The following is a 115,343-nucleotide window of genomic DNA, read 5'->3' as shown; positions in this document are numbered from 1 at the left end:
AGGGATGCGGAGCCGACCACGGCGCCATGCGGCAGTTCGAGCAGCTTCGGCGCGGTGCGGCCGATGAAGGCGTCGCGTATGTCTTCACGCGGCAGGAAGGCGGACAGATAAAGGCCTTGCGGCAAAACGGTCGGCATGTCCTTTGAGGAATGCACGGCCATATCGAGTTCGCCTGACAGGAGCTGGCTTTCCAGTTCTTCGGTAAACAGGCCCTTGCCGCCGATTTCGGACAAGGCGCGATCGGTTATCCGGTCGCCCTTGGTGGATAGCACGACAATTTCGAACATGTCTTCCGGCAGACCATGCGCCGCCATCAGCCGGTTGCGCGTCTCATAAGCCTGCGCGAGCGCCAGCGGGCTGCCGCGCGTGCCGATTCGGAAAGGTTTTGTTTGCATCCGCGTCTATCCATTGTTACCGGAGTTGTCTTAGACCAACTCCGCGCATGATCGCAATGAACGAACAGATGTGATGACCCCCTTTCTTCGTATCCTCGGCATAGAGACAAGCTGTGACGAAACCGCTGCATCCATTGTGGTTCGGCATGCGGATGGGCGCGGCGAGATCGTCTCCGACGTCGTTTTGTCGCAGCTCGAGGAACACAGCGCCTATGGCGGTGTGGTGCCGGAAATTGCCGCACGGGCCCATGTCGAGGCGCTGGATACGCTCGTGGAAGAAGCGCTGGAGCAGGCGGGCGTGGCCCTTGCCGACGTCGATGCCGTTGCTGCTACCTCCGGCCCCGGGCTGATCGGCGGCCTGCTGGTGGGCTTGATGACGGGCAAGGCCATCGCAAAAGCAGCAGGCAAGCCGCTTTATGCGATCAACCATCTGGAAGGACATGCACTGACGGCGCGCCTCACCGATGGTCTATCTTTTCCCTATCTGATGCTGCTCGTGTCCGGTGGCCATACTCAGCTGGTGCTGGTGCGTGGCGTTGGCGATTATGAGCGCTGGGGCACCACCATCGATGATGCGCTCGGCGAGGCCTTCGACAAGACCGCGAAACTTCTCGGCCTGCCCTATCCCGGGGGGCCTGCGGTTGAGAAGGCGGCGGCAAAGGGCGATCCCGACCGCTTTCCGCTTCCTCGTCCGATGGTCGGCGAGACCAGGCTCGATTTTTCCTTTTCCGGCCTGAAAACGGCGGTAAGGCAGGCGGCGACCGCGATCGCGCCGCTGTCCGAGCAGGACATTGCCGATATCTGCGCATCGTTCCAGAAAGCGGTCTCACGCACACTCAAGGACCGGATTGGCCGTGGTCTTGCCCGTTTCAAGCAGGAGTTTCCGCATATGGAAACCCAGCCTGCGCTCGTCGTCGCAGGCGGCGTTGCGGCCAATCAGGAAATCCGCCAGACGCTGCAGTCGCTTTGCGATACCCATGGCTTTCGTTTCGTTGCGCCGCCGCACCGGCTCTGCACCGATAATGCGGCCATGATCGCATGGGCCGGGCTGGAGCGAATGGCCGACGGCCGAGAAGCCGATCCGCTGGAAATCCCGCCGCGCTCGCGCTGGCCGCTCGACGGCAGTGCGGAGACATTGATCGGTTTCGGTAAAAGGGGAGCCAAGGCCTGATGCAGCGGGAGAAAATCGTCGTCATCGGCGCTGGCGCCTTCGGAACTGCGCTTGCCGTCGTCATCGCGCTGGAAAACCGGCACGACGTGATCCTGCTCGGCCGCGATCCATCCCTGATGGCCGACCTCAGGAGCGACCGCGTACATGAGGCGGCGCTGCCTGGCGTCGAACTGCCGGATGTGCTTGAATTTTCCGCCGAGCCGGATGTTCTGACCAGTGCCGGCATCGTCCTCTTTGCGATGCCTTCGCAGGCTCATGCCGATGCGGCTCGTCATTATGGTCCTTATCTGGCTAATGACTCGATCGTCGTTACCTGCGCGAAGGGTATCGACCGGAGTTCCGGTCGGCTGCTCACGGAACTTCTGGAAGCGGAATTGCCCCGTCATCCGATCGCGGTTCTCTCCGGTCCGGGCTTCGCGGCCGATATTGCGCGAGGTCTACCGACGGCCATGGCGATTGCGGCGGAAGATGCAACAATAGCCGAGCGGCTTGCGACCACGATTTCCGGCAAGACCTTCCGGCTTTATGCCTCGACAGACCGCATCGGCGTGCAGCTTGGCGGCGCACTGAAAAATATCCTCGCCATTGCCGCCGGCATCGTTGAAGGCGCGGGCCTTGGTGATTCCGCCCGGGCGGCGCTGATATCGCGCGGGCTTGCCGAAATGTCGCGTCTCATCGTTGCCATGGGCGGCAAGGCCGATACGGTACGCGGCCTCTCCGGTCTTGGCGATCTGGTGCTGACCGCCACCAGCCACCAGTCGCGCAACCTGCGTTTCGGCATCGCGCTTGGCCGCGGTAACGGCAAGGACATGTCCGGCGGGCTGGTAGAGGGTGCCTTTGCGGCTGCCGTCGCCGCCCGGCTGGGAGAAAGTCACACCGTGGACATGCCGGTTACCGAAGCGGTGGCCGCTATCATCGACGGAAATCTGGATGTGGCGAGCGCCATGCAACAATTGATGACACGGCCCATCACAACCGAATAAGGCATAAGGAGACGAAAATGCTGTTCGCTTTTATCTGCAAGGACAAGCCCGGCCACCTGAACGTGCGCATGGAAACGCGCCCGGCGCATCTGGAGCATCTGAACAGGCTCAATTCCGAGGGCACGCTGAAGATCGCCGGGCCTTTTCTCGATGCCGAAGGCAAGCCGAATGGCAGCCTCGTCATCGTGGAAGCCGCCGATATCGATGCGGCCAAGGCTCTTGCCGAAGCCGATCCCTATGCAAAGGCTGGCCTGTTCGAAAGCGTGGACGTGAAGCCCTATAACTGGGTCTTCAACAATCCGGGAGCTTGAGCGGGCATGGCGAATTATTGGCTTTATAAGTCCGAGCCGTTCAAATGGTCGTGGGAGATGCAGAAGGCCAAGGGGGAGGCTGGCGAAGAGTGGACCGGCGTGCGCAATTATCAGGCGCGCAACAACATGCGCGCCATGAAGATTGGCGACAAGGGCTTCTTTTACCACTCCAATGAGGGACTGGATGTTGTCGGCATCGTCGAAGTCTGTGCGTTGTCGCATCCGGACTCGACCGCCGAAGGTGATCTGAAGTGGGATTGTGTCGACATTCGCGCCGTCTGCGATATGCCGCAGCCGGTTTCGCTAAAGGATGTTAAGGCCAATCCGAAGCTGGCGAATATGTCGCTTGTCACCTCCATGCGGCTTTCCGTGCAGCCGGTGACGGAAGAGGAGTATCTTGAGGTCTGCCGCATGGGCGGGCTCGCAAATCCTCCGAAATCCCCGGATTGAAGCGTCGGTGAGGACCGATCCCGAACGCTTCATCCTCGACAATACCGGCATCATGCATCCGCCTCATGTGCCGGAACTCTCCCTTCATCTCGCGACCGAAGCGCATGAGCTCTGGCTGAAGACGGAAGAGGAACTGGAGCAGATTGGCTTGCCGCCGCCTTTCTGGGCTTTTGCCTGGGCCGGCGGGCAGGGTCTTGCCCGTTATGTGCTCGATCACACGGAAAGCGTAAGCGGCAAGCGTGTGGTGGATTTTGCCAGCGGCTCCGGGTTGGTTGCCATAGCTGCTGCAAAGGCCGGCGCTGCGACCGTGCTTGCCGCCGATATAGATCCGTGGACGGAAACGGCTGTTCGCATGAATGCAGGCCTGAATGGGGTTGATATCGGCTTTACCCATGTCGATCTGATCGGCCGCGCCATTGAGGCTGATGTCCTGCTGGCAGGAGATGTCTTTTACGACCGGGCCTTTGCGGATCTCCTCGTGCCATGGTTTATAAACCTGACTGACCGGGGCGTCAGCGTTCTCGTTGGCGATCCAGGCAGGGCGTACCTGCCGAAACAGCGTCTTGAGGCCCTTGCGACCTATCAGGTTACCGTCAGCCGTGCACTGGAAGACAGCGAAGTGAAGAAGACCACCGTCTGGCGTTTCCTCTGATCAGGGGCGAATAATGCAGACACCGTGCTGGTAAACGCAGGCATCATGCTCATTATCGGTATTCACGGTAATGATTTTTGCTCTGGGCGCCGGCAATAAACGGGGTCCGGTCGTGGCAATCTGCGGCGATATTCCGCTGCCGGTCGCGAAATAATTGCCGTTCCCTCGAACTCTTAGCGCGGAAATGCTTCCGACATAGGTGCCCCCAGGCAGCGTGGACGGCAGGCCGTCGGTTGAAAAGCTGACTTGCGATTGACTGTGACGATAGGAATTCCGACTATGAAAATCGCCCGCCAAAGAGGGCAGCGCGTAAGTTGAAATCCCGCCTGAAACGATCATGACCAAGGCAACGATTCGGTACTGTAACATGAGCTTCATGCTCCGGTTTTTTGAGTTAACCAATCGTAAATTACACCTTTTCGGAATTACGTAAAGGTAAATATTTTGAGGGCGTAAATCTTGGAAACGCTCGATTTTTTATTTTCATGCAAAAAAATTCCAAAAAAAATTCGCGAACCAATCGATTAAATTGGAATCCGCCATGAAATGTGCTTGTGGTGATGCGCCCATGTGATTAAACGTCGCGGTTGGTGCAATGCACATTCTTTCGTCATGTGCTGTTGCTTGGGGGCGTCCTGTCTTGTGGACGCACGGGAAAACGCCGCGAGGTTCTGATGGCGAATGTGACAAATAACCGGCCTCTGTCGCCGCATCTTCAAATTTACAAGCCGATTCCGACGATGGTGGCCTCCATCATCCACCGCGTAACCGGTGGCGCGCTCTATTTCGGTACGCTCCTGGTCGCCTGGTGGCTTATCGCGCTGGCATCCGGTCCAGCTTATTATGACTGGGTCAGCTGGGCGATGGGCACCATCATCGGCAAGATCGTTCTCGTCGGCTACACCTGGGCGCTGGTTCACCACATGATCGGCGGCCTGCGCCACCTGATGTGGGACCTCGGGCACGGCTTCGAGAAGCACTTCACCACCAAGCTGGCAAAGGCCTCCTTCGTGGCGTCTATCTGTCTGACCGCGCTGATCTGGGTCATCGTCCTGATCGTGCGCTGAGGAGATACTTACATGGATATGCGTACACCTCTCGGGAAGGTTCGCGGTCTCGGCTCCGCCAAGGAAGGCACCGACCATTTCTGGCGCCAGCGCCTGACGGCCGTTTCGAACATTCCGTTGCTGACCTTTTTTGTTGTCTTCCTGATCAAATATGCCGGCGCGCCCTATCCGGAAGTCGTCGCTGCGCTTTCCAACCCGCTCGTCGCTGTCATCATGGCTCTGGTGCTGGTCTCCGGTCTCATCCACATGAAGCTCGGCATGCAGGTCATCATCGAAGACTACATTCACGCCGAAGTTCCGAAGCTCGTTCTTCTGATGCTGAATACATTTTTCGCGATCCTCATCGGTGGCCTGTCTGTCTTCGCCATCCTGAAAATCGCATTCGTAGGATAAGTTCGTCATGGCTTCGATCAGTTCACCTTCCCAGAATGGCAAGGCCTACACCTATGTCGATCACTCCTATGACGTGATCGTGGTGGGTGCCGGCGGCGCCGGTCTGCGCGCTACACTCGGCATGGCCGAACAGGGTTTCAAGACCGCCTGCATCACCAAGGTTTTCCCGACGCGCTCCCACACCGTCGCAGCGCAGGGCGGCATCGCCGCATCTCTCACCAATATGACGCCCGACTGTTGGCAGTGGCACCTTTACGACACCGTAAAGGGCTCCGACTGGCTGGGCGATGTCGACGCGATGCAATATCTCGCCATGGAAGCGCCGAAGGCGGTCTATGAGCTGGAGCATTACGGCGTGCCTTTCTCGCGTAACGAAGAAGGCAAGATCTACCAGCGCCCCTTCGGCGGCCACATGCAGAATTACGGCGAAGGCCCACCGGTGCAGCGCACCTGTGCCGCCGCCGACCGTACCGGTCACGCCATTCTGCACACGCTTTATGGCCAGTCGCTGCGCAACAATGCGGAATTCTTCATCGAATATTTCGCGCTCGACCTCATCATGGCGCCGGATGGCCGCTGCACTGGCGTCGTTGCCTGGAACCTCGATGACGGCACGATCCACCGCTTCGCCGCCAAGATGGTCGTTCTGGCGACCGGCGGTTACGGCCGCGCCTATTTCTCGGCGACGTCTGCCCACACCTGCACCGGCGACGGCGGCGGCATGATCGCCCGTGCGGGCCTGCCGCTTCAGGACATGGAATTCGTGCAGTTCCACCCGACCGGTATTTATGGCGCGGGCTGCCTCATCACCGAAGGCGCGCGCGGCGAAGGCGGCTATCTCGTCAACTCCGAAGGCGAACGCTTCATGGAGCGTTATGCACCTTCGGCAAAGGACCTTGCCTCGCGTGACGTTGTCTCCCGCTGCATGACGATGGAAATCCGTGAAGGCCGCGGCGTCGGCAAGAACAAGGACCACATCTTCCTGCATCTCGATCATCTCGATCCTGCGATCCTGCATGAGCGTCTTCCGGGTATTTCCGAAAGCGCGAAGATCTTCGCCGGCGTTGACGTGACCCGCGAGCCGATCCCGGTCCTGCCGACGGTTCACTACAACATGGGCGGCATTCCGACCAACTATTGGGGTGAAGTGCTGAATGCCGATGCCAACAACCCGGAACGCATCGCGCCCGGCCTGATGGCGGTCGGCGAAGCCGGTTGCGCCTCGGTTCACGGCGCCAACCGTCTTGGCTCCAACTCGCTGATCGACCTTGTGGTCTTCGGTCGTGCCGCCGCCATCCGCGCCGCTCAGGTCATCAATCGTGACGAGGCGATTCCCGCTCTCGATACGGCTGCCTGCGACAGGATCATGGAACGCTTTGACAGCCTGCGTTATGCCAACGGCTCGACGCCGACGGCGGTGCTGCGCGACAAGATGCAGCGCGCCATGCAGGACGATGCGGCCGTGTTCCGCACGCAGGAATCGCTCGAAAGCGGCTGCCGCCGTCTCTCGGCGATCTGGAAGGAACTGCCCGACGTCAAGGTCACCGACCGTTCGATGGTCTGGAATTCCGATCTGGTCGAAACGCTCGAGTTGCATAACCTCATGGCCAATGCCATCACCACTGTCTACGGTGCGGAAGCGCGCAAGGAAAGCCGCGGTTCGCATGCCCGCGAGGATTTCGTCGACGGTCCGTTCGGTGGTCGCGACGACGTGAACTGGCGCAAGCATACGCTTGCCTGGGTCAGCCCCGAAGGCGACGTGAAGCTCGACTATCGCCCGGTTCACACCGACCTGATCGCCGACGGCATCGATCCGAAAAAGATCGAGCCGAAGGCGCGTGTCTACTGATTTGAGGAACTGGATATGGTTGAACTTGCTCTCCCCAAGAATTCCCAGATCAACGAAGGCAAAGTCTGGCCGAAGCCGGATGGTGCCAAGAATGTGCGCGAATACCGCGTCTATCGCTGGAACCCGGATGACGGCCAGAACCCGCGCATCGACACTTTCTATATTGATGTCGATGATTGCGGACCGATGGTTCTCGATGCGCTTCTTTACATCAAGAACAACATCGACCCGACGCTGACGCTACGCCGCTCCTGCCGCGAAGGCATCTGCGGTTCCTGCGCGATGAACATCGACGGCACCAATACGCTCGCCTGCACCAAGGGCATGGACGAGATCAACGGCACGGTGAAGGTTTATCCGCTGCCGCATATGCCTGTCGTGAAGGACCTTGTTCCTGACCTGTCGAACTTCTACGCCCAGCACCGCTCGATCGAGCCCTGGCTGAAGACGGTTTCGCCCACACCCGCCAAGGAATGGAAGCAGAGCCATGAGGATCGCCTGAAGCTGGACGGTCTTTATGAGTGCATTCTCTGCGCCTGCTGCTCCACGTCCTGTCCCAGCTACTGGTGGAATGGCGACCGTTATCTGGGTCCGGCCGTTCTGTTGCAGGCCTATCGCTGGCTGATCGACAGCCGCGATGAGGCGACCGGCGAGCGTCTCGACAATCTCGAGGACCCGTTCCGTCTCTATCGCTGCCATACGATCATGAACTGCGCGCAGGCTTGCCCGAAGGGCTTGAACCCGGCCAAGGCGATTGCGGAAATCAAGAAGATGATGGTTGAGCGCCGCGTCTGAGGACGAATCGCCGACCACAGAGATTTATCGGGCCGCGGTCTCGACCGTGGCCCTTTTTTCAACCCGGCGTGGGAAAATTCGGTAAAAATTGACCGAAATGGTAATTATCCCGGCCATCGCTTGCGCAAGATAAGGCTTTGGTAATAATTCAGCCTTCTTGTTTGATCATCGTCTTTCCGGAAGCGAGAGAATCGGGAGCTTGATATGCAATTCAGATATGTGGTGACGGGCCTTGCGGTTGTGATGAGCCTTGCCGGTTGCCAACGTACCTCCTACGATTACAACAATAACGCCAGCAACAATCCCGGTTATACGCCGCCCCTGCAGGCGCAGCCGGTGCCGTCCGTTCAGTCTGGCGCCCTGCCGCCGCCCGGTGGTGCCAACGGCAGCCAGTTCCCGTCGGCGCCTGCTTCGGCGACACCCGGCGGCACCAATGTTGCATCCGCTGCTCCACCGGCAACAGCTCTCGATGTGACCAAGGAATCCATGGTCGGCAACTGGCGCGTTTCTAATGGCGGGGCCAATTGCGATATGTTCCTGACGCTCACCAATCTGGGCAGCGGATCGCGTGGCGGCACGCGTGGTTGCTCCGGCGAGCTGACGGCGATGGGGTCCTGGGAAGTATCCGGCAAGATGGTCGTCTTCAAGAATCGCTCGGGTGACACTATCGGCCGCGTCTACAAGAGCGCAGACGCACGCTTCGACGGCACGACCAATAGCGGGCAGCCGCTCAGCCTCAGCCGATGAGTCGTTCCGGTGCAGCCGGAACGTTCATTCTGCTCTAAGCCATTCCATTCGTCGCGGGTTCCGTGCTGCATCCGCGACCGGGGCGTCTTTTCATGAAGCCATTGCCTGATTACAATCATAGTGTCGTTGAACAGCTCAACGCATTGACGGCAGCTGGCACCTTGCAGGCCGATGCCGCCCAGCTTGGTGTGGCGGCCCATCTCGACAGAATTCTCGCCGATCTGAAGGCCCGCAAGCCTGCCAAGAAGAAGAGCGCGCTCGGCTGGATGTTCGCACGCAAGGCCGGTCCAGCAACGACGGTGAAAGGGCTTTATGTCTATGGCAGCGTCGGCCGCGGCAAGACGATGCTGATGGACATGTTTTACGAAATGGCGCCCGTTTCTTCCAAGCGGCGTTGCCATTTTCATGAATTCATGGCGGATGTGCATAATCGTGTGCATGCGCACCGGCAGAAGCTGAAGAATGGCGAGACCAAACAGGCCGATCCGATTCCGCCTGTCGCCGCCCAGCTTCTGGCGGAGGCCGAACTCCTGTGTTTCGATGAATTCACCGTGACGGATATTGCTGATGCGATGATCCTCGCGCGGCTATTCAGCGAGCTCTTCGCCAATGGCTGCACATTGGTGACGACCTCCAATGTCTTTCCGGACAATCTCTACAAGGATGGTCTCAATCGCGGACTGTTCCTGCCCTTTGTCGAGCTGCTGAAGAAGCATGTGGAGGTGGTGACGCTGGACAGCCCCACCGATTATCGGATGGAGAAGCTGGAAAGCCTGCCGGTCTATGTGACGCCGCTTGATGGCGCGGCCGATCAGGCGATGGATATGGCGTGGCGGCACATGACCGGCGGGCACCTTGTTGCACCAACCGAGATACCCATGAAGGGGCGTTCCATCCTGGTGCCGCGCGCCAGCGGCCGTGTGGCGCGTTTTTCCTTTTCCGACCTTTGCGAGAAGCCGCTCGGGGCTTCCGACTTCCTTGCCATCGCCAATCGTTTCGACACGGTCTTCATCGACCACATTCCATTTTTGAACGCGGACAAACGGAACGAAACCAAGCGTTTCATCATCCTCATCGACGCGCTTTATGATCACAGCGTCAGGCTGTTCGCGTCGGCGGCAGCGATGCCGGAAGATCTGCTCGGCAAACGCAAGGGAACGGAAGGTTTCGAGTTCGATCGCACCGCCTCGCGTCTGTTTGAAATGCGTAGCGCCGATTATCTGGCGCTTCATCAAGAAAAACGGCAGAAAGTTTGACACTTTCGTGACGCGTTTTCTTACGTTTACGTAAGAAAATATTGATCTAAACGATTGAAAATACTCAGCAGAAAAGAATCTGTTGCCTATTTTGGCCAATGGGTCTAATCGGAGTGCGACAGTTTGGCTGCCGGTTTGGCGCGGTGAAATTGAATTGAAGCTCAAGAGGAAGCATTCGATGGCTCGCAAAAAGATTGCACTTATTGGTTCTGGCATGATCGGCGGCACGCTGGCGCATCTGGCCAGCCTGAAGGAACTGGGCGATATCGTCCTCTTCGATATTGCTGACGGCATCCCGCAGGGCAAAGGCCTGGATATTGCCCAGTCCGGCCCGGTTGAAGGCTTCAATGCAAAGCTCACCGGCGCATCCGATTACGCTGCCATCGAAGGCGCTGACGTCTGCATCGTCACCGCTGGTGTTGCCCGCAAGCCCGGCATGAGCCGCGACGATCTTCTCGGCATCAACCTCAAGGTCATGGAACAGGTCGGCGCCGGCATCAAAAAATACGCGCCGAACGCTTTCGTCATCTGCATCACCAATCCGCTCGACGCCATGGTCTGGGCGCTGCAGAAGTTCTCCGGCCTGCCGAAGAACAAGGTCGTCGGCATGGCCGGCGTTCTCGACAGCGCGCGTTTCCGCCTCTTCCTCGCCGAAGAGTTCAACGTTTCGGTTGAAGACGTCACCGCCTTCGTTCTCGGCGGCCACGGCGACACCATGGTGCCGCTCGCCCGTTACTCCACCGTTGCCGGCGTTCCGCTGACCGATCTCGTGAAGATGGGCTGGCTGACCGCCGAGCGTCTCGAAGAGATCATCCAGCGCACCCGTGACGGCGGCGCCGAAATCGTTGGTCTCTTGAAGACCGGCTCGGCCTATTACGCCCCGGCTGCCTCGGCAATCGAGATGGCCGAATCCTACCTCAAGGACAAGAAGCGCGTTCTGCCCGCCGCTGCCCACCTTTCGGGCCAGTATGGCGTAGACGACATGTATGTCGGCGTTCCCACCATCATCGGTGCAGGCGGTATCGAGCGCATCATCGAGATCGAACTCAACAAGGAAGAAGAAGCTGCCTTCCAGAAGTCCGTCGGCGCTGTCGCTGGTCTCTGCGAAGCCTGCATCAACATCGCTCCGTCGCTGAAGTAACAACTTCAAGCGGTTCCAAACAGGGATTATTCCATGAATATTCACGAATATCAGGCCAAGGCTCTTCTGAAGGGCTACGGCGCGCCGGTTGCTGAAGGCGTTGCCATTCTCAAGGTCGAAGAAGCCGAAGCTGCTGCAAAGCAGCTTCCCGGCCCGCTCTACGTCGTCAAGAGCCAGATCCATGCTGGCGGCCGCGGCAAGGGCAAGTTTAAGGAGCTCGGCCCGGATGCCAAGGGCGGCGTTCGTCTGGCGAAGTCCATCGAAGAAGTCGTTTCCCACGCGAAGGACATGCTCGGCAACACGCTGGTAACGGCCCAGACGGGCGATGCCGGCAAGCAGGTTAACCGCCTCTACATCGAAGACGGCGCTGATATCGCTCGCGAACTCTATTGCTCGCTGCTGGTTGACCGTTCGGTCGGCCAGGTTGCTTTCGTGGTTTCCACGGAAGGCGGCATGGACATCGAAGCCGTCGCCCACGACACGCCTGAAAAGATCCACACCATCGCCATCAACCCCGAAAAGGGCGTTTCCGATGCCGACGTTGCTGCGATCTCCAAGGCGCTTGAGCTTGACGGCGTTGCAGCCGAAGATGCCAAGTCGCTCTTCCCGATCCTTTACAAGGCCTTCAGCGAGAAGGACATGGCTCTCCTCGAGATCAACCCGCTGATCGTCATGGAAAATGGCCATCTGCGCGTTCTCGACGCCAAAGTTTCCTTCGATGGCAACGCCATGTTCCGCCATGACGACGTCAAGGCGCTGCGCGACGAGACCGAAGAAGACGCCAAGGAAATCGAAGCCTCCAAGTGGGACCTCGCTTACGTCGCCCTCGACGGCAACATCGGCTGCATGGTCAACGGCGCAGGTCTTGCGATGGCCACCATGGACATCATCAAGCTTTACGGCAAGGAGCCGGCAAACTTCTGCGACGTCGGCGGCGGCGCCGGCAAGGAGAAGGTTGCGGCAGCTTTCAAGATCATCACTGCCGACCCGAAGGTCGAGGGCATCCTCGTCAACATCTTCGGCGGCATCATGAAGTGCGACGTTATCGCCGAGGGCGTTATCGCCGCGGTGAAGGAAGTCGGTCTGCAGGTTCCGCTCGTTGTTCGCCTCGAAGGCACCAACGTCGAACTTGGCAAGAAGCTTCTGAATGAATCGGGCCTTGCGATTACGGCTGCTGACGATCTGGACGACGCAGCCAAGAAGATCGTCGCGGCGATCAACGGCTAATTGAGGGACCGGAAATAATGTCTATTCTCGTTAATAAAGACACCAAGATCCTCGTTCAGGGTCTGACCGGCAAGACCGGTACCTTCCACACCGAACAGGCGCTTGCCTATTACGGCACGCAGATGGTCGGCGGCATTCATCCGAAGAAGGGTGGCGAAACCTGGACCGGTTCCAAGGGCGAAACCCTGCCGATCTTCGCAACGGTTGCCGAAGCCAAGGAAAAGACCGGTGCAGATGCATCCGTGATCTATGTTCCGCCGGCAGGTGCAGCAGACGCGATCATCGAAGCCATCGATGCGGAAATTCCGTTCATCACCTGCATCACCGAAGGCATCCCGGTCATGGACATGGTCCGCGTCAAGGCTCGCCTCGACCGTTCGAAGTCCCGCCTGCTCGGCCCGAACTGCCCCGGCATCCTGACGCCGGAAGAATGCAAGATCGGCATCATGCCGGGCTCCATTTTCCGCAAGGGTTCGGTCGGTATCGTATCGCGCTCCGGCACGCTGACCTATGAAGCCGTGTTCCAGACGTCCAACGAAGGCCTCGGCCAGACGACGGCTGTCGGCATCGGCGGCGACCCGGTCAAGGGCACCGAGTTCATCGACGTCTTGGAAATGTTCCTCGCTGACGACGCCACGCAGTCGATCATCATGATCGGCGAAATTGGCGGTTCGGCTGAAGAAGATGCGGCGCAGTTCCTGATCGACGAAGCCAAGAAGGGCCGCAAGAAGCCGATGGCCGGCTTTATCGCAGGCCGTACGGCTCCGAAGGGCCGCACCATGGGCCACGCCGGTGCTGTCGTTTCCGGCGGCAAGGGCGATGCGGAATCCAAGATCGCTGCCATGGAAGCAGCGGGCATCAAGGTATCGCCTTCCCCGGCGCGCCTCGGCAAGACGCTGGTTGAAGTCCTCAAGGGCTGAGACCACATGAAACCGGTAACGGGCGGCGCGGCTTCAAGCTCGCGCTGCCCGATGCCGTACGAAGACAGACAGACGGCATACCGCCTCGGCGGCAGACAGCAATAATCAAAGCGGCAGGCCGGTCGAACGGCCCTAACGGCATCGAGGAGGCGGACGGACAAGTCCGCAAGAACACAATGGCAAGGCAAGAAGCGAACGAGCAGTTTCAGATCACGTCGTTTCTGGACGGCGCGAATGCAGCCTATATCGAGCAGCTCTATGCCCGGTACGAAGAGGACCCCTCTTCCGTGTCGCCGGAGTGGCAGAGCTTCTTCAAGGCACTGTCCGACAATCCGGAAGATGTGAAGAAGGCGGCCAAGGGCGCCTCCTGGAAGCGTGCCAACTGGCCGATCCCGGCAAATGGCGACCTGGTTTCCGCACTTGATGGCAACTGGGCCACGGTCGAAAAGGCCATCGAAAAGAAGGTTCAGGCAAAGGCTGAGGCCAAGAGCGCCGATACCGGCAAGCCGGTCAGCGAAGCCGAAGTGCTGCAGGCGACCCGTGACAGCGTTCGCGCCATCATGATGATCCGCGCCTACCGCATGCGCGGCCACCTGCATGCCAAGCTCGATCCGCTCGGTATTGCCATGGCCGTCGAGGACTATAACGAGCTTTCGCCGAAGTCCTACGGTTTTGAAGAAAGCGATTACGACCGCAAGATTTTCATCGATAACGTGCTCGGCCTCGAATATGCGACCGTGCGCGAGATGATCGATATTCTGGAGCGCACCTATTGCTCCACTATCGGCGTCGAATTCATGCACATGTCCAGCCCGGAAGAGAAGGCCTGGATTCAGGAGCGCATCGAAGGTCCGGACAAGGGCGTTGCCTTCACGGCCGAAGGCAAGAAGGCCATTCTGTCAAAGCTGGTCGAAGCCGAAGGTTATGAGCAGTTCCTCGACGTGCGTTTCAAGGGCACCAAGCGTTTCGGCCTCGATGGCGGTGAATCGCTGATCCCGGCGCTCGAGCAGATCATCAAGCGCGGCGGCCAGGAAGGTCTCGAAGAAGTCGTTCTCGGCATGGCCCACCGCGGCCGCCTGAACGTTCTGACCAACGTCATGGGCAAGCCGCACCGCGCCGTATTCCACGAGTTCAAGGGTGGTTCGTTCAAGCCAGACGACGTCGAAGGTTCGGGTGACGTGAAGTATCACCTCGGTGCCTCCTCGGACCGCGAGTTCGACGGCAACAAGGTTCACCTGTCGCTGACGGCCAACCCGTCGCATCTTGAAATCGTCAACCCTGTCGTCATGGGCAAGGCCCGTGCCAAGCAGGACCAGCTGGCCAAGGTGTGGGAAGGCGATGTCATTCCGCTTTCCGAGCGCGCCAAGGTTCTGCCGCTGCTTCTGCACGGCGATGCCGCTTTTGCGGGCCAGGGCGTGGTTGCTGAAATTCTCGGCCTCTCCGGCCTGCGCGGTCACCGCGTTGCCGGTACCATGCACTTCATCATCAACAACCAGATCGGCTTTACGACGAACCCGGCCTTCTCCCGTTCGTCGCCCTATCCGTCCGACGTCGCCAAGATGATCGAAGCGCCGATCTTCCACGTCAACGGTGACGATCCGGAAGCTGTGACCTATGCGGCCAAGGTTGCCACCGAATACCGCATGAAGTTCCACAAGCCCGTCGTCGTGGACATGTTCTGCTACCGCCGCTTCGGCCACAACGAAGGCGACGAGCCGGCGTTCACGCAGCCGAAGATGTACAAGGTCATCCGCGGCCACAAGACCGTCGCGCGCATCTATGCCGACCGTCTGATCGCCGAAGGCCTGCTCAGCGAAGGCGAATTCGAAAAGATGAAGGCCGACTGGCGCGCCCATCTCGAGCAGGAATTCGAGGCGGGGCAGTCCTACAAGCCGAACAAGGCCGACTGGCTGGACGGTCAGTGGTCCGGCCTGCGTGCCGCCGACAATGCGGATGAGCAGCGTCGCGGCAAGACCGGCGTGCCGATGAAGCAGCTGAAGGAAATCGGCAAGAAACTGTCGACCATTCCGGAGGGTTTCAACGCCCACCGCACGATCCAGCGTTTCATGGAAAACCGCTCGCAAATGGTCGAGACCGGCGAAGGCATCGATTGGGCGATGGCGGAAGCGCTTGCTTTCGGTTCGCTCGCCGTCGAAGGCCACAAGATCCGCCTCTCCGGTCAGGATTGCGAACGCGGCACCTTCTCGCAGCGCCATTCGGTTCTCTACGATCAGGAAACCGAAGAGCGTTACATCCCGCTCGCGAACCTCGCGCCGACGCAGGCCCGTTACGAAGTCATCAACTCGATGCTTTCGGAAGAAGCCGTCCTTGGTTTCGAATATGGCTACTCGCTCGCCCGTCCGAATGCGCTGACGCTCTGGGAAGCCCAGTTCGGCGACTTCGCCAACGGCGCACAGGTGGTGTTCGACCAGTTCATCTCGTCGGGTGAACGCAAGTGGCTGCGCATGTCCGGTCTGGTCTGCCTTCTGCCGCATGGTTACGAAGGCCAGGGTCCGGAACATTCGTCCGCCCGTCTGGAGCGCTGGCTGCAGATGTGCGCGGAAGACAACATGCAGGTTGCCAACTGCACGACGCCGGCAAACTATTTCCACATCCTGCGCCGCCAGGTGAAGCGCGACTTCCGCAAGCCGCTGATCCTGATGACGCCGAAGTCGCTGCTGCGTCACAAGCGCGCCACCTCTTCGCTGGCCGAGCTTGCAGGCGAGTCCTCCTTCCACCGTCTCCTGTGGGACGATGCTGAAGTCATCAAGGACGGCCCGATCAAGCTGCAGAAGGATTCGAAAATCCGCCGTGTCGTCATGTGCACGGGCAAGGTCTATTATGATCTGCTGGAAGAACGTGAGAAGCGCGGCATCGACGATATCTATCTGCTGCGTATCGAACAGCTCTATCCGTTCCCGGCCAAGGCGCTCATCAACGAGCTGTCGCGCTTCCGCAATGCGGAGATGGTCTGGTGCCAGGAAGAGCCGAAGAACATGGGTGCGTGGTCGTTTATCGACCCTTACCTGGAATGGGTCCTGGCGCATATCGACGCCAAGTACCAGAAGGTCCGTTACACGGGCCGTCCGGCTGCCGCCTCTCCGGCGACCGGCCTGATGTCCAAGCATCTGGCGCAGCTTGCTGCGTTCCTGGAAGACGCGCTGGGAGAGTGAGAACTCTCCCGCATCGCCCCGCAAAAAAGACACCTGAATAACGGAACTAGATCATGGCCACTGAAATCCGCGTACCAACCCTCGGCGAATCCGTCAGCGAAGCGACCGTCGGCACCTGGTTCAAGAAGGTCGGCGACACCGTCAAGGCCGACGAACCTCTCGTTGAACTGGAAACCGACAAGGTTACCGTCGAAGTCCCGGCGCCTGCCTCTGGCGTTCTGACTGAAATCGTTGCGCAGAACGGCGAGACCGTTGGGCTCGACGCGCTTCTCGGCCAGATCGCCGAAGGTGCTGCCGGCGCTGCGACCTCCGCACCGGCTGCCGAACCGGCAAAGCCTGCTGCTGCCGCGGCCGCCGCTCCGGCTCCCGCTGCTTCTGCCGCAAGCGCCATGCCGCCGGCACCTGCCGCTGGCAAGCTGCTTGCTGAAAACAACCTGTCTGCCGATCAGGTCGACGGTTCCGGCAAGCGTGGCCAGGTGCTGAAGGGCGATGTGCTCGCTGCTGTCGCCAAGGGCGTTTCGGCTCCGGCCGCTCCGGCTCCTGCTGCTGCACCGCGTCCGGTTTCCGCCGAACAGGATCAGGTTCGCGAAGAGCGTGTGAAGATGACGCGCCTGCGTCAGACCATCGCCAAGCGCCTCAAGGACGCGCAGAACACCGCCGCCATGCTCACCACTTACAACGAAGTGGACATGAGCGCGGTTATGGACCTGCGTAACCGTTACAAGGACGTGTTCGAGAAAAAGCATGGCGTCAAGCTCGGCTTCATGGGCTTCTTCACCAAGGCCGTGACCCACGCGCTGAAGGAACTGCCTGCCGTCAACGCCGAAATCGACGGCACGGACATCATCTACAAGAATTATTGTCACGTCGGCATGGCTGTCGGCACGGACAAGGGTCTTGTCGTTCCGGTCATCCGCGATGCCGACCAGCTTTCCATCGCCGGCGTCGAAAAGGAACTCGGCCGTCTTGCGAAGGCGGCGCGCGATGGTTCGCTCGGCATGGCCGACATGCAGGGCGGCACCTTCACCATCACCAATGGTGGCGTTTACGGCTCGCTGATGTCTTCGCCAATCCTCAATGCACCGCAGTCGGGTATTCTAGGCATGCACAAAATCCAGGAGCGTCCGGTCGCCATCGGCGGGCAGGTCGTCATTCGCCCGATGATGTATCTGGCGCTCTCCTACGATCACCGTATCGTTGACGGCAAGGAAGCCGTGACCTTCCTCGTTCGCGTCAAGGAAAGCCTCGAGGATCCGGAACGTCTGGTTCTTGATCTCTAATCGCTCTTGCTTTTCGTTTTAGCGGGGCTTCAAGTGAAGCCCCGCTGAAAGACTAACAGGGAGAGCAGACGTGCAGCCGACATTTCTAGCCGCTTCGCCTTTTTTGCCGCTTGTCGGTCTGAGCGTTCTTCTCCTCGTCGTGCACGTCATGTTGCAGGGGATGACGGCGACCACGGAATTCGGGCTTGAATGGAATGCCGGCCCGAGGGATGGCAGCCGAGAGCCGGAGGGCAGGCTTTCCGGCCGTGCCTCACGCGCGTCTGCGAATTTCCGGGAAACATATCCGGCTTTTCTGGCGCTCGCTTTCGGGGTCATCATGGCGGGTGATCCTGCCGGTCTGGCGCTCACTGGCGCCTGGATCTGGCTGATCTGCCGGGTGATCTATATTCCGCTCTATCTGGCGGGCATCCCCTATATACGGTCTTTCGTTTGGCTGGGGTCGATGCTCGGCCTGGCGCTCATGTTTGTCGTGCTGATGTTCTGAAGGCTGCTTTACGATGCATCAATATCTCATCGAACTTGCATCCCTGATGGCGATTTTCTCCTTCGCGATCGTGTCGCCTGGCGCCGATCTCGCCATGGTTATGCGTCAGGCGATGGTGCATGGGCGCAAGCAGGCCATTATCACCAGCTTCGGCGTCGGGACATCGCTGATGTTCCATGTCACCTATACGATCCTCGGCCTTGGCCTGATAATTTCCCAGTCGATCTATCTCTTCAACATCGTCAAATGGCTGGGTGTTGCCTATCTGATTTATATCGGCATCAAGGCGCTGCGCGCTGGCAAGACCGAATTGCCCGCTGCCGAAGGTGAAGACGTTCAGGCGAAAAGCAGTCAGACGGCGCTGAAGGCGTTTACGCTCGGTTTTGCGGCCAATGCGCTCAACCCCAAGCCGGTGTTTTTCTTTCTGTCGATCTTTTCGACGGTGGTTCACGCCCACACGCCGGTGGCCGTCAAATTCGGATACGGTCTCGTCATGGCAAGCTGCCTCATCCTTTGGTTCGTTGGCGTCAGCCTGTTCATGACGACGCCGCGGATGCGTGCCGCGTTTCAGCGCGCCAGCCAATGGATCGACCGCACCAGTGGGGTGGTCTTCATCGCCCTCGGTATAAAACTCGCAACGGAAAAAACGGCCTGAGTTTCAGGTCAAATGGAAGCTGGGCAATGATCCGATATCTTGCCCCTATAAAGCAGGAACCAGAACATGGCATATGATGTAGTTGTAATCGGCACCGGCCCCGGCGGTTATGTTTGCGCGGTCAAGGCGGCGCAGCTGGGCCTCAAGGTCGCTGTCATCGAAAAGCGCGCAACCTATGGCGGCACCTGCCTCAATGTCGGCTGCATTCCCTCCAAGGCGCTGCTGCACGCGTCCGAAACCTTCGCGCATGTTGCCCATGGTGTCGACTCGCTCGGCATCGAAGTTCCAGCGCCCAAGCTGAACCTTGAAAAAATGATGGCGCACAAGGACGGCGTGGTGAAGGCCAATGTCGATGGCGTTTCCTTCCTGTTCAAGAAGAACAAGATCGATGCTTTCCAGGGCACCGGCAAGGTTGTGTCGGCCGGCAAGGTTTCCGTCACCAACGACAAGGGCGAGACACAGGAAATCGAAGCAAAGAATATCGTCATCGCCACGGGTTCTGACGTTGCCGGCATTCCGGGTGTTCAGGTTGATATCGATGAAAGCGTCATCGTGTCCTCCACCGGCGCAATCGCTCTCTCCAAGGTTCCGGAAAAGCTGATCGTTGTCGGCGGCGGCGTCATCGGCCTTGAACTCGGTTCGGTCTGGTCGCGTCTCGGCGCCAAGGTTACCGTCGTCGAATATCTCGACAACATTCTCGGCGGCATGGATGCCGAAGTTTCCAAGCAGGCGCAGCGTCTGCTCGCCAAGCAGGGCCTCGATTTCAAGCTCGGCGCAAAGGTAACGGCTGTTGAAAAAACCGCTGCCGGCGCCAAGGTCGTGTTCGAGCCGGTCAAGGGCGGCGCTGCCGAAACGGTGGAAGCAAACGTCGTGCTGATCTCCACCGGCCGCAAGCCCTACACCGAAGGTCTCGGCCTTGCCGAAGCTGGTGTCGTGCTCGACAGCCGTGGCCGCGTTGAAATCGACGGCCACTACAAGACCAATGTCGACGGCATCTATGCGATCGGCGACGTGGTGAAGGGCCCGATGCTGGCGCACAAGGCGGAAGACGAGGGTGTTGCGCTTGCGGAAATCCTTGCCGGCCAGCGCGGTCACGTGAATTACGACGTCATTCCGGCAGTCGTTTACACGCAGCCGGAAGTGGCTTCCGTCGGCAAGACCGAAGAGGAACTCAAGGCCGCCGGCGTCGCTTACAAGGTTGGCAAGTTCCCCTTCACCGCCAATGGCCGCGCCCGCGCCATGCAGGTGACGGATGGTTTCGTGAAGATCCTTGCCGACAAGGAAACCGACCGGGTTCTCGGTGGTCACATTGTCGGCTTCGGCGCTGGCGAAATGATCCACGAGATCACCGTACTGATGGAATTTGGCGGTTCCTCGGAAGATCTCGGCCGCACCTGCCATGCGCACCCGACCATGTCGGAAGCCGTGAAGGAAGCGGCGCTGGCAACGTTCTTCAAGCCGATCCACATGTGATCGGCGTTTGAGCCCGACGCTCGAATATTAAATTTCCGTCATCTGCTGAACCCCGGCTTGCCATGCAGGCCGGGGTTTCTCATACTCGCGCTAAAGCCTGTCTAACCTTTTGATAAAAGGCAATAAAATGGCGCATTCCACTCAAGTTTCCTTCTCCATTCCGCAGCGTGTCATCCATTGGACAATGGCGCTTCTGATTTTCTTCAACCTCTTGTTTCCCGATGCCATGGCCCATGCCTACCGGCTGATGCGGCGGGGTGAAACACTGACGCCAGATCAGATTTCTTCTGCCAATATCCATGCCTATGTCGGCTTCGCCGTGCTGTTTCTTGCGGTACTGCGCCTCTGTCTGCGGCTGATCCAGGGCGTTCCGCCACATCCGTCTGAGGAGCCGCGTGTCGCGCAGATTGCCGCCAAGGTGGCGCATTTTACGCTTTACGCGCTGTTCTTCATCCTGCCACTCTCCGGCATCGCCGCCTATTACTTTGGGGTGAGCGCGGCAGGGGAGCTGCACTCCGGCCCGTTCAAGGTGCTGATGTGGGTTTTGATCGCGGGCCATGTCGCGGCTGTCCTTGTTCATCAGTTCTATTGGCGCACCAATCTCCTCCGACGCATGACACACGGCTGAGCGGCGGTTTGTCACGTTCCCCCTGCTGCGTAAAAAATGGCATGTTTCCCTTGCTGCAAAGGAGCGGCTGGGGATCAAAGATGCCAAATATTGAAGATATATTGCCGGGTGCCGATTGGTACGATTGCTTTCAGGGTGAATTGACAACGCCGGTAACGTCATCGCTCGATGTGAGCAGGCTTTTTCTGGAGCATCCTCCGGCGTGGATCAGCGGCCTGATGTCGCTTCGAAACGGTATCGTTTCGATGGTCGGTTTGAAAACGGTCGAGCTGGCGGCGGGCAGTTCGGCGGGCGGGTTCCCGGTCATCACAGCCACGCCAGAGCGAACAGTCCTCGGCTTTGATGACCACCACCTCGATTTTCGCATCGTCATCGATTTCGAAGATGCGGCAGACCGCCAGCTGGCGAGCGTCACCACCATTGTCCGGCGCAAGAACCTGTTCGGGCGGTTTTATCTTCTTCTCGTTGGTCCGTTTCACCGCCGTATCGTGCCTGCGACGATGCGACCGTTCTGCGCCTCTGTCCGGCCCGTCGAAACAGGAACTGTCCCGGTCACTCAACCCGCGTCAGCGTGAAGCCTTTCGCGCGCAGCAGTTCCACGAGGCCTCCTTCGCCCGGCAGGTGCAGCGCGCCGACGGCCATGAAGACATTACCCTTGGCAAGCTCATTGGTGGAGCGGTCCGCCATCACATGGTTGCGATCGGTGATGATGCGCTGTTCGAAAGCGGCGTAGCCCTTATCGTTGTCGGTGGCCTTCTTGGGATCCAGACTTTTCAGCATCGGCATGGTCATGCCGATGTCGCCCGCGACGTAAAGATCGGTCATGGTCGTCGTCACGTCATCCATGCGGTCGCCAAGCTCAAGCGTTTCGATAAGCGCCTGCAGATGAAATTCCATCGGCAGTTCGGACATGGCGGTCAGTTGTTCGACCATTGTCTCCAGCCCGACGAGGCGCTTTCCGTTCGCAACCGCATCTTCGGCAAGCTTCTTGTCGAGAAAGGAAAGGCCCGTTGCCTTGCGGGCAAACTCGCAGGCGGGAAGGGCAACGAAGCTCGAGAGCATCCAGGGCTTCATGCGCGACACGGCATTGAGTGGAATGCCGCGCTCCTTCAGGCCCTTTTCGAGGCGCGCGACATTGTCGGGCGGCAGGATGTCGGTGATCGATTTGCCGTCCAGAAACATGGTGAGTTCGGGCTTGCCCAGCAGGGATGCCGCTATTTTCTTGTCATCAAGGATCTCGTCCGATTCCACGATGACAGTCGCTGCCTTCTCAAAGGCGGGGCTGGCGGCGGCCGGCATCTCCAGAACGCGCGGATCGGTCACATGCATGGTGCCGAGAAGATAGGATGGGGCCGTATCTGCCTTTTCGATACGCCAGAAATTGCCCTTGCCGTTCGGGATCGCGGCCGCTTCCTGTTCGATCTTGGCGAAGGCTTCAGGATCGGTCTTGCGCATGTCAACGAGAATGTCGCTGCCCGCGCAGGTGATCGTCTGCTCGGCGGCTTCCGCTTCACTGAGTGACAGCAAGGTCATGAGCAGGATGGCAACGGCGGTGACATGCAGGGCGGCCAGCAGCCAGAGCAGCGCGTCGCCGGTCTTGCCCATCAGGGTGGCGGTGAGATTTTGAGGCTTTATCAGGCTGTGCATCGGTCCAATCCGGTTCTTGTTCGCTTATAGAACGGCGGTTTGGACGTCTGGTTAATGCCTATGGTTAACCATTTTTCTGCTTCATGCGCGAGGGTGCGCGTTGTCGTAGATTTCAAGCAATCTTGCCGTATCCACCCCGGTATAGACCTGTGTGGTGGAGAGGCTGGCATGGCCGAGCAGTTCCTGAATGGTGCGCAGATCCCCACCGCCGGCCAGAAGATGGGTGGCGAAGGAATGGCGCAACGCATGCGGGGTGGCGTTTTCCGGCAGGCCGAAAGCGCCGCGCAGCTTCTGCATTTCACGCTGGATGATGGCAGGCTGAAGCTTGCCGCCGCGTGCCCCGAGGAACATCGGTTCGTCCGCCGACAGGGCATAGGGGCAGAGCTTTTTGTATGTATCGACCGCTTCCGTCACCACCGCCAGCAGCGGCACGATCCGCGTCTTGTTGCCCTTGCCGGTGATGCGCAGGCTGCGCGCGCCGGGTGGGAAATCGGCCGGGGTAAGACCCAGTGCCTCGGAAATGCGCAGGCCACAGCCATAAAGCAGCGACAGAACCGCAGCGTTGCGGGCGGCAATCCAGGGTTCATCGTTCAACTGTGCCTCGGCCGTGGTGATCTTCAGCGCCTGACGGTCGGTCAGCGGCTTCGGTAGGGATTTTGGCTGTTTTGGCGAGCGCATTGCGGTGGCGCCGGCCGCATTGACGAGTCCCTTTTTCTGCAGGTGGTGCAGTAGCGAGCGCAGGCCCGCCAGATGCCGCCCAAGCGACCGCGCGCCGGCGCCCTCCTTGCGTCTATTGGCCAGAAAGGCGCGAAGATCAACGGGGCGCAGATCGGCAATATCGATTATGGAGGCTGGTTTGCCGATGTAGCCGGTCAGGAACGTCAGGAACTGACGCGTATCGCGCTCATAGGCCTCGACGGTGTTGTCGGAGAGGCGGCGCTCGCCTGCAAGCGCCGTCAGCCAGGCTTGGCGCTCGGCGAGCAGGTCGGGTTCGGCAAATGTCAGGATTTCGGTCACGCGGCGCTCCATTCCACAATTCGAAACTATGCGGTTATGGTCAGCATTTGGTTAAGAGGTGGACTTTGCGTGGTGCGCCCACTACATCCGGGCGGTTTCCTTTTTCCTGTCGCCGGGGCATGGTCGCCACATCATGGCAAAAGATTCGTCCGATCTGTTTGGGGCTCTGTTCGACCCGCCGTCGCCCACGCGCACGGTGCCCGTTCTTGTGCCCATGCCGGCGCCCGGGCCCTATAGCTACGCCGTGCCTGAAGATATGGTGGTGGAAACTGGTTCCGTCGTTCAGGTGCCGCTCGGCCCCCGGCAGGTGTTCGGCGTGGTGTGGGACGAAACCGGAGAGAAAGCTGTCGATCCGAAGAAGTTGCGGCCCATTACCAAGAGTTTCGAGTGCCCGCCCATGAAGACGGAAATGCGCCGCTTCGTGGACTGGGTCGCCGCCTATACGCTTTCTCCGCCCGGCCTCGTGGCACGCATGGCGTTGCGTGCGCCCGCCGCTTTCGATCCCGAACCGATGATCGAGGGGCTGCGGCTGACCGAAGGTAGGCCGGAGCGCCTGACCCCCGCCCGCGAACGGGTGATGGAGCTGGCGGCCGAAGGGCACGGCTGGACGAAGAGCGGACTTGCCCATGCTGCAGGCGTTTCGACCAGTGTCATCGACGGGCTTGTCAAACAGGGCGTGTTCGAGACGATATTCCTGCCCGCGCCGCCAGTGGTGCCCGAGCCTGACCCCGATTATGTCGAGCCGCGTCTGGAAGGCCCGCAGAGACAGGCGGCATCGGAGATTCTCGAGGATGTGCGCAAGGGCGGTTTTCACGTCTCGCTCATCGATGGCGTGACCGGCTCCGGCAAGACCGAGGTCTATTTCGAGGCCGTGGCCGAGACGCTCAGGCAAGGCAAGCAGGTCCTCATCCTGCTGCCCGAAATCGCGTTGACGGCGGCGTTTCTGGAGCGTTTCCAGGATCGTTTCGGCGCGAAACCGGCCGAATGGCATTCGGACCTGTCGCCGCGTATGCGCGAAAAGGTCTGGCGGCAGGCAGTGACCGGCGAGGTGAAGGTGGTGGCTGGGGCACGTTCGGCGCTTTTCCTGCCGTTCGACAATCTTGGTCTTATTATTGTCGATGAAGAGCACGACCCCGCTTACAAGCAGGAAGATCGTGTCTTCTATAATGCCCGCGACATGGCGGTGGTGAGGGCGCGTATCGCCGAATTCCCCGTCGTGCTGGTTTCGGCCACGCCTTCGGTGGAAAGCCAAGTCAACGGCAGTTCGGGGCGTTACAACACCATTCACCTGCATACGCGTTTCGGCGATGCGGCAATGCCCGATCTGCATCTTGTCGATATGCGCCGCCATCCGCCGGAAAGGGGAGGGTTTCTGTCACCCGTTCTGCTGCGCGGAATCGGCAAGACGATCGAGAAGGGCGAGCAGGCGCTGCTGTTCCTCAATCGACGCGGTTATGCGCCGCTGACGCTCTGCCGCGTCTGCGGCCATCGTTTTCAGTGCCCACAATGTTCCAGCTGGCTGGTGGAGCATCGTTTCCGCAATCAGTTGCAGTGCCATCAGTGCGGCCATAATGAGCTGACGCCCGACCATTGCCCGGAATGCGGCACCTTCGATCATCTCGTGGCCTGCGGGCCGGGTGTCGAGCGCATTGCCGAAGAGGTGGAGAAACATTTCCCCGATGCCCGCACCATCGTGCTCTCTTCCGATCTCATGGGCGTCAAGCGGTTGCGGTTGGAGCTGGAGGCGATCGTCAAAGGCGAGGCGGATATCGTCATCGGCACGCAGCTCGTCGCCAAGGGGCATAACTTCCCGCTGATGACGCTCGTTGGCATCGTCGATGCCGATCTCGGCCTTGCCAATGGCGACCCGCGTGCGGCGGAGCGAACCTTCCAGCTGCTTTCGCAGGTGACGGGTCGCGCCGGACGGACGGGGCGCAAGAGTCATGGCCTGCTCCAGACCTATCAGCCGCAGCATCCGGTTATGCAGGCGATCGTCTCCGGTGACGCCTCGGCCTTTTACGAGAGGGAGATCGTGGAGCGCGAAAAGGCTGTCCTGCCGCCCTTCGGACGGCTTGCCTCGATCATCGTATCAGCCGATACGCGCGCAGAGGCGGAGACACATGCGCGTGGATTGCGGGCTGCGGCCCCGCAGGTAACCGGCATCATGCTGCTTGGCCCGGCGGAAGCGCCGCTCGCGCTCATCCGCGGCCGCCATCGCTTCCGGTTGCTGGTGCACGGGCGACGCAACTCCGACATGCAATCGTTCCTGCGAACGCTTCTGGCAAATGGCCCTAAAGAGCGCGGCAGCGTGCATGTTCAGCTGGATATCGATCCGCAAAGTTTCCTTTGAACTTTAGCAAAGAAGGGCTTTTTCCTGCTGTCATGACCGTGTCATAACGCCAGCGGGAAACAGAATGATTTGGGGAACGATATGGAGTTTTATTTTCCGACCGAGTTCGGCGAACAATTGGCCTTCGGCGCGGCGGTGGTATCAGCCATCATCGGGCTGTTTTTCATGTTCGCACCCGGCTTGACGCTTCGCGCTTTCGGTCTGCTGCCCGCCGGCGAACGTCGGGATGGCTATGCGCTGGTGCGCTCGTCGCTTGCCGGCTTTTATCTGGGCCTCGGCGCCGCCGCCCTGCTTCTCGCCCAGCCCATGGTCTATCTCGCCTTCGGTGCGGCATTCGGCCTCAGCGTCTTCGGCGGGATACTCTCCATCCTCTCGGATGGTGGCGCAACCATGCGGAATCTCTTACTTCTGGTTGTGCACTTTCTGCTCGCCGCATTCTCGTTGAGCTACGTGTTCGGGCTGGTGTGAAGCCGGGTTTTTGCCTTTTGTGCCGCACAGGCACCGCATCCTGAGCGAAATCGGAAAATTTAACGCATTCCCCCTTGCCCAAACGGCGCTTTCCGCTATTACGCGTGTTGCGAGTCCCGGCATCCTATGCTAGACGGACCGCGAAATTGGGAAAAGGCAGGGGGGAATTCCGGTCTTTTTCGGGGAAATTGAAACGATTTCAAGAATTTGATGCGGTGGAGCCCCATCGCTGATGGTCTTGGACGATTAGCAGGGAAAAAGTGCCCGTGGCAGAGACCTCCCAGGGAACATCCGGTGTAGCGGAAAGGTATGCGTCGTCGCTTTTCGAGCTTGCTTTGGAAGCGGGTACGGTCGAAGCGGTTCAGGCCGAACTGGACAAGTTTGGCGCACTTCTCGACGAAAGTGACGATTTGAAGCGTCTGGTTGCGAGTCCGGTGTTCTCCGCCGAGGACCAGTTCAAGGCAATCACCGCTATTTGCGAAAAGGCCGGCATCACCGGTCTTGCGCTGAATTTCCTCAAGGTTGTTGCGAATAACCGCCGTCTCTTCGCCGTTCCCGGCATGATCCGCGCCTACCGCACCATTGCTGCCGCCCATCGCGGCGAAATTACCGCCGAGGTCACCTCGGCACATGCGCTCGACGAGGCGCAGGAAACTGAACTGAAGGCGGCGCTGAAGAGCGTTACCGGCAAGGATGTGGCGGTTTCCGTTACCGTCGATCCCTCGATCCTCGGTGGTCTGATCGTCAAGGTCGGCTCCCGCCAGATCGATACGTCTCTTCGCACCAAACTTTCCACCCTTAAGCTTGCACTGAAAGAGGTTGGCTGATGGATATCCGCGCCGCGGAAATTTCCGCAATTCTGAAAGATCAAATCAAAAATTTCGGCAACGAGGCGGAAGTCTCGGAAGTCGGCCAGGTGCTTTCCGTCGGTGACGGTATTGCTCGCGTTTACGGTCTCGACAATGTTCAGGCTGGTGAAATGGTCGAGTTTCCGGGCGGCATCCGCGGCATGGCGCTCAACCTCGAAGCCGACAATGTCGGTGTGGTTATCTTCGGTTCCGACCGTGACATCAAGGAAGGCGACACCGTAAAGCGGACTGGCGCTATCGTTGACGTTCCCGTTGGTCCGGAACTGCTGGGCCGCGTCGTTGACGCGCTCGGCAACCCGATCGACGGCAAGGGCCCGATCAACGCCGCCAAGCGTTCGCGCGTTGACGTCAAGGCTCCCGGCATCATTCCGCGCAAGTCGGTTCACGAGCCGATGTCGACCGGCCTCAAGGCCATCGATGCGCTCATCCCGGTTGGTCGCGGCCAGCGCGAGCTTGTCATCGGCGACCGCCAGACCGGCAAAACCGCAATCATTCTCGACACGATCCTGAACCAGAAGGCCATTCACGACAATGGTCCTGACGGCGACAAGCTTTATTGCGTCTACGTCGCTATCGGTCAGAAGCGTTCGACCGTTGCCCAGTTCGTGAAGGTTCTGGAAGAGCGCGGCGCGCTACAGTACTCGATCATCGTTGCTGCGACCGCTTCCGATCCGGCTCCGATGCAGTACCTGGCACCGTTTGCCGGTTGCGCCATGGGCGAATACTTCCGCGACAACGGCAAGCACGCCCTCATCGGTTACGACGATCTTTCCAAGCAGGCCGTTGCTTACCGTCAGATGTCGCTTCTGCTGCGCCGTCCTCCGGGCCGCGAAGCTTATCCGGGCGACGTTTTCTACCTCCACTCCCGTCTTCTCGAGCGCGCTGCAAAGCTCTCCGACGAAATGGGCGCCGGCTCGCTGACAGCTCTGCCTGTCATCGAAACCCAGGGTAACGACGTTTCGGCCTTTATTCCGACCAACGTGATCTCGATCACCGACGGCCAGATCTTCCTTGAAACCGACCTGTTCTATCAGGGTATCCGTCCGGCTGTTAACGTCGGTCTGTCGGTTTCGCGCGTTGGCTCTGCCGCCCAGATCAAGGCGATGAAGCAGGTTGCCGGCTCGATCAAGGGTGAACTCGCCCAGTATCGCGAAATGGCCGCCTTCGCCCAGTTCGGTTCGGACCTCGATGCCTCGACGCAGCGCCTGCTGAACCGCGGTGCACGCCTGACCGAACTTCTGAAGCAGCCGCAGTTCTCGCCGCTCAAGACGGAAGAACAGGTTGCGGTGATCTTCGCCGGCGTCAACGGTTACCTCGACAAGGTTCCGGTCGCACAGGTCGGCAAGTTCGAGCAGGGTCTGCTCTCCTACCTCCGGTCGGAAGGCAAGGCGATCCTCGACACCATCCGCACGGAAAAGGCTATCAGCGACGATACCAAGGGCAAGCTCAAGGGCGCTCTTGATAGTTTCGCCAAGTCTTTCTCTTAAATCAGGGCTCTTTTACTCGGACGGATAACGGATGCCTTCACTAAAGGATCTGAAAAACCGCATTGCCTCCGTAAAGGCGACGCAGAAGATTACCAAGGCGATGAAAATGGTCGCCGCGGCGAAGCTTCGGCGCGCCCAGGAAGCTGCGGAGGCCGCCCGGCCTTATTCTCAGCGCATGAGCGCCGTTCTTGCCAACATCGCGAATGCGGTCGAGGCGGACGTTGCTCCGGCGCTGATGACCGGCACCGGCAAGAACGACGTGCATCTGCTCGTCGTCTGCACGGCTGAGCGTGGTCTTTGCGGCGGTTTCAACTCGCAAATCGCCCGTTTTGCCCGCGATCACGCCCGCAAGCTGATTTCGGAAGGCAAGACGGTCAAGATCATCACGGTCGGCAAGAAGGGTTACGACGCCCTGCGTCGCGAATTTGCAGCCAACATCATCGAGCGCATCGAGCTGCGCGACGTGAAGAAGGTTGGTTTCGAAAATGCCGACCAGATCGCGAAGAAGGTGATCTCGCTCTTCAACGCCGGTGAGTTCGATGTCTGCACGCTGATCTATTCGGAATTCAAGTCCGTCATCAGCCAGATCCCGACCGGCCTGCAGCTCATTCCGGCCGCAACGCCTGTTGTGGAAGAGGATGCAGCAACGCAGAACGCTGTCTATGAATATGAGCCGGATGCGGCTTCTATTCTGGAAGACCTTATTCCGCGCAACATTTCGGTTCAGGTTTTCCGGGCTCTGCTCGAAAACGTTGCCGGTGAAATGGGCGCCAAGATGAGCGCGATGGATAACGCAACGCGCAATGCCGGTGAGATGATCAACAAGCTGACGCTGTCCTACAACCGTCAGCGTCAGGCTCAGATCACCAAGGAACTCATTGAAATCATTTCGGGCGCGGAAGCGCTCTGAGGTAAGGAAAGAGGGTAAGGATAATGGCTAAGGCAGCTACCCCCAAGAAAACCGCAGCGGTGAACGGCGCGGGCAAGGTTACCCAGGTTATCGGCGCTGTTGTCGACGTGGCGTTCGAAGGCGAACTGCCTCCGATCCTGAACGCGCTCGAAACCGAGAACAACGGCAACCGCCTGGTTCTGGAAGTCGCGCAGCACCTCGGTGAAAACGTCGTTCGCACGATCGCCATGGACTCGACCGAAGGTCTCGTTCGCGGTCAGAGCGTTTCGAACACCGGCGCTCCGATCTCCGTTCCGGTTGGTCCGGAAACGCTCGGCCGTATCATGAACGTCATCGGCGAGCCGGTTGACGAAGCTGGTCCGATCGTGACCGCTTCCAAGCGCGCCATCCATCAGGACGCTCCTGCTTACGTCGAACAGTCGACCGAAGCACAGATCCTCGTCACCGGCATCAAGGTCGTCGACCTTCTGGCTCCTTACGCCAAGGGTGGTAAGATCGGCCTGTTCGGCGGCGCCGGAGTTGGCAAGACCGTTCTCATCATGGAACTCATCAACAACGTTGCCAAGGCACACGGCGGTTACTCGGTATTCGCCGGCGTTGGTGAGCGTACCCGTGAAGGTAACGACCTCTACCACGAAATGATCGAATCGAACGTCAACAAGCTCGGTGGTGGCGAAGGCTCCAAGGCTGCGCTGGTTTACGGCCAGATGAACGAACCGCCGGGCGCCCGCGCCCGCGTCGCTCTGACCGGTCTGACGATCGCTGAAAACTTCCGTGACGAAGGCCAGGACGTTCTGTTCTTCGTGGACAACATCTTCCGCTTCACGCAGGCTGGTTCGGAAGTGTCGGCTCTGCTCGGCCGTATTCCTTCGGCTGTGGGTTATCAGCCGACGCTGGCAACCGACATGGGCCAGATGCAGGAACGCATCACCACCACGACCAAGGGTTCGATCACCTCGGTTCAGGCCATTTACGTCCCCGCCGACGACTTGACCGACCCGGCTCCTGCTACCTCGTTCGCCCACCTGGACGCCACGACAGTTCTGTCGCGCTCGATCGCTGAAAAGGGCATCTACCCGGCCGTTGACCCGCTCGACTCCACCTCGCGCATGCTCGACCCGATGATCGTCGGCGAAGAACACTATGAAGTGGCTCGTAAGGTTCAGTCGACCCTGCAGCGCTACAAGGCTCTTCAGGACATCATCGCCATCCTCGGCATGGACGAACTGTCGGAAGAAGACAAGCTGACGGTTGCCCGCGCCCGCAAGATCGAGCGCTTCCTGTCGCAGCCGTTCTTCGTTGCCGAAGTCTTCACCGGTTCGCCGGGCAAGCTCGTTGCGCTCGAAGACACGATCAAGGGCTTCAAGGGCCTGGTCAATGGTGAATATGACAGCCTGCCGGAAGCTGCCTTCTACATGGTCGGTTCGATGGAAGAAGCCATTGAAAAGGCCAAGAAGCTGGCTGCCGAAGCTGCCTGATCATGAATTGGCGGGCGCGTGGTTCAGCCGCGCGCCTTGCCGACAATGGTGGCGAAACCGATAAGGCTTTGTCGGCGTTGTAACAGACAAGTCCGTGACGCCCGCGTAATTGAAAAGAAGTGAATAGCCATGGCTGACAGTTTCAAATTCGATCTCGTTTCCCCGGAGCGTCTGCTCGTTTCCGAAACGGTTACGGAAGTCGTCATCCCGGCCACGCTGGGTGAAATGACCGTTCTGGCCAACCATGCGCCGACGATGACCACGATCAAGCCGGGTTTGGTCACGGTGAAGTTCGCTTCTGGTGAAACGCATAAATATGTCGTCTTCGGTGGCTTCGCCGATATTCTCCCGACGGGCTGCACGCTTCTTGCCGAATCCGCTGTTTCGGCCGATGACATGTCTCCCGACACGTTGCAGCGTCGCATCGATGCGGCCAAGGCCGAAATCGAAGAAGGCAATCATCACCACGAGCATCTGACCAAGCTTGAAAAGCACCTTTACGAACTGACGAACCTGCATGAGGTTCTCGTCGCTGCTTGAAAGCACCGGGCGGGTTCGAAAGAATGACTGCCCACAAAAAATCCGAACCAGAAAGCGGCCGTCTCGGTCGCTTTTTTTGTTTTGACCTGCTGCTTAACGGGTCAGCGGGTACGATTGCCTTCGTCGTCCTCAGCCTGCCCACATAAGCTTCAAAATCACGTTGACCGGGTTGCATCAATTATCGCCTACGGAACATGAGTCTAGCAAAGGCGCGCTTCAACGATTGCGTTTCAACCGGGCAGCCTCGGAAACCGATTCCGATTTTCAGAGCTTTCGTTTAGATGTGATATCCCGAAGAAATGCTGCTCGGGTGCGCAACACGAAGCAGATTTGGTCATGGAGGAGTGATCGGCGTGTCGGCAAAAGCGAGCTACAGAGGGGTCACGAGAACCGCGTTGCGGTCAGGGACCCTGATCGAGGGCGATAGAGCGGTGCCCGAGGAAGTGCCGGTTGCTTTTTCCTATGGTGGCAGCACCCATGCCGTGATGATGGCCAGCCCCGCAGATCTTGTCGATTTTGCGGTCGGATTTAGTCTGACGGAAGGCATCATATCCACACGGGCGGAAATCCGGTCAATCGAGGTGATCGAGGCGGGGCAGGGCTTCGACGTTCAGGTGGATTTGCAGGATGCCAATGCGGATGCGCTCAGGGCGAGACGGCGGCATATGGCAGGCCCTGTCGGCTGCGGTCTTTGTGGCATCGAATCGATAGAACAGGCGGTCCGAGTGGTCCCGGTCCTGAGCGGCTCTGAACTCTCCGTCTACGGGGATGATATTGTTGCTGCGATGAAAGCACTGAATGAAGCGCAAAGCCTTAATCGCCAAACGAGAGCGGTTCACGGCGCGGGTTTCTACAATCCTCAAAAGGGGCTGCTTGCTGTTCGTGAAGACGTCGGTCGCCATAATGCGCTCGACAAGCTTGCAGGTGCAGTTGTCAATGCAGGCCTACCGCCGAATGGGGGCATTGTGGTTGTGACCAGCCGCCTGTCGGTAGAAATGGTCCAAAAGACCGCCATCCTTGGCAGTCCCATTCTGGCGGCGATTTCCGCACCCACCGCGCTCGCCATCGAAACCGCTGAAAGCTCGGGTATCACCCTTGTCGCACTCGTGCGGGGTGAAGATTTTGAGATCTTCACCAGGGCGGATCGTATCATTTTATGACGTAGAGGCCGCCGTTCCCGACGGCCTCAGACTTCAAAGAGACCCTTAGAACTCCGCCCATTCGGCTGCTGCGTTTCCATGAGACCTTGGTAAAGCAGCATATCGCGGTTGCGGCACCGGCAGCCTGGTGAGGACGGCTGGCTTGTCGACGGGGCGTGCGGGTGACGCGTCGTGCGCGATTCTGAACTGCCGCAGCAATTCATGCAGATTTTCCGTTTCTGTAGCGAGCCCGTGGCTGGCGGCGGTGGTTTCTTCTACCATCGCGGCGTTTTTCTGGGTGGCCTGATCCATGACGTTGACGGCCTGATTGATCTCCCTGAGACCGTTCGCCTGTTCGCGGGATGCTTCAACGATGGCCGAGACGTTCGTGTCGATCTCGCCCATCTGCGACTGGATGTCCCGCAGGGCGTCGCCGGTTCTGCCCACCAGATCCACGCCGTTGGAGACCTGCTCGCGAGAGGTGTTGATGAGGGATTTGATCTCCTTGGCGGCAACGGCGGATCGCTGTGCGAGTTCCCGGACCTCCTGTGCGACGACGGCGAACCCCTTGCCCGCTTCCCCGGCGCGCGCTGCTTCAACGCCCGCATTGAGGGCCAAGAGATTGGTCTGGAAAGCGATGTCGTCTATAACGCCAATGATATTGGTGATTTCGCCCGAGGACCTCGAAATCGCATCCATGGCGGAAATTGCCTGCTGAACGATGTCGCCGGAATGCTCGGCATGTTCTCTTGTCCGCAGCACCAGTTTACCGGCCTCACCTGCGCGGTGGCTTGCATCGGTTACGGTGGTGGTGATCTCCTCCAGCGCCGCAGCGGTCTCCTCCAGCGAGGCGGCTTGCTGTTCGGTGCGTTGCGAGAGCTGATCGGCGGCGATGCGGATTTCGCCGGATCCGGATGCGATTGTCGAGGCATTATGCGCGATCGTCTGCATCGTGGCCTGCAGCTTGGCGACGACCTCGTTGAAATCTGCCCGCAGTTTTTCCATGCTGGGCACGAAGCTATTGTCGATGCGTTGTACAAGGTCGCCTTCGGCCAGCGCCCGCAGGGCATCTGCAAGCATGCGAATGGCGCTCATGCGCGGTGTGACGTCGGTGGCAAATTTCACCACCTTCACCACTTTACCGGTTTCATCGACAACCGGATTATAGGCGGCCTGGATCCATATTTCCTTGCCGTTCTTCCCGTAGCGGACAAACTCGTCCGAAATGAATTCGCCTGATGCCAGTCGTTGCCAGAAATTTGCATAGGCGGACGAGGCGGCATAGGCAGGATCACAGAACATGCGGTGGTGCCTGCCCTCGATTTCCTTGAGGTCATAGTTCACCGCAGCGCAGAAGTTTGGATTGGCGGTGATGATCGTACCGTCAGGAAAGAACTCAATGGTGGCTTGCGAGCGGGAGAGCGCCTCCAGTTTGCCCGCATCTTCCGCGGCCGCGATCTTTTTTGCGGTGATATCTGTTGCGATCTTGACCACTTTATAGGGCTTGCCCGAACGGAAAACCGGGTTGTAGGAGGCCTCGATCCAGATCACCGAGCCGTCCTTGCGGATACGGCGAAATTCCCTGGCCTGAAACTCGCCACGGGCGAGAGAGTCCCAGAATTCCTGATAGGCGCGAGACGCGGCAAGCTCGCTGTCGCAGAATATGCGGTGGTGCTTACCGACGATCTCTGTGAGGTCATAACCCAGTGCCGCGCAGAAATTCTTATTTGCGGTGAGGATATTACCTTTGAGATCGAATTCGATGACCGCCTGCGATCTTGATATCGCATCGAGCATATTTCTACTGTCTGCGCTTTTTCCTAACCCCAGCATTACAAGTCCCCCAAAGTCAGCCCACGGCGCGGCAAGCCGCAAAGAAGATGCGGTCCACGCCATATCACGTTGAACACCGAACAGGTTTTGCCGCCGAAGGCAGCAATGCAGGCACTTCTCTATGTTGGCCCTGGGTCAGGTATCGGCCCGCGTAATAGGCTTGCCGGCGCGGTACTGATCTATGGCGTTAATATTAGATATCCATAATATTAAAATGTTCTTATTTAATAAAATGCGTGAAAGAAAAAACAAAACCGCCGGCAGGTGCTCCGGCGGTCTGGATTGGTCCTTATCATTCTTCAGCGAGGCCTGCGCAGACCTTGTCAGGCCGCGAGATCTTCCGCTTCAGTGCCCTTGAACATTTTCGCAAGGTTCAGGAAGCAGATCATGCCATGTTCGTTGGCGATGATCCCTTCGGAATAGGACTTGTCGAAGGAGGCTGAAATTTCGGGAACCGGCTGGACCTGGTTTGCCGGGATCGTCAGAATGTCTGAAACGCGATCCACCAGCATGCCGATGACCATGTTATGCACTTCGGCCACTACGATTGCGCTGCGCTCATTGGCAACGGTGCTTTTCATGCCGAGTTTGTGAGCCAGATCGATGATCGGGATAACAGAGCCGCGCAGGTTCATGACGCCGATGACGTCTTTCGGTGCGTGGGGAATGGGCGTCGAAGGCGCCCAGCCGCGGATTTCGCGAATGGTCGTCGTCTTCACGCAGAATTCCTGATCATGCAGGCGGAATGCGATGATTTCGAGCGTCTCACCGCCAAAATTGGTAGAGTTAATCATTGCCATCAGAATTCTTCCCAATGCTCGCTGTGGAGGCCGGCGCAAGTGCACCGACACTTGCAATGCGAATTTGGCGTTCTGCCTGGTGCCTGAACAGCCGGAAACAATATTTCCGTCTTCAATGGAAGATTCCTAGCATGAGATGGTTTCGCAAACCTAAATGCGAACCATCTCAATACTCTTTCTCGTAAAATATGCCTGCTGCGCCTTCGCCATCTCCGCCCGCTTCCCCGCGCAGCTTCACACCGCGTCCTACGTCGAGATTGATGATGGCTTTTGCGCCGGATTCGCCGCTTTGCTGCAGCTCCAGATAGGTTCTTTCGTTCAGGTATTTACCCGCGGAAACACGGGCCTGTCCTTCGGAGTCGGTCGAAATATCAAGATCATCGACGCCGAGATTGCTTCTGAGCTTGTCGAACAGCGATGTGGAACGCCCGCCGGCCAGTTGAGCGGCGGCATCCGCCAACCGCGCGATCTGCAGCGCGGATAGTTTTGACATGGACTGGCCGAAGATCAGCTGTGCCATCACCTCATCCTGTGGCAGAGCGGGAGCCGAGGAGAACGCAAAGGTCGGATCGTTGGCAGTACCGGAAACAGATACGGTGATGGTCGTTGAACCAACCGTTGAGTCCGCCTTCATGTCGAGGACCGGAACTAGGCCGCCACCGAAACTGATATTTCCTGTCGTGAAATCAAGGCGGCGAGTGAGGATTTCAAGCCTGCCCCGACGCATTTCGAAGCCGCCTGAAATGACCGGAACCGCTGCGGTGCCACGGATCGTCAGATTGCCGGTCAGTTCTGCATCGATACCCCGACCGCGCACGAATATACCGCTCGGTGCATTGACCTGCAGATCGAGATTGATGGTGGACGAGCTGCCGCTTCCGCCCTGATCGGCTCCAAGCGCCTTGGCCTGCGCGCGCACCTTGGGTGGCGCGTTCTTGTGCTTGACGTCGATCTCCGTCAGCGAGGCCGGCAGCTTCTCCGGAATGGTGATGGCGCTTCTGTCCAGCGTCAGGTTGCCGCCCAGCACGGGGGAATTCAGCAACGGGCCTTTCAGCGTCAGCGTGCCGCTCACCACTGTCGTTACCAGCGTGCCGTCGTTGTAACCGGCGCGATTAAGCGTAATCGATATATCGGCAGGAAAACCCGAACCACCGGTTATGCCGACGCTGCCGGTTCCCGAGATCGTTCCACCGCCTGCCAGCCTGCCGGTCAATCGGGAGATGACGGCACGATCACGGTCGAAGGTGATGGTGGCGCCCAGATCGTTGATGGTGAGGTTTCGGCGCACGTCGGTCAGGCGCGTGCCATCAGTGGTGATGCTGCCGCTAATGACAGGTGCGGAAGCGCTGCCGGAAATCTTCACGTCGATGGCGGCGGTGCCATTCACATCAAGGCCCTGCGCTGCTGTTTGTGCCGCGACGGCTGAGAAAGGCAGTCTGCCGGAAAACGCCATCGAAAGCGGACGATTGCCGGCGATACCGAGCGAGCCGCCGCCTGAAAGCGCCATGCCGCCCTGACCGGAGACATTCGTGTCGATCTGCAGGGTGCCACCGGAAAATTGACCGTTCGCCTTGATGCCGAGGGCGGCGAGACCCGCCGCGCGCGTCTGCGCGACCTCGGCATTTACCCAGTTGAGATTATAGTCGACCGCAGGGTTCGATGCCGCACCCTTGGCCTTCACCGTGCCGGAGATGCTGCCCGCCGCATCCAGTCCGCTGGCAAAGGCATTTGCGAGACTTGCGGGCAGCGAACGGATATCGGCATTGATATCAAGCGTCGACCCGGCGGTGCCGTTGACCTCGACACGTCCTTCGCCCGTGATGATGGTCAAATCGGAGATCCGGGCCGTACCGTTCTGGATGGCAATGGTGGTGGGCTTTTCAAGGCGCACGGCAATGCCCTTGGGCGCGGCGGAAAAGGCGTCGAGTCTTACCGTCATGGGCGATCCGCCCGTCTCGGCGCTGCCATTCACCACCAGCGGTGCGTTGTCGTAACGCGCGTTGACGTCGAACTGCGTCGTTGTGCCGGAATGACCGATTGTGGCTTTCAGGTCAGATATCGCAGCCGCGCCGGCATTGACGGTATCGGCGTTGACCTTGCCGTTGATGGCGATTGCCTGAAGGTCGGCTATTGAAATATCGGCCGCCAACCCGGAGATCATTGTCGTGCCCTGACGGATGCTGCTGCCATTGGCTTTGATCGTCGCGGCGATCCGGCCATTGGCGTTGCTAAGGGCGATGTCGCCGGCAATATCGCCATCCGCCTGCTGCGCAGCGAGAGCGGCGAGTAGCGCAAGGTCGGGAAAGTTGAAGGAAAGATTGCCGGATGGCAAAAACTGCTGCGAGAATTGCAGTTGTCCGTTCAAGATATTCCGGCCTACCGCTACGCGCAGCTCGGGAATCGCAGTGCCGTTTTCGGTTTGCACCAATTCGGCATTGGCATCAATCTTCTGTCGGTCAAGGCTGCCGCTGGCCGTAAGTTTCGCCTGAGGAGCGGCGGGATCGGCCTTGCCTGTCGCATTGACTTGCAACGATTCAAGCTTACGTCCGGCAAGGATTGCGCTCTCGGAAGTCAGTGTCACGTTGAAATCCGGCGCTGCCAGCGCGCCGGTGGCCTCGATCGCAAAATCGGCGACGCCCTTTGCCTGTGGCGTCAACTTTTCAAGAGCGAGAAATTTACCCGTCAGGCTGGCGCTCAATGCATCGTTTTCGAGACCGGCATTGCCTGTCGCCTCGATCGTTCCCGACTTGACGACGAGGTTTTCAACGCTGGTGCGTCCACCGATGGTCACGTCGACATCACCCTGGAGGGCGATGGTGGTGTCGAACTTTTCCGCGAAAGCCGGTGGAAGGGTAGCGGGCAGTGCGAAGAGCTGCACGCTTGAGGTGAGGCGGTTGCCGGTAAGGTCAAAACTGCCGTTCAGTGTTCCGCCAACGCTGGCGCTTTCAAGCGTCGCGCTGTCAAAGCCGATGGCGGATGGGCTCAGGCGGAGCGGTGCATTGATGGTGAGCGGCGCACGCACCAGCCGATCAATATCCGGGCTGACAAAGGACGATTGCGCTACGGAGAGAGCGGTGGCGATTGTGCCGCTCCGGTCGGCGATATTGAGATCAGCGCTTTGCGCCGTCAGTTTGACGTCGTCCAGCCTGCCTTGCGGCAAAGAGAGGCTGCGCAGGGAAACGGTCGTGTCAAGATGTGCGGCGTCTGCCCCACCCTTTAACGAAAGATCGAGGCCGTTGATGAGGGCCTGCACCTCCCCATCGCTCAGCGGCCAGCGAAAATCGACGGGCCCGGCTGTGCCGATGAGGTTGGCGGCAAGGTCGTTCTGGCCGTTCGGATCAATGGTGCCGGAGGCCGTCAGCAGCAGGGTGCCGGTTTCCAGTGTACTGCTGCCGATTTCGATGCGCCCCTGTGGGGAAAGGGTGGCGTTTGCGTCGAGCTTCGTCTCACCGGCAAAAAGCTGCCGGAAGGCGGGCGGCAGAAGCAGATCGGGCTGGCCGCCACCCGAAACTTCGATGCGGCGGGTGCCATCCTCCGCGAGGAGGTGCCGGCCGGTGACGCTGACAACAGGGTTACCAGCGACGTTGCCGCGCATGCTGCCGGTCCAGTTTGAAAGCGGTCCTTCGCCGTTAAGGTCGATGGCGACCGCAGGTGTGCCGGGCAGAGACAGCAGCGTGGCAAGAAGTCCGCCCTCAGGCTCCCGCATCTCCGCTTTCAGCTTCAGGACATTTTCGTTGGGAAGAAATGCGATGTCGGCGTTAACGACCGCATCCGGGGCATTCAGCCGGTGGGCCGTGAGCGACAGTCTGATATCGTCGCTGGCGGCCTTGAGGTTGCCTTCGGCCGTCAGTTCAAAGGGGCGGCCGAGAAGGGGCTGGCCGAGACGAATATCGGGAAAGCTGAAATTGTCGATCGCTATTTCAATCGGCAGAGAGGAACTGCCGGAGCTTTTGCTCGTCGTTTCCTTCACCGGAACCGGTTGGCGCTGGACATCGATCGATCCCGCCGATACCCGGTCCGCATGGAAGGTGCCGGCAAGAAGCGAGAAGGGTGACCAGTCGACGGCGATCTGGTTCACGCGGGCATAAGGGCCCTGCCGATCCGAAAGAGTGACGTTGTCGAGCCTCAGATGCCCCGTCAAAAGCCCGCTGGGCGGAGAAATCTCGATTATCTGATCGGGTGTCGATACAAGCGATGAAATCTGCTTTGCGGCTATTCTCGCGCCCATCGGCGTAAAACCGACGAAAAAGGCTGCAAGCAACAGAAGTACCACGCCGCACAAGGCAGCGTAGCCCAGCCATTTCAGCAATCGAATCAACGTTTTCATAAAGGGTAATCTACACTCTGTTGCAAGGGTGTTCGACTGCGGCGTTTAAAAAGACTGACCGATGCCAGCATAAATGCCGAAACTGTTGCCGCCATCGTATTTGTCTAGCGGCGTGGCGACATCCAGACGCAGAGGCCCGAAGGGTGTCGCGTAACGCAGCCCGATGCCGGCGCCAGCCCGAATGTCGGAAAAGTCCGGGGTCACGTCTTCCGAGACCACACCCGCATCGATAAAAGGTACGATACCGATCGTGTCGGTGACCTTGATGCGGGCTTCAATGGAGCCAACGACATAGGAGCGACCGCCGGTCGCGTCGCCTGCCGCATTATAAGGCGATATTTCCTGATAGCTATAGCCGCGCACCGACCCGCCGCCCCCGGCATAAAAGCGGCGGGTGGTGGGGATGTCCTGCAGGTCGCTTCCGCCGACGAGCACGCCGCCCGACAGTTTTCCGGCCATGATCAGCCTGTCTTCGGCGCCCAGCCCCTTGTACCCGGTAATCGAACCTTCGAAAGAGGAGAAGAAGGTGCCGTTCAGGGCCTCATAGCTGGGCTTGGCGGCCACCGATGCACGAAAGCCTTCGGTCGGGTTGAGCTTGTCGTCGCGGGTATCGCGAACGAATTCCAGCGGAATGGACGTGGTAAGATATTCGTTCTTTCCGAAGGCGTCGTCTGTATCGGCCCACTGCACCTCCAGGCCCGCGGCAGCCGTGTCGGTATCGTTTAGTTCATAACTGAAACCGGCAGTCCCAGTCAGCGTCTTGGCTTCGTAGGTGTCCGGATGCTCGGTCTTGGCAATCAGGCTGGTCTTGAATGTCGTGCGGGGATTGAACATTCCGGGCTTCGTAAAGGTAATGCCCGCCGAATAGTCCATGCCTTCCACGCTCGATGCCTCTGCAATGCGCGAGACCGAGCCCTCGATGCGCAGCGATTCGGCCTGGCCGAACAGGTTTCTGTGGCCCCAGTAGCCCTGAAGACCAATGCCTTCGGTGGTGGAATATTGTGCGCCGACGCCGAAATAGCGGTGCTTGCCTTCGGACACTTCGATGGTCAACGGAATGGTGCCGTCGCGGGCGAGCGTTCCTGCCTCCTTGATCGTCAGGCTGGAAAAAACACCGAGCTGGCGCAGGCGATCGGCGGCCTTGCGCAGTTTTTCCGGCGAATAGGGCTCGCCGCCATTGAGGCGCGAATAGCGGCGGATGAAATCCCCATCGACGGTTTTTTCACCGGTGACGGTGACCGTGCCGAGTGGGGCGACGGGGCCGCCTTCGGCCGCTATGGTGATGTCGACAGTGTTTGTCGCGTGGTTTGCAACGGCCTCGCGTTTCGTCAGCTTGGCAAGCGGGCGGCCTTCGGCCTTCAGATCATCGATCAGCTTGTTGCCGGCGCGGATGATCGCCAGGGAGCCCGCATCGCCGCCCGTCGTCAGGCCGTATTCCTCGAGATTGCGGCCTGTGACGTCGCCTTCGAGACGGATATTGCCGAGTGTGAATTTGGGACCGGGCGTAACGGTTATGACCACGGGAACGGGCGCGCTATGGTCGAAAACCGGGTTGGGCGGCAGGTCGTCGACATTCCTCCCGGCCACGGTGACATTGACAATACCGCCATAGCGGGCGTTTTCATAAAGCGCTGCAATCAGTCTGTCCCTGTCGTCCCTTGCCTTTATCAGGAGTCCGAGATCGCCTGAGGCAGGCTTGTCCTTGTCGGCCAAAAGAAGGGAACTGTTTTCGAGGCTGTCCGTCAGGGATTTGTCAGCGTCGGGAGCGTTGAGCGTGACGGCATATTTGACGGGGTTGATAACCTCGACCTCCGGTTCTTCCGAACCCCACAGGCGCATGCCGAACAGTTTGAAGGCGAAGGCATCACGCGTAAAAGCCGGATACAGGGCGAACGTCACAGCAACCGCAAGCGCGGTGCCAGCTTTCCGATACGCAATACCTGTCTTCGGGTTAGTTCGTGTTCTTCGCATAAGCTGCTTTATGGTTGAGCCTTTATTGTCGCCCTAACCCGTTTCCTCTCCGTTAACATTGCAATTTAATCATAAATAAACGGCTTTGAGGACCCTCGGCATCTGTTTTGCAGCCCATAACGCAAAAAGCCCCGGATGACCGGGGCTTCTGTGCAACGGTATTTCGCGAAGCGATTAGCGGCAACGTGCCGTGTAACGCTGGCCGTACTGGTCGCGGTAATAGCAATAGCCCGGCTCGGAAGCGTTGCCAATCAAAGCACCACCGACGCCACCGATCGCTGCGCCAACAGCTGCGCCACGAACGTTGCCAGTGACCGCGCCACCGATAACGGCGCCGGAAACGGCACCAATCGAAGCACCCTTTTCAGTCTGCGTGCAGCTTGCGAGCGACAGGCCGACCAGCGCAAATATGATTGCCTTTTTCATGAAACTCTCTCCAACGTTACAATGAGCTCTTTGGCTCGGTAGGCGTCCCATATTTATCTGCGGCGACTGCTACCTCCGACCGCCACAGATAACTAACAATTCGATGTCGTTTAGGGAAGCCTCCACTTAAGGCATTCCTCCGAGCGTAAATCGATTGTGCCCCAAACAACGGCGCGGCGCAAAAAAGGTTCCAAAAATCCGCTTTTTTGATGTGAATCAATTTTGCGCTTTTCATGAGCGGCTATAAACGGTTTATTGGAATGGTTCAAAACAACGGCGAATTGACGCAGTGGCGGCTAAAATAGCCCGGAAGGGTTGACGGTCCCGGCAACGAGGCAGAGAACGAGCTGGTCAATTCTGGAGCATGGCATGGACTTCGAGGCATTTTTCACGACGGAACTGCAAAGCCTGCATTCTGAGGGACGCTATCGCGTTTTTGCGGATATCGAACGCCAGCAGGGCAATTTCCCCCGCGCGACCCGGTATAACGCCAATGGTGAACGCAAGGACGTTACTGTCTGGTGTTCCAACGACTATCTCGGCATGGGCCAGAACCCGAAGGTTGTCGAAGCCATGAAAGCCGCCATTGATCACTGTGGCGCGGGTGCGGGAGGCACCCGGAATATTTCTGGCACCAACCACTATCACGTCCTGCTCGAGCGCGAACTTGCTGACCTCCATGGCAAGGAATCGGCGCTGATCTTCACCTCAGGCTATGTGTCCAACTGGGCTACCCTCGGCACGCTCGGCCAGAAGATACCTGGCCTGATCATCTTTTCGGACGCGCTCAACCATGCCTCAATGATCGAGGGCATCCGTTATGGCCGTTGTGAGCGGGTGATCTGGAAGCACAATGATCTCGAGGACCTCGAGGCCAAGCTCCAGGCCGCTGATCCGAACGCGCCGAAGCTCATCGCTTTCGAATCCGTTTATTCCATGGACGGCGATATCGCGCCGATCAGGGAAATCTGCGATCTTGCCGATCGTTATGGCGCCATGACCTATCTCGATGAAGTCCACGCTGTGGGCATGTACGGCCCGCGCGGCGGCGGCATTGCCGAGCGCGAAGGCCTGATGGATCGCCTGACGATCATCGAGGGAACGCTCGGCAAGGCCTTCGGCGTCATGGGCGGTTACATTACTGGCTCCACCGCGGTCTGCGATTTCATCCGCTCCTTCGCTTCCGGCTTCATCTTCACCACGGCATTGCCGCCGTCGCTCGCCGCCGGAGCGATTGCTTCGATCCAGCATCTGAAGGCAAGCCCTTTCGAGCGGGCCCGGCATCAGGACCGCGTGCGGAAGCTGCGTGGACTTCTCGATGCGCGCGGCATTCCGCATATGGACAATCCAAGCCACATCGTGCCGGTCATGGTGGGCGATGCTGCCAAGTGCAAATGGATATCTGATATCCTGCTCGACAGTCACGGCGTCTATGTGCAGCCGATCAATTATCCGACCGTGCCGCGTAAGACCGAGCGTCTGCGCATCACCCCGACCCCACTGCATAGCGACGCGGACATCGAGCATCTGGTCGGCGCGCTGCATCAACTCTGGTCGCATTGTGCGCTGGCGCGTGCGGTGGCGTAAGGAAACTCTTCGGACAGGGAAATCGGGCCGCGTTTACGCGGCCTTTTCTTTGGTGGAGATGAGTTCGCCGGCATGGCGGCGAGCTTCCTTATCTGCCGCGAATACATCTTCGATCGTGCCAGCGCTGCGGCCGTCATCCATCCGGTCCATGACCGTTTCCACGATTTCCGCCATATCGAGGAAACCGATGGCCCCGTCGACGAAGGCGTGAAAGGCGGTCTCCTCGGCGGCGTTCAGGGCGGCACCCTGTAAGCCACCGCGCTCCAGCGCGGTTCGCGCCAGCCGAAGTGCCGGGAACCGTGCCTCATCCGGCGCCTCGAAATCGAGCCTCGCCAGTTTTGCGAAATCCAGCCGTTCGACGTTCAGCTGTCCGCGCTCAGGATAGGTAAGGGCGTAAGAAATGGCGGTGCGCATATCGGGAGATCCGAGCTGCGCGATATAAGAGCCGTCGCTGTAGCCAACCATCGAATGCACGATCGACTGCGGATGGACTATTACCTCAACCTGATCGGGCCTGAGATCGAAGAGATATTTCGCCTCGATCATCTCCAGTCCCTTGTTGAACATGGAGGCGCTGCCGATGGAAACCTTCAACCCCATTGACCAGTTGGGATGGGCGCGGGCGACGTCCGCCGTGACATTGGCCATTTCTTCGCGCGACCATGTGCGGAACGGGCCGCCGGAAGCCGTCAGGATGATGCGTTCCACAGCCTCTCTGTGATCGCCCGTGAGGCACTGGAAGATTGCGCTGTGCTCGCTGTCGACCGGGATCAGCCTGCCGCCACCCTGCTTGACCGTGCGTATAAAAACATCGCCCGCCGAAACGAGGCACTCCTTGTTGGCGAGGGCGATATCTGCGCCACGCCTGGCCGCAGTCACCGTGGGGGCCAGACCGGGGGTTCCGGCAATGGCCGCCATCACCCAGCCGGCATCCATCGAAGCAGCCTCTTCAAGACCGGATTTGCCTGCCGCGGTCTTTATGCCCGTTCCTGCGAGAGCGGACTTGAGGTCTTCGTATTTGTCGTCCTCGGCGGTAACGGCAAGCTCCGCGCCGAATTGTCGCGCCTGCTCCGCCAGAAGGGCGATATTCCCGGCGCCGGTCAAAGCCACGATCTCGAATTGGCCCCTGCCGCCCAGTTGACGGACCACATCCAGCGTATTGGAGCCGATCGAACCCGTCGAACCCAAGATCGTCAGCTTGCGGGGCATTTCACTGGCATTCGTCATTTTCAGTCCGTCGGTCCGTTGCTGGTCGCAATTCTTCGGGCGTGCCGTTCTCCCGAAGGTACTGCACGTTTTCGGGCTATATGCTTTAGCCTCTACCCGCGAAAACAAGCCATAACAAGGACAAAGCCAGCCTATTGTTTTTGCGGATGGCAAAGCCATATGCAAGAAAAACGATGAGAGGATATTGATGCGGCGTTTTCTCGTTTCCAGCGGATGGATTTTTGCGGCGAGCCTTGTGCTGGTTGCGGCCTTTATCCCTTTTGATCCGCGCCTCTCGGAAAGCGCGCAGGCGTTGCCCGGTGCAGTGGTATCCTTTAATCGTGCGATTACCGATTTCGGAACTTTCCGCTGGATGCTTTATTCCACCGGCGCGCTGGCCATTCTCGCCTATGTCGCGGCGCGGGTTCTCAGCGCGCAGACCTATCATGGCCGGTTGCGGACAGCGTGGCGGCTTCTCTCCTATTTCTTTCTGACAATCGGGACCGCGAGCATTCTCGTTCATACGCTAAAGTTCCTGATCGGCCGGGCGCGACCGGAGCTCCTTCTGGAAATGGGGGCGTATAGCCTCACACCCTTCACCGGAGACAATCTTTATGAAAGCTTTCCCTCCGGCCATTCCACGGCTGCCGGGGCGTTTTTCGGTGTCTTTGCCATGCTTATGCCGCGCTTTCGCTGGGCGTTTCTTCTGCTTGCCCTTGTGATTGGCGTCTCACGTGTCATTGTCGGCGCGCATTATCCGAGCGATGTGGCGGCCGGGCTGCTGCTCGGCATGTGGACGGCCATGGCCTTCGCCTTTATCTTCGCCAGGTCCGACATGTTGTTCCGGTTCGACGCACAGGGGTGGCCGCAACCGAAAAACGTGGCCTTACCTGCGCAAAAGACTTGATGGTGGTGGGGGATCGTATGGTTGCCGGGGGCCTTGACGCCGAAATGCCAGAGCGGAAGCGGATCATCACAAGGGTTGCTATTGCCGGCGCTGGCCCTGCCGGGCTTATGCTCGGGCTCCTTCTTGCGAGAGCAGGTATCGATGTCACCATCGTTGAAAAGCATGGCGATTTCCTGCGTGATTTTCGGGGCGATACCATTCATCCTTCCACTCTTGATATTGTCGAGCAGCTAGGCTTCATTCGGGAGTTTCTGGCGCTGCCGCATACGAGAGCGCAGAAACTTCATGCCGAGATTGCGGGTCAGACGGTCACCATCGCCGATTTTTCCCGACTGCCTGCGAGAAACCGTTTCATCGCCTTCATGCCGCAATGGGATTTCCTAAGCTTTCTTGCCGGCAAGGCAGGGCAATATGAGAATTTCACGCTGCTTATGAATGCAGGTGTCTCGGGTCTGCGCGAGCGCGATGGCGTTGTTGCGGGTCTCGTGGCGGATACGCCCGACGGGCCGCTGGAGATCGATGCCGAGCTCGTGATCGGGGCGGATGGCCGCAATTCAATCGTGCGGGACAAAGCAGGTCTGTTGGTGGAAAGCTTCGGGCAGCCGACGGAGGTTCTCTGGATGAAACTATCCAGGCAGCCGGGCGATCCGGCGGAAACCATGGGGCATGCCGGCCCCCAGCAGGGTTTCGTCCTGATAGATCGCGGCGATTATTGGCAGTGCGGTTTTGTTGTCCGCCGCGGAACCTTCGCCGAGATGAAGGTTCAGGGTATCGCAGCGTTCCGCGATGCGGTGGCGAAAGTGTGCCCGCTGCCGCAGGAACGGCTTCTCGAACTTCAGACCTTTGAGGATGTGCATCTGCTGGCGGTCAGGATCGACCGGCTGAAGCGGTGGTGGAAGCCTGGCCTCATCTGCATCGGTGACGCGGCTCACGCCATGTCGCCCATTGGCGGCGTCGGTGTCAATCTTGCTATTCAGGATGCCGTTGCCGCCGCAAATATTCTCATTCCCGTTCTTGCGCGGGGCGAAAAGCCAGGCGAGCGGGAATTGATGGCCATCGAAGCGCGGCGCTCATTTCCGACAAAGGCGACACAAAAGCTGCAATTGATGATGCGCAGCAGCCGGAAGAAGGATCAGGGCGATAGCCGCAAGGCGAAAGGACCCCCCGCTTTCGTGCGCATCATTGCCCGCGTTCCGCTTCTCGCCCATCTCGCCGGCCGTTTGATCGGCCTCGGTTTCCGACGGGAGAAGTTGACCCGTTGATCCTTCGGTGGCGTGCAAGCGTCCGGTCAGGCCTCTTCGATCACCCGTGCATGTTTAAGCCCGAGAACGGCCGAGCCGATCAGTCCCGGTTCAATCCTGCAGATGGCAGGTACGACAAGCGGCCGGGCGAAGCGACGGAGAATTCGAGCTCTGACCGCTTCATCCAGTGTGGCAAGCAGTTCCCTGGAGTTTGACAGGCCGCCGCCGACCGGCACGATGGTTGCCCCGGTGACGTTTATCACCATCGCCAGCGGCGAAGCGAGAATATCGACAAGGATATCGATGGTTCTTGCGGCGTCCGGGTTGCCGCCCAGCCAGGCTGCGATGATTTCCTCGCTGGTCATGTCCTGCCGGTGGAGATGCATATGAAGCTTTTCCATGCCGCGGGCGCTGCCAATGGCATCGACACAACCCGTGAGGCCACAGCCGCATTCGAACCGAGGCAACTCGACCGGCGGGTTGCCGGCCCGCGTTGCAGCCACGGGTCCGTGGCCCCATTCGCCGGCGAAGCCACCCTCGCTGTTGATGAGCCGGCCGTCGATCACCAGACCTCCGCCGACACCGGTTCCGAGGATGACGCCAAAAACCACGCGATGGCCCCGCCCCGAACCGATCTCCGATTCGGCCATCACGAAACAGTCGGCATCGTTGGAGACGATGACAGGAAGGCCCAGCGCCTGTTCCAGTTCGTCCTTCAGCGCGCGGCCATGAATACTTGGAATATTGGCGACAGTGGCCCTGCCGGTGTCGGCATCGATGACGCCGGCAATCGACAGCGACACGCAGGCGGGTGTGCCGCCACTATTGTCGATGACGGATTTCAGGCCAGCGGCAAAGTCTTCAAAGCTGGTCTTTGGCGTCGGGATGCGCGGCACGGGACGAATATCGTCAGGAGCATAGGCAATCGCGCCCTTGATGGTGGTCCCGCCTATATCGAAACAAACGATCATGATTCAGCCTCCGGAGCGTGCTGCATCGTGGATCTTATCTCCGCCGATCCATGTCGAATGCATCTGAAGGTCAGGTGTAAGCATGACAAAATCCGCATCGAAACCAGGCAGAAGTCTGCCTTTGCCAGAAGCGCCGATTGCCTCGGCAGGATAGGCGGACGCCATTCTCAAGGCCTCTTCCAGCGGCGTGTCCAGCTTTTCGTGCATGAAGCGAATGCAGGAGAGCATATCGATATCCGCCCCCGCCAGCGTACCGTCTTCAAGCGTCAGCCGGCCGCCGTTGCGATAGACACGCCTGCCATTCAGTTCAAAACCATCATCGTCGGTGCCGATAGTCGACATGGCATCCGTGACGAGGAAGATGTGGGCCGGGCCATTCTTTGCGCGCAGCGCAATGCCCATCGCGGCCGGATCGACATGGAAACCGTCGGCGATCAATCCACAATCGAGCTTGCCGTTTGAAAGTGCCGCCCCCACGAGCCCCGGCTCGCGATGACCGAGCGGGCTCATGGCATTGAAAAGATGTGTGACCATCGAAGCACCTGCTTCGGCATAGGCAGTCGCCATGTCGAGTCCTGTGTCCGTGTGGCCGAGACTGACGACGATGCCGGCTTCTGCCAGCGCCCTGACCTGTTCCAAGGTTACATTCTCTGGGGCAACGGTCGTCATCACGAAGGGGAGTTTTGCCTTGCATCCGGTCAGCACCGCCAGATCAGGCGCTTCCATTTTGCGGATCAGTGCCGGATCATGTGTGCCCTTGCGGGTAACCGAAAGATGCGGACCCTCGAAATGCAGTCCGAGAAAACCGGGCACCCTTTCTCTTTGGGCGTCAATGCCCGCTTCGGCGGCTCGCAATGTGATATCCGGCCGGTCGGTGATGAGCGTGACCATCAGCGCCGTGGTGCCGAATTTCGCATGGGCGGAGCAGATCCGGGCTATTCCTTTCGCATCCGGCTGGTTATTGAACATCACCCCACCGCCGCCGTTGACCTGAAGGTCAATGAAGCCAGGCGTGATCAGCAATCCTGGCGCGTCGATGATCTCGGCTTCTGCCGGTGCGGACATGCGGCCACTGATGTCGCCGACACGGCCATCCACGGTCACGAGCACCCTGTCGTCGTGCCATGCGGCACCATCGAAAATGCGGGCGCCGACAAATGCCTTGATGCCGCTCATTGAGTTTCCGTCACCTTCTTCAACGCCACCGGCGCATCCGGGTTGAAGCCGCGCAGGCGCGACAATTGCTCGATGAAGCCGTAAAACGGCGCGATCAACAACAATGCATCGGTCAGCGGATGGTTGGTTTCCACGAAGGGCAGGGACTTGGCGGGGCTGCCTTTTGAGGATGTAACGAAAACATTGGCGCCCTTGCGGGAGAGATTTGCGGCAATTTCCGTCACGGAGGTCTCGGCGCGGTCACGGGCGGCAAAGGCGATGACCGGAAATCTCGGCGCGACCAGCGAAACCGGGCCATGCATGACTTCCGCCGACGAATAGGCTTCCGCGTGCAGTTCGCAGGTTTCCTTGCATTTCAGCGCGGCTTCCGCGGCGATGGCGAGGGCAGGACCACGGCCAAGCATATAAAGCGATTCCTCACCCTTGACCGCCTCACCGATGTGGCTCCAGTCAAGGGCGACGGCCCGGGCGAAATTCTGCGGCAGGGCGCTGATCGCCTTGGCAAGCAGGTTGTCTTCCGTCCATTCGGCAAGGATCGCGAGACCGGCAACGATGGAGTTGACGAAGGATTTGGTGGCAGCCACGGCTTTTTCCGGGCCAGCCTGTATATCGATCGCGTGATCGGCGGCATCGCCAAGCGCAGATGGCAGGGTGTTGACGAGCGAGAAAGTGAGCGCGCCGCCATCGCGCGCACTTTGCGCCAAGGCGACGATATCCGGGCTCTTGCCCGATTGCGAAACGGCAATGGCCGCCGCCCGTTCCAGCCGCAGCTTCGTCTGGTAGATCGAGGCGAGCGACGGGCCGAGCGAGGCGACCGGAAGCCCGGTCTGCAGTTCGATGGCATATTTCAGGAAATGGGCGGCGTGATCGGAAGATCCACGGGCGATGGTGACGATAACGGCCGGATCACGGGCCTTCAGCTTGGCGCCGGCTTCCTGGAAGTCCGAATTGGCATTGTCGAGCAGGCGGGCGACTGCATCGGGAATCTCATCGATTTCCTGGCGCATCAGGGTTGTCATTGTTTCTGTCCTTGATCACTGGTGGTCACTCGGGGCCCATCGTCAGTTCGGCGACGAGGTCATAGGCGTCGCTGCGGTACAGCGCACGGGATATTTCCATGAGGCGCCCGCTTTCCAGATAGGCCATTCGTTGAACGGAAAGCGCTGCCGAGCCCGGCGGAACGCCAAGCAGCAGGGTTTCTTCATCGGTAAGGTTACGGGCAGAGATGCGCTGGATGGCGCGCACCGGGCGAATGCCACTTTTCTCAAGCACAAGATAGAGCGAATTTTCGACCTGTTGCGGGTCGGGCAGAATATCGCCTGGCAGGCTCGTGACTTCGAGCGCGATCGGCTGGTCATTGGCAAGGCGCAGACGGGTGAGCCGCGCCACCATGGCCGATTGTGAAAGGCCAAGCGCCATCATTTCGTCGCCGGTGGGGTGAAAGAGGCCTCTGTCCAGCCAGCGGGTGCTCGCCGTCATGCCACGCCGGCGCATGTCCTCCGTAAACGAAGTGAGCTTGGTCAGAGGCTGTTGCATGCGGGTGATCGGCTTGACGACAAAGGTACCGGAACCGTGCCGCCGGACGAGGAGGCCGTCGCGCACGAGGTCATCCACCGCCTTGCGCACCGTGACGCGGCTGACGCAGGCACTTTCCGCAATGTCGCGCTCTGGCGGCAAGGCATCACCATGTTTCAGGCGGCCACCATTGATGGCGTCTTCAATCGTCTGGCGCAGCTTTAGGTAAAGCGGGCCGCCACCCGATTGCAGATCCTCCAGATTAAGCGCTGCCCCGTTCATCCATAACCTCTGTTACAATACGATATGGCTGCTTCTGGCTATACCACACAAGTCGCGATCAGCAATACCAAAATAGAACCATTGGCGAACTTGTATTATTAATCGGAGCTTTTTTCGTTCTAATGCCTCAATTTAAGGCCTTATGATCGAAATTTCCGCATTAACCAAAAAAATTTTCTGAGCATTGTAATTGCTCTAGACGATTGGCATTTTTTTGGTATTGTTTTGGCATCGGTTGCCGGTGAATAGCTGTTGCGCGTCCTGCTGGCCTGGAAGAATCGGTTTCATATCCGCGACTTGCCAGAGTAAATCGAATTTTGCTTGACCGTTTTGAAAACTAATTTCATCATGGTTGGAAATTATCGCAGATAACTGAATAGCCAGCGGAGAATTGGCTGAATCTGCGAAAATTATTTACGAATGAGCAGGGAACAAAGTTCATGAAGGTGGGAATTATCGGACTCGGATTCCGTCTCGGTTATCTGGGCTACGTTTTTCATGAGATCGACAAGGATTTCGAGATCGTCGGTTATGTCGATCCGGCGCCGGCGGGCTTGCCGGGTCTCAAGGAAAAGGGGATCTCGGCCGGCAAGGCTTACGACAGCCCCGAGGCCTTGATCGCCAATGAAAAATTCGATCTCCTGATGATCGGTTCGCCGAACCACATGCATCTCGACCATATCCGCATCGGTCTTGAGGCGGGTTGCACCATCTTCTCCGAAAAGCCGATCGTCGTCAGCATCGAGGAAAGCCTCGAACTTGCCCGGCTCCTCAACAAGCATGGTCACGAGCGGTTGCTGGTGGGTCTCGTTCTGCGATATTCGCCGCTTTACCGCGATCTGCGCGCCGCACAGGCTGAAGGTAAGCTTGGCGATGTCGTTTCCATCGAGGCTTCCGAGCATATTCCGCCCTATCACGGCGCATTCTTCATGCGCGACTGGCGGCGTTATGAGCACTATTCCGGCTCCTTCATGCTCGAAAAATGCTGCCACGATCTCGATCTCTACAATGGTGTTGTCGGCGCGCGACCCCGTTTCGTATCGAGCTTTGGCGGGCGCAAAAGCTTCACGCCGGCCAATGCGCCGCAGAATGATGGCATCAACGACATGGAGGTTTACCATCGCAAGCCGAGCGGCTGGATGGGATCCGACAAGGTTTTCGACAGTGACGGCGATATCATCGATTACCAGACGGCGATCGTCGAATATGAAAATGGCGCTTCGCTCGCTTTCCATACCAATCTCAACGTTCCCGATGATTTCCGCCGTTTCTGCGTCATCGGCGCCAAGGGCATGGCGGAGGGCGATTTCGTGCGCGGTTTTCTCAACGTGCACAATGCCCGCACCAATGAAAAGACCCTGGCCAAGACCTATTCGGCGGCAACCACGCTCTCGCAGCATTATGGTGCGGACGAGCAGATGGCGGAGGACGTCATCGCCCATGTCGTAGAGGGCGCGCCGCTTCCGGTTTCCGCACTCGACGCAATTGAGGCCGGTATTCTGGCGCTTGCGATGGATGAAGCGCGTCATGGCCGCAAGGTGGTCGATCTGAAGCCGGTTTGGGAGGCATATGATCTGGCCCTGCATGGGCAGCCGAAATCCCCCGCCGTGAAAACGGCTTGAGGGGCGGCGCGATGGAAGCGAAACGCAGCGCTGTCGTCTTTGCCTGGCTCCTTCTTTTGCCGGCGCTTTTATACATCACGGTTATCGTTGCTTATCCGCTTGTCGATACCTTCATCCTGTCCTTTACCGATGCGTCGCTCAGGAAAACGACAAATTGGGTCGGCTTCATCAATTACGAGAAGATCTTCAACGCTACTTTTGCCGATGTCATCACGCGGACCTTTATCTGGACGTTCTTTTCCGTCTCGATAAAGATGATCATCGGCACCTTTGGTGCAGTGCTGCTGAACTCCGCCGTTCCCGGCCGGGCGCTGTTTCGCATCCTGACAATGCCGCCGTGGATCGTGCCGATGGCTATCGGCATCTTCATGTGGGGCTGGATGTATAACGGCCAGTTCGGCATGATTTCCGGCGTGCTGCAGAACCTCGGTCTGGTGGATGGTCCGGTCGCATTCCTCGCCTATGGCAGAACGGCATTCTGGGCAACGATCGTCACTGACGTCTGGATCGGCGTGCCGATGGTGACGCTCTATCTGCTGGCGGCCATCCAGGCCATTCCGCAGGATCTCTACGAGGCCGCATGGACAGACGGGGCAAGCCGCCTCTACCGCTTCCGCCGCATCACGCTGCCGCTGATGCTGCCCGCGATGATTACCATGTCGATGATCTCGTTGATTTCGACCTTTAATTCCTTCGATATCATCTGGATCCTGACGCAGGGCGGACCGACCGGCCAGACCACGACCATGATCATCGACACGTACAAGACGGCGATCGGCTCTTACAAATATGGTGAAGGTGCCGCGCGCGCCGTGCTGATCTGCATCTTCCTGTCGATCTTCACCTATTTCTACTTCCGCATTACCAGCCGCATCTCGCAGGAGGCCAGCCGATGACCGACAAGAATGCGATGATCAACCGCTACAGGTGGTATGAAATTGTCGGGATTTATTGCGGTATCGCCGTGTTCCTGACCTTCGTGCTGGCGCCCTTCGTCGAAGGATTCCTGGTTTCGCTGAAACCGCTCAGCCTGCTGTTTTCCTCGCCTTACAAGTTCTGGCCGACAAACGGTTCCTTCGAGGCCTACCGTACCATGTGGGTCAGCGTTCCGGGCTTTGCCCGCTACGTCTTCAACTCGTTCTTCATTTCGACGATCTCCACGATCATCGTTCTGCTTCTGGTGGTTCCGGCGTCATATGCCTTCGCCCGGTTCCAGTTTCGCGGCCGCGGGCAATTGCTCGGTGCATTTCTGGCGATCAACATGTTCTCCGGCGCCGTGCTCCTGATCCCGCTTTACCGGCTGATGCGCAATATGGGTGTGCTGAATACTTATCTGGCGATGATCATTCCCGGAGCCGCTTTCCTGATCCCGACCGCGATCTGGCTTTTGCGCACCTATATGCTGCGTATCCCGCGGGAACTGGAAGAGGCGGCCTATGTGGATGGCGCAAGCTACTTTTACACCTTCCGTCGGGTGATCCTGCCGCTTGCGATGCCGGGTATCGCCGTGGTCTCCATCACAACCTTCATCGGCGCTTATGCGCAGCAGTTCATCTTCGCGCTCACTTTCAATTCCAAGACCGAATATATGCCGCTGCCCATCGGCCTCTTCGCCTATTTCGGTCGTCAGGAAGTCATCTGGAATGAGTTGATGGCGGCCAGCTTCGTCGGCATTGCGCCGGCCATGGTCGTGATCTTCTTCATGCAACGATATCTCGTCAGCGGGCTGACCGCCGGCGCGGTGAAATAAACAACAACCGGAACGACCACCAAAACGGGAGACTACCTATGGCACTGAAACATTACGGATTGGCGCTCTGCGCTTTCGCATTTGCCGGTTCCACTGCCCTTACCACGGTGACGGCGCACGCGGCCGACAAGGAGATCAGCTGGATCTATTGCGGCGACAAGATGGACCCGATCCACGAAAAATACATCAAGGAATGGGAAGGCAAGAACGAGGGCTGGAAGGTTGTGCCCGAGGTCGTCGGCTGGGCGCAGTGCCAGGACAAGGCGACAACGCTTGCCGCCGCCGGCACGCCCGTCGCCATGGCCTATGTCGGTTCGCGCACGCTGAAGCAGTTCGCGCAGAACGATCTGATCGTTCCGGTGCCGATGACCGAAGACGAAAAGAAGAGCTATTACCCCAACATCGTCGACACGGTGACGTTCGAGGACACGCAGTGGGGCGTTCCCGTCGCATTCTCGACCAAGGCGCTCTACTGGAACAAGGACCTGTTCAAGCAGGCTGGTCTCGATCCCGAAGTGCCGCCGAAGACATGGGCTGAAGAAATAGCTTTCGCCAAGCAGATCAAGGAAAAGACGGGTATTGCCGGTTACGGCCTCCCCGCCAAGACCTTCGACAATACCATGCACCAGTTCATGCATTGGGTTTATACCAACAACGGCAAGGTGATCGACGGCGACAAGATCACGGTCGACAGCCCGCAGGTTGTCGCGGCGCTGAAGGCCTACAAGGACATCACGCCCTATTCCGTGGAAGGCCCAACGGCCTATGAGCAGAATGAAATCCGCGCCATCTTCCTCGATGGTAAGGTCGGCATGATCCAGGCCGGCTCGGGCGCCGCAACACGTCTGCAGGAAACCAAGATCAACTGGGGTATCGCGACCCTGCCGCTCGGCCCGGAAGCCAAGGGTCCCGGCACGCTGCTCATCACCGACAGCCTGGCGATCTTCAAGGGAACCGGGGTTGAAGAAAAGGCGACGGAATTTGCGAAGTTCATCACGTCGCCCGGCCCCCAGGGCGAATATGAGCTGCAGGGCGGCGCGGGCCTCACCCCGCTGCGTCCGTCTGCCAAGGTAGACGAATTCGTTGCGAAGGATCCCTTCTGGAAGCCGCTGATCGACGGTATCGCCTATGGTGGGCCGGAGCCGCTCTTCACGGACTACAAGGGTTTCCAGGACGTGATGATCGAGATGGTTCAGTCTGTCGTTACCGGCAAGGCAACGCCGGAAGATGCGGCAAAGAAGGCTTCTGGCGCTCTCGAGCAATATAAATAATCCGATTGCGACGGTTGCGGGCGTAATGCCCGCAACCGGTCCGTTTCGCCGTGAGATTGGTCGCCGCCCCCTGTGGCTGCTCTTTCTCGTGTTTTTCAACGGTTCCGGTCTGACGCGGTTTCCGCATCATTGTCCGGAACGTCTCTGAATGCGGCCAGATTTCGGCCGCTGACGGGAGAGGCAAGTCTTGGGTCAGCTTTATCTCAACAACGTCCGCAAGAACTATGGACATTTCGAAGTCATCAAGGGCGTTCAGCTCGACATCAGGGATGGCGAGTTCGTCGTTTTTGTCGGCCCCTCGGGATGCGGCAAATCCACTTTGCTGCGCATGATCGCCGGCCTTGAGGATATTTCCGGCGGCGACGTCGTCATCAACGGCGTGAAGGTCAATGAACTGCCGCCGGTCAAGCGTGGTATCGCCATGGTCTTCCAGTCCTATGCGCTCTATCCGCATATGACTGTTTTCGAAAACATCGCTTTTCCTTTGCGCGTCGAAAAGATGGAAGAGGGCAAGATCAAGGACAAGGTGGAGAGCGTTGCGAAGATTCTTCAGCTCGACCAGCGCCTGCAGCAGCGCCCCGGCATGTTGTCCGGCGGACAGCGCCAGCGCGTTGCCATCGGCCGCGCCATCGTTCGTGAACCGAAGATATTCCTGTTCGACGAACCGCTTTCCAATCTTGATGCCGCCCTTCGCGCCGATATGCGCATCGAGCTCACTAATCTTCACAAGACGCTCAAGGCAACGATGATCTATGTCACACACGATCAGGTGGAGGCCATGACCATGGCGGACCGCATCGTTGTGCTGAATGCCGGCGAAATCGCCCAAGTGGGCGCGCCGCTCGAACTTTATCACAAGCCGGCGAACCTGTTCGTCGCGGGGTTCATCGGTAATCCGAAAATGAACTTCCTGAAGGTCACCTGCAAATCCGTCGGTCCCGAGGGTGTAACGGTGGCTTATGAGGGCCAGACGATCACCGTGCCGGTGGAACCTCGCGCTGCTCTGGAAGGCGCGCAGCTAACGCTTGGCATTCGCCCCGAACATACCGGCCTCGAGCCGGCGGACCTCAACATCAAGGTGGCTCCCAGTGTCATCGAGCGGCTCGGTGTGAACACGATCGCCTATGGCGTCGCGCCGACAGGTGAAAATTATTGCGCGCTGCTTTCCGGCTCCGCACCCGTTGTGGTGGACGAGCCCATCGTCACCGGCATCAAGGCATCGGATTGTCACCTGTTCGACGAAAGCGGCATTGCTCTCGAGCGGCGCGTCGATCTTTCCGTCCTCAAGCTGATACAATAACGGCTGGGAGTCGGGCCATGCACTCTGTCCTAACGCGCCCGGCTTTTCCTGATGCGATCGGTGTCCGGCGATTTTTGCCCGTCACCGGGCGAAAAAATAACGCCGGGCTTTTGGCCCGGCGTTCACTGAACTCCAGCATCTCCGTTGGATCACGGCATGGGGTTGGGCATGTAGCCGGTAAAGCCGCTGATCTTCCAGCGTCCTTCATGCAGCCGGCAGTAATAAAGCGTCTGCCACTTCATGACGTCGAAACCGCCATCGGCCCTGCGAATTCCGCCGTCGAATTTCTTGCGAACCAGCGCGGTTTCGCCTTCCACTTCGATTTCCTCAAGCGTGGTGGTGGTGAAGATCGCATGGCGTGGGTCTTCAGCAAATTGCTGGGTTTGGAAATCCTTCGCCTGCCGCAGCCATTCGTCGCGATAGGCGGCAAGGGAGGGGAAAGACAGGCGCCAGTTGTCAGGATTTGCATCCCGACTGGCATTGATGCCGAGGAAGCCGTCTTCAACGAAATCATCCGCTACCCTGGACCAGTCGGCTGCAAGGAAAGCGTCGATGTCTCGCGTTACCAGCATGTCCCATATGGAATGGCGGGCGCTGTCGGTTTCGGCGAAGGGGTTCTGGAAGGGATCGCGCATGATTCTGGTCCGTTGTTGAAATTATTTTCAGGAATTAGAAATTTCTCTGGTGATTATTGTTGGCATATGCTCATCTTCCAATCAACACAGAAAACTGTTTTCATATTGAGGATGTCAGGCGTGTCTTCGGGAGGACGGAACAACGGCGGTTCCCGGCTTTATTCGGTTGACGGGCGGCCTGGATTAGGGTGCATCGGAAACGGGGCCAAGCCTTAAGTTTTGGCGGAACGGAGACCGGTGAGCATGGATATTTTCGCAAGAATACAGGAAGACAGGGGACAATTCTCGCAATCGGAGCGGCGGATTGCCGATATTCTGGTTTCGGATTTCGAATTCGCCGTCAATGCGTCGATCATTGAACTTGCCGCCCGCGCCGAAGTGTCTCCGCCGACGGTGACGCGGTTCTGCCGCCGGCTGGGCTGCCAGAGCTTTTCGGATTTCAAGGTCAGTCTCGCCAAGACGGCTTATGTCGGTATCCGGTACCTCACCTCCGAACCGTCCAGCACCGGCCCCTCGGACGTTGCGGAAGAGGTGCTTGCCAAGGCTCAGGAAGCACTTTTCCTGTTGCACAGGACGCTCGATCCTGCCCTTGCCGATGAAGCGGCGATCAAGATCGCCAATAGCGGCATGATCTATGCCTTCGGCGCGGGCGGCAATTCCTCAATGATCGCTTCGGAAATCCAGAACCGGCTTTTTCGCCTGGGTTTGCGTGTCTCCACCAGCGCCGATCACAGCATGCAGCTGATGATGACCGCCGCGGCCCGAAAGGAGGACGTGATTATCGGCTCCTCCTTTTCCGGCCGCAACATGGAGCTGGTGAAGTGTTTCAGGCTGGCTCGCGACATGGGGGTTACCACCATCGCGCTTACCCAGAGCGACACGCCGCTTGCCGCGGCCGCGGATATGGTGGTGGGTGTCAACGTGCCCGAGGGAAACAATATCTTCCGCCCGACTTCATCGCGCTACGCCTATCTGGCCGCCGTCGATGTTCTGGCGACGCTTGCTGCTTATCACCACCGGCAAAGATCGATGGTGACGTTGCGTCACATCAAGCAGCAGCTCGTGGAGCATCGCGATTCGGATGACAAGCAATTGCTCGGCGACTGAAGGTGGGATGATGAAAACGTGGGCTGCTCGGCCCGAGACCCGCAACAGGGTCATGAAACTTCAAGGGAGTTGCAGGAGATGAAGGACAGGAAAGACCAGCTCGCCATCGTGACCGGCGCGGCAGGTGATATCGGGCGGGCGATTGCCGCGGCGCTTTCTGAAAGCCATGCGAAGGTGGTGCTGGTTGATATCGATGCTGAAGCCCTTTCCAGCGCGCTTTCTCTGCTTTCCGGATCCGGGTTCGTTGCAAAAACCTGCGATGTCACCGATCCTGCAGATCTTTCGAGGCTGGCGGCTGACGTCGCGGAGCTGGGCGATGTGGCGACACTCGTCAACAATGCCGGTGCCGCGAGGGCTGTCAGTCTGCACGACACGACCGCCGAAATATGGCGGCAAGACAATGCCCTTAATCTCGAAGCACCGTTTCTCTGCTTTCGGGCTTTTGAAGACTCGCTGAAGCGGACACAGGGTTCCGTCGTCAATATTACGTCGGTCAACGGCATGTCGGTTTTTGGCCATCCAGCCTATAGCGCGGCGAAGGCCGGATTGATCCACCTGACGAAACTCATCGCCGTCGAATACGGGAAATTCGGTATCCGTTCCAACGCTGTCGCGCCGGGCACCGTGCGCACTCAGGCGTGGGAAGTGCGGGCCGCTGCCAATCCCCAGGTCTTCGAGGAGGCGAAGCGCTGGTATCCGCTGCAGCGCATCGTGAAACCCGAAGACGTGGCGAACGCGGTCGCCTTTCTGGCGGGACCGCAGGCGGCGGCCATCAGCGGCGTGTGCCTGCCGGTCGATTGCGGTCTCACGGCGGGGCAGGCGCCGCTGGCCCGCACTTTCTCGCAATCCGAACACTACTGACCGAGCCCTCTCATAGGGTCAAATGCGCAATAAAAGGGGAGCATCATGGCGCTCGCAAACTATCGTCTGGAAAATTCATGGCATCCACTGGCGGAATCCGCATCCGGGGGCTTCACCTTCACGCTGATCAATCTTTCCCGAGAGCCGCTGAGGGATTTCCGCATCGTTTACACGTCGTTGACGCGGACGGTAGACAAGCCGGTTTGCGGCAATGCGGTTTATCTGCGCCGTAACGCCAATTTCCATGAATTCGCGCCGCCTGCCGGTTTCGTGCTGGAACCCGGCAAATCCTGGCGCTTCACCGTCGATGGGTTGCTGAGGCCCGCCCGGCATCGCACGGATGGTGCAAAATCCGCCTATATCAGCCTTGCCGACGGCACGCATCGCGCCGTTGATGTTGGGGACCTGATGTTGGACGGGCGTCACAGCGAGCCGGCGCCGGTGCTGCTTCCGGAAGGCAAGCTTGTTCTGCCTTTTGCCATCCAGCCCTGGCCTGCCGAAATCGATGCCGAACCCGGCGACGGCTTTCCCGTCGCGCTTTTCCCGGCGGAAGGTGCCAAGGCCGAGGAAGTACTTGCGGTGGAGACCGTGCTTTCGCTGTTCCGCAGGCTATTTGCCGTCGGGCACGCACCCTTCAGCCTCGCCCCTGTCCATGAGGGAAAGGCCCTGCACTTCAAACAGCATAGCGGACTGGAGGCGGAAGGTTATCGCCTTTCCTTTTCCTCTGACTTTGTTGTCGTGGAATACTCGGCCGCTGCCGGGCTGCAGTATGGCCTGACGGTTCTGGCGCAATTGCTGCATGGCGCACGTCTCGATCCGAGGTTCCGTTTTCCCGCGTCCGGCACTATCAGCGATGCGCCGCGTTATAGCTGGCGGGGCTGCCACCTGGATGTCTCGCGGCAATTTTATCCGACGCAGGATGTCGTGCGGCTCATCGATATTCTTGCATGGCTGCGCATGAACCGCTTCCACTGGCATCTGACGGATGACGAGGCGTGGCGTCTTGAAATCAAGGCTTATCCGTTATTGACCACGGTCGGCGCCACACGCGGCCCGGATGCGCCGCTTCTGCCGCAGCTTGGCAACGGCGCGGAACCGGTCTCCGGTTATTATACCCAGGACGATGTGCGCATGGTCGTTGCCCATGCGGCGGCGCTGAATGTGGAAATCGTGCCGGAAGTCGATATTCCCGGCCATAGTACGGCTGCCCTCGTCGCCTATCCGGAACTGACGGACGGGCAGGAAGCCCCTGACAGCTATCGCTCCGTGCAGGGATATCCTAACAACGCGCTCAATCCCGCCATCGAACTCACTTACGAATTCCTCGGCAAGGTTTTCGACGAGATGGTGGAGCTGTTCCCGTCTCGGCTCATCCACATCGGCGGCGATGAGGTTGCGGACGGATCCTGGCTCGCCTCGCCACTCGCCAAGGCGCTGATGGAAAAGGAGGGACTGGATGGTACTTTCGGTATCCAGTCCCATTTCATGAAACGCATTCAGGCCATGTTGCACGAGCGCGGCCGTCAGCTGGCCGGCTGGGACGAGGTTTCGCACGGCGGCGGCGTCGACCCCGCGGGAACATTGCTGATGGCGTGGCAGAAGCCGGAGGTCGGCCTTGAACTCGCAAGGCAGGGTTACGATGTGGTGATGACCCCGGGGCAGGCCTATTATCTCGACATGGTTCAAGACGAAGCCTGGCAGGAGCCGGGTGCCAGCTGGGCCGGCACCGTTCCGCCTTCCCACACCTACTCTTATGAGGCGATCGGTGATTTTCCAGAGGAGTTGAAGGAGAGGATGAAGGGCGTTCAGGCCTGCATCTGGTCAGAACATTTCCTCAACCGCGCCTATTTCAACCATCTGGTCTTCCCGCGGCTACCGGCCATTGCCGAGGCGGCCTGGACACCGAAGGCGCAGAAGGATTGGTTGCGTTTTGCGGCCATCGTTCCCTTTAGTCCAGTGTATTAAGGGGAAGGTGACATGCGTATTGCCGTTGGTGGAATCCATACCGAGTGCAGCACCTACTCGCCGGTGTTGATGGGACAGGAGGATTTTCGCGTCTTTCGCGGCGCGGAGTTGCTGGAGGCCGAATATTTCAACTTTCTCGCCGAAGGCGGAGCGGAGGTGCTGCCGCTTCTGCACGCCCGGGCGGTGCCGGGCGGTCCGGTGTCGCGCCCGGCCTACGACGCTTTCAAGCGGGAATTCCTCGAGCGTCTGAAAGCCTCATTGCCCTTGGACGGACTTTATCTCGCCATGCATGGCGCAATGAATGTTGAAGGCATGGACGATGCGGAGGGCGACTGGATTTCAAGCGCCCGCACCGTGGTCGGACCGGATGTCGTCATCTCCGCGAGCTACGACCTGCACGGCAATGTCAGCCAGACGATCATCGATCAACTCGACATATTTGCCGGCTATCGAACTGCGCCGCATATCGATGTGCGGGAGACGATGGTGCGCGCCTGGACGATGTTGATCAGGGCCCTGGAGACAGGGACAAGACCCGGCATCGCATGGGCGAAAATCCCCGTCCTGCTGCCAGGCGAGAAGACTTCCACAGAAGACGAGCCGGCCAGGAGCCTTTATGCTTTCCTTCCTGATCATGACGCCCGCCCTGGCATCTGGGATGCGAATTTCATGATCGGCTACGTCTGGGCGGATGAACCGAGAGCGACCGCTTGCGCCGTGGTGACGGGAACGGATAAAGCGGCCGCACAGGCAATTGCGGCCGAGATCGCGCAATCCTACTGGGACGCCCGGCAGGATTTTCATTTCGGTCCTGTGACGGAGCCGCTCGCGAAAATTCTGGATATTGCGGAAACGACGACCACCCGGCCGATCATTCTGGCGGACTCGGGCGATAACCCCACTGGCGGCGGGGTGGGCGATCGCGCCGATGTTCTGGCGGCGCTGCTTGCGCGTGACTGGCAGGGGGCATTGCTGGGCGGCATTACCGACAGGCCTGCGGTCGAAGCCTGTTTTGCGGCGGGCGAAGGCGCGATCCTTTCCCTGAAGATCGGCGGAAGTCTTGATCCGAAGAGCCCGTCCGTCACCGTTGAAGCCGAGGTTGTGACACTGGACGATCCCGGTGCGGCGGATCAACGACAGGCTGTGATCGTCATCGGCGGAATCACGGTCATTCTGGCCGCCCGTCGCCGGCCCTATCACATGATTTCGGATTTTACCCGTCTTGGCTTCGATCCGAAGGACGTGCGGCTTCTGGTCGTGAAATCCGGTTATCTGTCGCCGGAGCTTGCGCCAATCGCCAATCCCAACCTCATGGCGTTGACGGAGGGGGTAATCAATCAGGATATTGAAAATCTTCCCAATCGCCGTCGGGAGGGCGATTTTTATCCCTGGAAGCCGCACTTCGATTATATCCCGAATCCTGCCCTTTCGGTCCGCTGGCGATGACAGCGGTCCGGTAGCTTCAATCCAGCGATCCGGCTTTGCCGGATCATCTCAGGCGAACATCCATGCCGTCGGCTCTTTCCATCGTCATCAACAATCCGTCGATCCGCATCGGGGCGCTCGCCATCCTATTCTTCGGATTTTCGAATGCGGCGACCGCGCCCTATCAGGCGGTGATCGGCATTCGCGAAATCGGGCTCAGCAACACCGTCTATTCGCTGCTGATGCTGTTTGCCGCCGTCATCAATGTCAGCGCCAGCGTACTTATGGGCATCGTCGCTGACAGGCTGGGTGAATATCGCAAGCCAATGCTCTATATCGCGCTTTTCGGTGTCAGCGGCTACCTGCTGGTGTATCTCGCCGGTAATGCCACTGCCTTTGTGGCCTCCAAACTCGTGCTTTTGCCAATTTTCGGCGCGATGAATTCGCTGATCTTTGCGCATGTGCGCGCCGACGCCCGCAATCTTTCGACGGGCGAGATGATCGCGGTGAATTCCATCATGCGGGCGACGATCTCCCTTTCCTGGGTGCTGGTGCCGGGGCTCGTGGGGGTATTTCTGGTGAATTCCGGAAACATGCTGACCGCGTTTTTGTTCTCGGGCATCTGCGCGCTCGTCTGTTTTCTGCTGGTGGCCTTCTGCCTGCCGCGCGCCGCCACGCCCGCCTCGGCCAATACCGAAGCGCGTTTTGGCCTGCGCGCCTCGCTTGGTGAAATCGGATCGCGTCGGGTGCTGCTTCGGATCGTCGCCATCGCATTGATCTGCTCGATGCTGCATTTGAACGATTCCGTGCGCTCCCTCATCATTACCGGCCAAGCCAAGGGTACGGTGGCCGATATCGGCATCGTCGCCGGTATCGTCGCCGCGCTGGAAATCGTTTTCATCTTGCTGTGGGGCTGGATAGAAAAGAAGGTGCCCCAGACCCTGACGCTTGCCGCGGGCGCACTGCTTTACGCTGTTTACCTGATCCTGCAGGGGCTCGCATCGGCGCCGTGGCATATCTATGCCCAGACCGTCATCAGCGCACTGGGGGCGGCCGCGATCATCAGCATACCCATCACCTACCTGCAGGAACTGATCGCGGACCGGCCGGGCCTCGGCAGTTCGCTGATCGCCGTCAATATTTTTCTTGGAGCGGGTCTGGGCGCCCTGATTTTTGCCCTTGGCACGCTCGTCTCCAATTATTCGGGAACGTCGATCCTCGGGGCGATCGTCGGGATTGGCGGGGTTTATATGCTCTACGCCCTTGATGGGATCGGTCGCCGCAGGTAACCGCCATCGAATGAAAGAGGCTATGATGATTCTCGAGATTTGCGTGGACGATGTGGCCGGCTTGGAAGCCGCAGTGAGAGGCGGGGCGGACCGTATCGAACTTTGCGCGGCACTGTCCGGCGGCGGGGTCACCCCGTCTGTCGGCTTTATGCACCGCGCTGCGGCTTATGGGTTGCCCGTCAGCGTGATGATCAGGCCACGCGCCGGCGATTTCGTTTTCACGCGTGATGAAGCGGATGTGATGAAACGCGATATAGATGCGGCGCGCGCCGCGGGCCTTTCCGGCGTGGTGCTCGGTGCATCGCGCGAGGACGGCTCCCTCGATCTCCCGCTGCTCGAAGAGCTGCGTCGTCATGCCAACGGTCTGGATGTGACGCTTCACCGGGCTTTCGATGTCGTTCCCGCCATGGATGAAGCCCTCGAGGCCGCCGTTGCGCTGGGCTTTTCCAGAATTCTCACTTCCGGCGGCGCACGTTCAGCGCTGGAAGGGGTGGAGACTCTGGCCCGCTTGTCGGAGGTCGCTGCCGGGCGGATCGCGATCATGCCGGGTGCCGGCGTGCGTCCGCAAAGCGTGCAGACGCTGCTTGACCGGCTTCCAATCACCGAAATCCACGCATCCTGTTCCGCCGTTCCTCATTATGATCCGGAAAGCCGCCTGGCGAAGCTCGGTTTCACCGGGGCGGGGCGCAAAGTCACGGATGAGGCAGCGGTGCGTGAACTAAAGGCGATCCTTACCGCTCATCATAAAGCCGATGCAGCGTCCTAGCCGTCCCGGCGGCGCCATCGAGATTGAGGTGGACCGTACCGGGTGGCGGCAGGACGAGTGCCGCCTTGATCGCTTCGGCCATGGAGGCTGGCGAAATATCTTTCTCTTCCAGCACATGGGCAAGCCCAAGCCCGGCCAGCCGCTCCGCACGGGCGCTCTGTTCGGTTTCACCGCCGGCCGCGAAAGGGATGAGGAGCGAACGGCGTTTTGCCTGAAGAATATCGCAGACGGTGTTGTAGCCGGCCTGTGATACCGAAAGGCGCGCGCCGGCGAGCAAGCTCGCGAAATCCTTGCGGAAGCGGAAAACGGAGATATTTTCCGGTGCCGCAGCCAATATCGCATCGAAATCCGCCTGTGGCATATTGGGACCGGTGACGAGACACCAGCTCTTGATACTGTCCAGCAGCGGCGCGGCCTCAAGGGCGGCCCGGACAAGGGCCGCACCGACAGCGCCGCCGCCGGCGGAGACCACAATATCGAATTTCTCGACCGGTTCCGGCGGTGGAAGCGGGGCCACTAGGCCGGTATAGACAATACGCTGACGTATCTCGCTGGCGAGGGGAAAGGTATCTTCCAGCCGGGTGAAATCCGGGTCGCCGTGCACGAGCACGGCGTCGAAATGTTTCTTTACGAGCGAGACGGTTTCTTCATCCCGGCCCGGCTTGGTTTTTTCCTGCAAAATATCTCGCAGTGACGCCATGACGAGCGGGCGCGGTTCGCTATCCTCGATCTCATCGAGAAGCGGAAGCAGTTCGAACCGCACCTGCCTGCGGCCGAAGGGAAAAGCCTCAATGATGACGATATCGGGTTTGGCGCCATGATAGGCACCGATCAGCATATCGGTCCTGAGCCTCTTGAAGTCGTCATCGACCGGTTTGCCGGCACTGTCGACCAGGCCGGCAAAACTGCCATCGCTGACGGCAATCGGCGGCAATTCGACATGACGGATGCCTTCACCCGGAAATCCCGGGACAGGCGTTCCGCCCGTCACCAGAACCACGTTGAAGCCATCCGCCTGAAGGGCATTGGCGATGCGGCTGGCGCGGGCTATATGGCCGATGCCAAGAAGATGCTGGACATAAAAGAAAACACAGGGCCGCTTTTCCATCTCGGTCATGGTGTCTTTTCCCATTCGGTCTCGAAGAGCGTCTTCAGTTCGGCAATGCTGGTGCGATGATCGAAGGCGGTGCGCACGCGGTTTTCGGCGGCGTTGCCAAGACGCAGGCGCAATTGCGGATCGGTAATAGCCAAGCGCAGGGCATCTGCGAAGGCCGCGGGATTTTCCGGCTCTGTGAGCAGGCCGTTTTCACCACTGACGAAGAACTCCGGAATGCCCGATATGTTGGTGGAGATGCAGGTCATCGCCTGGCTTGCAGCCTCGACCAGCACATTGGGAAGACCGTCGCGGTCGCCATCGCTGGTGATGCGGCAGGCAAGGGCAAAGAGGTCCGCTTGCCGGTAATTCTCCAGCACCTGCTTCTGGTCCATGGCTCCCGTCCAGACGACCCTATCGGAGACGCCAAGTTCGTCCGCGAGTTTTTTCAGCGCAGCCAATTCGTCCCCGCCGCCGATATGGGTAAAGCGCCAATGGATATTGCGTGGCAGCGAGGCGAGCGCGCGCAACAGAATATCGATTCCCTTTTTCTTGACCGCACGGCCGACACTCAAAATCCTGACCGGATCCTCGGCATCTGAACCATCTCTCGCCGGCCGCGGCGTGTCGAAATGCGGGAAACGCGTGAGATCGAGGCCATGATAACTCAGATGCACGTTCTGCCTCACCCCGGAAAGGGTCTGCAGATGCCGAAAGCCGCCGGCAGTGCAGGTCACGGCCCAGCGGGCGCTTTGCAGCTTGGCGGCAAGGTCACGGTCGCTGGAGGTCCAGATGTCCTTGGCGTGGGCCGAAATCGTCCAGGGCGTGCCCGTGATGAGATGGGTATAGGCCGCGACTGAGGCGGGCGTATGAATGAAATGCACATGCAGCCACCCGGCATCCTCCGGCCATTCATTGGCCAGCACGGCCGCCTGACCGAAACGGCGAAAGCGGTTGCGGCTGAGATCATGGGGCAGGTCGCTGAGAAACTGGCGAAGCGCCTTGGTGAAGCCCGGCTTTTTGCGACATCCCCACAGGGCTTTCAGCACACGCAGAGGTTCCTCATGCAGATACTCCGGCAGGTAGGTGACGGGCGCGCTGATCTCATCATGAACGGGATGGCGTTTCTTGTCCGTTGGCCGGCGCATGGACATGAGTTCGAGCTTCAGCCCGGCCTTTTCAAGCCCCAGCAATTCCTGGGCGATAAAAGTCTCGGACAGGCGCGGATAGCCCTTGAGGAGCACCACGATTTTTTTTGCATCAGTCACGTTGCGCGCGTCTCTTCTGAACGTTGGTTGCCGAGGCCGGGTTACGCGCTGAGCGTGATCGGCGTCTTGTCGCCCTCGGGCGGCAGCCATTCGGCAATCCTGCGTGATATGTTTTCCAACCCGTCGAGCTTCAGCCCGCACGAATTGACGGATGGCGGCGCGCGGTGCGGCAGGGCTTTGAGGGCGGCCGCCATCTTGGCGGGGTTCTCGGCATCTTCCGGCAGGAGCATGTCGAAAAGACCCAGCTCCGATGCGCGGCTGGCGCGGATAAGCTGCTCCTCCCGCGGCACCGTGCGGGGCACGACGAGTGCGGGTTTGTCGAAGGACAATATTTCGCAGACGGTGTTATAGCCGCCCATGGAGACTACGGCCTGTGCGCCAGCGACGAGATCTTCCATGCGATTGTCGAATTCGATGATTTCGATGTGCGGTATATCGGCCACGCTGCTCATGAAGCGCTGGCGCTGATCCGCCGGCATATAAGGGCCGAGCACGACCAGCGCCTTGTGCGTCAGCTCCGGGTCATGTCGGTAGGCGTTGATGACGTCATCGATCAATTCACTGCCGTCGCCACCGCCGCCTGTGGTGATGAGAAGATAATCGCCTTCCGGCCGATGCGCCGCGGTCTCCGCCTGTGTCTTCGATCTCTGAAGAAAGCCCACGAAATCCATCTTGTCGCGCACCGTCTGCGGAACGTCGAGCCCCGTCAGCGGATCGTGGAAATCCGGCGGGCCATAGACCCAGACATGGTCATAGAACTGGCCGATCTTGGTCATGACGTTGTTGCGCTTCCACTCCGCCTCGAGCAGCTGCGGCGCATCCATGACATCACGCAGGCCGATGACGAGCTTGGTGCCCTGTCCCTTGAGATAAGCGAGTGTTTCCTCCACCTCGCCGCGAAGGCCCATGGGCTCCTTGTCGACGATGAAGATGTCAGGCTGAAAGCTTTCGGCGGTATGGTAGATGATGGACCGGCGCATCTTCAGCGTTTCCTGAAGATCGATATGTCTGTCCATCGAGGTGTATTCGCCGTTGCGCAGCTTGATGACGCTCGGAATTTTCACGAAATCGACGCGGGCGCGATAATCGAAGGCACCGGCAATGGTAGCCCCTGAAATGATGAGGACGTTGAGACCGCGATAATCCTCCACCAGGGCATGCGCGATGGTGCGACACCGCCGCAGATGGCCGAGACCGAAGGAATCGTGGCTGTACATGAGAATGCGCGCGTCGTTCAAACGGGAGCTCATGGGCCACACCTCTTTTTGCCTTTCACGATGAAGGCGGCTTCGGAAGGGCAGTTTATCAAGGTGTATTCCATTTTATCTGAAGGGGTCCGCAGCATCACGTAGTCCGTCACCGAAGAAATTAAAGGCCAGAATGACGAGAACGACAGGGATCGTCGGGATGAGAAGCCAGGGATATAGCGCAATGACGCTGACGCTGCGCGCCTCCGTGAGCAGAATTCCCCAACTTGTGATCGGGGGGCGCAGGCCGAGGCCCAGGAAGCTGAGCGCTGTTTCGCCAAGGATCATGCCCGGTATCGTCAGGGTGGCCGAGGCGATAAGATGGGACATGAAGCCCGGAATAAGATGTCGGCCAATGATACGCGGTGTGCCTGCTCCCATCAATTGCGCAGCCAAAACATAGTCTTCCTCGCGCAACGCCAGTAGCTTTGAACGCACGGCGCGCGCCAGCCCGGTCCAGTCCAGCATGCCGAGAATGATGGTGATGCCGAGATAAACGAGGATCGGACTCCAGGTCACCGGCATGATGGCCGCGAGCGCCAGCCATAGCGGAATGCTGGGAATGGATTGCAGGACCTCGATGATGCGCTGGACAATCAGGTCAAACGTGCCGCCGCGATATCCCGCCAGGCCACCGATCACAATGCCGAGAACGAAGCTCATGGCGACGCCGAGGAGGCCGATGGTCAGTGAAATGCGCGCGCCGTAGATGATACGGGACAGCACGTCACGCCCGAGGCGGTCGGTGCCGAGAAGGAACAGTTCACCGCCTTCTGCCGGGCAAACGAGATGGGTTCTGCCCTCGAACATGCCCCAGAAACGATAGGTGTCACCCTTGCAGAAGAAACGCAGCGGCTGGATATCGGTCGGCACGTCCCGGTAGACACGCCTCAGATTTTCCATGTCGAGCGTCATTTCACGGCCATACACGAAGGGGCCGACAAATTTCCCGTCATTGAAGAGGTGGATGGCCTGGGGCGGGGCGTATATGTGTTCGATATTGCGGGTGTGGAGATTATAGGGGGCGAGGAACTCGCAGATCAGAATCGAAAGGTAAAGCACCACCAGAAAGGCGCCGGACCATACCGCGATCTTGTGCTGGCGGAACTGCCACCACATGAGCTTCAACTGCGAGGCTTTGCTGAAGGCCGCCATGCCAGACGTGTTGGGTTCGATCAGCGACGGGTCGAAGGGCGCGGTCGAGACATAGTGCGGCAGGGCTTCGCCGGGATTCGGAATGGATGAAGTCATTTGACGTTACCACCTCCGAAGCGGATTCTCGGATCGAGTATGGCAAGGGCGATGTCCGACACCAGAACGCCGATCACCGTCAGGAACGCAAGGAACATCAGGAACGAACCCGCCAGATACATGTCCTGGCTTTGCAACGCCCGGATGAGCATGGGGCCGGTGGTCTCGAGCGACAGGACGACGGCAGTAATTTCCGCGCCCGATATGATGGCAGGCAGGATCGAGCCGATATCCGAGATGAAAAAATTCAGGGCCATGCGCAGCGGATATTTGGTCAATACCCTGAAAGGGTGCAGGCCCTTGGCGCGGGCGGTGACCACATATTGCTTCTGTAATTCATCCAGAAGGTTGGCTCGCAGGCGGCGGATCATGCCGGCCGTGCCCGCCGTTCCGATGATGAGAACGGGAATCCAGATATGCTCAAGGATCGACTTGAACTTCGCCCAGCTCATCGCCTGGTTCAGATATTCCCGGTCCATCAGATGGCCTATGGAGATGCCGAACCATATGTTGGCGAAGTACATCAGAATCAATGCCAGCATGAAGTTGGGGATGGCGATGCCGAGCAGGCCGAGGAAGGTGAGCCCGTAATCGCCCCAGCTGTATTTATGCGTGGCGGAATAGATGCCGATCGGAAAAGCCAGCAGCCAGGTGACAATGATGGTAACGAAGGAAACCAGAACCGTCAGCCACAGGCGATCTCCCACCACGTCGCTCACGGGTAGCTGATATTCGAAGGAATAACCGAAATCGCCGACAAGCATGCCGGTCGCCCAGCGGAAATAGCGGATCGGGGCGGGCTGATCGAAGCCGTAGCGGACGCGCAGTTCCTCGATTTCGGCAAGATTTGCCGTTTCGCCCATGGCGCGCAGCTCAGCGACATAGCTTTCGAAATAATCGCCCGGGGGCAGTTCGATGATGGTGAAAACCAGCATCGAGATCAGGATGAGCGTCGGGATCATGACGAGGACGCGCTTCAGAATATACCGCAGCATATCAGGCGTCTCCGTCGTACCAGAAGCTATCCGGCATGTAGACGCCGAGATAGGAAGTGGGTTCATAACCGAAAAGCGCCTTTTCCGGCACGTTCCGCATGCGCTTGACATGGACGACGGGCTGCAGCGCGCCGTTGACGATGCCGATGGAAAATACCTGCTGCGTATAGACGCCAAGCATTTCCAGCCAGATTGCCTGACGTTCTTCCTCGGTGACGCTTCGACGCCATTTTTTCAGAAGATCAAGCAAATGGGCCGCTTCCGGCAGATCGGGCTCTTTGCCTTCGCGGCCGCCGGATAGATAGTGAATCCCCCAGACCGGCCATTGCAACTGGTCGTCACCGGTGGGGGCAAGGCCGGAAGGCAGCATGTCGGCCGTTGGCACGCCATTGTCCATACCCATCCACACCGACATCAGTACTTCTCCGCCCATGGCGCGCTTGCGGAAAACATCGCGCTGGGTGGGGCGGACAGAAACGGCAATGCCGATATGTCGCCAGTGATCCGTCACCAGCTCCATCACGTCTGTTTCGAGCGTGCTTTCGCCTGTCGTCTCGACAATGATATAGGCGGGTCGACCATCAGGCAGGAGCCGAACGCCGGCATTGTCGCGCTTGTCGAGACCCGCTTCATCGAGCAGCCTGTTGGCCGTTGCGCGGTCGAAAGCGCTCCAGGCGTCCGCAAATTCCTGCCGGTAAAGCGGGCTTTCTGGCAGTACGGTATCTGCGCTTTCCTTCGCCAGCCCGTAAAAACAGACCATGTTGATTTCGTGCCGGTTGATCGCGAGCGAGAGCGCGCGGCGCACACGCACATCCTGGAAAGCGCTGCGCCAGACCGGGTCGGCGCAATTGAGATTTGGCAGCAGCGCGATGCGCGAGCCCTGGGAGCGCTTGTAGAGGTTAACTTTCAGGGGGAAGCGCTTTTCAGCATCCTTCAGGAAAGTGTAATCAGCGAAATCGAGGCCGAAATATTGCAGGTCGCTATCGCCCGACGCCGTCTTGGCCGAGATGATATCCGACGAGGTGACGTTGAGCAGGAAGCGGTCGAGATAGGGCAGTTGCAGGCCGTTTTCATCGACGCGGTGATAATAGGGGTTGCGTTCGAACACGAACTGTTCGGCCGGCGGCGCGGTTGTGTTACGCCAGGCATCGAGCGTCGGCAGATCCGGATTTTCGGGGCGCACCTGCCGCGACATCTTGATATGCAGCCCGCTCCAGTCGTCTGTCTTGTTTTTCTTGATCAGCTTGGCGAGCTTTTCCGCCGTCTGATATTTGATGTGGAACTGTTTCATATAGGCGGCAGGCAAGAACAGCCGCGCCGGCGAGGCGGCCGCCAGTTTCGCCAGAAAATCCGGATTGGGGCCGTCCCAGGTGTATCGCACGGTTAGCCGGTCAACGACCTCGATCTGGGGCGGTTTGCCATTGACCAGAAGCTCGATCGGCGCACCGCCCTTGTGGATTTCCTTATTGAGGGCAACATCTTCCCAGAAATAGCGGAAATCCTCTGACGTGAAATCACTGCCATCGGACCACTTATGGCCTTCGCGCAGCCTGAAGGTGAAGATGCGTTCTTCCTGTACGTCGTAGCTTTCCAGAATATCCGGATGAAGTTCGAATTTTTCGTCGTAACCGACAAGGCGGGCATAGCTGCTGATCGGCATCAGGCGAATGTCGCGCTGGCCGCCAATGAGCATACGTACCGATCCACCATGTTTCCCTGGCTCTCGGCCAAGTGCCTTCATGTCGATGACGCGCGGGTTTTTCGGCAGGCGCTCGGCGATGTCGGGCAATTCGCCCTTTTCGCGCTTTTCCTTGAAATAGGTGGGGTCGGTATAGGAGGCCCGCGCATAAGCCGGCACAAAGACGGAGGCCAAGAGAGCGAGAGCGGTGCGACGCGTGATCAAGGGCGAAGCTCCCGCATGTCGGCATTGCCGTTCGCAAGTACGAAATGGCCCTCCCCAAGATCGGCCGATACCATCTCGCCATCCCCCTCGTCGCGGAACTGTTTGCCCCAGTCGAATTTGCCCGTCGCACTGATCTTGCCGATGGTGCGGAAATCGAGCGGACGGTCGAGATCGGGGAAAGGCACGGCGGCCAGCAGGGATTTCGTATAGGGATGCACCGGAGCGCGCATCAGGATTTCCCGTGGCGCCAGCTCCACGATGCGGCCCTCGCACATGACCGCCACGCGATCGGCCATATAATCCACCACCGCAAGATTATGCGAGATGAAGAGGTAGGTAAGCCCGAGATCCTGCTGCAAATCTTTCAGCAGATTGAGAATTTGCGCCTGCACGGAAACATCGAGAGCGGAGACGGGTTCGTCGCAGATCAGCAGTTCCGGGCCAAGTGCGAGGGCTCTTGCAATGCCGATACGTTGTCTTTGACCGCCCGAAAAACTGTGCGGATAACGGTTCAGCGCGCTTTCCCCAAGCCCGATGGCCCTGACGAGGTTGCGCACTTTTTCGGAGCGATATTTCGCATCACCCCGACCGTGGATTTCCAGCGGCTCGCTCAGGATGTTTCCCACGGTCATGCGCGGCGATAGCGACGATATCGGGTCCTGAAAGACCATCTGTATCTTCGACCGGAGCTCTTTCAGGTCATCGTCCCGGGCGTTGAGGACATCGATATCGCCCTGCGGACGGTGGAAGGTGACGGAACCCTGATCCGGACGAACGGCGCGCATGAGGATTTTGCTGACGGTTGTCTTGCCGCTGCCGCTTTCGCCGACCAGCCCCAGACATTCTCCACGACGGATCTCAAAGCTGACGCTGTTTACCGCTTTGGTTGCGCTGGCGTCACCTTTGCGGAACCAGCTCGATTTGCGCGTCGTGAACGTCTTGCTGATATTGTCCACGGTCAAAAGCGGACCAGGGGTTTTGTTGACCGTCGCGGTTTTCTTGCCCACCAGGCTTTCATGGTCGACGTTGATTTCGCGTAGCGCCTTCAGCCTCTCGCCCGGCTTCATGTCGAAATGCGGAACGGCTGCCATCAAACCCTTGAGATAGGGATGGGCTGGCGATTTGAAGATATCATCGACCGTGCCGGCTTCCATGATCTCGCCCTGATAGATCACGGCAACCTCATCTGCAATGTTCGCCACCACGCCGAGGTCATGGGTGATGAGCAGCATACTCATATTCAGCCTGCTCTGCAGGTCACGCAGCAGCTTGAGGATTTGCGCCTGAATGGTCACATCAAGCGCTGTCGTGGGTTCGTCGGCGATCAGAAGCGCGGGACGACAGATCAGCGCCATGGCGATCATGGCGCGCTGGCGCATGCCGCCTGAAAGCTCGAAAGGATACATGTTCACGACCTTCTTCGGGTTCGAAAACCCGACGAGATCGAGTGTCTCATACATTTTTTCCGCACGTTCCGCCGGCGAAAGGATGCTGTGGATTCTGAGCGCCTCGTCAATCTGGTTGCCGATGGTGTGCAGCGGCGAAAACGAGGTCATGGGCTCCTGAAAGATCAGCCCGATGCGGTTGCCACGGATGGCGCGTATTTCGCGGCCGTCTTTGGGCAATTGCAAAAGATCGACGGGACCGCCCGCAGTGTTTTCCGGATCGGTGAACAGTACGCGGCCATTCACACGAGCGGTCTTGGGATGGATGCCCATGATCGTCTGGCCAATGACGGATTTTCCGGAGCCGGATTCACCGACCAATGCGGTTACTTTGCCCGGAAGAATGCGGAGGCTCGCCCCCCTGACTGCATCGATCGTTCCACCCATGAGAGAAAACGAGACCTGCAGATTTTCGATACGGAGCAAATCTGCGCCTGCGCTCATGCCAAAGGGTTCCTTGCCGCCTCTTTATCGTTGCCTTGTGACAATTGCTCGGGAGGGCTTAAAACAACGTTATCGCAGGGTTTGTTGTCTGTCTATCCTTCTGAAACATCGAATTCTTTAGCAAATTTGAAGCCGGCTTCCGAAATGCTGCGACTTGCCCCACCGCGCTTGTTTCGTAATATGCTGACGGGAGCTTTCGAACGAGGATCCATGTCCGACAAGAAATATTACGACGCCAAGCTGAACGATGCGCGTCAGTTGCAGAATAACGGCCAATATGCTGAGGCGAACGCGCTTCTCTTATCGCTGGTTGCAGCAAAGGACGGGCATCTGATGGGAGAGCAGACGGTGCTCGGCCTGCCGCGCCGGCTGCATGCCGCACGGCTGCGTCTTGCCAAGGCCGAAGGCGATATGGTCGCGAAGATCGGTTATCAGTATACGCTGGTGCCACCCCCGCAGGTGCTGGAAAAATATGCGCGATTTTCCGTGGAAGAACGCCGCACAATAAACCTCAAAAGCCGGGAGGATGTGCCGAGGCTCATTCATCAGATATGGATTGGCGAGAAATCGCCGCCCATGTCGGTCGAGGCCTGGGCTGCCCATGCGCTGAAGCACGGCTACGATTATCGCCTTTGGCGGGAAGCCGATCTTGAGCGGGAAGGGGTTTTTGCGAATAGCGTCTTTAACAGGATGCTGAGCGAGGGCGACTATCCGGGTGCTGTTGACGTCGCCCGCTACATCCTGCTCGAGCGGTTCGGCGGCATCTATCTCGACTGCGACTGGTATCCGGCGCGCGACGACGCGAGTTTCGATTCATTCCTTCCCCTTGCGGGTCTCACGGCGTTTGATGAAAAAACGCCGCGGAATACCGGACAGGGAAGTATGCTTCTCGCTAATTCCTTCATTGCCGCTCCAGCTGCGCATCCGGTCTTTCGCAAGATGCTGGCCGCCTTTCCCGACATTCTCGAAGAAATGCCGCGCGCGCCGGCGTGGTGGTCCACCGGGCCGTTGATTTTCACCGTCATTGCCCGGCAGGGAAGCATCAGCCTTGCACCGGCAGCGTTTGTCGCGGCATCCGTTCCGGACCGAACGCCGTTTGATACAGTTGATGAGATCAGGCGGGATCTGGCCAAGGATGCCGGCGGGCTGCTGATCGCCTGGAAATCATGGTGAGATTGCTTCGACGAGGTCTTTAGAGGAGCACCAGCGTGCTGCGCGGTGCCGTGCGGTCACCTCGAAAAGCCGCCGGAGGAAATGCCAGACGGCGTCATCGTGCACGAGATGATGGGTAAGGATGCCGATTGTGCCGCCTTCCTCGGCAGCGCGCAGGATGCGGGCCGCCGTCTCGGCAAACAGGACATCGTGGCCACGGCCGCCGCGGGTGCCATGCCAATCGATCACGTCCACGTGCGTATTCAGACATGGCGGCGCTGTGTCCTTCTCCGGACCGAAAACGGAGAGGGCCCGATATCCAAGCCCAGTCAGTTCCCTCACTATATGGGCGTCGATGCGGTTCCACGGGGGCACCAGCATCGGCACGACACGTGGTCCATGCAGATCGTAGAGTTTTTCCAGCCCGGACTGCAGCTCGTCGAGAACGAGGGGAAGTTCCCGGTGGAGGCCAAGCTCCTGTTTCTTTTGTCCATCGCCGGCATAATTGGTATGCGACCAGCCGTGAACCGCCACCTGGGCAATGTCCGAGGCATCCAGATGCTGCGCGAGCCTGCGGGTCGTCGTTTCGGGAATGACCGCGAGGGTGACCGGAACCGAGAAACTTTCGCAAAGATCGAGCAGGGTATCGAGTGCCCCCGTCGGGTCCACTGCATCGTCGTCCCTGAGCCACAGATCGGCCGAAATGCCGCGACGCCCGCATTCGTCCAGTGCTGCGACGAGTTTTTCGAGACTCATGACCTTCGTGCCTTTGCTTGCATCAAAATATCGTTCAGCTTCGTTGCGGCATTTTCCAGAGACCGTTCATGCATGACGAACCGGCGGGCTGCTTTTGCCAGTTCCTGTCGCCGCCTGTCGTCGTAAAGCAGGGCCTTGATCGCATCTGCATAAGCGGCACTATCATTTTCAGGTGTCAGTAATCCGGTGGCGCCAGATTTTACGACTTCGGGAACGCCCGCCACTTTTTCGGCGATCACGGGCAGGCCGGCTGCCTGTGCTTCCAGATAGGCAAGGCCGTAGGCCTCGCCGTGACCCGGCCAGACATAAAAGGCAGCTTTCGAGAGAAGCGCTGCGATCTCGTCTGCGGCTTTTTGCCCGTGCCAGACGAGGCGATTTTCAGGGAAGCCGCTGAACATGGCTTGCACCGCCTCGCGTTCCGGACCGTCGCCAACGATCTCAAGTGTCCAGTCTAGGTCTTGTGGTAGCAGGGCGAGAGCGTTCGACAGGGCGCGATAGCTCTCGAGTTTGTCGCCCGCCCTCATCATAGCGACGGTGATGAGCCGTGTCCGTTTCGGCTGGGGAACAACCTTGAGAAAGGGCGCGGGGTCGATGAAAGGCGGAAGCATCGCCCATTGAAGCCCAGGAGAGGCCTGTACGAGCCCTTCGCGATCCCGTTCGGTGAAGCAGATATTGACTGCGGCTTCGTTCAACGACGACAACAACCCGTCCTGCACTGCCTGCCAGCCCATGGCGTTGCGCTTTGGCGAATAGGATGCTTCGGCGGTGACGTAGGATATATTGAAACGGCTGGTGAGTTCCGGTCCGAGCAGGTCTGGAGCCTTGTAGTACGGGTGATAACAAAACCACAGGTCCGGTGCGCCGTGCAACCGCCAGCGCTCCGCAATAGTCTCTACTTCACGTTCGGCCCGGTCGGCAAGGGACGACCGCTCGGGATCATCCGGCTGTCTCAGGAAGCTTCGCAGCTCGGACGCGACAAAAACCTCATGGCTACCCATTGCCATCGCCTGCATCAACAGGCGGGCCATCAACCGGTCGCCGGAAGGAACGGGGTGGTTGGGTGCTTTGAGCGGCGAATAAAAGGCGATCTTCATGCGGATGGTTTTGCGTTGGTCGTGCCTCTGGCGTCAACCGGAATTTGAAGACGCGGAGCCTTGACAGCCTCGCCATTCTTGCCCAACTGAAAGACATCTTTTGCACATGCGCGGAGCGTGACACGCTTTGACTTCTCCAGACATTTCCCAAGCCCTGCTTTCCAGCATCGAGAACAAGAGCGCCAAAGCGGGCGTGATCGGCCTCGGCTATGTGGGCCTGCCGCTTGCGATGACAATCGCCAGAGCTGGTTTCAAGGTTGTCGGTTTCGACATCGACCCCGGTAAAATTACTGCGATAGATGCGGGTCAGAGCTATATCGAGGCGGTTTCGGATGCCGTGCTCGCAGGAGCCAGGCAAAATGACGGCTTTGTTGCCACATGCGACTTCTACAGATTGGCCGAGTGTGACGTGATCGCCATCTGCGTACCGACGCCGTTGACGAAGTATCGCGAGCCAGACCTTTCCTATGTCGAGAAGACCTGTCACGACATTGCCGCGCATCTGCGCAAGGGGCAGCTTGTGGTGCTGGAATCCACCACCTATCCCGGCACTACCGATGGGATTGTGAAAACCATTCTGGAGAGCACCGGTCTCGTCTCAGGTATCGATTTCTTCATCGGCTTTTCCCCCGAGCGGGAAGATCCCGGCAACCGGGACTTTGAAACGTCGACCATTCCGAAGGTCGTTGCGGGTGACGGCGAGGCTGCTGGGCAGCTGATGGCGGCTTTTTACGGATCGGTGGTCAAGAAAATCGTTCCGGTCTCGACCAACGCGACGGCGGAGGCCGTGAAGATCACCGAAAATGTCTTCCGCGCTGTCAATATCGCGCTCGTCAACGAACTTAAGGTCGTCTACGAGGCTATGGGTATCGATATATGGGAAGTCATCGATGCGGCAAAAACCAAGCCGTTCGGTTTCATGCCATTTTATCCCGGCCCCGGTCTTGGCGGTCACTGCATACCGATCGACCCTTTCTATCTCACCTGGAAATCTCGCGAATATGAATTGCCAACGCGGTTCATCGAGCTTGCAGGTGAAATCAACACCGGCATGCCGCGCCACGTTGTGGGGCGGGTTGCGGAAGCGCTCGACATCCATTCCGGCAAGGCGCTCAGCCGCTCGAAGGTGCTGGTCGTCGGTCTCGCCTACAAGAAAAATGTGCCCGATATTCGTGAAAGCCCTTCATTGAAGCTCATCGAGCTTGTTCAGGAGCGCGGTGGCGAAGCGGCCTATTTTGATCCGCATGTGGCCGAAATCCCGAAGACACGGGAATACAGCCACCTGATGGGCATGAAGTCCGTCTCCTGGGACAGGCAGTCCATCAGCGTTTTCGATGCTGTTCTGGTTGCGACCGACCATGACAATGTGGACTATGCCGCCCTTGCCGAATGGGCTCCGCTGATCATCGACACGCGAAACGCCTTCGCGCGCCGGGGCATTTCCGCAAGACACATCATCAAGGCCTGATAACGGACGGATCATGAGCAGACTGGACAGTTTCATTCGCCGGTTGACCGCGCAGCGTGACATTCTCAATCATGTCGCCGCCAATCTTGATATGCCGCATGAGGGTGCGCTCATGGAAATCGGCCTTGGAAACGGGCGAACTTTCAATCATCTGCGGGAACTGTTTCCGGGGCGCAGGATCGTTGCGTTTGACAGGGCCATGGGCGCCCATGCCTCGTCCGTTCCGGCAGACGAAGACCTGGTGATCGGCGAGATATCGCAGACCGCTCCCGCATTCGTCGGTGCGGAAGCGGCAATGGTGCATGCCGATATCGGCACGGGCTATCCGGAAAAAGATGCGATCACATTGACATGGTTGCCCGATCTCGCCGCCGGCATGCTGGCGAAAGGCGGCGTCGCTGTCAGCGGTCTGCCTCTCGATCATCCCCTGCTGAAACCGTTGCCGGTTCCGGAGAGCGTGCCGACGGACCGTTATTTTCTCTATCGCAAGATATAAAAGATCGGTCCGACCCCAAACTTCCGGGTCCTGTCACAAATAGCGTTCGCTCTCTTCCTCCGAGAGTAGAAACACCTTCATTTGTGAGTTTCGACCGCGAATGGCGACCTGTTCGCTTCTGAGATCGGCAATATCCTGTCCCGCCTGTATGATGGCCGGTTCGGAGACCACGATTGCGGCGCCAAATTCCTTGGCTTTGGATTCAAGCCTGCTTGCCACGTTGACGGTATCGCCAATGGCCGTCAGCGTTTTGGCAGCCCCATATCCCATGACCCCGACGATGCTCGGACCTGCGTGAATGCCAACCACCACCTCAAGACGCACGGCGAATTGTTTCTCCAGCCCTTCGTTCAGGATCGCAATATCGCGCAATATGATTGCTGCCGCCTTCATGGCATTGCGACAGGCGTGCTGGCTGTCGTCGCCTAGTCCGAAAAGCGCCATGGCGCCGTCACCGATAAATTTGTCGAGATGGCCCCCTGCCTGTTCGACGGCCTGGCCGACGATGGTGAAATAGCGGTTCAGGAGAAAGACGACATCGTAGGGCAGCTTCGCTTCCGACAAGGTCGTGAAATTGCGCAGATCGCAGAAGAGAATGGCGATCTCCTCTTCCCGGCCCGGCCGGGCCGGCTGGGCGTCCGCCGGCAGGTCACTGTGCTGGGGCGGTGAAACCAGAAGGGCAACGCCGAGATCATGGGTGGGACGCAGCTGGCAGCCGAGCCGCACATCCGAATCGGCATGGATGCGTCTTAATGTGGTTTGCTCGATGTCTCCGGGCGGAGGGAGCGGCCCCTTGCTTTCCATGACTCTCACCCGGCAGGTCGAACATCGTCCTTTACCGCCGCATACGGAATAATGCGGGATGCCCGCCAGACGGCTGGCTTCCAGAATGCTGAGGCCCGCCGGCACGCGCGCCTGCGCACCATGTTCGTAGCGGATTTCGATGGCCGTCAACCGCTGTCGCCAGCTTCTTACACCGCGCATCGCGAAGACCAGCATCACCGCGCCGGCAAAAATCGCCTCTGTCGTCCCGGTGATAAACCGGATCCGTGTTTCCATCTCCCGCTGCAGCGGAAGTTCGTCTCTCTGAATGATCGTGTCGCCCAGTCCCGGAGGAAGCGCATATTTGCGGTCGACTTCCTCGAGCCAACGGCCGGCATCGCTGAAGCCCAGCAGCGCCAGAAGCGGCAGCATCACAGCTATGGTCATGAAGATGCCGGCGATTTTCGGGTACCAGTCGCGATAACGCAGCCAGAAATAGAGGCCGATACATCCGTGTATCCAGATGACGATGAGGGCGAGACTTTGCCACGCGCCTCCCATGGGATTGTTGATCCAGAGCCGGCGGACGACGGTATAATAACCGATGTCGATGCCGTAGAGCATGTGCGACACGCGGATATTCACGGCATGGCTCAGAATGAGGAAGGGGATCGACAGGCCGAAGATGACCTGAAGCGCTTCACGAAGCGGCATGCGCAACGTTCGACGCTGGTAAAGCGAGCGCAGGACCAGGCTGACATGCACCAGGACCGAGCCGTAGAAAAGCAGGCTGCTAACAGGGTTGAGCCAGATGAGGCTGAACCATTTTCGTGCCCGTTCGGCGGTGTCGATGGAAATGAGCGCAAGGGAATGATTGAAAAGATGCGAAAAGACAAAGGCAAATATAATCAGGCCGGATAAAATCCGGGCGCGTCTCAAACTGGTTTCCGAAAAGAAACGGATCATGCAAATCCCATCGTGAGGTCGTTCGGCCCAGAATCATCAGTCGGTCGATCGTCGCGTCTTTAGTGCATGACATCTCGTGGCAATATCGTGGAGCAAACGAGCGGCGATGGTCAATTATGCGTGTTTAAGTACCCGAAGCCACCAATGACTGGTGAGGCCTCTTCAGATTTCCGGTCAAATAGTCACGCGAAGTCAAAAACACCATGACGGCGGCTATCAGATTTCGATGACCTGACCGTCCATGGCTGCGAATGCGCCGCTGAACAGGGCTTTCGCCTGTTTTTCGATCATGTCCAGCTCTTCGTCGCTGCGGCTCGGGGCATGATGGATGAAACCGACATTTTTCGCATCGGCCAACTGGGCGAGGCGGATCGCCTGCTGCCAGGACGAATGGCCATAGCCGCGATAAAGGCCCATCTCGTCATCGGTAAACATGGCGTCATAAAGGAAAAGATCGGTATCCCGGATGAGATCAAGCACAGTTTCGTCGATGCCGCCGGGCTCGTGTTCGGTATCGGTGATGATGGCGAGGGACTTTCCCTCCCAGTCCAGCCGGTATCCGACGGCGTTGCCAGGATGGTTCAGCATGCCGGTTCGGATCGAGAGGCCCGGATGGACGTCTAGGGTATCACCGGGCATGAAATCCCGCGTGTCGATTTTTGCGCAGCAAATTTCCAGCGGCACGGGAAACCAGGGCGGGCTCATGAAGTCCTTGAGCATTTCCCGTGTCGTCATGGCGCCCGCGAGATGACCCGACCAAATCGAGACGTCATTGCAGCTATTATAGAATGGCTTGAAATAGGGAAAACCGACAATGTGGTCGTAGTGGCAATGAGAGAAGAAAAGATCGACGTCGGTAACCCCCTCCGCCCGAAGCGCCATACCTGCGGGATGAAGTCCCGACCCCGCATCGAACAAAAGGACATGGTCGCCGCATCGAACCTCGATGCAGATGGTATTCCCACCGTATTTTCGGAAGTTTTCACCTGAAACAGGAAGCGTTCCCCGCGCCCCCCAGATCTTCACCCGAAAATTTCTGTTACTTTCCCGACCCGCAGTGTCGGAATTGAACGCCATGACACACCCCAATGACAACGGAATCTTGCACGCTTTCCTCCCATGAAGCCCGTTGTCTCTATAGATCTTATTTCCTGCCCTTTTCGGGCGGATGCCTTTACCCCTTATTCAGTCAGCATTTCATTTATATTGCAATAGTACGACATTTATTTTTCCAATATCGACCGCTGGGGTAGCATAGAATTGCCGCTTATGTTCTGGCGTTTGTCCTGGCCTTGCTGAGTTCAGCCGTCGTCTGGGTGAGACGTTCGGCCAGAACGCGCATGACCTTGATAGTGATATCGGGGAAATCGGACATCAGCTTGAAGAATTGTTCCTTGCCGATCCGAAGAGCTTCCACATTGGTGGAGGCGCGCACGGTGGCGGTTCTGACGCTGTCGCAGAGAATTGCGATTTCCCCGACGATGGCGTTGCCCGTCATTTCCGCCACTTTCAAAGTGCCAGAGGGAGAATCGACAAGAACATCCACCTTTCCGGTCAACAGCACATAGGCCGCGTCGCCGACGTCACCCTGCCGGAACAGCACGTCGCCGGCGTGATAGGAAACGCGGTCCGATGCGAATGCGAGCAGTTTCAACTTGGAGGGTTCCATTTCGGAAAAAAACGGTACCCTTTTCAGCATCTGAATTTCGTCTTTGAACAGCATTGCCTTACCCTGTTATTGTTCCACCTCGGTCACATTCTTGGAATTATGTCGCGACCATCTCCTTGAATGTACCGTTTTCCTCGACCAGAGTCTCGTAACTTCCGTCAGCGGTGATCAGCCCCTGATGAACAACGATGACCCTCTCGAACATGCGCGAGAGGTGCGCATTCGACAGAACCCATATGATCGAGGGGTTATTGTTGTTCTGTTTCAGGAGTGTGATGACCCGTTCAACAATTTCTTCCTGCTGTCTCGGGTCGAGGCCCGGAAGCGGGCGGTTGAAGACGTAAATGTCGGATTTCCGGATCAGCGCCCTTGCCAGATTAAGCTTCTGGCGCTGTAGCGGGCCTAGCCGCTTGCCGCCTGCACCCAGATTGAAATCCAGACCCACCGCCAGCACCCGTTCGTAAACGCCCTGCTTGCGCATGACGTCAGCAACGATGCGGGTGATGCGCCTTGAAGCATCGGTGTAGCGGTGGCTTACCTTGCCAAAGAGGATATTATCCAGAAGACTGGTGGCGCTCATGTATTTGGTCGGATCGTAGATTTCGATCACGTTTTTCAGACTGTCGGGCAGCTTCTCATGGAACATGTGCCGGACCTCGACGATGCGGTTCATGATTTCCGGCGTCAGCAGGCCGAAACGCTGGCGGGGCTCGATATAGAAGAAGCTCAGCCGCAGCATCGCGCGTTTTTCGCTTTCATTGGCCTCGTCGAAATTCCGGCCCTGAAGGCGTTGCAGCATCTGCTGATAGACCGGAATATCGTCAGGCGTCATGAAGGTGAGCTGCTGGAAGAAGGGGTGATCCCCCGGCAGATCGGCGAAGATTTCCACGATGTTCTCGGCGATCGTGTAGCCCATTTCGAACAGGGTTTTGACCAGGCCGGTCTCGCGCATCAAAGAGCGGAAATAGTCGCTTTCGATGACCGTCCTGATTGACTGGGACGAGTCCCGCATGGTGCCGAAAAGCAGGTTTTCGCCGACCGTCGCCTCGCTATTGTAGCTCTCCAGCTCGAAAGGCGCGATCAGGCCGCTCAGATTTTCCTTTTCCAGCTCGGCGCGCAGGACATGTCGCAATTCAACGATCCGGGCGGCGAGATGCAGGTCTGTCAACGGGTCGATCGACGATCGCAGGGCGAATTCCAGAATATCCTGCGACAGTTCCACACTGTCGAGAACAGCTAGAATGGCCTGTATGAGATTTTCCGGTTTGCCGTCGCCTGACGGACTCGAAGCATAATCGATCCATTCGCTGTTGATGTCGATCAGCGGATTGCCGGCCATCTTCGCTTCACGGATTTCCCATTTGCGATGGTCCAGCGCCGCGCCCTCATAGTTTTTCTCTGCAAGCGGCGCGTGTTTGAGACCGTATAGCAGGTTGTCCTTCAGGCTGGCATGGAAGAAATAGCTGTCCGAGGACACGTAGGAGATGCGCCGTCCCGTCAGCGATTCCGGCAATTCCAGAATGTCGACGTCGTTGATGCTGATCTTGCCTGAGCTCGGCCAGAGCGTGCGGCCTATCGCATCCGCCAGTGCCTCGCCTCCGGCACCACCGACGATGGCGATAACCTCACCCGGCTCGATCTTGAGGGATGCCTGTTCCAGAAGCCGGCTGCCGCTATCGTCTTCGAGCGTCAGATTGGCGACGACGAGCGGTGCGCTGATGGCTGCGACGGCACCGGGAGAAAGTTTCTGCACCTTCTCGTCGATCATGTTCGGCGCATCGAACTGTTCGAAGACCTGCTCGTACTTTACCTGCACATCCTGCCGGGCCTGATCCCAGTCGATCAGCTCCTTCAGCGGCCCTGGCAGTTCCTTATAGGCGTTGATGACGGCGACCAGCTGCCCCACATCGAGGCTGCCCTTCAGGGTCAGATATCCGCCCAGCGCATAAAAGAAGAAGGGGGTCAGCTGGGCAAGGAAGTTGTTGATGAATTTGACCAGAAACTTCCACTGGTAGAGATCGTAGCGAATCTTGAAGATGTCGCCGAGGCGATGCGAAGCATCCGCACGCTCGTAATTGGACGTGTCATAGGCATGAATCGTGCCGATGCCGTCGACCATTTCACCGATACGTCCGGCGAGCTGGCGTGCACTCAGCTGCCGCTGACGGCCGAGTTCGATGAGGCGGCGGCGCATCTTGGGAATGATGCCGACCTGAATTGCCGCCATGAAGGCCGCGATCAGGCCGAGCCAGAAGTTCTGCACGAGAATGAAGAAGAGGGCGGAGAGCGCCTGGCCGCCGAGAAGGGCCGGCTGCACGAAGGCGTCGCCGGTAAAACCGCCGAGCGGCTCTACCTCGTCCTTCACCATGCTGGAGATTTCTGCACCCTTCACCCGTTTGAAATGGCTGGGCGGAAACCTCAGGATCTTGTCGATAAGTTCGAAGCGAATACGCCGCAGAAGCCGTTCGCCAAGCCGGCCCTTGTAGGTATTGATGTAATATTTGAAGAGCCCATTGATGATAACAAGCGCAAGGAACGTCAGGCTGAGCGCCATCAGCATCGACATGCGGTTGAGCTCAAGCCCCGGGAACAGGGTCACGGTGCCCCAATAGGGGATATCGACCGTGAGATGCATGAAGAGCTGGGTTGCATTCGCTCCTTCGAAGCCGTCTCCCTGAATGGGGCCGTTGACGATCTGCTTGGGCAGGTCGAAGGCGAGGAAATAAGGGATCATGGACAGGGCGACGATCAGCAGGATGAAAAGCTGCTGCCGCTTGGTATGCGACCAGATGTAACGCGTAAGGCTTTGTTCCATATAAAACTTCTATGACCTGTCGGGGCGGGCCCGGCGTGTTGGTTTGCGCGGTGTCTAGATGATCCGGCGGCCGGGTGGCGCAACCTCCTCCTGCAAATAGGTATGTGACTCGCTATTTATCAGCATATTCAAGCGGTTTCGAGAAAAATAGCGGCTCAAACGCGACCTGTCGCCACGCGAAGCCATTCTGTCTGCATCGCATGCGTTTTCGTCGATCCAGACGACATGGTATTTTTAGGATTCTCTAATGTTATTGTTTTTATTGTAGAACAGGCATTAAGACACTTCGGTATAGTGATCCCGTAATGGTTGAGCCCGACGCTGGCGCAATGGTGGCAAGGTCTATGGCAATAGATATTTCAGAGCATACAAGCAGCAATTCTTCCCTCGATGCATTATTGCTTTCCGGCACCGCGGCGGACGGCACGATCGCCCGTCCGGTTTCCTTTGAAGGGCTTGCGGGTATTTTTCATCCGGCACGCCAGGACTTGCGGCAGGAACACGCCGTTCTTTTTGTCAGCCCGTGGGGCATGGAGGAGCTTTGCAGCCGCAAGTTCCAAAGGGTTCTGGCCGAACGGCTTGCGGCTTGCGGGGTCGCCAGCCTGCGGTTTGACTATCTTGGCACCGGAGATGCACTTGATCCGGAAGATGCGAGCCGCGTGGCGGACTGGCTTTCCGATACGCGGGCGGCGCTGAACTATCTCAGGCGCCTTTCCGGATGCTCGGGCGTGGTCGTCATCGCCCAGGGCCTCGGTTGCCCGATCGCTGCCGAGGCGCTTGCCGGAGCCGCCAGTTCCATGGCGTTTCTGGCACCCGTCGTCTCAGGACGTGCCTATCTGCGCGAACTGGCGATGTGGTCTTCGATGATCGACGATGGACTTGGCCTGCGTGCCAGCCAACGCATGCCACAGGCAGGTGCAATCGCCGGCATGGCGATGCCAGCCGGTGTGGCCGATACCGTCAAGAAGATCAATCTTTCGAATCTCGATGCCGCTCCGGCTCGCCGCATTCTCGTTTTGTCGAGGCCGGGCCGCGTCACGGACGGTGATTTCGCCACACACCTAACCGCAATCGGCGGTGAGGTGGAGGAGGCCGAATTTTCGGGCTATGACGATCTCGTTTCCAGTCCCACGCTGTCGAAAATATCGGAAAATGTGGTGAGCCGGCTGGTGGGCTGGGTCTCTTCTCAGACACAGGCCTCAGGCTCCGCGGCCTGCCCGGCTGATTTCGTCATCAACGCGGCGCAGCGCGGTCAGGGTTTTTTCGAACAGCCGGTGCAGTTTGGTGAGGGCGGGCGACTTTTTGGCGTTTCCTGCACACCGGACGACCGGCGTGCGGTCTCCTCGGTTTTGCTGCTCGGGGCGGCCTATGACCGGCACGCGGGCTGGGGCAGGCTTTCGGTGCAGATCGCCCGGGCGCTTGCCCGGGAGGGTGTCGCTTCCCTCCGTTTCGATGCGGCCAACATTGCCGATAGTCCGCCGGTCAAAGGCATGCCGGATCAGGTTCTTTACGATGCCGCGCAGAATGACGATGTGTCCGCCGCGCTCGATTTCCTAGAACGGGGCAGCAATGGTCCGTTCATCGCGGCGGGCCGATGTAGCGGCGCATACCTCGCCTTCAACGGCGCGCTCGTCGATGACAGGATTGAAGCGGTGGTTGCCGTGAACCCGGTTGTCTTCCACTGGCGGAAAGGCCGTTCGGTCGATGAGGCGTTGCACAAGCGGCCCCGTTCCTTTGGGGAATACAGTCAGCGCTTTCGTCAGGGCGCCACGTTCAAGCGTCTCATCAGCGGCGATGTGGATGTTGTCAGTGCCGGATTGAATATCGTCAAGGCGACGATGAAGAAGCTTTCGACAAAAACCGCGAGGCTGTTCCGCCGTGGCAGCGAGGAAGGACGGGCCGTATACCGCGCTTTCGATCTGCTGAAAGCAAAAGGGACTGCCGTCAATCTGCTTTACAGCGACAATGATGATGGTCTGGAGCATTTCCGCTATTATTTCGACGCCGACGGGCAGGGGCTGTCCGCCTATCGAAATGTGTCGCTGACCATCATCCCCGATGCCGACCACAACCTCTCCACGCCTGAGGCGAAGAGAACCTATATGGAGACTGTGAAGAGCGTGGCCCTAAAAGGAAAATCGCCGCCTGGACCCCAATGACACCACCTCACCGGAAGGAGGCGTCTGAGATCCTGCGGTCTCCGGCACAAGGCCGATCTTTCTGCTCTCGCCGGGGGCAAGGTGGAACCAGTTTTCCGAAGCACGGTAACCTTCTGCGGCAACATGGACAGACTGCGCCAGACGGTCAGTGCCGATCTCAAGCGACCAGATATCGTTGTTTCGGCTGATGGCGACCTGGAGGTTTGCCGCCTGCAGCGCCTTTTTCCGGCCGAGCGGAAAATGGAATGCATCAGCAATGACTTGTCCGGTCGCAACGTCGCGAAGCCGGGCCACCGTGACATCATGGGACGGCGGGCCGAAACGGTAAGTGTAGGTCGTATCGAAAAACGCCCCGAACAGATCAGTCGCGGCAATCGTCTGGCTCTGTCGCGATGACAGCGTGATCGACCGCTTGGCATGAACGACGGGCTGGGCGCCGTCGCGCAGGCAGGTGAGTTCGAGCATACCCTCGAAGGTGTCGCCGGTCTCGTTGATCAGCTGAATGTCCAATCCGTTCGTGCCCTCGTCGAGCAGATTGACCTGGACGGGGCGAAACGCCCTTTTCAGCGCATGCCAGACGGATTTCGGCCTGCCGGTGGCATCGATGATACCCCAGCCTGCACCGGGAAGGAGGTCCTGCAGGGTCCAGACAAGAGCGCCCTGGCAGGATGAACCGCTGCGCCGCCATTCGGCGAAAGTCGCCTCCATGACTTCGGCCGTCGCGGCCCGGGACATGTCGAGATAAAGACCGCCGTCTTCTCGCCGCAGAACGTCCGGTTCGACATCGTAAAGCAGCTTCAGATAGTGATCGCGAACATCCTCGAAATCCCAGGAGGCGCCGCGATCGCGCGGTGCATGCGCTTTCCACCGTGGATCGTGCACGGCCACGCCGGGTAGATACCTGTCCAGCGTTTCCTGTTCGGGAACATTGGCGAAGGCCAGGCACTCGGCGGCAAAGCGCAGACCGGCGCGACGCGCATCTTCCAGCGGACGGCAATAGGCGCCGACGCCGTAATAATGGCCGACCCCGGTGTTCGGAAAAAAGGGCAATGCGCCGCCGGAGGGGGAATTGGCGACATAGGCCGCGTCAGGCCGCTTGTCGGCAAGAAGTTCCGGCAGAACCTCTTCGGTCAGCGTTCCCTTCCATATCTGTTCCGGAAGGCCGAGCATCGCGCCCTGCTGGTACATTTCACTGCCACCGCAAAAAATGGCGAGCGATGGAGAAAGCGCGGTGGCTTCAAGGAACTGCGAGATTTCCGTGACGATGTGCTGGCGCAGACTCTCGTCCCTTGCCGGATAATCGAAATTGGCGAGCATGGCGTCCTGCCAGACCATGATGCCGAGTTCGTCGCAAAGTGCGAAGAATTCCGGGGTTTCATAGGTCATGGTGCCGCCGATGCGGATCATGTTCATGCCTGCTTCCGCTGCTTTTCGAAGCCACGGCTCGTAGTCCGGCCTCGTTCCCGGCAGGCGCACGATGTCGGCCGTCGTCCAGACCGCGCCACGGCAGAACACCGGTTGACCGTTCACCCTAAGGCCGAAACCTTTACCGTCGTCGCCGTGATCGATCTCGACCTGTCGGAAGCCCGTGCGTGCAAGGCGATGTTGCGTGCCGTCCAGCTCAAGAACAACGTCATGCAGAGTTGGCCTGCCATGCGTGTGTGGCCACCATTGTTCCACATCAGTTATGCGCAGTTCGCCGGAAAGTGTGCCGCCTTCGTCTAGAGAAAGATCGGCGCTGTGACCGGCGCAGCCAAGCTTTGCCGACTTTATCGGGCGGTTGCCTTGCAGCGCGATGCTGACCCTTCCCGTTCCGGCCCCGTCCAGCGAAGATTGCAGCGTGCAGAGAATTCCGTTCTGCCGTATCAGGCTGATGGGTCGCCATGGGCCGGCGGCGTGTATTTCCGGGCACCATCCAGGCATATAACCCAGTGCAGTGGTGCGGATCAGCCGCAGCCCCTGCGTATTCATCATTTGCGGCCGCCAGCGAGCGCGGGGACCGGTTTTTTCAAGTCGGGGTGCCAGCGCTCTGAAGCAGATCGCGAGTTCATCCGCACCCGTCAGTTCCACAGGCACTTCCAGTCTTTCAAACATGCTTTGGCTTGCCGCGATCAGCTCACCGTTGAAGAAGATCTCCGCGATGGTGGAAAGACCGTCGAAGCGCAGGGTGGCACGCTCCCGGACATCGGAAATCATCGTCAGCCTGTACCAGGCGTCCCTGTCATTGAGGGGCGTCGGAGCGAGGCGGTCGAACTTTTCAGCGGCTTCCAAAGCCTGCGCCACGGTTCCGGGAACGGAGACATGGGGGCTTTCGAGCGAGGCGGGAATATCGGAGGGCGTTTCATAGGCATCGGCGGGCGTCAGCGCCAGCGTCCAGCCTTCGCTCAGCAATTCCTCGCTTTCACCCGGAAGATAGGTCCTCACGCGGCCTCGCTGGCATCAGATAGTTTTTTGCCAAGGCTTTGCATCAGACCATCCCATGCATCCGCGGCCGGATCGAGAACGGTGGCCAGCGCATCGAATTTGCGGCGGGTGACGGCGCGCGCAAGCTGGAACTGCACGGTCTTGGCAACCTCGGAGATTTTTAGCGCGTGGTTCTTTGCCCCAGAAAAACTATCCGCGTCCAACCATTCGAAGTGGCTTGCCGCCAGTTCGAAATTGGCACCGAGCTGGCGTAGCGTATTGAACGCGTATTTGTGGAAAAACCCGAAGGGCCGGTCTGCGACCTTTTCCACCTGTGCCGGAAACACCTTGGCAAAGGCCCGGACCGGGTTGGAGGATGGCCGCCGGGAAAAATGAAACTTCAGGAGCCGTTCGGCGGTCTTGCGAACATGCGCCGACGAAGGATTGCCGTCCGCGAATTTCGCAAATTCCGTATAGGGCAGGAAAGGCGGGTCGGTTTCAGCCAGATGATGCTGGAAAAGCCCGTCAAAGTCCTCGCCGGAGAGATGGAAGAAGCCGGCATTGTGGAAATAGTCGAGTTCCCGCTTTTCGAGATCGAGCCGGTTGATGGCGATCGTGGTCTTGCCGTGTTCCTTGCGGTAGCCCACCCCATGGGTATCGGGCATATAGAAACTGTCCATCTCGATCAGACAGATGCGGCCGCGTTCCAGCTGCGCCTCGATGTGGTTTTCCACCTTATCGAAGATCGCAAGCTCGGTGGCGCGAACGCCATAAAGGGCTTCGAGGTCTTCCAGCGGCACCTTGAAGAAGGTGAATTGGTCGCCTTCGAAGTCCTGCGTCAGGGTGAAACCGAACATGGCTTCCGGGGATAAGCCTTTCGAAGCCAGCACCTCGATCCATAAATCAATATAGCAATTGGTTTCCGGCCACATTCTTTCGGAAGAATGAAGCGGATGCTGCACATAGTTTTTGGGATCGAGACCGGGAAAAATCTGCTGCATGGATAATCAGCCCCAGAGTGTTTCCACGACTTTCGCAGGCCATTTCTTCACATCGAGACCATGATGCGAAAACAGCGCCAGCGCGATGCGTTCAAGGCCGAAACCGACGCAGGCGGTGTGGGCGACATCGCCATTATCGAGGTTCAGACCCCATTTCTGGCCGAAGGCGTCCTGATGGTAGTTAAAGCTCATGCAGGCTGTCGGGCTGGTCGTTGACGTGACCGGGATCAACAGTTCGAATTTCAGGTTCTGGTCGCGCTGGTTGTTGGCGAGCATCTTGCCCGCGCGGCCGAAGAAAGGATCGTTGGCGATATCGATGGTGACATCGAGCCCGACCGCTTTCATCATCTCAACGCCGCGATCCATCCAGGTCTGGCGGAATTCGGTGACGTTGGCCTCGGTGCCCATGCAGACATATTCGCGCATGCGGAAAAGCTGCTGGCGGGCCGGATCCTTGGAGGGCTCGTGGCGGAAGCAATAGGATTGGATGTCATAGAGACCGCCGCCGGCAGGCAGCGCGCCACGCTTGGCGATCGTTGGATAAAGCGGGTAGCAGGCCGCTGGCGTCAGTACGATATCGGTTGCTTTCTGATCCTTGGTCCAGTCGCCGCCCTCATCCATGGTCTTCAGCAGGCTGACATGGTCCAGTTCGCAGCCGCAAAAGGAATGGACCGTGCCGGCGAGCTGCGGGAAGCTCTTCATGTAACCGCTTTTTTCGAAATAGGCGCGGTTGATGCCGGGCGGGAAACGGATCGCTTCAGCGCCATCGGCGCCACCGGTGCGGTCGATCAGCCGCTCGAAGGCGGCAATCACGTCCTCGAACTGGCCGCTGCGTCCATAAAGACCGTCCACACCCGTTTCAATCAGCAGGCCTTCTTCGAACAGTCGATCGAGGAACGATGTTTGCATGTCCATGGTCTTATCCCAAGAGGCTGGTGTCCTGCCTGTGAACCAGCAGGAGATTGGCGGAATTGCCGAGAATACGGTCGTTGGAAATCATCAGGCGGGCGGAATGCGCGTCGCGCAGGTGTCGGCCGAGGCTGTAGGGCGTGCCATTCTTGTAGCCCATGATGCCGCAGACCAGCATGGCGTGGTCGATGATCTCGAGAATGGTTTCCGAAGAGCAGATTTTCACATTGTTCATGGCAACCGCAAAGGCCATCGACATCAATTTTTCCGGATCGCTCTTGGTGTCCTCGTAGGCCTTGATACCGGCTATGATGTTGGATTTCACCACCTGCAGCTTGGTGGAAACCTCGGCAAGGCGGATCGCGCCGGGAGGAGCCGTTCCGGGCGACTTGCGGGCCGCAGCTCTGACAAAAGATTGGGCGCGCAGCACCGCATCCGACGCGATACCATACCAGACGGCGCTCCACAGCAGATGCGAGCTTGCAAGCATGGATTGTGCAGCGATTTCTGCGAAAGGCTTTGGGAAAATCTGCGCCGCCGGCGCTTCGCCGCGGAACAGGAAGCCGTCCGAACAGGTGCCACGCATGCCGAGCGTATCCCAGACATGGGTCTTCTCAAGCGTATACTGGTTTTTCAGGAAGACGGTCATCACCTGATCGGCGGGCGCGGCATCCTTGTGGGCGCGCGACGTAATCAGGATCGCATCGGCGTTGCTGCCATAAGAAATGACCGTGGCGTCCTTCTCCAGCCGGCAGCTATCACCTTCGACTTCGATTGCGCAGATGGAGTTACGCAGATTGCCGCCGATGCCGCCTTCGGTGGTGGCGGAACCGAGCAGAAGCTGTTCGCCGGCGACGCGGCGCATGAAGTCCGCGTGCCATGCGCTCGCCTCTCCATGTTCCACAAGGCTCGACAGTTTGATGTGGTGCATGGCGAAAATCATCGCCGTTGCCGAACAGGCCTGCCCAAGCCGGGCGCAGATATCGGCGATTTCCTGAAGGGAGGCACCTTCGCCGCCCAGCAGTGAGGGGACCTGTATGCCGAGCAGACGTTCCTGCCTCAATGCATCAACGGCTTCCTGCGGAAAGCGGCCGGTGACATCCACCTCGTCCGCATATTTGGCGGCAATTGCCGCGACACGGCCCGCGCGCGCGGACAGCGTTTCATCCTGCGGCGCGACGGTGACGTTCATCAGGCTGCCTCTTTACCATCGAGAATGAGTTTAACAGTGTCTTCAATGGCCTTGATGCTGGCGAAAGACTTGCGGTTCAGCAGATTGTCCGGGAATTCGATATCGAATGCTTCTTCGATGCCGAGCATCAATTGCACCGATGCAAAGGAAGAAAGGCCCGCCGCGTAAAGATCGGCTTCATCTGCAATCGTATCGACGGGGGTTGGAAGCTGGCCGAATTTTGCCAGTATTTCACGTATAGTCGCATTCATTCCGACGTATCTCCCATGAATTTCACATCAGGATGGTTTGTGCTTATGGTTACGTTGCAAACGATAATATTCGCCTAAACCGTTAGGTTAATTACAACTAACGGCAGCATGCGCCATTCCCGCACCTTTGCCAAGCATGGATCGCCGGTCTTGACAAAAGCCTGAGGGTGTTTTTTGCTGGGGCCATTCACCAGGGGTGTCCCGTCAAGGGGCTGAGATTCTGCTTTCATGCGCAGTGACCCGTTGAACCTGATCCAGTTCATACTGGCGTAGGGACGGTGCAAAGACCCGATGTCGGGCGGGCGCATGGCGCCGCGTTTCGGCACACAGGTATTTTCCATCATTCCGGCTCGAACTGGGTCTCCACTGTTAAACTTTGGAGCCTCAAGATGAATATCGCTGCCAAGACTATACCGCTTGTCGTTACAACCGGCCCGCATGCCGCCTCCACGAAAATCCATAAGCCGGGCGTTTTGCATCCGCATATCCGCGTACCGATGCGCGAGATCGCAGTGCACCCGACGGCGGGCGAACCGCCGGTCACGGTTTATGATTCCTCAGGTCCCTATACCGACCCCAACCATCCGGTCCTGATCGAAAAGGGTCTGCCGCGTCTGCGTCATGACTGGATCGTCGCGCGCGGCGATGTCGAGGCTTACGAGGGACGGCACGTCAAACCGGAAGATAATGGTTTCGCCACCGGTGAGCGCCTGACGCCCGAATTTGGCGTGCGTCATCAGCCTCTGAAAGCGACGGCGGGCAAGGCGGTGACGCAACTTGCCTATGCGCGAGCAGGTATCATCACCCCGGAAATGGAATTCATCGCCATTCGCGAAAATCTCGGGCGCGAGGCAGCGAAGGAGAAGCTCGCGCGTGACGGTGAGAGTTTCGGCGCGCATATTCCTGATTATGTCACGGCGGAATTTGTGCGTCAGGAAGTGGCGTCGGGCCGCGCCATTATTCCAGCCAATATCAACCACCCTGAACTTGAGCCGATGATCATCGGCCGCAATTTCCTCGTCAAGATCAACGCCAATATCGGCAATTCCGCCGTCACCTCCTCCATGGCGGAAGAGGTTGAGAAGATGGTCTGGGCCATCCGCTGGGGTGCGGATACGGTCATGGACCTTTCGACCGGCCGCAACATCCACAATATCCGCGAATGGATCATCCGTAACTCGCCGGTGCCGATCGGTACCGTGCCGCTTTATCAGGCGCTGGAGAAGGTGAACGGCATTGCTGAAGACCTCAATTGGGAAGTGTTCCGCGATACGCTGATCGAGCAGGCGGAGCAGGGCGTGGATTACTTCACCATCCATGCCGGCGTGCGGCTGCACTACATCCCGCTCACCGTCAACCGCGTCACCGGCATCGTCTCACGCGGCGGCTCGATCATGGCCAAGTGGTGTCTGCATCACCACAAGGAAAGTTTCCTCTATGAGCATTTCGATGAGATTTGCGACATCTGCCGCGCTTACGACGTCTCCTTCTCGCTGGGCGATGGCCTGCGCCCCGGCTCGATCGCTGACGCCAATGATGCGGCGCAGTTTGCGGAGCTGGAAACGCTGGGTGAGCTGACGCAGATCGCCTGGGCGAAGGATTGCCAGGTGATGATCGAAGGCCCCGGTCATGTGCCGATGCACAAGATCAAGGAGAATATGGACAAGCAGTTGAAGACCTGCGGCGAAGCGCCCTTCTATACGCTTGGGCCGCTGACCACCGATATCGCGCCCGGTTACGACCACATCACCTCCGGCATTGGTGCTGCAATGATCGGCTGGTTCGGGACCGCAATGCTCTGCTATGTTACGCCGAAGGAACACCTCGGTCTGCCGGATCGTAATGACGTGAAGGTGGGTGTCATTACCTACAAGATCGCCGCTCACGCCGCCGATCTTGCCAAGGGTCATCCGGCCGCGCAGGTGCGGGACGATGCGCTGTCGCGTGCAAGGTTCGAGTTCCGCTGGGAGGATCAGTTTAACCTGTCGCTCGATCCCGATACGGCTCGGTCCTTCCATGACGAGACGCTGCCGAAGGAGGCGCACAAGGTTGCGCATTTCTGCTCCATGTGCGGACCGAAATTCTGCTCGATGCGGATTTCCCACGATATCCGCGCCGAGGCGCAGAAGGAGGGGCTTGAGGCCATGGCCGCGCGCTTCAAGGAAGGCGGTGAGCTTTACATGCCGCTTCCGACGCCTGCGAATGCCGAATAAAATGCATGTCCTTGTCAAGGGAACGGGGGTCGCCGGTTTGACGGCGGCCTTCGAACTGGCGCGGAGGGGCGTTGTTGTCGAGGTGTCGGAGCGCAGTGGCGAGCCTTCTCGTGGAGCGTCGTTTTATGCCGGCGGCATGCTAGCGCCCTGGTGCGAGCGCGAAAATGCGGAGGAAGCGGTCCTGACGCTTGGCAAGGTGGCGCTTGACTGGTGGGACGAGGCAACTCCCGGCCTTGTGGTTCGCAATGGCACGCTGGTCGTCGCGCCAGCACGCGACAGGTCAGAGCTTACGCGTTTCGCATCGCGAACCAGCGGTTATCGCTGGGTGGATGAGGGCGAGATCGCCGCTCTGGAGCCCGATCTTGCGGGTCGCTTCCGCTCCGGGCTCTATTTCCCGGGCGAGGGGCATCTCGATCCGCGTCTCGCGCTGAAATCGCTGCATGAGCGGCTTTCTAACACGGGCGTGCGGTTCCACATGGGCATCCCTGTCGATGAACGATTGTTCGACCGGGTGGTGGACTGCACCGGAGCTGCGGCAGTGGGAGAAATTTCCAACCTACGCGGCGTGCGTGGAGAGATGCTCTACCTCGCTACCTCGGAGCTATCCCTCTCCCGTCCCGTCCGGCTGTTGCATCCGCGCATTCCGCTTTACATCGTCCCGCGCGAGTCTGGACGCTTCATGGTGGGCGCCACGATGATCGAGACGGAGGATGCCGGGGCCATTTCCGTCCGTTCGATGATGGAGTTCCTGAATGCCGCCTATGCCGTGCATCCGGCTTTTGCGGAAGCTCGGATCATCGAATCCGGCACGGGTGTGCGTCCTGCTTATCCCGACAATCTCCCCAGGGTCATGCAGGACTGCCGGACCATTTTCATCAACGGCGCGCACCGGCACGGCTTTCTGCTTTCTCCGGCCATGGCGCGGCACGCGGCTGACATCATTCGCCAAACTCTCTCAGAAGGAACAGGATCATGAAACTTCTTGTCAATGGCGACGAGCTTGATCTCGCCGCCGAGACGCTGGCCGGCCTGCTTGCCAGCCTCGAATACGAAGGCGATTGGCTGGCGACGGCGGTGAATGGCGAACTGGTGCATTCGGAAGAGCGCGCCGATTATCAACTGAAGGATTTTGACCGCGTCGAAATTCTCTCACCGATGCAGGGAGGCTGAGGCATGCTGATGCTTTATGGCCGTGAAATCTCGTCCCGTCTTCTCCTTGGTACGGCGCGGTACCCATCCCCCGCCGTGCTCGAGAATGCGGTCCGGGCCAGCAACACGGATATTCTGACGATTTCGCTGCGCCGGGAAATGGCGGGCGGCAGGAAAGGCGGGCAGTTTTTCGAACTGATCCGCGAACTGGATCGAAACGTCCTGCCGAATACGGCTGGCTGCCACACCGCCAAGGAAGCTGTGCTGACGGCAAAGATGGCGCGCGAGGTGTTTCGCACCAACTGGATCAAGCTGGAGGTCATCGGCCATCACGATACGCTGCAGCCCGATGTCTTTGCGCTTGTGGAAGCCGCGAAAATCCTCTGCGACGATGGTTTTGAGGTCTTTCCCTATACGACCGACGATCTGGTCGTCGCCGAGAAGCTGCTGGAGGCGGGCTGCAAGGTTTTGATGCCGTGGTGCGCACCGATTGGTAGCGCCATGGGACCGCTCAATCTGGTGGCGCTGAAATCCATGCGGGCGCGTTTCCCCGACATACCTTTGATTGTTGATGCCGGTATCGGCCGCCCGTCGCATGCAGTCACCGTAATGGAGCTTGGATACGATGCCGTTCTGCTCAACACGGCGGTGGCGGGGGCGCGGGACCCGGCCGGCATGGCCGAAGCTTTTGCTCTGGCGATAGAAGCCGGCCATCAGGCATATATTTCCGGACCGCTGGAGCCGCGGGACATGGCCGTTCCCTCGACGCCCGTGATCGGGACTGCGGTTTTTTCCTGATCGCGGCTCGTCGCCGACCTCAGGCGTGTCACGTTTTGCGTTGACAGTGCCTGATGGTGGCGGGATACCGGGAGAAAAGGGAAAAGGCATGGCGGCACTCACCAATCTTCTGACTGACATAGACGGCGTTTCGGTCGGCAGTGTTACCGATCTTTCCCTTGGCTCCGGTGTTACGGCGATTGTTTTTGAAAAGCCCGCCATTGCCTCAGGTTCTGTTCTGGGCGGTGCGCCTGGCGGGCGTGACACGGTCCTGCTCGACCCGGCGATGACGGTTGAAACCGTGGATGCCTTCGTGCTGTCGGGCGGCTCGGCCTTTGGGCTTGATGCGGCAGGCGGCGTTCAGGCCGGGCTGCGCGAGATCGGCCGCGGCCTTCAGGTCGGTTCCACCCGCGTACCCATCGTGCCGCAGGCGATCCTCATGGATCTTCTGAATGGCGGCGACAAGGACTGGGGTTTGCATTCGCCCTATCGCGACATGGGATATGCGGCTTTCAAGGCGGCGCGTGCGGCGCCCTTCGAACTCGGGACGGTCGGTGCCGGGACGGGAGCAACGACCGCGACCTTCAAGGGAGGGCTGGGGTCGGCAAGTGCTGTCAGTTCCGGCGGATATAAAGTGGCGGCTATTGTCGCCGTCAATGCGCTTGGCTCGGCAACCCTCGGCGCGAGCCGCCATTTCTGGTCGGCTCCGTTTGAGGTGGCGGATGAGTTTGGCGGAAGCGGTTTTCCGCAACGGTTTGAGCCTGAAAATACCGCCTTGCGCCTCAAGGGGGTCAATCTCACGGCAACGACCATCGGTACGGTGGTGACGGATGCCGCACTTACGAAAGCGCAGGCACATCGCCTTTCCATCATGGCGCATGACGGGTTGGCCCGCGCCGTTCTGCCCGCCCATTTGCCGAGTGACGGTGACACCATGTTCGCGGCCGCGACGGGCGAGAAGCCGCTTGAGCGCGGCGTTCATTTCGCCGAACTTTGCCATCTTGCCACCATTGTCATGGCGCGGGCCGTGGCGCGTGGCGTCTATGAGGCGACGGCCTTGCCGGTGGATGGAGCGCAAACGGCCTATCGCGATCTTCATGGACGGAGCCTTTAACCGATGAGTGAGACTCTTCCGCCACTGAAACCTGTCCTTCGCATTGATTTTCCGCCCGGAGAACGCCTCGGCCACGGCAAGATCGAATTGATGGAACTGATTGTCGAGACCGGCTCGATTTCCGCCGCCGGGCGGGCGATGGACATGTCATATCGCCGCGCGTGGCTGTTGGTGGATGCGCTGAACCGTATGTTTCGACAACCGGTTATCGAATCGCAGCGCGGGGGCAAACAGGGCGGCGGGGCGGCGCTGACCGTCTTCGGCACCGAATTGCTGGCGCGTTATCGCGACATGCAAATGCGGATGAACGAAGCCCTACATCAGGATATCGACTGGCTGGAGGCCAACCGCAATCCTGACGCTGCTCTCAATAGGGATCGATAGCCGCTGACTTTATGATTGCATGCACCGGTTTTCCGGGTTCCAGCTGCAACCTTTCGCGAGAGAGGTCTGTGATGCGCGACTGGATGATGTCACCGCCGCAATCCACCTGAACCGTGACCATGGCGTCTTCGCTCATGGAAACGTTTGCGACACGGCCGTTGAGAATGTTGAGCGCGCTCAAGCCTTCAGGTTTTACGGTTGCAAGCATTACATCGCGTGCGGGTATGAGCACGCGCACCGGGCTGCCGCATATTCCGCTTTTTGCCGGAACGTGAAGCAGCATGGTTTTTAGCTTTACGGCGGCAAGCCCATGCCGCTCGTCGAAGCTTTCAATGCGCCCGGAAAGAATGCTGCCCGCCTCGCGCCTTTCGAGATGGGTGCTGAAATCGGGTCTTGCCAGCACTTCGGCGGCTTTTCCCTGCGTTTCCACCGTTCCGTCCTTCATAACAACGATGCGATCGGCCAGACGGGCGACCTCGTGGATCGAGTGGCTGACATAGACAACAGGGATTTTCGTCTCGTCCCGCAGCCGTTCGAGATAGGGAATGATCTCCGCTTTCCGCTGTTCGTCCAGCGAGGCGAGCGGCTCGTCCATCAGCAGCAATCTGGGTGAAGAAAGCAGGGCGCGGCCGATAGCCACACGTTGCTTTTCGCCGCCGGAAAGTTTGTTCGGGCGTCGGTGCAGAAGATGGCCAATGCCGAGCATGTCGACAATATGGTCCCCATCCGTGCCCGTCGTTTTATTCGCAGTGAACCACCTGCCGTAGTTCAGGTTTTGGGCGACGCTGAGATGCGGGAAGAGCCGCGCTTCCTGAAAGACATAACCGAAATGGCGTTTGTGCGCCGGCAGAAACAGTCGTTTTCCGCTGTCGGTCAGCACTTTGCCATCAAGTGAAACCTGTCCATCATCCGGCCGCAGCAGGCCGGCGATGATGCGTATCATTGAGGTTTTGCCGGAGCCCGAGCGCCCGAAAAGCGCGGTCACTCCGCCTTCGGACATGAATGACGCGTCAAGTTCGAAGGCGCCAAGACGGTGGCGGATGGAAACCGAAAGCGTCATTCCATGCTCATCCGTTTGCCGATTACGCGGGCCAGCAATTCCGAGACGAGCAGAGCGAGCATGGAAATCGCAACCGAAACGATTGTAAGCCGCAGCGCACCGGCGTCGCCGCCCGGGACCTGCGTGAAGGTGTAGATGGCGGCGGACAATGTCTGCGTTTCGCCCGGAATGTTTGAAACGAAAGTGATGGTCGCGCCAAATTCGCCCATGGCCTTGGCGAAAGCGAGAATCATGCCGGCGATGATGCCGGGCAGGGTCAGGGGCAGGGTAACGGTGAAGAACACCCAGAGCGGATTGGCCCCCAATGTTCCCGCCGCCTCTTCCAGCTTGCGATCCACCGCTTCGATGGAAAGGCGGATGGAGCGCACCATCAGCGGAAAGGCCATGACAGCGCATGCGAGAGCTGCCCCCGTCCACCGAAAGGAGAAGACGATGCCGAACCAGCTGTCGAGAAATTGTCCGATGGCGCCCCGGCGGCCGAAAAGAACCAGCAGCAGAAAACCGGTTACGACAGGCGGCAGGATAAGCGGCAGGTGGACGATGCCGTTGAGGAGAGACTTGCCCCAGAAGCGGCCGCGCGCCAACGCCAAGGCGATGAGAATGCCGAACGGCAGGCTGGCGAGCATGGCAACGGAGGACACCCACAGGCTGAGCCTGATCGCCGTCCATTCTTCGGGGCTGAGTGTCCACCAATGCAACGCCATATCCCGTAACCGTCATCTCTTGCGGCCCCTGGGCCAGGGAAAGCAGTTTATTTCAAGACCGTAAAGCCCTGTTTTTCGAAGAAGGGCGTTGCCTTTTCGGACTTCAGGAAATTCAGATAGGCTTTTGCCGCCGGCGATTTTGCCTCCGAAAGAATGGCCACGGGATAGATGATCGGCGGATGGCTGTCTTCAGGGAACGTGCCGACGATCTTCACACCGGGATCGGCAGCCGCATCGGTCTGGTAGACGATGCCATAGGGCGCCTCTCCGCGCGAGACGAGCAGCAGGGCGGCACGCACGCTTTCCGCGCCGGCGACCTTTTGTTCGACCGACGACCAGACGCCGAGTTTTTCCAGCGCGGCCTTGCCGTATTTGCCGGCGGGTACGGAATCCACCGCGCCCATGGCCAGGCGGCCGTCACCTACCAGAGCCCCAAGATCAAAGCCCTGCTTGATCTCGACCGGCTTGGCCTTGTCGGCGGGAGCGACGAGAACGATGCGGTTGCCTAGAAGATTGGAGCGGCTGTCAGCGTTGATCAGCTTCTTTTCAGCGACATAATCCATCCATGCAAGGTCGGCGGAAATGAAGATATCCGCTGGTGCGCCCTGCTCGATCTGCTTGGCGAGCGCTGAACTTGCGGCATAAGAAGCCGCCGCTTCATTACCGCTTTCCTTCGCCCACTCGGCGTTGATGCCGTCCAGTGCGTTTTTCATGCTGGCTGCGGCAAACACCGTGACTTTTTCGGCGGCATGGGCCGGAACGGCTGCAAAGGAGGCCGCGAGGCAGAAGAATGTCACTGTGGCGATGGTTTTGAAGAAGCTGCGACGCAAAAGTCTCATGGTGTGATGCCCCGGTACGAGATATTCCTATGAATATATCGATAGGCCTATCGCGCATTCATTATATTTTCAAGGATATATCGAAGGATGACAAAATTCCCGACGCGGGGCCTTTTCCGACCTCAGTTCTCTGCTCGTCACAGGAATGCGTTAGATGAGCGTCTGCGTCACGGGAGTGTCTTTTCAGACCGACTTGCGCTGACTGAAATCCCGTGACAGCGATGGGGATGGCAAGCACACAAGAAACGGCAAAGGTCGTAATCAAATATCGGGCCCAATGTTTCTGTCGGACCGTAAGTCGGATCAAAAACGCTCGCCGGCGAAATGGGCTATCTGTGCACCTGCTTCATAATAGGCTTCCTTCAGAGCCCTGAAGGGCTGCGCTTTTGGTTCCGTTAAAGGCAAAGGCAATTCCGCCTCGGTTATCTCACCGAGAACATGCTGTGCAATGACTTTGCCGAAGGCCGTGCCCGGTGCGATGCCGCGGCCATTATAGCCTGAAAAGCCGACGACATTTTCGGCGAATTTGTGAAAGCGGGGCACGGCATTGTCGGTCATACCGATCTGGCCGTACCATTCACACTCGAACTCGGTATCCCCAAGCTGCGGAAAAAGCCGCTTCAGCGACCGTTTCGCCCAGGCGCGGTGAATGGCGGCACCCGTGCCGCGCAGCGCCCCGACACTGCCGAAGACCAGCCGGCCAGCCTTGTCCATGCGGAAGGATGAGAGAATTTCCTTCGTGTCCCAGCAGCCCTCGCGGCCGGGGAGGATGCTTTTTTGCAGATTGTCGCCGAGAGGTCTGGTCGTGAAGTTGAAATAGGGCAGATAAATCTGTTCATCGCGAACGACCTGCCACGGTCCCGTGCTGTAGGCTTCGGTCGCCACCACGATCCATTTGGCGGTTACCGATCCGTTTGGCGTCTTCACGACCCATTGTCCACCGTTGCGTTCGGTGGCTACCACGGGGGTATCCGTATACAGCCGTGCGCCCGCCTTCTGCGCGGCGGCGGCGAGACCGCGAACATAGGCGAGCGGCTGAATTGTGCCTGCGCGCGTATCCAGAAGTGCGCCGGAATAGGCTGTCGTGCCCGTGCGTCTGGCCGTTTCCTCTGCATCGAGAACACGAACAGGCGCGCCCCTTTCGGCCCATTGTTCGCAGCGTTCGCGGATTTCACGGAGCCCTTTTTCACCAACTGCGCAATGCAGCGTTCCGTTTTTTTCGATCTCGCAGGGAATTGCGTGTTTTTCCACCAGGTCTCGCACGAGAAGTGGCGCATTGCCCAGAAGGCCGAGAAGCCGCTCGCCGTAAGTCTCACCCAGCACGCCAGGCAATTCTTTTGGCATGACCCACATGCCGCCATTGATAAGGCCGACATTGCGCCCCGCGCCGCCGAAGCCGATTTCCCTGGCTTCGAGCAGGACGACATTTATGTCCCGTTCGGCAAGGTGGAGCGTCGCAGATTGCCCGGTGAAACCGCCACCGACGATTACGACATCGGCAGCCACGGAGCCCTTTAAGACAGCTGTTGCGGGTGGCTGCGGCGCGGTCTTTTCCCAGAGGCCGTGCGAGCGGGGGTCATTATACATTGTTCCACCATGTCCGGGCGAGTTCATTTGGTTTTCGTATGAGTGACAAGCCCTTGTTTATAAGACTTTACAAGCCTCGCCGCCTGTTGAATATCGACATATCGTCAAGAGTTCATTCCGTGAGGGAATATGGTCCTGCCGCCCCGCCGTTTTTTGCCGTCGCTTTCGCTTCTTGCGGCATTCGAAGCCGCTTCGCGCACCGGCAGCGTTACCGCGGCTGCGCGGGAGCTCGGCCTGACCCAGGGTGCCGTCAGCCGGCAAATCCTGGCCCTCGAAGAACAGCTCGGGGTGGCGCTGTTCCTTCGCGAGCGACAGACGATCCGGTTGACAAGGGCAGGGGAGGGTTACGGCCGGGAAATACGCGAAGCCCTGCGGCGCATATCGACGGCTTCCCTCAATCTGCGCGCCAATCCGGGTGGCGGCACGCTCAATCTCGGGGTGCTGCCAAGCTTCGGCACACGCTGGCTCGTGCCGCGCCTGCCCGATTTTATCGCACGCCACCCGGGTATTTCCGTCAATCTTCTGACGCGGTCTTCGCTTTTCGATTTCAAGACCGATACGGTCGATGCGGCGATTCATTTCGGCTTGCCGCACTGGCCGGGTACCGAACTTGTTTTCCTGATGCACGAAAAGATGGTTGCCGTATGCAGCCCCGCTTTCAAAACGCGACACCGATTTTCAACGCCTGATGATCTGCTTCATGTTCCGCTACTCCACATGACAACCCGACCCGATGCCTGGGAGCAATGGTTTCGCAGTCACGGCGTGGTATTCGACAACGTACACGGCATGCTTTTCGATCAGTTCACCACCATCGCCGAAGCGGCGAGCGCCGGTCTCGGTGTGTCGCTCATTCCTGCTTTCATGATCGAAGAGGAGTTGCGAAGTGGCCGACTTGTCGCGGCCGTTGCCGGCGAGGCGGAAAGCGAGGAGGCGTATTATCTCGCCTGCATGCCGGATCGCGCCGGTTACGCACCGCTTGAAAGCTTTCGGCGCTGGATCGTTTCCGAGGCAGGAGGTGGAACCGGCGTCGAGGCCGGCGAGTTTTCTGCTTAAACCCTTGCGCGGTCTTGCAAGAACGATGCGGCTCAGCCAATAGTGCGCCGTGATGCGTGGCGCCAGAGCCGTGCCTTGAGAGTTTCAATACGGGAGATGTCCGTGAAGCCCATTTTTGTTCAGCTTCAATGCGAGCCCGGCAAGACCTATGATGTCGCCGACGCCATCTATAAAACCGAACTGGTTTCCGAACTTTATTCCACCAGCGGTGAATATGATCTTCTGCTGAAAATCTATCTTCCGCAGGAAGAGGATATCGGCAAATTCATCAATCAGAACATCGTCAATATTCCGGGCATCGTTCGTTCGCTGACAACGCTGACCTTTACGGCCTTCTGACATCAAACTTGAGAGTCTGCGACGGCGTCTCATTCTGCCCGTTCCGGGAGCCTGTCAGCTCAGCGCCTTGTCGGAACAAGGAAATGTGGGGGGGCTTAGGCGCGTTTGCGAATTTCGCAAAAACCTGCATAGGCAGACCAATTAAAGTGGAAGGCGGTGTCTTGCAGGCAGGACTGTCAGCCAAAGGAAAAGCGCGCCGCCGGCCCACAATGTCGGGTCCGATATGGGGCGCGCTTTCGTTTTGACGGTTTTGTAAGCGGGCGATGGCTTTCGCGCATCAGGCTACCGCGGCCAGGTTCCGATTACGCACGAGGTCGCGAATCGCGATCCGCACATCGTCCGCACTGTCGAACTTCTGCTCGTCCAGATCGTGAACGTGGAACTTCACCGCAATAAACTTCAGCCGGTCGTTGTCCGGGATGACGATGCCGACGGGCTCGCCGGCGAATTCAATAACTTGCTTCTGCATAGATAAACTCCCGCTGTGGCTACTTCTCACAGCATGTTGTCGAACTGATTTTCAGGAAATTGAGACTGTTAAGTCACATTCGACAGCAGCGGGAACACGTGGATTTAAATCCAGCATTCCAAGATTCAAGACCAAGGATTGCGTTGATGCGATTGTATTTTGACATGACACACTCCCTGTATTGGTGTTGATCCGGAATCAGGAGACTCGTTCTCCAGTTCCACACTGATAATCCAGACCAGCACTAAAATCAATGCTGATTGTTATAGGTAGAATATTTTTCTTTATGATGACAGGAGAGGGGCGGAATTGTGAAATTTTTGTTTCCGCTCGGGGTCGGCGTCAAAAGGCCCGGCGCAACGGGCTTTTTTAGCTTTTTTAATCGCGTCCGGATGGCTGCGGCGGATAAATATGATCGTTTCCGTTGAAGTCAGATATTGAAAAACGGCCGTCCCGGGTCTTTTCGGCCGCATTTCCGCCAATGGGCGCCTTGCCGTGGCCGCCGGGTATGTCGAGAACATAGGTCGGCTGGCAGAGACCGGAGATGCGTCCGCGCAAGGCAGACACGATTCGCTGCCCTTCTTCTATCGACAGGCGGAAGTGGCTGGTGCCGGGCGCCAGATCGGGGTGGTGAAGATAATAGGGCTTGATGCGGGTCTCGACGAATGCCCGCATCAGTTCGGCAAGAATCGCCGGATCGTCGTTGACACCTTTTAAAAGCACGGTCTGGCTGACCATGGCGATCCCCGCATCAATGAGGCGTGCCGAGGCTAGTCTTGCGGCGTCGCCGAGTTCCCGCGCGTGATTCGCATGCAGGGCAACATAAGTCGTCTTGCCGCTGGATTTCAGCGCGTCGATCATCGCTTCATCGATGCGATCGGGATCGACTACGGGCACGCGGGTGTGGAATCGGACGATCTTCAGATGCGATATGTCTTTCAGTCGTTGCATCAGATCGAAAAGTCGCCGCGGGGAGAGCACCAGTGGATCGCCGCCGGTGAGGATGACCTCCCAGATCGCCGGGTTCGCCTTTATATAGTCGAATGCGGCGTCCAGCTGCTGCGGGCTCATCATGCCATTACCCTGCGGACCGACCATTTCACGGCGAAAACAGAAACGGCAATAAACAGGGCATATATGCACCGCCTTTAAAAGAACCCGGTCCGGATAACGGTGAACGATGCCATGCACGGGGCTATGGGCGTCATCGCCTATCGGATCCTCCCGCTCTTCGGCAAGATGGATAAGCTCGGCCGCATCCGGCACGAACTGCCGGGCGATGGGATCGTTCGGATCGCCGATGTCGATCAGTTCGGCAACCGCTGGCGTGATAGCCAGTGCGTAACGCTGCGTGACCGGCCGCAGGCTGTCGAGTGCGCCGGCTTCGATCAGCCCTGCTTCCAGCAGTGCCTCCGGTGTCTTGATGGTCTCAGAGCCTGTCATCGTCCGTATTCCACAACCGGGGCCCACATGACGAGATCGATGCGGGGTGCGCCTGTGGCCAGCATCACCAGCCGGTCGAAACCCAGAGCTATGCCGCTTGCCGGCGGCATGATGGCGAGCGCAGCCAGAAAATCCTCGTCCAGCGGATAAGTCTCGCCATAGACACGCTGCTTTTCCGCCATCTCCGTTTCAAAACGCCGCCTCTGCTCGGCAGCGTCGGTCAATTCACCGAAGGCATTGGCAAGTTCCACGCCGCAGGCATAAAGCTCGAAACGTTCCGCCACGCGCGCATCCCTCGGGGATCTGCGGGCGAGGGCTGCTTCGCTTGTCGGATATTCATCGAGAATTGTCGCGCGTCCGAAGCCAAGTTCCGGCTCGACCCGTTCGACGATGACACGGCTGAACATATCCGCCCAGGTATCATCCTCGGCCACCCGGATGTCGGCACTGGCGAGGCTTGCGGCAAGGTGCTGGCTGTCGGTCTCGCCGTCTCCGCTGATTGTGGCCAGAAGGTCGATTCCGGCATAGCGTTCGAAGGCCTCAGCGACACTCAGGCGTTCGGGCTCGAGAAAGGGATCAACGCTGCGCCCGCGATAGGAAAAATGTTTCGTGCCCGTGGTTTCGGCCGCGAGAGCGAGAAGACTGGCGCTGTCCTTCATCAGGCTCTCATAGGTTTCGCCTGCGCGATACCATTCCAGCATGGTGAATTCGGGGTGGTGCAGCGGGCCCCGCTCCCGGTTCCTGTAGACATGGGCGAAACAGGAGATGCGTTTTTCACCCGCCGCAAGCAGCTTCTTGCAGGCGAATTCCGGAGACGTGTGAAGATAAAGCGGCACGGCGTCGCCGCCCGGCGTCACGCCTTCAGTGGCAAATGCGTGGAGGTGTGCCTCGTTGCCTGGCGAGATCTGCAGCGTGGCGGTATCGACCTCCAGAAAATCGGCGCGGGCGAAATAGCCGCGAAAGGCCGACTGGACGGCGTTGCGGCCAAGCAGGAAGGCGCGACGGTCGGCATGGACGTCGGGCGTCCACCATGGCGACATTGTTTCGTTGCTTGCGCGCATCGTTCTTCGTTTCCGTCTTCTGTCCCGCCCCGGATTGCGGATAAACAGGCTGCAAAACACCTGGTTGCGTTATTTAAAGCGGTTCCGGGGCGAAAACCGCTAGGTACTCTTCCGCGAATTGCTGTAGAAGGCTGGCAATCCGTGCGGATTTAAGGTAGTTGCGCCCCAGAAAAAAGACAAAACGTCTGCCGGGGCTGGTGCTGCCGCGCAGTCCTTTACGACGCATTTCATCGAGTTACAAGGAAGTCATATGGTCAAGGTTATCGCCTCATCCGTCCGCAAGGGCAATGTTCTCGACGTGGACGGCAAGCTTTACGTCGTTCTCACCGCGCAGAACTTTCATCCCGGCAAGGGCACGCCGGTCACGCAGGTGGACATGCGCCGCATCGTTGATGGCGTGAAGGTCTCCGAGCGCTGGCGCACCACCGAGCAGGTCGAGCGTGCTTTCGTCGAAGACCTGAACTTCCAGTTTCTCTATGAAGATGGCGAAGGCTTCCACTTCATGAACCCTGAGAATTATGATCAGGTCGTGGTGGATGTGGAGACGATGGGTGAACAGAAGGCCTATCTTCAGGAAGGCATGACCTGCGTTCTTTCCATCCACGAAGGCAATCCGCTGGCTGTCGAACTGCCGCGCCACGTCACGCTTGAGATCACGGAAACCGAGCCGGTCGTAAAGGGCCAGACGGCGTCTTCTTCTTACAAGCCCGCCATTCTTTCCAACGGTATCCGCACCATGGTGCCGCCGCATATCGATGCCGGCATTCGCGTGGTCATCGCGACGGAAGACAATTCCTACGTCGAGCGTGCCAAGAACTGATTCTGGCAATTGAGTAGACAAAAAGCACCGGTTCCCGGTGCTTTTTTATTCCATGCTGCGAATAACAAAAAGCCCGCGTCTCGACGCGGGCTTTTTTGTCTTTTCGGGCTGTTGATTACATGCCCTTGGCCGCCGTAACGGTCGGGCCTGCCGGCTTCTTCGGCGCGGTCGTCTGGCCAAAGGCATAACCGCCGCCCAACGCCACGTTCAGCGACACATAGTCCTGCGCGGTCTGCTGGATCGCCGTGGCAAGGCTTGCCTGTGCGGTGGAAACCTGACGCTGCGCATCGAGAACGTCAAGCAGCGAAGATGCACCGTCGCGGTAGCTGGCGGTCGAGAGCTGCAACGCTTCCTGGTAGGAAGCGACCGTCTTGCGCAATGCGTCGGCGGTGCGCTGGTCGCGATTGACTGCGGCCAGGGCGTTTTCAACCTCTTCGACGGCGTTGAGGACCGTCTGCTTCCATGCGAGATATTCTTCGCGCGCCTGCGAGTTGGCGAGGTCGATATTGGCGCGAATGCTGCCGCCATCGAGGATCGGAAGAACAAGGCTCGGGCCGAAGGACCAGCTGTTTGCCGTACCTCTGTTGCCGCCGCTGACGAAGTTGTAGCTCGGGGTGATGGCGCCGCCGAGTTCAATGCTCGGATAAAGCTGCGATTCGGCAACGCCGATCTTTGCCACGGCTGCCGCAAGTTCGCGCTCGGCGACGCGGATATCCGGACGGTTGCGAATGAGGTCTGCCGGAATGCCAGTGCGTGGTACACTGCGGGCCACGGGCTGGCGCGCGCCCTTCTGCAACTCGGCGATCAGCGACGAGGCGGGCAGGCCGAGCAGCGTGGCGATGCGGTGCGCCGCCTTGCGGAAGTTGGTTTCGAGGCCCGGTATGTCGGACAGGGTGGAGTTGACCAGACCTTCGGACTGGACAACGTCGAGCCGCGAAGCCGCACCGGCTTCAAGCTGAAGCTTGGTCAGATCCAGTGTTTCGCGGCGGGAAGCCAGGTTTTGGCGGGCGATCGCCAGACGCTCCTGATAATAGCGTACATCGATGTAAGCCGAGGCAACCGAGGAAATCAGCGTCAGGCGCTGAACGTCGACGCTTGAATAAGCCGCATCGAGCGATGCATTGGCGCTTTCCGTGGCGCGACGGTAGCGGCCGAAGAGATCGAGCAGCCAGGAAACGCTGAGGCTGCCGGAAGAGACGTTGGTGACAGGAACGTCGCGGTAGCTGCCCTTCGTCTCGCTGGTCGTGTGGCTGCCATTGGCGGTCAGGCTGGGCAGGCCGCCTGCGCCGGCTGAAATCACGTTGGCTTCCGCCTGGTTGATACGCTCGATGGCCTGCATCACCGTCAGGTTCTGCTTCAGGCCGGTAGCAACGTAACCGTTCAGGCGGCTGTCATTGAAGGCTGTCCACCACGCAACGGTGCTGATGTCGCCGTTACTGGTTTTTCCGGCTTCCGCAAACTTTCCCGGCAATTGGATTTCCGGTGTCTTGTGGTCGGGTCCGACAACGCAGCCTGAGAGCAGCAGCATTGTCAGGGGAAGAGTAGCGCGAATAGACAGCATATAATTTTCCCAATTCTCTGGTTGGCTTACCGAGCGCGGCTTGGTGAAAAATGGGCTGCGCGGTCGATCTGCCGTAGAAACGTGCAATTGCCAAATCGGCAACATTTCTAGCAGCGTATTAACGGTTGGCACAGCCCATTTTTGTTTTGTTAACGCCTTGAAAGGCGACGAATGATGACGAAAAAGGACGGAACGAAGAAAATTCCGAGCAGTGTTGCAGAAAGCATACCACCCAACACTCCAATCCCGATTGCATTTTGGGCGGCTGAACCCGCACCGGTTGCGATTGCGAGAGGCACAACACCGAGGATGAAGGCCAGCGATGTCATGATGATCGGCCGCAGGCGCAGCTTCGCGGCCTCCAGTGTCGCTTCCATGAGACTCAGCCCGTGCTCCTGTCTCTCCTTGGCGAATTCGACGATCAGGATCGCATTCTTTGCCGCGAGGCCGATGGTCGTCAGCAGGCCCACCTTGAAGTAGACGTCGTTCGACTGGCCGAAGAAATGCGCCGCGGCCAAGGCGCCGAGGACACCCACCGGCACGGCCATGATGACGGAGAAGGGGATGGACCAGCTTTCATAAAGGGCGGCAAGGCAAAGGAACACGATCAGCACCGAGAGCGCATAGAGCATCGGCGCCTGTGAGCCGGAAAGGCGTTCCTGATAGGAGATGCCCTGCCACGCGACCGTGTAACCGCCCGGCAGGCTCGCCGTCAGCCGTTCCATTTCGTCCATGGCATCACCGGAGGCTACGCCGGCGCCGGCAGTGCCTTCGAGCGAGATGGCGCCCGTGCCGTTAAAGCGCGCCAGAGACGGAGGAGCGTTGATCCATTTCACCTCGCTGAAGGAGGAGAATGGCACCATCTCGCCGCTGGTGTTGCGGGCATACCAGAACTTGAGATCGTCCGGCTGCATGCGGTAAGGCGCGTCGCCCTGGACATAGACTGGCTTGAGTTCACCGTTGAGGGTGAAGTCATTGACGTCACGGCCGGCGAAGATCGTCGACAGCATCAGATTGACAGAGGAAAGATCGACACCCATTGCCCCCATCTTCTCCTTATCGAGGATGATCTTCATCTGGGTTTCGTTGTCCTGGCTGTCGCTTCGAAGCGAGCTGATCTTCGGATTGCCGGTGGCAAGCGCAATCAGTTCCTTGGACGAAGCGGTCAGGGCATCGGTGCCGTTGCGGCCGCTATCCACGAGATACATCGAGAAGCCGCTCGATGTACCCATGCCCTGAATGGCCGGCGGCAGAAGCGGGAAGACCTGGGCATCGCGGAAACCGAAGAAGGTGCCCATGGCGCGCTGGACGATGGCGCCCGCGTGCTGGTCGGGTGCGGTTCGCTCGGCGAAATCCTTGAGTTTGGTGAAGACGATGGCGTTGTTCTGGCCCGAACCACTGAAGCTGAAGCCGAGAACGCCGAAAACCGATTCGACATTGGCGGCTTCCTTTTCGCGGAAGTAGTTTTCAACCTGCTTCACCACCTCATTGGTTCGCTCGATATTCGAACCGGTCGGCGTCTGGATGATGGTCAGGAGCACGCCCTGGTCTTCCTGCGGCAGGAACGAGCTGGGGAGCTTGCTGAAGAACCAGACGCAGCCACCGATGACGATTGCGAAGATGATCATGACGCGCAGGGGCCGCTTCAGCAGATAACCGATGGAGGACACGTAGCCGTCCGTCGTCTTGCCGAAGCCGCGGTTGAACCACGCGCCCGGCCCGCGCTGCTTCTTGTGATGGTCGATCGGCTTCAGCATGGTGGCGCAGAGCGCCGGCGTCAGCACGATGGCGACTACGGCCGAAAGCAGCATGGCCGAAACGATGGTGATCGAGAACTGGCGGTAGATGATGCCCGTCGATCCGCCGAAGAAGGCCATCGGAATGAACACGGCGGTGAGCACAAGCGCGATACCGATGATGGCTCCGGTGATCTCACCCATCGACTTCTCGGTGGCCTCGACGGGCGACAAACCCTCCTCCGACATGATTCGTTCGACGTTTTCGACAACGACGATGGCGTCATCAACGAGCAGACCGATGGCCAGAACCATGGCGAACATGGTGAGCGTATTGATGGAATACCCGGTGAGCGCGAGAACGCCGAAGGTGCCGAGAAGCACGACCGGCACGGCGATCATCGGAATAAAGGTGGCTCTGAGGTTCTGCAGGAACACCAGAAGCACGACGAAGACGAGGATGATCGCCTCGATCAGCGTATGCACCACCTTTTCGATCGACAGTTTCACGAACGGCGTCGTGTCATAGGGATATTCGATCGCGACGCCTTCAGGCAGCGAACCTTCGACGTTGGTCAGGGCAGCTTTTACACGCGCCGCCGTGTCGAGCGCGTTGGCACCCGTGGCAAGGTTGACGGCGAAACCGGCCGAAGGACGGCCATTGGAGCGGGAATCGCCGCCATAGGTTTCCTGGCCGATTTCAATACGGGCAACATCGCTGAGGCGGACGGTTGCGCCATCCTTTTCGACTTTCAGGATGACCGATTCGAAGTCGGCGACAGTGGTGAGCTGGCTCTGCGCCGTCACCGTCACGTTGAGCTGCTGACCCTTGACGGCGGGAACGGCACCGAGCGAACCGACCGAAACCTGGGTGTTCTGGCTTTCGATGGCGCCGGTGACGTCTGCGGTGGTCAGCTGGTATTTGTTGAGCTTGAAGGGATCCAGCCAGATACGCATCGCATATTCGGAGCCGAATACATTGATGCTGCCCACGCCTTCCAGGCGCTTGATCTGGTCTTCGACACGCGAGGAGAAGACGTCGCCGAGATCGGCCGAATTGCGCTTGCCGTCGGTGGAGATCAGTGCACCAACCATGAGGATGCTCGATGTCGAGCGGCTGACCTGGATACCCCGCTGCTGCACGGTATCGGGCAATTGCGACTGGACAAGCTGCAGCTTGTTCTGCACCTGAACCTGCGCGATGTCAGGCAGGATGCTGTTACCGAATGTCAGCGTCACTTCGGAACTGCCGGTCGAGGACGACGAGGTCATATAGGTGAGGTCATCAAGGCCGGTCATGCCGTCCTCGATGATGGTTGTCACCGATTTTTCCACGGTCTCGGCGCTGGCGCCATTGTAGGTCGCGCTGACGCGGACCGTTGTCGGTGCAATGTCGGGATATTGCGAAATGGAAAGAGTCCAGATCGCAAGGGCGCCGCCCAGCATGATGACGATGGCGATAACCCATGCAAAAACGGGGCGCCTGATGAAGAAATGGGCCATGGCAGTCCTTGCCTTACCTTTTACGAGCTTCGACCGGAGGTCTCGCGCTCATGCTTATTTCGAAGGCGCGGCGGCAGGCTGAGCCTGCTGCGGCACAACGACGATACCCCGATCGTCAATGGTCACTTCCACCGGCGCCACGGTTGCGCCGTCCGCGATCCACTGGAAGCCGTCGACAATGAGCTTGTCGCCATCCTTGACGTTTTCCGTCACCAGCCAGGCGTTGCCCGACTGCTGGCTGGAAGGGAAGGTGCGGGTTTCCACCTTGTTTTCCGCCGTCACGAATTTTGCCGTCAGCTCGCCATTGGCGTTGCGGCTCGCCGCGCGCTGCGGGATACGGAAGCCCTTTTCCTTGCCGATGGTGAGCGTGGCGCGAACATAGGTGCCGGGAAGCAGGAGATCGTCCGGATTATCGAAGAGGGCGCGGATGGAGAAAGTGCCTGTCGTTTCGCTCACCGCCATGTCAGACATGTCGATCTTGCCGTCATGCTTATATTCGGTGCCATCTTCCAGTGTCAGATGAATGCCGGTCTCTTTCGTGTCGCCACCAAGCTGACCGGACGATATCGCCTTTTTCAGACGCAGGAGATTGGTGCTGGATTCCATCAGGTCGATGTAAATCGGATCGATGCGACGAAGCGTCGTCAAAGCGGTCGTCTGGTTCGCGGTCACCACGTTGCCGATGCTGAAGGCCGTTGCGCTGGTAATGCCGTCGAAGGGTGCACGGACCTTCGTGAGATCGAGATTGATCTCCGCCGTTTCCAGCGCCGCCTTGGTCTGGGCCACATCGGCCTGCGCCTGCAGCAGCGTCACCTTGGCGTTTTCATATTCGATCTGCGTCGCGCCGCTGTTGACCAGCCGCTCGTAGCGCGCAAGGTTGGCCTCGGCGCTCGGAATGCTTGCTTCGGCCTTCGCGACGTTGGCCTTGGCCTGCGCCACTTCCGCCAGATAGGTATTGTCCTCGATCTGGTAGAGAACGTCGCCCTGCTTCACCTCGCTGCCTTCCTTGAAGGGGATTTCACGGATGATGCCGGTGACGCGCGGCCGGATTTCAGCCGTCTGGAACGCGCTGGCGCGGCCCGGCAGAACAGTGGTCAACGGATATTCGCTGGTCTTCATCAAAATGACGCTGACCGGAGACGGCGGACGCGCTGCGCCCTGGGCGGCGTTCTGGCTGCTTTCGCCGCCATCGCTGCAGCCCGCCAGAATCGCGGTCACACACAGAGAAGCAAGTAGGGGTAAAATACGTCGGCTCATTGTTCTTCCCTGCGTATCGATCGCATTCAACTATAAGCGCAATGTCGCTCGGCGGATGCGCGTCCGGAAACAGACAAGACAGGCGAAGGCCTTGGAAGGGACCCGATTCGCTTATTCTGTCCGGACCGCATGCGCATAGAAGCGCAGGCTTTTGCGCTTCGCAAGCAACTGCGAGAAGGTGACGTAAATTGGGAATCGTCACTTAGCAAGCGGATTGCGCAATCCCGCATCGACTAAATCGATGAGTTGATCGCAACGTGTTGCCAAATTGCCGATATCTTCCCGCGCAATTAGGACGGGATGAATGACGCTGGTCAGCGCATGGAGCACGGTTTCCGCTAGAG

The 115,343-nt window shown here is 59.0% G+C and carries 99 protein-coding genes, 1 pseudogene and 1 riboswitch (2 of these 101 only partly in view); of the genes and pseudogenes, 56 read left to right on the top strand and 44 right to left on the bottom strand.

Annotated elements, in window-relative coordinates:
• Window positions 1-395: the start of a hydroxymethylbilane synthase gene (gene hemC / locus BTN45_RS12205; RefSeq protein WP_112765633.1), read on the bottom strand. The gene continues 535 nt to the left of window position 1, outside the view; 395 of the gene's 930 nt are visible here — the first part of the coding sequence; its start codon is at window positions 393-395; the stop codon falls past the left edge of the window.
• A 73-nt stretch (window positions 396-468) separates the two neighbouring features.
• Between hemC and tsaD the strand changes: the two genes are divergently transcribed.
• The 5 genes from tsaD to BTN45_RS12180 are packed head-to-tail and all read left to right on the top strand — an operon-like array spanning window position 469 to window position 3,962.
• Complete coding sequence (tsaD, locus tag BTN45_RS12200) at window positions 469-1,566, top strand: tRNA (adenosine(37)-N6)-threonylcarbamoyltransferase complex transferase subunit TsaD (RefSeq protein WP_207588066.1); 1,098 nt, start codon at window positions 469-471, stop codon at window positions 1,564-1,566.
• Window positions 1,566-2,549, top strand: coding sequence for an NAD(P)H-dependent glycerol-3-phosphate dehydrogenase (locus BTN45_RS12195; protein WP_112553184.1), 984 nt, complete (start codon window positions 1,566-1,568; stop codon window positions 2,547-2,549). The genes tsaD and BTN45_RS12195 overlap by 1 nt, the downstream gene beginning before the upstream one ends.
• A gap of 17 nt (window positions 2,550-2,566) precedes the next feature.
• Window positions 2,567-2,860, top strand: a complete 294-nt coding sequence (locus tag BTN45_RS12190) for a YciI-like protein (RefSeq protein WP_004443827.1) — start codon at window positions 2,567-2,569, stop codon at window positions 2,858-2,860.
• 6 nt (window positions 2,861-2,866) lie between these two features.
• Window positions 2,867-3,310, top strand: a complete 444-nt coding sequence (locus BTN45_RS12185) for an EVE domain-containing protein (protein ID WP_004443825.1) — start codon at window positions 2,867-2,869, stop codon at window positions 3,308-3,310.
• A gap of 7 nt (window positions 3,311-3,317) precedes the next feature.
• Window positions 3,318-3,962 carry a methyltransferase gene (locus BTN45_RS12180; RefSeq protein WP_207588057.1) on the top strand — a complete coding sequence of 215 codons (645 nt, stop codon included), beginning with the start codon at window positions 3,318-3,320 and terminating at the stop codon, window positions 3,960-3,962.
• Here BTN45_RS12180 and BTN45_RS12175 read toward each other — a convergent pair whose 3' ends face one another.
• Window positions 3,963-4,331 carry a hypothetical protein gene (locus BTN45_RS12175; protein ID WP_162699303.1) on the bottom strand — a complete coding sequence of 123 codons (369 nt, stop codon included), beginning with the start codon at window positions 4,329-4,331 and terminating at the stop codon, window positions 3,963-3,965. It abuts the gene before it with no gap.
• A 305-nt stretch (window positions 4,332-4,636) separates the two neighbouring features.
• On the opposite strand from BTN45_RS12175, the gene sdhC reads away from it, so the two are divergent.
• The 16 genes from sdhC (at window position 4,637) to BTN45_RS12095 (ending at window position 21,625) form a co-directional block, all read left to right on the top strand.
• Window positions 4,637-5,029, top strand: a complete 393-nt coding sequence (gene sdhC, locus BTN45_RS12170) for a succinate dehydrogenase, cytochrome b556 subunit (protein ID WP_004443817.1) — start codon at window positions 4,637-4,639, stop codon at window positions 5,027-5,029.
• A gap of 12 nt (window positions 5,030-5,041) precedes the next feature.
• The gene (sdhD, locus tag BTN45_RS12165) at window positions 5,042-5,422 is read left to right on the top strand and encodes a succinate dehydrogenase, hydrophobic membrane anchor protein (RefSeq protein ID WP_004443814.1); all 381 of its coding nucleotides are present in this window, start codon (window positions 5,042-5,044) and stop codon (window positions 5,420-5,422) included.
• Between the two features lie 7 nt (window positions 5,423-5,429).
• Window positions 5,430-7,271, top strand: a complete 1,842-nt coding sequence (gene sdhA / locus BTN45_RS12160) for a succinate dehydrogenase flavoprotein subunit (RefSeq protein ID WP_004443812.1) — start codon at window positions 5,430-5,432, stop codon at window positions 7,269-7,271.
• 15 nt (window positions 7,272-7,286) lie between these two features.
• Window positions 7,287-8,066 (top strand): succinate dehydrogenase iron-sulfur subunit, encoded by a 780-nt coding sequence (locus tag BTN45_RS12155; protein WP_004443810.1) that lies wholly within the window; start codon window positions 7,287-7,289, stop codon window positions 8,064-8,066.
• 204 nt (window positions 8,067-8,270) lie between these two features.
• Window positions 8,271-8,813: a protease inhibitor Inh/omp19 family protein gene (locus tag BTN45_RS12150; RefSeq protein ID WP_004443808.1), complete on the top strand. Its 543-nt coding sequence runs from the start codon at window positions 8,271-8,273 to the stop codon at window positions 8,811-8,813.
• 92 nt (window positions 8,814-8,905) lie between these two features.
• Entirely contained in the window at window positions 8,906-10,069 is a 1,164-nt protein-coding gene (zapE, locus tag BTN45_RS12145; protein ID WP_207588055.1) for a cell division protein ZapE, read from the top strand.
• 178 nt (window positions 10,070-10,247) lie between these two features.
• Window positions 10,248-11,210 carry a malate dehydrogenase gene (gene mdh, locus BTN45_RS12140; protein WP_004443804.1) on the top strand — a complete coding sequence of 321 codons (963 nt, stop codon included), beginning with the start codon at window positions 10,248-10,250 and terminating at the stop codon, window positions 11,208-11,210.
• A gap of 33 nt (window positions 11,211-11,243) precedes the next feature.
• Window positions 11,244-12,437, top strand: coding sequence for an ADP-forming succinate--CoA ligase subunit beta (gene sucC / locus BTN45_RS12135; RefSeq protein ID WP_004443803.1), 1,194 nt, complete (start codon window positions 11,244-11,246; stop codon window positions 12,435-12,437).
• A gap of 17 nt (window positions 12,438-12,454) precedes the next feature.
• On the top strand, window positions 12,455-13,357 hold the full coding sequence (gene sucD, locus BTN45_RS12130; RefSeq protein WP_006698231.1) for a succinate--CoA ligase subunit alpha: 903 nt from the start codon (window positions 12,455-12,457) through the stop codon (window positions 13,355-13,357).
• A gap of 176 nt (window positions 13,358-13,533) precedes the next feature.
• Window positions 13,534-16,530, top strand: a complete 2,997-nt coding sequence (locus BTN45_RS12125; RefSeq protein ID WP_207588053.1) for a 2-oxoglutarate dehydrogenase E1 component — start codon at window positions 13,534-13,536, stop codon at window positions 16,528-16,530.
• A gap of 53 nt (window positions 16,531-16,583) precedes the next feature.
• A complete protein-coding gene (odhB, locus tag BTN45_RS12120; RefSeq protein ID WP_022556940.1) occupies window positions 16,584-17,810 on the top strand; it encodes a 2-oxoglutarate dehydrogenase complex dihydrolipoyllysine-residue succinyltransferase in 1,227 nt (408 codons plus the stop codon).
• Between the two features lie 70 nt (window positions 17,811-17,880).
• Entirely contained in the window at window positions 17,881-18,294 is a 414-nt protein-coding gene (locus BTN45_RS12115; protein WP_035210284.1) for an MAPEG family protein, read from the top strand.
• Window positions 18,295-18,307: 13 nt separating this feature from the next.
• On the top strand, window positions 18,308-18,949 hold the full coding sequence (locus tag BTN45_RS12110; RefSeq protein WP_207588051.1) for a LysE family translocator: 642 nt from the start codon (window positions 18,308-18,310) through the stop codon (window positions 18,947-18,949).
• 66 nt (window positions 18,950-19,015) lie between these two features.
• A complete protein-coding gene (lpdA, locus tag BTN45_RS12105) occupies window positions 19,016-20,422 on the top strand; it encodes a dihydrolipoyl dehydrogenase (protein ID WP_207588049.1) in 1,407 nt (468 codons plus the stop codon).
• Window positions 20,423-20,549: 127 nt separating this feature from the next.
• Window positions 20,550-21,050: a cytochrome b gene (locus tag BTN45_RS12100; RefSeq protein ID WP_207588047.1), complete on the top strand. Its 501-nt coding sequence runs from the start codon at window positions 20,550-20,552 to the stop codon at window positions 21,048-21,050.
• 80 nt (window positions 21,051-21,130) lie between these two features.
• Window positions 21,131-21,625 carry a DUF2867 domain-containing protein gene (locus BTN45_RS12095; RefSeq protein ID WP_207588045.1) on the top strand — a complete coding sequence of 165 codons (495 nt, stop codon included), beginning with the start codon at window positions 21,131-21,133 and terminating at the stop codon, window positions 21,623-21,625.
• Here the strand turns inward: BTN45_RS12095 and BTN45_RS12090 are convergent.
• Window positions 21,603-22,697, bottom strand: coding sequence for a TraB/GumN family protein (locus BTN45_RS12090; RefSeq protein ID WP_207588043.1), 1,095 nt, complete (start codon window positions 22,695-22,697; stop codon window positions 21,603-21,605). The two genes, BTN45_RS12095 and BTN45_RS12090, sit on opposite strands and share 23 nt — an antisense overlap.
• A gap of 81 nt (window positions 22,698-22,778) precedes the next feature.
• Window positions 22,779-23,726, bottom strand: coding sequence for a tyrosine recombinase XerC (locus BTN45_RS12085; RefSeq protein ID WP_173614886.1), 948 nt, complete (start codon window positions 23,724-23,726; stop codon window positions 22,779-22,781).
• Window positions 23,727-23,847: 121 nt separating this feature from the next.
• Between BTN45_RS12085 and BTN45_RS12080 the strand changes: the two genes are divergently transcribed.
• From BTN45_RS12080 to fdhD, 8 genes are all read left to right on the top strand, one after another.
• Window positions 23,848-26,064, top strand: a complete 2,217-nt coding sequence (locus BTN45_RS12080; RefSeq protein ID WP_173614885.1) for a primosomal protein N' — start codon at window positions 23,848-23,850, stop codon at window positions 26,062-26,064.
• Window positions 26,065-26,145: 81 nt separating this feature from the next.
• Window positions 26,146-26,532, top strand: coding sequence for a phage infection protein (locus tag BTN45_RS12075; RefSeq protein WP_207588041.1), 387 nt, complete (start codon window positions 26,146-26,148; stop codon window positions 26,530-26,532).
• A gap of 260 nt (window positions 26,533-26,792) precedes the next feature.
• Window positions 26,793-27,359 carry a F0F1 ATP synthase subunit delta gene (locus tag BTN45_RS12070; RefSeq protein WP_004443773.1) on the top strand — a complete coding sequence of 189 codons (567 nt, stop codon included), beginning with the start codon at window positions 26,793-26,795 and terminating at the stop codon, window positions 27,357-27,359.
• On the top strand, window positions 27,359-28,888 hold the full coding sequence (gene atpA, locus BTN45_RS12065; protein ID WP_004443771.1) for a F0F1 ATP synthase subunit alpha: 1,530 nt from the start codon (window positions 27,359-27,361) through the stop codon (window positions 28,886-28,888). The genes BTN45_RS12070 and atpA overlap by 1 nt, the downstream gene beginning before the upstream one ends.
• 31 nt (window positions 28,889-28,919) lie before the next feature.
• Complete coding sequence (locus BTN45_RS12060) at window positions 28,920-29,798, top strand: F0F1 ATP synthase subunit gamma (RefSeq protein ID WP_004443770.1); 879 nt, start codon at window positions 28,920-28,922, stop codon at window positions 29,796-29,798.
• A 23-nt stretch (window positions 29,799-29,821) separates the two neighbouring features.
• Window positions 29,822-31,276, top strand: coding sequence for a F0F1 ATP synthase subunit beta (gene atpD, locus BTN45_RS12055; RefSeq protein ID WP_004443768.1), 1,455 nt, complete (start codon window positions 29,822-29,824; stop codon window positions 31,274-31,276).
• A gap of 129 nt (window positions 31,277-31,405) precedes the next feature.
• Complete coding sequence (locus tag BTN45_RS12050; RefSeq protein WP_004443766.1) at window positions 31,406-31,816, top strand: F0F1 ATP synthase subunit epsilon; 411 nt, start codon at window positions 31,406-31,408, stop codon at window positions 31,814-31,816.
• Window positions 31,817-32,160: 344 nt separating this feature from the next.
• On the top strand, window positions 32,161-32,976 hold the full coding sequence (gene fdhD / locus BTN45_RS12045) for a formate dehydrogenase accessory sulfurtransferase FdhD (protein WP_207588039.1): 816 nt from the start codon (window positions 32,161-32,163) through the stop codon (window positions 32,974-32,976).
• Window positions 32,977-33,021: 45 nt separating this feature from the next.
• On the opposite strand, the gene BTN45_RS12040 is transcribed toward fdhD, so the two are convergent.
• From BTN45_RS12040 to BTN45_RS12020, 5 genes are all read right to left on the bottom strand, one after another.
• The gene (locus tag BTN45_RS12040; protein WP_246751647.1) at window positions 33,022-34,788 is read right to left on the bottom strand and encodes a methyl-accepting chemotaxis protein; all 1,767 of its coding nucleotides are present in this window, start codon (window positions 34,786-34,788) and stop codon (window positions 33,022-33,024) included.
• A gap of 323 nt (window positions 34,789-35,111) precedes the next feature.
• Complete coding sequence (locus BTN45_RS12035; RefSeq protein WP_003504949.1) at window positions 35,112-35,588, bottom strand: chemotaxis protein CheW; 477 nt, start codon at window positions 35,586-35,588, stop codon at window positions 35,112-35,114.
• Window positions 35,589-35,754: 166 nt separating this feature from the next.
• The gene (locus BTN45_RS12030; RefSeq protein WP_207588029.1) at window positions 35,755-39,915 is read right to left on the bottom strand and encodes a translocation/assembly module TamB domain-containing protein; all 4,161 of its coding nucleotides are present in this window, start codon (window positions 39,913-39,915) and stop codon (window positions 35,755-35,757) included.
• Between the two features lie 45 nt (window positions 39,916-39,960).
• A complete protein-coding gene (locus BTN45_RS12025; protein ID WP_184288512.1) occupies window positions 39,961-41,886 on the bottom strand; it encodes an autotransporter assembly complex family protein in 1,926 nt (641 codons plus the stop codon).
• Window positions 41,887-42,060: 174 nt separating this feature from the next.
• Window positions 42,061-42,312: a YMGG-like glycine zipper-containing protein gene (locus BTN45_RS12020; protein WP_004443753.1), complete on the bottom strand. Its 252-nt coding sequence runs from the start codon at window positions 42,310-42,312 to the stop codon at window positions 42,061-42,063.
• A 369-nt stretch (window positions 42,313-42,681) separates the two neighbouring features.
• On the opposite strand from BTN45_RS12020, the gene hemA reads away from it, so the two are divergent.
• Window positions 42,682-43,899, top strand: a complete 1,218-nt coding sequence (gene hemA, locus BTN45_RS12015; protein ID WP_004443751.1) for a 5-aminolevulinate synthase — start codon at window positions 42,682-42,684, stop codon at window positions 43,897-43,899.
• Between the two features lie 33 nt (window positions 43,900-43,932).
• Here hemA and dxr read toward each other — a convergent pair whose 3' ends face one another.
• Window positions 43,933-45,126, bottom strand: a complete 1,194-nt coding sequence (gene dxr / locus BTN45_RS12010) for a 1-deoxy-D-xylulose-5-phosphate reductoisomerase (protein WP_207588027.1) — start codon at window positions 45,124-45,126, stop codon at window positions 43,933-43,935.
• Window positions 45,127-45,313: 187 nt separating this feature from the next.
• On the opposite strand from dxr, the gene BTN45_RS12005 reads away from it, so the two are divergent.
• Window positions 45,314-46,012: a phosphatase PAP2 family protein gene (locus tag BTN45_RS12005; RefSeq protein ID WP_207588025.1), complete on the top strand. Its 699-nt coding sequence runs from the start codon at window positions 45,314-45,316 to the stop codon at window positions 46,010-46,012.
• Between the two features lie 44 nt (window positions 46,013-46,056).
• Window positions 46,057-47,274, top strand: a complete 1,218-nt coding sequence (locus BTN45_RS12000; RefSeq protein ID WP_246751689.1) for an FAD-dependent oxidoreductase — start codon at window positions 46,057-46,059, stop codon at window positions 47,272-47,274.
• A gap of 26 nt (window positions 47,275-47,300) precedes the next feature.
• Here BTN45_RS12000 and BTN45_RS11995 read toward each other — a convergent pair whose 3' ends face one another.
• Genes BTN45_RS11995 through BTN45_RS11980 form a run of 4 tightly spaced genes read right to left on the bottom strand, consistent with a single transcriptional unit; the run spans window position 47,301 to window position 51,197 of the window.
• Window positions 47,301-48,224, bottom strand: a complete 924-nt coding sequence (locus tag BTN45_RS11995) for an ROK family protein (RefSeq protein WP_006698215.1) — start codon at window positions 48,222-48,224, stop codon at window positions 47,301-47,303.
• A gap of 3 nt (window positions 48,225-48,227) precedes the next feature.
• Window positions 48,228-49,400: an N-acetylglucosamine-6-phosphate deacetylase gene (gene nagA / locus BTN45_RS11990; RefSeq protein ID WP_207588016.1), complete on the bottom strand. Its 1,173-nt coding sequence runs from the start codon at window positions 49,398-49,400 to the stop codon at window positions 48,228-48,230.
• Window positions 49,397-50,419 carry an SIS domain-containing protein gene (locus tag BTN45_RS11985; RefSeq protein ID WP_004443735.1) on the bottom strand — a complete coding sequence of 341 codons (1,023 nt, stop codon included), beginning with the start codon at window positions 50,417-50,419 and terminating at the stop codon, window positions 49,397-49,399. The genes nagA and BTN45_RS11985 overlap by 4 nt, the downstream gene beginning before the upstream one ends.
• Window positions 50,420-50,444: 25 nt before the next feature.
• Window positions 50,445-51,197, bottom strand: a complete 753-nt coding sequence (locus tag BTN45_RS11980; protein ID WP_112765618.1) for a GntR family transcriptional regulator — start codon at window positions 51,195-51,197, stop codon at window positions 50,445-50,447.
• 440 nt (window positions 51,198-51,637) lie between these two features.
• Between BTN45_RS11980 and BTN45_RS11975 the strand changes: the two genes are divergently transcribed.
• The 5 genes from BTN45_RS11975 (at window position 51,638) to ugpC (ending at window position 57,140) form a co-directional block, all read left to right on the top strand.
• On the top strand, window positions 51,638-52,819 hold the full coding sequence (locus BTN45_RS11975; protein ID WP_004443731.1) for a Gfo/Idh/MocA family oxidoreductase: 1,182 nt from the start codon (window positions 51,638-51,640) through the stop codon (window positions 52,817-52,819).
• A gap of 11 nt (window positions 52,820-52,830) precedes the next feature.
• Entirely contained in the window at window positions 52,831-53,715 is an 885-nt protein-coding gene (locus tag BTN45_RS11970) for a sugar ABC transporter permease (RefSeq protein ID WP_004443728.1), read from the top strand.
• Window positions 53,712-54,569 (top strand): carbohydrate ABC transporter permease, encoded by an 858-nt coding sequence (locus BTN45_RS11965; protein WP_004443724.1) that lies wholly within the window; start codon window positions 53,712-53,714, stop codon window positions 54,567-54,569. The genes BTN45_RS11970 and BTN45_RS11965 overlap by 4 nt, the downstream gene beginning before the upstream one ends.
• A 38-nt stretch (window positions 54,570-54,607) precedes the next feature.
• Window positions 54,608-55,840, top strand: a complete 1,233-nt coding sequence (locus BTN45_RS11960) for an ABC transporter substrate-binding protein (protein WP_037090252.1) — start codon at window positions 54,608-54,610, stop codon at window positions 55,838-55,840.
• Between the two features lie 187 nt (window positions 55,841-56,027).
• The gene (gene ugpC, locus BTN45_RS11955; RefSeq protein ID WP_022556917.1) at window positions 56,028-57,140 is read left to right on the top strand and encodes a sn-glycerol-3-phosphate ABC transporter ATP-binding protein UgpC; all 1,113 of its coding nucleotides are present in this window, start codon (window positions 56,028-56,030) and stop codon (window positions 57,138-57,140) included.
• A 149-nt stretch (window positions 57,141-57,289) separates the two neighbouring features.
• Here the strand turns inward: ugpC and BTN45_RS11950 are convergent, their stop codons facing one another.
• Window positions 57,290-57,775 carry a hypothetical protein gene (locus tag BTN45_RS11950; RefSeq protein ID WP_207588008.1) on the bottom strand — a complete coding sequence of 162 codons (486 nt, stop codon included), beginning with the start codon at window positions 57,773-57,775 and terminating at the stop codon, window positions 57,290-57,292.
• Window positions 57,776-58,018: 243 nt separating this feature from the next.
• Here BTN45_RS11950 and BTN45_RS11945 point away from each other — a divergent pair, with 243 nt between their 5' ends.
• The 6 genes from BTN45_RS11945 to BTN45_RS11920 all read left to right on the top strand — a co-directional run bounded on the left by BTN45_RS11945 (window position 58,019) and on the right by BTN45_RS11920 (window position 65,188).
• Window positions 58,019-58,882, top strand: a complete 864-nt coding sequence (locus tag BTN45_RS11945) for a MurR/RpiR family transcriptional regulator (protein ID WP_006698207.1) — start codon at window positions 58,019-58,021, stop codon at window positions 58,880-58,882.
• 78 nt (window positions 58,883-58,960) lie between these two features.
• Complete coding sequence (locus tag BTN45_RS11940) at window positions 58,961-59,743, top strand: SDR family oxidoreductase (RefSeq protein WP_207588006.1); 783 nt, start codon at window positions 58,961-58,963, stop codon at window positions 59,741-59,743.
• Between the two features lie 45 nt (window positions 59,744-59,788).
• Window positions 59,789-61,708, top strand: a complete 1,920-nt coding sequence (locus BTN45_RS11935) for a beta-N-acetylhexosaminidase (RefSeq protein WP_207588004.1) — start codon at window positions 59,789-59,791, stop codon at window positions 61,706-61,708.
• 12 nt (window positions 61,709-61,720) lie between these two features.
• A complete protein-coding gene (locus BTN45_RS11930; RefSeq protein WP_006700667.1) occupies window positions 61,721-63,154 on the top strand; it encodes a M81 family metallopeptidase in 1,434 nt (477 codons plus the stop codon).
• A gap of 62 nt (window positions 63,155-63,216) precedes the next feature.
• Entirely contained in the window at window positions 63,217-64,422 is a 1,206-nt protein-coding gene (locus BTN45_RS11925) for an MFS transporter (protein ID WP_004443711.1), read from the top strand.
• A 25-nt stretch (window positions 64,423-64,447) separates the two neighbouring features.
• Window positions 64,448-65,188 (top strand): copper homeostasis protein CutC, encoded by a 741-nt coding sequence (locus tag BTN45_RS11920; protein ID WP_207588002.1) that lies wholly within the window; start codon window positions 64,448-64,450, stop codon window positions 65,186-65,188.
• On the opposite strand, the gene BTN45_RS11915 is transcribed toward BTN45_RS11920, so the two are convergent.
• The 7 genes from BTN45_RS11915 to BTN45_RS11885 all read right to left on the bottom strand — a co-directional run bounded on the left by BTN45_RS11915 (window position 65,154) and on the right by BTN45_RS11885 (window position 74,834).
• Entirely contained in the window at window positions 65,154-66,305 is a 1,152-nt protein-coding gene (locus tag BTN45_RS11915; protein ID WP_207588000.1) for a glycosyltransferase, read from the bottom strand. The genes BTN45_RS11920 and BTN45_RS11915 overlap by 35 nt on opposite strands.
• Window positions 66,302-67,549, bottom strand: coding sequence for a glycosyltransferase family 4 protein (locus BTN45_RS11910; protein WP_207587998.1), 1,248 nt, complete (start codon window positions 67,547-67,549; stop codon window positions 66,302-66,304). Before BTN45_RS11910 ends, BTN45_RS11915 begins: the two co-directional genes overlap by 4 nt.
• Before the next feature lie 41 nt (window positions 67,550-67,590).
• A complete protein-coding gene (locus tag BTN45_RS11905) occupies window positions 67,591-68,799 on the bottom strand; it encodes a glycosyltransferase family protein (protein WP_006699094.1) in 1,209 nt (402 codons plus the stop codon).
• Between the two features lie 72 nt (window positions 68,800-68,871).
• Complete coding sequence (locus tag BTN45_RS11900) at window positions 68,872-70,047, bottom strand: ABC transporter permease (RefSeq protein ID WP_072495120.1); 1,176 nt, start codon at window positions 70,045-70,047, stop codon at window positions 68,872-68,874.
• Window positions 70,044-71,042 carry an ABC transporter permease gene (locus BTN45_RS11895; RefSeq protein ID WP_004443698.1) on the bottom strand — a complete coding sequence of 333 codons (999 nt, stop codon included), beginning with the start codon at window positions 71,040-71,042 and terminating at the stop codon, window positions 70,044-70,046. The genes BTN45_RS11900 and BTN45_RS11895 overlap by 4 nt, the downstream gene beginning before the upstream one ends.
• A 1-nt stretch (window position 71,043) precedes the next feature.
• Window positions 71,044-72,945 (bottom strand): ABC transporter substrate-binding protein, encoded by a 1,902-nt coding sequence (locus BTN45_RS11890; RefSeq protein WP_207587996.1) that lies wholly within the window; start codon window positions 72,943-72,945, stop codon window positions 71,044-71,046.
• Window positions 72,942-74,834: an ABC transporter ATP-binding protein gene (locus BTN45_RS11885; RefSeq protein ID WP_004443693.1), complete on the bottom strand. Its 1,893-nt coding sequence runs from the start codon at window positions 74,832-74,834 to the stop codon at window positions 72,942-72,944. Before BTN45_RS11885 ends, BTN45_RS11890 begins: the two co-directional genes overlap by 4 nt.
• Window positions 74,835-75,044: 210 nt before the next feature.
• Here BTN45_RS11885 and BTN45_RS11880 point away from each other — a divergent pair, with 210 nt between their 5' ends.
• Window positions 75,045-76,007: a glycosyltransferase gene (locus tag BTN45_RS11880; protein WP_207587994.1), complete on the top strand. Its 963-nt coding sequence runs from the start codon at window positions 75,045-75,047 to the stop codon at window positions 76,005-76,007.
• On the opposite strand, the gene BTN45_RS11875 is transcribed toward BTN45_RS11880, so the two are convergent.
• Window positions 75,999-76,742, bottom strand: coding sequence for a polysaccharide deacetylase family protein (locus BTN45_RS11875; RefSeq protein ID WP_207587993.1), 744 nt, complete (start codon window positions 76,740-76,742; stop codon window positions 75,999-76,001). The two genes, BTN45_RS11880 and BTN45_RS11875, sit on opposite strands and share 9 nt — an antisense overlap.
• On the bottom strand, window positions 76,739-77,836 hold the full coding sequence (locus BTN45_RS11870) for a glycosyltransferase family 4 protein (protein ID WP_207587991.1): 1,098 nt from the start codon (window positions 77,834-77,836) through the stop codon (window positions 76,739-76,741). The genes BTN45_RS11875 and BTN45_RS11870 overlap by 4 nt, the downstream gene beginning before the upstream one ends.
• Before the next feature lie 127 nt (window positions 77,837-77,963).
• On the opposite strand from BTN45_RS11870, the gene BTN45_RS11865 reads away from it, so the two are divergent.
• Together BTN45_RS11865 and BTN45_RS11860 are read left to right on the top strand one after the other, a co-directional pair.
• Window positions 77,964-79,304 (top strand): nucleotide sugar dehydrogenase, encoded by a 1,341-nt coding sequence (locus tag BTN45_RS11865; RefSeq protein WP_207587989.1) that lies wholly within the window; start codon window positions 77,964-77,966, stop codon window positions 79,302-79,304.
• Window positions 79,305-79,317: 13 nt separating this feature from the next.
• Window positions 79,318-79,800 (top strand): class I SAM-dependent methyltransferase, encoded by a 483-nt coding sequence (locus BTN45_RS11860; protein ID WP_022556902.1) that lies wholly within the window; start codon window positions 79,318-79,320, stop codon window positions 79,798-79,800.
• Window positions 79,801-79,833: 33 nt separating this feature from the next.
• On the opposite strand, the gene BTN45_RS11855 is transcribed toward BTN45_RS11860, so the two are convergent.
• The 4 genes from BTN45_RS11855 to BTN45_RS11840 form a co-directional block, all read right to left on the bottom strand.
• Window positions 79,834-81,528, bottom strand: a complete 1,695-nt coding sequence (locus tag BTN45_RS11855; RefSeq protein WP_207587981.1) for an adenylate/guanylate cyclase domain-containing protein — start codon at window positions 81,526-81,528, stop codon at window positions 79,834-79,836.
• Window positions 81,529-81,744: 216 nt separating this feature from the next.
• Window positions 81,745-82,605 carry an MBL fold metallo-hydrolase gene (locus BTN45_RS11850; RefSeq protein ID WP_051634456.1) on the bottom strand — a complete coding sequence of 287 codons (861 nt, stop codon included), beginning with the start codon at window positions 82,603-82,605 and terminating at the stop codon, window positions 81,745-81,747.
• A gap of 190 nt (window positions 82,606-82,795) precedes the next feature.
• Window positions 82,796-83,251 carry a cyclic nucleotide-binding domain-containing protein gene (locus tag BTN45_RS11845; RefSeq protein WP_004443676.1) on the bottom strand — a complete coding sequence of 152 codons (456 nt, stop codon included), beginning with the start codon at window positions 83,249-83,251 and terminating at the stop codon, window positions 82,796-82,798.
• A 43-nt stretch (window positions 83,252-83,294) separates the two neighbouring features.
• Window positions 83,295-86,012 (bottom strand): ABC transporter ATP-binding protein, encoded by a 2,718-nt coding sequence (locus BTN45_RS11840; RefSeq protein ID WP_207587979.1) that lies wholly within the window; start codon window positions 86,010-86,012, stop codon window positions 83,295-83,297.
• A gap of 344 nt (window positions 86,013-86,356) precedes the next feature.
• Between BTN45_RS11840 and BTN45_RS11835 the strand changes: the two genes are divergently transcribed.
• The gene (locus tag BTN45_RS11835; protein ID WP_207587977.1) at window positions 86,357-88,171 is read left to right on the top strand and encodes an alpha/beta fold hydrolase; all 1,815 of its coding nucleotides are present in this window, start codon (window positions 86,357-86,359) and stop codon (window positions 88,169-88,171) included.
• On the opposite strand, the gene BTN45_RS11830 is transcribed toward BTN45_RS11835, so the two are convergent.
• From BTN45_RS11830 to BTN45_RS11810, 5 genes are read right to left on the bottom strand one after another with little or no spacing between them, the layout of a single operon-like run.
• Window positions 88,139-90,595: a glycoside hydrolase family 2 protein gene (locus tag BTN45_RS11830; protein ID WP_207587974.1), complete on the bottom strand. Its 2,457-nt coding sequence runs from the start codon at window positions 90,593-90,595 to the stop codon at window positions 88,139-88,141. The genes BTN45_RS11835 and BTN45_RS11830 overlap by 33 nt on opposite strands.
• Window positions 90,592-91,575 carry a DUF1839 family protein gene (locus BTN45_RS11825; protein WP_207587972.1) on the bottom strand — a complete coding sequence of 328 codons (984 nt, stop codon included), beginning with the start codon at window positions 91,573-91,575 and terminating at the stop codon, window positions 90,592-90,594. The genes BTN45_RS11830 and BTN45_RS11825 overlap by 4 nt, the downstream gene beginning before the upstream one ends.
• A gap of 6 nt (window positions 91,576-91,581) precedes the next feature.
• Window positions 91,582-92,490 (bottom strand): amino acid--[acyl-carrier-protein] ligase, encoded by a 909-nt coding sequence (locus tag BTN45_RS11820; protein WP_137068979.1) that lies wholly within the window; start codon window positions 92,488-92,490, stop codon window positions 91,582-91,584.
• 4 nt (window positions 92,491-92,494) lie between these two features.
• Complete coding sequence (locus tag BTN45_RS11815) at window positions 92,495-93,676, bottom strand: acyl-CoA dehydrogenase family protein (RefSeq protein ID WP_037090281.1); 1,182 nt, start codon at window positions 93,674-93,676, stop codon at window positions 92,495-92,497.
• On the bottom strand, window positions 93,676-93,927 hold the full coding sequence (locus BTN45_RS11810) for an acyl carrier protein (RefSeq protein WP_003504852.1): 252 nt from the start codon (window positions 93,925-93,927) through the stop codon (window positions 93,676-93,678). The genes BTN45_RS11815 and BTN45_RS11810 overlap by 1 nt, the downstream gene beginning before the upstream one ends.
• 182 nt (window positions 93,928-94,109) lie before the next feature.
• Window positions 94,110-94,221, top strand: a riboswitch (TPP riboswitch).
• A gap of 95 nt (window positions 94,222-94,316) precedes the next feature.
• On the opposite strand from BTN45_RS11810, the gene thiC reads away from it, so the two are divergent.
• The 6 genes and pseudogenes from thiC to BTN45_RS11780 all read left to right on the top strand — a co-directional run bounded on the left by thiC (window position 94,317) and on the right by BTN45_RS11780 (window position 99,564).
• On the top strand, window positions 94,317-96,140 hold the full coding sequence (gene thiC / locus BTN45_RS11805; RefSeq protein ID WP_142186741.1) for a phosphomethylpyrimidine synthase ThiC: 1,824 nt from the start codon (window positions 94,317-94,319) through the stop codon (window positions 96,138-96,140).
• 1 nt (window position 96,141) lies between these two features.
• Window positions 96,142-97,144, top strand: a pseudogene (gene thiO / locus BTN45_RS11800) (glycine oxidase ThiO).
• Window positions 97,113-97,310: a sulfur carrier protein ThiS gene (gene thiS / locus BTN45_RS11795; protein WP_004443639.1), complete on the top strand. Its 198-nt coding sequence runs from the start codon at window positions 97,113-97,115 to the stop codon at window positions 97,308-97,310. The pseudogene thiO and the gene thiS overlap by 32 nt, the downstream one beginning before the upstream one ends.
• Before the next feature lie 3 nt (window positions 97,311-97,313).
• On the top strand, window positions 97,314-98,087 hold the full coding sequence (locus BTN45_RS11790) for a thiazole synthase (RefSeq protein ID WP_060942423.1): 774 nt from the start codon (window positions 97,314-97,316) through the stop codon (window positions 98,085-98,087).
• Between the two features lie 88 nt (window positions 98,088-98,175).
• On the top strand, window positions 98,176-99,180 hold the full coding sequence (locus tag BTN45_RS11785; protein WP_207587970.1) for a P1 family peptidase: 1,005 nt from the start codon (window positions 98,176-98,178) through the stop codon (window positions 99,178-99,180).
• A gap of 3 nt (window positions 99,181-99,183) precedes the next feature.
• Window positions 99,184-99,564, top strand: coding sequence for a winged helix-turn-helix domain-containing protein (locus tag BTN45_RS11780; protein WP_207587968.1), 381 nt, complete (start codon window positions 99,184-99,186; stop codon window positions 99,562-99,564).
• Here the strand turns inward: BTN45_RS11780 and modC are convergent.
• The 4 genes from modC to BTN45_RS11760 form a co-directional block, all read right to left on the bottom strand.
• The gene (gene modC, locus BTN45_RS11775; protein WP_207587967.1) at window positions 99,548-100,624 is read right to left on the bottom strand and encodes a molybdenum ABC transporter ATP-binding protein; all 1,077 of its coding nucleotides are present in this window, start codon (window positions 100,622-100,624) and stop codon (window positions 99,548-99,550) included. The two genes, BTN45_RS11780 and modC, sit on opposite strands and share 17 nt — an antisense overlap.
• On the bottom strand, window positions 100,621-101,328 hold the full coding sequence (gene modB / locus BTN45_RS11770) for a molybdate ABC transporter permease subunit (RefSeq protein ID WP_207587959.1): 708 nt from the start codon (window positions 101,326-101,328) through the stop codon (window positions 100,621-100,623). Before modB ends, modC begins: the two co-directional genes overlap by 4 nt.
• 47 nt (window positions 101,329-101,375) lie before the next feature.
• On the bottom strand, window positions 101,376-102,167 hold the full coding sequence (gene modA / locus BTN45_RS11765) for a molybdate ABC transporter substrate-binding protein (protein ID WP_207587948.1): 792 nt from the start codon (window positions 102,165-102,167) through the stop codon (window positions 101,376-101,378).
• Window positions 102,168-102,470: 303 nt separating this feature from the next.
• Window positions 102,471-103,754 (bottom strand): FAD-binding oxidoreductase, encoded by a 1,284-nt coding sequence (locus tag BTN45_RS11760; RefSeq protein WP_207587939.1) that lies wholly within the window; start codon window positions 103,752-103,754, stop codon window positions 102,471-102,473.
• A gap of 129 nt (window positions 103,755-103,883) precedes the next feature.
• On the opposite strand from BTN45_RS11760, the gene BTN45_RS11755 reads away from it, so the two are divergent.
• Window positions 103,884-104,810: a LysR family transcriptional regulator gene (locus BTN45_RS11755; RefSeq protein ID WP_207587937.1), complete on the top strand. Its 927-nt coding sequence runs from the start codon at window positions 103,884-103,886 to the stop codon at window positions 104,808-104,810.
• Between the two features lie 102 nt (window positions 104,811-104,912).
• A complete protein-coding gene (locus BTN45_RS11750) occupies window positions 104,913-105,149 on the top strand; it encodes an Lrp/AsnC ligand binding domain-containing protein (protein WP_003521320.1) in 237 nt (78 codons plus the stop codon).
• A 277-nt stretch (window positions 105,150-105,426) separates the two neighbouring features.
• Here BTN45_RS11750 and BTN45_RS11745 read toward each other — a convergent pair whose 3' ends face one another.
• The 3 genes from BTN45_RS11745 to epmA form a co-directional block, all read right to left on the bottom strand.
• Window positions 105,427-105,618, bottom strand: coding sequence for a hypothetical protein (locus BTN45_RS11745; RefSeq protein ID WP_003492264.1), 192 nt, complete (start codon window positions 105,616-105,618; stop codon window positions 105,427-105,429).
• Between the two features lie 378 nt (window positions 105,619-105,996).
• Window positions 105,997-107,061 carry a lysine-2,3-aminomutase-like protein gene (locus BTN45_RS11740; RefSeq protein WP_207587935.1) on the bottom strand — a complete coding sequence of 355 codons (1,065 nt, stop codon included), beginning with the start codon at window positions 107,059-107,061 and terminating at the stop codon, window positions 105,997-105,999.
• Entirely contained in the window at window positions 107,058-108,122 is a 1,065-nt protein-coding gene (gene epmA, locus BTN45_RS11735) for an EF-P lysine aminoacylase EpmA (protein ID WP_207587933.1), read from the bottom strand. Before epmA ends, BTN45_RS11740 begins: the two co-directional genes overlap by 4 nt.
• A 250-nt stretch (window positions 108,123-108,372) precedes the next feature.
• Between epmA and efp the strand changes: the two genes are divergently transcribed.
• On the top strand, window positions 108,373-108,942 hold the full coding sequence (gene efp / locus BTN45_RS11730) for an elongation factor P (protein ID WP_207587931.1): 570 nt from the start codon (window positions 108,373-108,375) through the stop codon (window positions 108,940-108,942).
• Window positions 108,943-109,057: 115 nt separating this feature from the next.
• Here the strand turns inward: efp and BTN45_RS11725 are convergent, their stop codons facing one another.
• From BTN45_RS11725 to BTN45_RS11710, 4 genes are all read right to left on the bottom strand, one after another.
• Complete coding sequence (locus BTN45_RS11725; RefSeq protein WP_207587929.1) at window positions 109,058-110,503, bottom strand: efflux transporter outer membrane subunit; 1,446 nt, start codon at window positions 110,501-110,503, stop codon at window positions 109,058-109,060.
• A 149-nt stretch (window positions 110,504-110,652) separates the two neighbouring features.
• Window positions 110,653-113,742 (bottom strand): efflux RND transporter permease subunit, encoded by a 3,090-nt coding sequence (locus BTN45_RS11720; protein WP_207587927.1) that lies wholly within the window; start codon window positions 113,740-113,742, stop codon window positions 110,653-110,655.
• A gap of 54 nt (window positions 113,743-113,796) precedes the next feature.
• Entirely contained in the window at window positions 113,797-114,999 is a 1,203-nt protein-coding gene (locus BTN45_RS11715; RefSeq protein WP_207587924.1) for an efflux RND transporter periplasmic adaptor subunit, read from the bottom strand.
• Between the two features lie 198 nt (window positions 115,000-115,197).
• Window positions 115,198-115,343, bottom strand: the final stretch of a protein-coding gene (locus tag BTN45_RS11710) for a TetR/AcrR family transcriptional regulator (RefSeq protein WP_207587922.1). It continues 514 nt past the right edge of the window; only the last 146 of its 660 coding nucleotides appear in the window; its start codon lies off the right edge, out of view; it ends in the stop codon at window positions 115,198-115,200.

Origin of the sequence: Rhizobium sp. ZX09, from assembly GCF_017357485.1 — a bacterium.
Taxonomy (GTDB): domain Bacteria; phylum Pseudomonadota; class Alphaproteobacteria; order Rhizobiales; family Rhizobiaceae; genus Agrobacterium; species Agrobacterium pusense.
This window is presented reverse-complemented; position numbering and strand designations above follow the sequence as displayed.

What these genes read in the sequence shown, in the direction of transcription:
- tsaD (WP_207588066.1), top strand. Translation starts at nt 469, where the DNA reads ATGACCCCCTTTCTTCGTATCCTCGGCATAGAGACAAGCTGTGACGAA.
- BTN45_RS12195 (WP_112553184.1), top strand. Translation starts at nt 1,566, where the DNA reads ATGCAGCGGGAGAAAATCGTCGTCATCGGCGCTGGCGCCTTCGGAACT.
- BTN45_RS12190 (WP_004443827.1), top strand. Translation starts at nt 2,567, where the DNA reads ATGCTGTTCGCTTTTATCTGCAAGGACAAGCCCGGCCACCTGAACGTG.
- BTN45_RS12185 (WP_004443825.1), top strand. Translation starts at nt 2,867, where the DNA reads ATGGCGAATTATTGGCTTTATAAGTCCGAGCCGTTCAAATGGTCGTGG.
- BTN45_RS12175 (WP_162699303.1), bottom strand. Translation starts at nt 4,331, where the DNA reads ATGTTACAGTACCGAATCGTTGCCTTGGTCATGATCGTTTCAGGCGGG.
- sdhC (WP_004443817.1), top strand. Translation starts at nt 4,637, where the DNA reads ATGGCGAATGTGACAAATAACCGGCCTCTGTCGCCGCATCTTCAAATT.
- sdhD (WP_004443814.1), top strand. Translation starts at nt 5,042, where the DNA reads ATGGATATGCGTACACCTCTCGGGAAGGTTCGCGGTCTCGGCTCCGCC.
- sdhA (WP_004443812.1), top strand. Translation starts at nt 5,430, where the DNA reads ATGGCTTCGATCAGTTCACCTTCCCAGAATGGCAAGGCCTACACCTAT.
- BTN45_RS12155 (WP_004443810.1), top strand. Translation starts at nt 7,287, where the DNA reads ATGGTTGAACTTGCTCTCCCCAAGAATTCCCAGATCAACGAAGGCAAA.
- BTN45_RS12150 (WP_004443808.1), top strand. Translation starts at nt 8,271, where the DNA reads ATGCAATTCAGATATGTGGTGACGGGCCTTGCGGTTGTGATGAGCCTT.
- zapE (WP_207588055.1), top strand. Translation starts at nt 8,906, where the DNA reads ATGAAGCCATTGCCTGATTACAATCATAGTGTCGTTGAACAGCTCAAC.
- mdh (WP_004443804.1), top strand. Translation starts at nt 10,248, where the DNA reads ATGGCTCGCAAAAAGATTGCACTTATTGGTTCTGGCATGATCGGCGGC.
- sucC (WP_004443803.1), top strand. Translation starts at nt 11,244, where the DNA reads ATGAATATTCACGAATATCAGGCCAAGGCTCTTCTGAAGGGCTACGGC.
- sucD (WP_006698231.1), top strand. Translation starts at nt 12,455, where the DNA reads ATGTCTATTCTCGTTAATAAAGACACCAAGATCCTCGTTCAGGGTCTG.
- BTN45_RS12125 (WP_207588053.1), top strand. Translation starts at nt 13,534, where the DNA reads ATGGCAAGGCAAGAAGCGAACGAGCAGTTTCAGATCACGTCGTTTCTG.
- odhB (WP_022556940.1), top strand. Translation starts at nt 16,584, where the DNA reads ATGGCCACTGAAATCCGCGTACCAACCCTCGGCGAATCCGTCAGCGAA.
- BTN45_RS12110 (WP_207588051.1), top strand. Translation starts at nt 18,308, where the DNA reads ATGCATCAATATCTCATCGAACTTGCATCCCTGATGGCGATTTTCTCC.
- lpdA (WP_207588049.1), top strand. Translation starts at nt 19,016, where the DNA reads ATGGCATATGATGTAGTTGTAATCGGCACCGGCCCCGGCGGTTATGTT.
- BTN45_RS12100 (WP_207588047.1), top strand. Translation starts at nt 20,550, where the DNA reads ATGGCGCATTCCACTCAAGTTTCCTTCTCCATTCCGCAGCGTGTCATC.
- BTN45_RS12095 (WP_207588045.1), top strand. Translation starts at nt 21,131, where the DNA reads ATGCCAAATATTGAAGATATATTGCCGGGTGCCGATTGGTACGATTGC.
- BTN45_RS12090 (WP_207588043.1), bottom strand. Translation starts at nt 22,697, where the DNA reads ATGCACAGCCTGATAAAGCCTCAAAATCTCACCGCCACCCTGATGGGC.
- BTN45_RS12085 (WP_173614886.1), bottom strand. Translation starts at nt 23,726, where the DNA reads ATGGAGCGCCGCGTGACCGAAATCCTGACATTTGCCGAACCCGACCTG.
- BTN45_RS12080 (WP_173614885.1), top strand. Translation starts at nt 23,848, where the DNA reads ATGGCAAAAGATTCGTCCGATCTGTTTGGGGCTCTGTTCGACCCGCCG.
- BTN45_RS12075 (WP_207588041.1), top strand. Translation starts at nt 26,146, where the DNA reads ATGGAGTTTTATTTTCCGACCGAGTTCGGCGAACAATTGGCCTTCGGC.
- atpA (WP_004443771.1), top strand. Translation starts at nt 27,359, where the DNA reads ATGGATATCCGCGCCGCGGAAATTTCCGCAATTCTGAAAGATCAAATC.
- BTN45_RS12060 (WP_004443770.1), top strand. Translation starts at nt 28,920, where the DNA reads ATGCCTTCACTAAAGGATCTGAAAAACCGCATTGCCTCCGTAAAGGCG.
- atpD (WP_004443768.1), top strand. Translation starts at nt 29,822, where the DNA reads ATGGCTAAGGCAGCTACCCCCAAGAAAACCGCAGCGGTGAACGGCGCG.
- BTN45_RS12050 (WP_004443766.1), top strand. Translation starts at nt 31,406, where the DNA reads ATGGCTGACAGTTTCAAATTCGATCTCGTTTCCCCGGAGCGTCTGCTC.
- BTN45_RS12040 (WP_246751647.1), bottom strand. Translation starts at nt 34,788, where the DNA reads ATGCTGGGGTTAGGAAAAAGCGCAGACAGTAGAAATATGCTCGATGCG.
- BTN45_RS12035 (WP_003504949.1), bottom strand. Translation starts at nt 35,588, where the DNA reads ATGGCAATGATTAACTCTACCAATTTTGGCGGTGAGACGCTCGAAATC.
- BTN45_RS12030 (WP_207588029.1), bottom strand. Translation starts at nt 39,915, where the DNA reads ATGAAAACGTTGATTCGATTGCTGAAATGGCTGGGCTACGCTGCCTTG.
- BTN45_RS12025 (WP_184288512.1), bottom strand. Translation starts at nt 41,886, where the DNA reads ATGCGAAGAACACGAACTAACCCGAAGACAGGTATTGCGTATCGGAAA.
- BTN45_RS12020 (WP_004443753.1), bottom strand. Translation starts at nt 42,312, where the DNA reads ATGAAAAAGGCAATCATATTTGCGCTGGTCGGCCTGTCGCTCGCAAGC.
- hemA (WP_004443751.1), top strand. Translation starts at nt 42,682, where the DNA reads ATGGACTTCGAGGCATTTTTCACGACGGAACTGCAAAGCCTGCATTCT.
- dxr (WP_207588027.1), bottom strand. Translation starts at nt 45,126, where the DNA reads ATGACGAATGCCAGTGAAATGCCCCGCAAGCTGACGATCTTGGGTTCG.
- BTN45_RS12005 (WP_207588025.1), top strand. Translation starts at nt 45,314, where the DNA reads ATGCGGCGTTTTCTCGTTTCCAGCGGATGGATTTTTGCGGCGAGCCTT.
- BTN45_RS12000 (WP_246751689.1), top strand. Translation starts at nt 46,057, where the DNA reads ATGCCAGAGCGGAAGCGGATCATCACAAGGGTTGCTATTGCCGGCGCT.
- BTN45_RS11995 (WP_006698215.1), bottom strand. Translation starts at nt 48,224, where the DNA reads ATGATCGTTTGTTTCGATATAGGCGGGACCACCATCAAGGGCGCGATT.
- nagA (WP_207588016.1), bottom strand. Translation starts at nt 49,400, where the DNA reads ATGAGCGGCATCAAGGCATTTGTCGGCGCCCGCATTTTCGATGGTGCC.
- BTN45_RS11985 (WP_004443735.1), bottom strand. Translation starts at nt 50,419, where the DNA reads ATGACAACCCTGATGCGCCAGGAAATCGATGAGATTCCCGATGCAGTC.
- BTN45_RS11980 (WP_112765618.1), bottom strand. Translation starts at nt 51,197, where the DNA reads ATGAACGGGGCAGCGCTTAATCTGGAGGATCTGCAATCGGGTGGCGGC.
- BTN45_RS11975 (WP_004443731.1), top strand. Translation starts at nt 51,638, where the DNA reads ATGAAGGTGGGAATTATCGGACTCGGATTCCGTCTCGGTTATCTGGGC.
- BTN45_RS11970 (WP_004443728.1), top strand. Translation starts at nt 52,831, where the DNA reads ATGGAAGCGAAACGCAGCGCTGTCGTCTTTGCCTGGCTCCTTCTTTTG.
- BTN45_RS11965 (WP_004443724.1), top strand. Translation starts at nt 53,712, where the DNA reads ATGACCGACAAGAATGCGATGATCAACCGCTACAGGTGGTATGAAATT.
- BTN45_RS11960 (WP_037090252.1), top strand. Translation starts at nt 54,608, where the DNA reads ATGGCACTGAAACATTACGGATTGGCGCTCTGCGCTTTCGCATTTGCC.
- BTN45_RS11950 (WP_207588008.1), bottom strand. Translation starts at nt 57,775, where the DNA reads ATGCGCGATCCCTTCCAGAACCCCTTCGCCGAAACCGACAGCGCCCGC.
- BTN45_RS11945 (WP_006698207.1), top strand. Translation starts at nt 58,019, where the DNA reads ATGGATATTTTCGCAAGAATACAGGAAGACAGGGGACAATTCTCGCAA.
- BTN45_RS11940 (WP_207588006.1), top strand. Translation starts at nt 58,961, where the DNA reads ATGAAGGACAGGAAAGACCAGCTCGCCATCGTGACCGGCGCGGCAGGT.
- BTN45_RS11935 (WP_207588004.1), top strand. Translation starts at nt 59,789, where the DNA reads ATGGCGCTCGCAAACTATCGTCTGGAAAATTCATGGCATCCACTGGCG.
- BTN45_RS11930 (WP_006700667.1), top strand. Translation starts at nt 61,721, where the DNA reads ATGCGTATTGCCGTTGGTGGAATCCATACCGAGTGCAGCACCTACTCG.
- BTN45_RS11925 (WP_004443711.1), top strand. Translation starts at nt 63,217, where the DNA reads ATGCCGTCGGCTCTTTCCATCGTCATCAACAATCCGTCGATCCGCATC.
- BTN45_RS11920 (WP_207588002.1), top strand. Translation starts at nt 64,448, where the DNA reads ATGATTCTCGAGATTTGCGTGGACGATGTGGCCGGCTTGGAAGCCGCA.
- BTN45_RS11915 (WP_207588000.1), bottom strand. Translation starts at nt 66,305, where the DNA reads ATGACCGAGATGGAAAAGCGGCCCTGTGTTTTCTTTTATGTCCAGCAT.
- BTN45_RS11905 (WP_006699094.1), bottom strand. Translation starts at nt 68,799, where the DNA reads ATGAGCTCCCGTTTGAACGACGCGCGCATTCTCATGTACAGCCACGAT.
- BTN45_RS11900 (WP_072495120.1), bottom strand. Translation starts at nt 70,047, where the DNA reads ATGACTTCATCCATTCCGAATCCCGGCGAAGCCCTGCCGCACTATGTC.
- BTN45_RS11895 (WP_004443698.1), bottom strand. Translation starts at nt 71,042, where the DNA reads ATGCTGCGGTATATTCTGAAGCGCGTCCTCGTCATGATCCCGACGCTC.
- BTN45_RS11885 (WP_004443693.1), bottom strand. Translation starts at nt 74,834, where the DNA reads ATGAGCGCAGGCGCAGATTTGCTCCGTATCGAAAATCTGCAGGTCTCG.
- BTN45_RS11880 (WP_207587994.1), top strand. Translation starts at nt 75,045, where the DNA reads ATGTCCGACAAGAAATATTACGACGCCAAGCTGAACGATGCGCGTCAG.
- BTN45_RS11875 (WP_207587993.1), bottom strand. Translation starts at nt 76,742, where the DNA reads ATGAGTCTCGAAAAACTCGTCGCAGCACTGGACGAATGCGGGCGTCGC.
- BTN45_RS11870 (WP_207587991.1), bottom strand. Translation starts at nt 77,836, where the DNA reads ATGAAGATCGCCTTTTATTCGCCGCTCAAAGCACCCAACCACCCCGTT.
- BTN45_RS11860 (WP_022556902.1), top strand. Translation starts at nt 79,318, where the DNA reads ATGAGCAGACTGGACAGTTTCATTCGCCGGTTGACCGCGCAGCGTGAC.
- BTN45_RS11855 (WP_207587981.1), bottom strand. Translation starts at nt 81,528, where the DNA reads ATGATCCGTTTCTTTTCGGAAACCAGTTTGAGACGCGCCCGGATTTTA.
- BTN45_RS11850 (WP_051634456.1), bottom strand. Translation starts at nt 82,605, where the DNA reads ATGGCGTTCAATTCCGACACTGCGGGTCGGGAAAGTAACAGAAATTTT.
- BTN45_RS11845 (WP_004443676.1), bottom strand. Translation starts at nt 83,251, where the DNA reads ATGCTGTTCAAAGACGAAATTCAGATGCTGAAAAGGGTACCGTTTTTT.
- BTN45_RS11840 (WP_207587979.1), bottom strand. Translation starts at nt 86,012, where the DNA reads ATGGAACAAAGCCTTACGCGTTACATCTGGTCGCATACCAAGCGGCAG.
- BTN45_RS11835 (WP_207587977.1), top strand. Translation starts at nt 86,357, where the DNA reads ATGGCAATAGATATTTCAGAGCATACAAGCAGCAATTCTTCCCTCGAT.
- BTN45_RS11825 (WP_207587972.1), bottom strand. Translation starts at nt 91,575, where the DNA reads ATGCAGCAGATTTTTCCCGGTCTCGATCCCAAAAACTATGTGCAGCAT.
- BTN45_RS11820 (WP_137068979.1), bottom strand. Translation starts at nt 92,490, where the DNA reads ATGGACATGCAAACATCGTTCCTCGATCGACTGTTCGAAGAAGGCCTG.
- BTN45_RS11815 (WP_037090281.1), bottom strand. Translation starts at nt 93,676, where the DNA reads ATGAACGTCACCGTCGCGCCGCAGGATGAAACGCTGTCCGCGCGCGCG.
- BTN45_RS11810 (WP_003504852.1), bottom strand. Translation starts at nt 93,927, where the DNA reads ATGAATGCGACTATACGTGAAATACTGGCAAAATTCGGCCAGCTTCCA.
- thiC (WP_142186741.1), top strand. Translation starts at nt 94,317, where the DNA reads ATGAATATCGCTGCCAAGACTATACCGCTTGTCGTTACAACCGGCCCG.
- thiS (WP_004443639.1), top strand. Translation starts at nt 97,113, where the DNA reads ATGAAACTTCTTGTCAATGGCGACGAGCTTGATCTCGCCGCCGAGACG.
- BTN45_RS11790 (WP_060942423.1), top strand. Translation starts at nt 97,314, where the DNA reads ATGCTGATGCTTTATGGCCGTGAAATCTCGTCCCGTCTTCTCCTTGGT.
- BTN45_RS11785 (WP_207587970.1), top strand. Translation starts at nt 98,176, where the DNA reads ATGGCGGCACTCACCAATCTTCTGACTGACATAGACGGCGTTTCGGTC.
- BTN45_RS11780 (WP_207587968.1), top strand. Translation starts at nt 99,184, where the DNA reads ATGAGTGAGACTCTTCCGCCACTGAAACCTGTCCTTCGCATTGATTTT.
- modC (WP_207587967.1), bottom strand. Translation starts at nt 100,624, where the DNA reads ATGACGCTTTCGGTTTCCATCCGCCACCGTCTTGGCGCCTTCGAACTT.
- modB (WP_207587959.1), bottom strand. Translation starts at nt 101,328, where the DNA reads ATGGCGTTGCATTGGTGGACACTCAGCCCCGAAGAATGGACGGCGATC.
- modA (WP_207587948.1), bottom strand. Translation starts at nt 102,167, where the DNA reads ATGAGACTTTTGCGTCGCAGCTTCTTCAAAACCATCGCCACAGTGACA.
- BTN45_RS11760 (WP_207587939.1), bottom strand. Translation starts at nt 103,754, where the DNA reads ATGTATAATGACCCCCGCTCGCACGGCCTCTGGGAAAAGACCGCGCCG.
- BTN45_RS11755 (WP_207587937.1), top strand. Translation starts at nt 103,884, where the DNA reads ATGGTCCTGCCGCCCCGCCGTTTTTTGCCGTCGCTTTCGCTTCTTGCG.
- BTN45_RS11745 (WP_003492264.1), bottom strand. Translation starts at nt 105,618, where the DNA reads ATGCAGAAGCAAGTTATTGAATTCGCCGGCGAGCCCGTCGGCATCGTC.
- BTN45_RS11740 (WP_207587935.1), bottom strand. Translation starts at nt 107,061, where the DNA reads ATGACAGGCTCTGAGACCATCAAGACACCGGAGGCACTGCTGGAAGCA.
- epmA (WP_207587933.1), bottom strand. Translation starts at nt 108,122, where the DNA reads ATGCGCGCAAGCAACGAAACAATGTCGCCATGGTGGACGCCCGACGTC.
- efp (WP_207587931.1), top strand. Translation starts at nt 108,373, where the DNA reads ATGGTCAAGGTTATCGCCTCATCCGTCCGCAAGGGCAATGTTCTCGAC.
- BTN45_RS11725 (WP_207587929.1), bottom strand. Translation starts at nt 110,503, where the DNA reads ATGCTGTCTATTCGCGCTACTCTTCCCCTGACAATGCTGCTGCTCTCA.
- BTN45_RS11720 (WP_207587927.1), bottom strand. Translation starts at nt 113,742, where the DNA reads ATGGCCCATTTCTTCATCAGGCGCCCCGTTTTTGCATGGGTTATCGCC.
- BTN45_RS11715 (WP_207587924.1), bottom strand. Translation starts at nt 114,999, where the DNA reads ATGAGCCGACGTATTTTACCCCTACTTGCTTCTCTGTGTGTGACCGCG.